Here is a 107,939-nt window from a genome sequence, read left to right as displayed (position 1 = left end):
CAGGCCGATGGCCTCGGCCACCTGGCGGGCGGTCGCCTCCAGCTCGCGGTCGGCGACGGTGCAGCCGGCCACGGAGACACCGGAGTCGACCCGCAGGCGGGAGCGCGGCACCGCCGCGACCACGTGCCCGTCGGCGTCGGCCAGGGTGTCGACGCTGTACTCGTCGCCGGGCAGCATCGCCTGCACGAGGACGTCCTCGTCGGCGCCGAGCGCGCGCAGCGCCTCGGCGTCGTCGACCTGGTGCACGCCGCGCGAGCCGGCGCCGCGGCGCGGCTTGACGATCACCGGGTAGTCCCACGAGTCCGGGTCGGTGGTGCCGAGCAGCTCGGTGCGCGGGGTGGGCAGCACGTCGGCGCAGCGGCGGGCCAGCGCGAACTTGTCCAGGCAGACCTCGAGGGTCTCCAGGCTCGGCGCGGCCAGCGCGGTGCCGATCGCGTCCAGGCGCTTGCGCTCGGCGGCGATGCGGGGCAGCTCGACGTCGACGGTGGAGAACAGGACGTCGACCCGCTCCCGCTCGCAGAGCTCCACCAGGGAGTCGACGAACGTGTCGGCCAGGCCGGGTTCGACCAGGAAGCGGGCGCCCTCCTCGACCAGGTAGAGACCGCTGGCGTAGCGGTCCATGTCGGCGGCGAGCAGCGTGACGTCGGGGCGGCGGGCCAGCGACCGGAGGACGGCGACCCCGGCGGGGCCGCCGGCGCCGGTCACGAGCACGCGGACGGGAGTGGGCTCAGACACCGGTGGGCTCCGTGAGGATCGAGGTCGGGTAGGCGGGGACGGCCGTGAGGGCCGACGGGCCGTGCTGGGCGCCCACGACGGCGCTGGCCTCGCGGATCACCTCGAGCGGCTCGCAGTGCTGGCCGCCGCCGTAGCGGGACCAGTAGCGGGAGGTGGCGAGGACGAAGTCGTCCTGCATGTAGGTGCGGATGCCGGACTGCGAGCCGAAGCAGGCCAGGAGCGCCAGCTTGGTGTCGGTGAACCCGTCGATGCTCACGAACCGGGTGGGCCGGTAGTCCACGGTCGCCGAGGGGCTCTGGTAGCAGGCGAAGGTGGGCACGTTCCGGGTGGCGACCGTCGCGGCCTGGTGCACGGCGCGGTGGTCCTGGTGCCGGTCGTGCGCCGAGTGCGTGTAGACGATGGTCGGCTGCACCTGGCCCACCACCCGCTCGATGATCGAGACCGTCGGGTCGGACTGGCTGATGCGGGTGTCCTCGAGGTCCTCCATGAACAGCCGCGCGCCGATCAGCTCCGCGGCGGCCATGGACTCGCCCATGCGGTCGCCGGCCTCACCGCCGCGGGCGCCGCGCGAGAGGGTCAGGACGACGACCTGGTCGCCCGCCGAGCGGTGCGCGGCCAGGGTGCCGCCGATGCCGAGCTCGACGTCGTCGGGGTGCGCGCCGATGGCCAGCACCGTCTGGTGCTGGGAGGAGGCGCGACGGGCGCGGCCGAGCTCGACGACCCGGTGGGTGGTGGCGACGACGTCGTCCCGGCGGACGGGCTTGACCATGAACTCGTCGGCGCTGCGGCGCAGCGCCTCGACCGCGTAGTCCACCGAGGCGTGCGCGGTCATGACCACCACGGGCAGGTCGGGGTGCAGCTCGCGGAGCCGGCCGAGGAACTCCAGCCCGTTCATGCCGGGCATCTCGATGTCGGTGATCGCGGCGTCGAAGGACTCGCGGGCGGCCAGGGCGAGGGCCTCGAGCGGGTCGATGCAGGCGACGGCGGTGATCCCGGCCTTGGTCAGGACGGTGCGCACGTAGCGCGCGATGTCGGGGTCGTCGTCGACCACGAGGACGCGGACGTTGCCGTCCATGGCCAGCTCCTCAACGGATGGGCGCCTCCCGGGGGAGGAGGGCACGTCGTGCCCCGCCTGCCGCAACGGCTCCTCCGGGGGGATGGCTGAGCAGCCGTTACCGGTTCGTCACCCGGACGGGTGAGCGCCGCCGGCCGGGGACGGGGGGCTCGGCTCAAGCTGCGCGCCGCCCGCGCCGATCACTGGGTCAGGTGAACGCGGAGCCGACGGTTCCGCGCGCCCACGAACGCATCGGAGGGGGGAAGTCGTGGCTGCACAGTCCGTGCTCGTCGTGGAGGACACCGAGGAGATCCGCGAGCTGGTGCGCACCGTCCTGGAACGGGCCGGCATGCACGTGCGGGCCGTCGGCACCGGAGCGGAGGCCATGCAGGAGGTGCGCCGGCAGGCGCCGGACCTCATCGTGCTCGACCTCGGCCTGCCCGACACCGACGGCACCGAGCTCTGCCGCCGGATCCGCGCGGAGACCGCCTGCTACGTCCTCATGCTGACCGCTCGCGCCGAGGAGGTCGACCTGCTCATCGGGCTGGCCGTCGGCGCCGACGGGTACATGGCCAAGCCCTTCTCGCCGCGCGAGCTGGCCGCACGGGTCCAGGCGATGCTGCGCTTCCCGCGCACCGCTCCCGCCCCGGAGGCGCCGGCGTCGGCCGCGGAGTCGGTGCGCCGCCTGGCCGAGCTCGAGGTGGACGAGGAGAGCCGCGAGGTCCGGGTCGAGGGCGCCGTCGTCGACCTGACCCGCACCGAGTTCGACCTGCTCGCCGCGCTCGCGTCCCGCCCGGGCCGGGTGCTGCAGCGGGAGACGCTGCTGCGCGAGGTCTGGCAGACCGACTGGGAGGGCAACCTCCGGCTGGTCGAGGCGCACATGTCCAACCTGCGCCGCAAGTTGGTGGCCGCCGGGCTCAGCTCCCCGGAGATCCGCACCGTGCGCGGCGTGGGCTACCGCCTCGTCGCCGCCTGAGGCACGACCCCCCGCACGACGCCGGAGGGCCCCGCAGACGTTCCCCCTCGTCTGCGGGGCCCTTCGTCGTGCTGCGCCTGAGCGGGTTCAGGGCTCAGGCGCCGACCAGTGCGTGCAGGTGCTGCACGCGGGCGTGGGCCAGGACGCCGCGGCGGGCGTCGGCGGCGATCGCGTGGCAGAGCGAGGCGACCTCCGGGTGGCCGAGCTGCCCGCTGGTGCCGGCCAGGGTGTAGGCGGCCGAGGCGAGCGCGGGGCCGTTGCCCTGGCGGGTGTGGGTGTCGATGGCCGACAGGCGGCCGGGCAGCGCGGTCACGTACATCTCCTGGAGTCGGTCCATCAGGTCGTCCTCGACGTCGACGTCGTGCAGGTCGTCGATGTCGTGGATGGCGTACTGGTCGCCCTGCGCAGCCGGCCCCGTGGTCCGGCTGCGCAGGAAGTCGAGGAGGATGCCGGCGTCGACCGGCTTCCCCAAGCAGGCCAGGGCGCCGACGGCGGCGGCCGCGGTGCGGACCTGCTCCGAGGGCTCCCAGGCGGCGACGACGAAGTGGGCCTGCGAGCCCTCGCGGCGCAGCCGGCCGAGCAGCTCGAGCCCGTCGTCGCCGGCCACGGTGGCGTCGGTGACGACCAGGTCGATGTCGGCGCCGGAGGCCAGCTCGAGGGCGGTGGGCACGTCCCCGGCCTCGCTGACCTGCCAGCCGCCGAGGCGGAGCAGGCCGGCCAGCCGGCGGCGGGCGAGGGCGTCGGCGTCCACGACGAGGGCGGTCAGCACGTCAGCACCGCCGTCCGGGGCGTCTCGGCGTTCCACTTGGTGCGGGTCAGGGTGACGACCGACAGACGCGGCTCGTAGGCGAGGTAGCCCTGGTCGACCGTCTGGGTGATGGACCGGGTCGAGGCGTTCGTCTCGCCCATGACCACCGAGGCGCCGTTGTTCAGGTGCGCCATGACGCGGTACCCGGTCACGCCGCTGGTGGCAGTGCCCGCGGGCCAGCTGATGGTCGCGGTGAACCAGTAGCTGTAGGTGGGCGGCACCCACTGGCCCCAGGAGTTGGTGTACCCGCCGCCGGTCTGCGTGCGGCCGCAGGACTTGCTGATGTCGATCCGCTCCGGCGCGGTGACGGTGCCGGTCGCGACCGCGGCCGGCTGGGCGGCGGAGCGGGCGGAGAAGGCGGCCGAGGCCGGGATGACGGTGCTGATGACGATCGCGGCGCTCAGGCCGAGCAGGACGGCCGTGCGGCGGATGGTGGTCATGCCTGGTCCTCCTCGCGGGTGTCGGTGGTGGGGCGCCAGATGCCGAGCAGCAGCCAGCCGGCCAGCAGGGCCGGGGCGCCGTACAGCAGCACCTGGGTCAGGACGGGGGCGCGGAGCGCCTGGATGAGGTGGCCGAGCTCCGGGACGACGGCGCGCACCTGGTAGGCGGTGTCGCCCTGCAGGGTCGCGGTCCACGGGTCGACGGACTCGTTCGCGTCGCCCTTGGTGCGGACGGTCACCGTGCCGGCGGCGTCGCGCTGCACGTCGACGACCCGGTGGGTCACGAGCGAGCGGTCGCCGATCGGCTGGTGGTAGGAGATGACCATGCCCTCGGTGACGTCCTCGACGGCGATCGGGGTGACGACGGTGACGTCGCCCGGCTCGATCATCGGGGCCATGGAGCCGGTGAGCATCGTCATGGTGCGGTAGCCGAGGGCGTGGGGACCGACGGCGAGCAGGAGGAAGACCGCGACGGCCAGCCCGACGACTCCGCGGACCAGCCACGGGGCGAGCAGGCCCAGCGTGCGGGCCGGACCGGCGGACCGGTTCCGTGCGGAGCGGGTGTCCTCGGCCGGGGGCAGCAGCTGCGCTGCCCCCGGGCGGCGGACGGGGAGGACGGCGGTCATCGTGTGATCTCCGGTCGGATCAGCCGGGTCAGCGGGCGCCGGCGGCGCGCTGCGTGGCGGTGAAGACGACGCTGAGGTCGGCCGACTTGCCCTGGAACGTGTTCCCGGCGCCGGTCGGCAGGGTGTAGGTGATCGCGATGTTGTCCTGCGCACCGGAGGTCAGCGCCGCGGGAGCGGCCAGGGGCTGCGTGGTCACGGCCGGACCGGAGGCCAGGCTCTTCTCGACGGCGGAGCAGGTGAAGGCGTTGCCGCTCTGGGTCCACGGCACCGAGCAGGACTTGACGGCCAGCTGGAGGCCGTTGGTGATGTCGGAGGTCAGGACGCTCTGCGGGCTGTTCGAGGTGGTCGACTCGACGCTGATCGAGCCGAAGTTGGTGTTGCCGTCGTTCTTCAGCGTGAAGGTGCGGGTGATCGAGTCACCGGGGACCAGGCCGGCCGCGCTGAACGGCAGGGCCGCGGCCTGGGTCAGGTTGATCTTGACCGTGCCCGACGCGATCGTCGTGTTGACCGGGGCGGTGCTGTCGGTGAAGGAACCGAAGGTGCCCATGCCGGCGACCGCGGCAGCGGCGCCGATGACGCCGAGCGAGCCGATGACCTTGCGGGCGGTGGAGCTGGTGACCTTGGCGCTCATGGTGTTCTCCCTGTGTCCGTGCCACCGGCTCTTCCGGCGACGAGGAGAACTCTGAGGGCCGTTCCGCAGGCCACCCGCCCGCTAACCGCAAGGAATCCGCAAGGCTCGATCGGGGATCCCGCAGATCGGCGTCCCCACCCTGCTTTTCCGCGGAAAGGCGGCCTGCACGACCGCGGAGAAGCGGAGCGCCCCCGGCCCCGGGGGATCGGGGACGGGGGCGCGGGACACGCGCTGCGGCAGCGGTCAGGCGGCGCGGGGGAGCGTGAGCGTGAACGTGGTGCCCTGGCCCTCGACGCTGGCCAGGTCCAGCGTGCCGCCGTGCGCGGTGGTGATCGCCTTGGTGATCGACAGGCCCAGGCCCACACCGGGGACGGCGTTGCGCTGGGCGGTCGAGGCGCGGAAGAACCGGGTGAACAGCTTGCCCTGCTCGTCGTTCGGGATGCCGATGCCGGTGTCGCGGACCGAGAGCTGGGCGACCGGCTCGGCGCCCGGGCGCTGCTCCGCCGTCACCTCGCCGTCGACCGACCGCCAGCCGGCGGCGACGGTCAGGCAGACCTGCCCGCCCGCGGGCGTGAACTTGACCGCGTTGGAGACCAGGTTGTCGCAGGCCTGACCGAGCCGCACCGGGTCCCCGGCGACGACGAGCCCGCCGGCGGGCGCCCGCACCTCCAGCTGCACACCGGCGCCGGCGGCGGCGACGCGGGCGGTCTCCTCCGCGGCCCGGACGATCGCGGTCAGGTCGACGTCCTCGGGCTGCAGGGTGAACTGGCCGGCCTCGACCCGGGCGGTGAACAGCAGGTCGCCCACGAGGCGCAGCAGGCGGTCGGCGTTGCGCTCGACGGTGGTCAGGTACTGGCGCTGCTCGTCGGTGAGCGCGTCCTCGTCGTCGTCCAGGACCAGCTCGAGGTAGCCGATGATCGAGGTGAGCGGCGTCCGCAGCTCGTGCGAGATGAGGCTGACGAACTGGTCCTTCATCCGCTCGGTGGCCCGGACGTCGGTCATGTCGGTGCCGACGAAGTTCCAGCCGGCGTGCACGCCGCGGTCGTCGGTGCGGGGGGTGATCGCCACCGAGACGGTGCGCTGCCGGCCGTCCGCCGCGACGTAGGTCCAGTCGCGGACGTCGCTGCCGTTCTCCTGGGCGGTGCGCACCAGGGCGTGCAGCCCGACCGGCGTGCCGGCGTCACCGGCGGCGTCCGCGAGCTCCTCGCCGAGGTGGAACTCGAGGATCGAGCGCTGCCGGACCACGTCGGCGCGGGGGAGTCCCAGCAGCTTCTCCGCACCCGGGTTCCAGACGCGGATCATCCCGTCGGGGTCGGTGCCGATGATCGACTGCTCGGTGACGGCGTCGATGACGCTGGTCATCGTCTGCGCGCGGGCGGCGAGGATGCGGGAGGCCTGGTCCAGCTCGTCGGCGCGGCTCTGCACCTGGTCGAGCAGGACGGCCTGCTCGCGCTGCAGCCGCTGGACCAGCCGGGCCTGCCGGCCGAGGTGCTGGGCCGTGGCGGCGAGCGCGCCCGCCGGCGCGAGGAGCAGGAGCAGGGCCGCCGGTGCGCCGGTGCCGCTGTGCAGCAGACCGGCGGCGGCGGTGCCGGCGACCGGCAGGGTGACGGCGCGCAGGGCGCTCGCGGTGCCGCGGGTGAGCCAGTCAACGGCAACGGCCCCGGCAGCGGCGACCAGTCCGGCCGCGACCGGCCAGGCGGAGACCACCGGCAGCACGCCTGCGGCGAGCAGGGTCGCGGCGAGCAGGTGGAGGAGCGTGGCGGGGACGGGGCCCCGCAGGACGGCCTGCCACGAGGGGGCGGGCTGGCCCCGGTCGAGCACGGCGGCGGTCATGCATCGGACTTCGGCGTTCCGCAGGGGCGGCAGCAGGGACGCGGACGGCCTCCTCACCCCCTCGGGTGAGGCCGCGGACAGCACTGCGCCCCGCCGGCGGGGCCGGCGGGGCGCAGTGCTCGTTCAGCGGGTCGTCGACCCGCGCGGTGTCAGCTGCCCGAGGTCTGGCTCTGCACCGTCTCCTTGGACTGCTGGGCCTGGCCCTGCACGTCCTGGGCCGCGGACTGGCCCTCTTCCTTCACGGTGGCGGCGGCGTCCTGGGCGGTGGACTTCACCGACTCCACGGCGCCCTGGGCGGCCGGCTTGAGCTGCTCGCCGATCTCCTGCGCGGCCTCCTTGGCCGGGGCCAGGAGCGCGTCCTTGTTCTCGCGGACGGCGGTCTCGGCCTGCTGCGCGAGCTGCTGCTCCCGCTGCGTGGCCGGGAGCAGGCTGGACACCAGCCAGCCCACGCCGAAGGCGATCAGGCCGGCGGCCAGCGGGTTGCCCTGGGTCTGGCGGATCGCCGCGTCCGGGGCTCCCTGGATGGCGCCGGCCGCGCTGGACGCGGCGTCCTGCACGGAGCCGGCGGCGCTGCTGGCGGCACCCTGCACGGAGCCGGCGGCGTTGGACGCCATCCCGTGCGCGGACTGCGTGGTGTCGTGGGCGGTCCCCATCACCTTGTCCTTGAGGCCGGTCATGCGTCCCTTCGCGGCGGTCACCCGCCGGTCGACGACGCGAGCGGGGTTGACCTTCTCGTTGAGGGCGTCGACGTCGTAGCTGAGCTCGCGCCGGGTGTCCTCGATCTGCCGCCGGATGACGTCCGGGTCACTGCTGGTCATGAGTGCGACTCCTTCGGGAGTGGGAGAGGTCGGCGTGGTCAGTTGGGCTTGAGGGCGCCCGGCACCTGGGACAGCGTGTCCACCGTGCGCTCGGGCTTCGGGTTCACCTGCTGGAACTTCTTCTTGCCCATCAGCCCGGTGACGGCGGCGACGATGCCCCAGAGGACAGCGACGATGAGCGCCGACCAGCTGTGCCCGACGAGGTGGGACAGCGCCCACCAGAGGGCCACGGACAGGAAGAGGACCATGAAGTAGGCGGCGAAGCCGGCCGCCCCGAACAGGCCTGCGCCCTGCCCGGCCTTCTTCGCCTCGGCCTTCATCTCGACCTTGGCCAGCTCGAGCTCCTGGCGCATCAGCGTCGAGAGGTCCTTGGTGACCTCACCGATCAGCGCGCCGACCGAGTTGCCCTCGACGTCCGGGCGGCCCTGCTCGGTCATCGGCGTCCCCATCGCACCGCTGTGGCTGCCGGTGCCGGAGTACTCCGCCGCGTAGTTCTGGGTCGTCGGCTCCACCATCGGGGCGGCGTAGCCGGGACCGCCGGTCGGCTGACCGGGGGTGTAGGGGGTGCTCATGCCTCAGCCCACCCCACCGGGACGCCGCGCCGGGTCGTCCCAGCCGCCCGTCGTGGTGGGCGGCACGACGCTGCCCTCGGGCGGCACCGTGCCGTACGGGGGCGGCGGGAGGGGGGCGGAGCCGGCGGTCGAGTAGGCGGCGCCGGTGCCCGTGTACGTGCTCGTGGTGTCGGTGTAGGTCGTGTCGCTGTACGTCGGCGTCGGGTCGACGTAGTTCGTCTGCGGGGAGCCGCCGGACGAGCCCGAGTCGCTGTGCGCGGCGCGGACACCGCTGGTGAGCCGGCCGGCGACGATCCCGGCCGCGGCGGCACCGAGCAGGAACATGCCCGGACGACGGCGCGCGAGGCTGCGGACCTCCTCGAGCAGCTCGGCGGGCTCACGGTTCTGCAGCTTGTCGGCGAAGCTGTCGATGTAGCCGGACGCCTGCTGGAGCAGGTCCCGGGCCGGCCCGGGGGCGCCCTGGCTGCTGCCGTCGGCGAGGCCGCGGAGCTGGCCGGCGAGCGAGCTCAGGCCCTGGGCAGCCTTCTGCTGCTGGGCGACGGTCTGCTCCTTGAGCTGCGACTGGCCCTGCTTGAGCAGGTCCTGCGCCTGGCGCTGGGTCTCGTGCGCGACCTCCTTGGCCTGGTCGGCAGCGGTCGAGGCGACCTGGCTGCCGGCCTGGGCCGCGGTCTGGCCGACGGCGCGGGCCTCGTCCTTGGCGACGTCGGTGGTCGTCGACGAGCTCTGACCCGTGCTCCCCGCCGTGGTGGTGGTGGGCGGGGGGAGCGGGGCGTCGATGCTGTGAGTCATCGGTCCTCCTCGGCAGTGTTCATGGGCGTTGCTCGTGGTCGGGATGGCGCTACCCGGGACCGGTCCGGCCACACCTGATACGTGATCATTTCGGTGCTGGAACCGTCCGTCCGCCCGTCGCATCCGTGCGGTCCCGGGCGGGTGGAGGAGGTCCGGGGCACGGCAGCGCTGCCGTACCGGTGCCTCCTCCGCGGGGTGCGCCGCGAGGGTCTGCTACCCCGATCGGCGGGGTTGTGAAACGGGACCGCCTGGTCAGGCTGTCCAACCGAAGCGCGGGGGGCGCCGCTCGGCGAAGGCGGCGACCCCCTCGGGCAGCTCGCCGGCACTGATCGTCTCGCGGTACCAGGGGGCGACGACGTCCTCGCCGTCGGAGCCGGCGGCGAGGGCGGCCACGACCTGCTTGGTGGCGTGCTGGGTGAGCGCCGAGCGCGCGGCGAGCACCTCGGTGAAGCGGCGGACCTCGTCGTCGAGCTCGGCCGGGTCGACCAGCCGGTCGACCAGCCCGGTGCGCAGGGCGGTGGCGGCGTCGACGAGCTCGCCGCTGAAGAGCAGGTACTTGGCCGTGGCGGGGCCGACCAGGTCCACGAGCGCCTTGGTGGACGACGGCGGGTACACGATGCCGACCTTCGCCGGGGTGACGCCGAAGACGCCGGTGGGGTCGGCGAAGCGCAGGTCGCAGGCGGCCGCGATCTCGACGCCGCCGCCGATGCAGTGCCCGCGGATCACCGCGACGGTGGGCTTGGGGAACTCCCGCAGCGCCGCCTGCGCCGCCAGGTTGTGCGCCCGGAGGTCGGCCATCGGGTCGTCGGCGTCGGTGCCGCCGAGCAGGCCGGCGATGTCGGCGCCGGCGCAGAAGCTCGACCCGGCGCCGGTCACGACCAGCACCCGCACCGCGGGGTCGGCCGCCGGGCCGGCCAGCAGTCCCGGCAGCGCGGCCCACATGCCGGCGCTCATCGCGTTGCGCTTCTCGGCCCGGTCGATGGTCAGGACGGCGACGTGCCCGTCCCGGGTCAGCGTGAGGTTCTCGGCCACGTCTCAGCCCAGGTCGTCGGTGGCGAAGGTGTCGCAGGCGCTCGGGTCGCCGGTCTCGTAACCGGTCCGGAACCAGCGCTGGCGCTGCTCGGAGCTGCCGTGCGTGAACGCCTCCTGGTCGACCCGGCCGTTGCCGAGGTTCTCCTGGATGTAGTCGTCGCCGATGCGGGCTGCGGCGTCCAGCGCCCGGTCGATGTCGTCGTCGGTGATGTCGGCGATCAGCGGCTCGCCCGAGTCGTCGGGCACGGTCTCCGCGTGGTTCGCCCACGCTCCGGCGAAGCAGTCGGCCTGCAGCTCGAGGCGCACCGTGCCGCTCGTCGGGCCGGTCTCCCCGGGGGTGACCCGCGCGTTGAACCCGAGCAGGTTCTGCACGTGGTGGCCGTACTCGTGGGCGATCACGTAGGCGTCGACGAAGGAGCCGCCGCGCGCGCCGAACTGCTCGCGCAGCTGGTCGAAGAAGGTCAGGTCGATGTAGACGAGCTGGTCGGCCGGGCAGTAGAACGGCCCGGAGCCGCTGGTGGCCCCGCCGCACGAGGTCTGCACGGAGCCCGTGAAGAAGACGGTCTCGGTCTCGGCGTACTGCCCGCCGAGCAGCCCCGACCAGTAGTCCTGGATCGACTCGACGTCGGCGACCACCGCGCACTCGACCGAGGCGTTCGCGTCGGCGCCGGTGCGGCAGTTCTGCTCGAGCGTCGCGTTGTCCACCGACTGGTCCTGGCCCAGGCCGGACAGCGTGCCGAGGGCGGCGGTCGTGCCGCCGTCGCCACCGCCGAGCACCTGCAGCAGCACGACGACGACCAGCCCGACCAGGCCCAGACCGCCGCCGCCGACGGCCAGGCCCCGGCCGCCGCCGCCCCGGCCCCGGGTGTCGCGCACGCCCGACGTGTCCAGGCTGCCGCTCTCGCGGTACCTCATCCTCGGCGCACCTCCGTGCTCGTGGCGTTTCCCGGGGCGGGACGCGTCCGGGGGAACCGTGCCACCGAGCAGGCGGGCCTGCGACCCGGGACCGGGGCCCGACCGCCTACTGTCGGGGGCAACCCGAGGAGGAACCAGGTCATGGCGGTCTCCAACCGCGTGCGTGCCGCGCTCACCACGACGGTGCTCGCCACCGCCGCCACCGGCTTCATGGCCGGGTGCGCAGCCGGCGGTGAGGACGAGGACGAGCAGGTCGCCTACTGCACCGACGAGAACGGCGAGATCGTCGACGAGGACCTCTGCGACGACGACCGCGGCGGTGGCTTCGGCGGAGGTGGGCTGTTCTTCCTCTACCTCGGTGGCTTCCGCCCCGGCCTGCCCGTCGGCACCGTGCTCCCCTCGGGCGGCACCCGGATCAACCCGGGTGACTCCGCTGCCCGGCAGCGCGCCGGCCTCCCGGCCACCGGCAAGGTGAGCGCCGGCCAGCGGGTGAGCGGCGGCATCGGCAGCGGAATCGGCGGCAGGTCCGGCACCGGCGCGGGGAGCTGAGCCGCCCCCCGTGCGGAGGATCGAGAGCGGCGTCGTCCGGCCCGGCTGGGAGGCCGAGGTCGAGGCGCAGGGGCTGGTCTACAACCGCACCCACCTGCCCGGGGGCGAGGTGCGCAGCTACTGGCGCGAAGGGCCGTTCTACGACTTCTCGATGACCGAGATCCAGGAGCTGGAGAGCGCGGTCTCCCAGCTGTTCCAGATGTGCGTCGCCGCCGGCGACCACCTGGTCGACAACGACCTCTTCGACCGGCTGCACATCCCGCCGATGGCCCGCCCGCAGATCCGCCGCACGTGGGCCGAGGAGCCGCCGAGCATCTACGGCCGGTTCGACCTCCGGTACGACGGCCAGGGCCCGCCGAAGCTGCTCGAGTTCAACGCCGACACCCCGACCGGCCTGGTCGAGTCCGCCGTCACCCAGTGGAACTGGCACCTGTTCACCGGGCAGGGCCGCGACCAGTGGAACGCGCTGCACGACACCCTCGTGGCGGCGTGGAAGCGGAACCTCACCAAGTGGGAGCGGCGCACCGGTGTACGACCACGGGTGCACCTGGCCTGGACCAGCGAGGAGACCTCCGGCGAGGACCGGATGACCGTCGCCTACCTCATGGACACGGTGGTGCAGGCGGGCTACGAGGCGATCGAGCTCGTCGTCGAGGACATCGTGCTGGACTCGGGGGACGGCCGGTTCTACGACCCGCAGGGTCGCCACCTCGACGTCGTCTTCAAGCTCTACCCCTGGGAGTGGCTGATCGAGGACGAGTTCGGTGCCGCCGTCCTCGCCGACGGCGCCCGCCCGGGCGGGACCACCTGGGTGGAGCCCGCCTACAAGATGCTGTGGAGCACCAAGGCGTTGCTGCCGGTGCTGTGGCAGCTGTTCGGCAGCGACCCGGTCCTCGGCCAGTACCTGCTGCCGGCCTACTTCGCCGACGAGAAGCCCCCGTCGTGGACCTCCTACGTGCGCAAGCCGCTGTGGGGCCGGGAGGGGGCCAACGTGGCGATCGTCCGGGACGGCGAGGTCACCGCGCAGCTGCCCGGCAGGTACGGCACCGAGGGCTTCGTGGTCCAGGAGTTCGCGCCGCTGCCGGACTTCGCCGGGGTCGACGGGCCGCACCACCCGGTGCTCGGCGCCTGGGTGGTCGACGGCGAGCCGGCCGGGCTGGGCATCCGCGAGAGCGACGGCCTGATCACCGACAACCTCAGCTTCTTCGTGCCGCACACCATCGACTTCGCCCCTCCGCAGGACGGGTCGGGCCGCAGGTCCTAGGTTCGGGGCATGCCGCTGGAGGGTGAGTACGAGCCGAGCACGCAGAAGTGGGTCCGGGACCAGGTGGAGCTCTACGAGCGCACCGGCGGGCGCGAGGGGAACACCCTGCTCGACCGCGGTCTGCCGGTCGTCATCTTCAGCACCCGGGGTGCGAAGAGCGGGAAGGTGCGCAAGCAGCCGCTCATGAAGGTGGAGCACGACGGCGCCTACCTGATGGTCGGGTCGCAGGGGGGCGCGCCGACGAACCCCGCCTGGGTCGCGAACCTGCGGGCGGCGCCGGACCAGGTCACCGTCCAGGACGGCCCCGAGCCCTGGGACGGCGTCGCGCGCGAGCTCGACGGCCCCGAGCGGGACGAGTGGTGGGACCGTGCGGTCGCGGCGTTCCCGGACTACGCCGACTACCAGCGGAAGACCGACCGCCGGATCCCGGTCTTCCTCGTGGAGCGCCGCTCCTCCTGACGCCGGCCCGCCGCGCTGCGCCGGCTCAGGGCAGCGCGGCGGCGAGTCCCGGCACGTGGGCGACGAGCCGGGCGTCCGCATCGCGGAAGGCGGTGCCGACCGCCGCGCGGCGGGCACCCCGGCCCTCGAAGCGCCAGGTGCCCACAACCCGGCCGTCGACGACGACGGTGGGCAGGAACATGCCGTTGCCCCCGGGCACGATGCGCGTCGCGAACTCCGGCTCGAGGACGGCGCTGCGGTCGCCGTAGCCGAGCACGAACTCGTCGAAGCCGGGCAGCAGGAAGGTGCCGCGGGCCTCCTCCCGGCAGGCGGCCAGCCGGTCCGGCACGGCCGGGTCGAGGACGTGCTCCGTGCCCTCGACGGTCAGCGTGCCCAGCTGCGGGCGGGCCGCGGCCAGCCCGGCCCGGGCGTCGCGCACCGGGAGCCCCGACCACCGGGCGAGGTCGTGCACCGTCGCCGGGCCGTGACCGGAGAAGAAGCGGGCGGCCAGCGCGGCCAGCGCCTCCTCCCGGTCCAGCCGGCGCGGAGCGGGAACCCACTCCGCGAGCGAGACGAACAGCTGCTCGCCGTCAGCGGTGGGGCCCAGGCAGCTGATCCCGGTCTGCGCCGCGAACCACAGCAGGTGGTAGCCCCGCTGCCCGGTCACGGCCACCCCGCCGGCCTCGATCGCGGCCAGCAGCTGCGCCCGGGTGAGCCGCCGGCCGCCGGCCAGCGCCGCGGCGACGGCCTCGCACGCGCGGGCGACGTCGGCGTCGGTGAGCCCGAGAGCCGCCCGCCGCTTGGCCACCCCGCGCAGGGCGCGCTCGCCGAGCAGGTCGAGCGTCCACGGCAGGTCCTCGGCGGCGGTGAGGTGCAGGGTGCCGCGCATCGGCCACGAGCGGACGATCTCGCCGCGGTCCAGGGCAGCGGTGACCTCGTCGCGCGCGCGGGCGGCGGTGCGCAGCGCCACGGAGGTGAGCGAGCCCGGGTGGTTCTGCCCCTGCGCGGCGGTGAGCCGGCGGACCGCCTCGACCGGCGTGGCCGCGCGCTGCCCGGCCAGCCCCTGAGCGACCAGCCGGAGCAGCCCCACCTCGGATCCCGTCGTCGTCGGCACGGCCCCACGGTGCCACCGGGGTCCGACGATTCCGAGCCCGGGACGGCAGGCACCTGCCGGGCGGCGCCGCGCGGCGGTAACGTGCCGGTCGTGACCGGTACGAGGGGTTCGCGGGCGGAGCGGCGCAGGCGCATGGTGGCGGCCGTGATCGTGTTCGCCATGGTGCTGGCGGCCGGCGCGACGATCCTGTCGATCGCCCTGGGCTGACGGCGCCGTGACCGGCGACGCGTTCGACGCCTGGTTCGCCGCGGCGGGTACGCGGGAGCCGGAGCTGCGCCGGGTGGATGCGCTGGTGCGGGAGGCCGCGCCCGGCCTCGACCGCGTGCTGGTGCCGGTCGGCCCCGGGCAGATGATCGGGTACGGGCTCATGCCCTACCGGCCGCGCTCGGCGAAGGAGACGACGACCTGGCCGCTGATCGCCCTGGCCGCCCAGAAGCGGCACCTCTCCCTGTACGTCTGCGCTGTGGTGGACGGCGGCTACCTGGCCGAGGACCGGGCCGAGCGGCTCGGCACGGTCTCCTGCGGGAAGAGCTGCATCCGGTTCACCTCGCTGGACCGGGTCGACGCCGGCGAGCTGGCCTCCCTGCTGCGCGATGCGGCCGCGACCACCTCGTCGGGGCGCAACGAGTACTTCACCGGCGCGTCGTCGGCGCGATGACCTAGGTCCCTGGTGCGGGGTCCCCCCGCCCGGCACGGTGGACGAGCCGGCGAGAAACGGCACTCCCACGTCCCGGAGGACGTCGATGACCCTGACCGTCCCGTCCAGCTGCCCCGAGCCCTCGGCCGAGATCTCCTGCACCGAGCCGGCCGACCCGGCCGTCGAGCAGGCCGTGGACCGGCTCCGCGGCGAGTACGCCGGGCGCGTGCGCCCGCAGCTGGTGGTGCGCGTGGTCCGGGAGAGCCGGCGCGACCTGGGGGGCTCGCCGATCGGCGCGATGCCGGAGCTGGTCGAGCGGCTGGCCCGCTACCGCCTGGACTCCCGCATCGGCTGACCGCCCCGCGGCAATCGGCTTGCCCCTGCCGGGAGGATGTCCGGGTGGGCATCGGAGCGGGGTCGGTCGACGTGAGCGGGGTCCGGCACACGCTGTCCGACGGGCGGGTGCTGCTGGCCGACGTCTCGTTCCGCATCGGCGAGGGTGCCCGGGCCGCGCTGGTGGGCGAGAACGGCGCGGGCAAGACGACGCTGCTGCGCATCATCGCCGGAGACCTCGTCCCCGAGGCCGGGGCGGTCGCCCGCACCGGGGGGCTCGGCGTGATGCGCCAGTTCATCGGCTCGGTCCGCGACGACTCGACCGTCCAGCAGCTGCTGGTCGACCTCTCGCCGCCCGCCGTCCGCACCGCCTGGGACGCCGTGCAGGCCACCGAGCTCGCGCTGATGGAGACCGACGACGAGCGCGCGCAGATGGCCTACGCCGAGGCGCTGTCCGCGTGGGGGGACGCCGGCGGCTACGACGCGGAGGTCACCTGGGACACGGTGACGGTCGCGGCGCTCGGCGTCCCGTACGACCGCTGCAAGTACCGGGAGCTGTCCACGCTCTCCGGCGGAGAGCAGAAGCGGCTGGCGCTGGAGGCGCTGCTGCGCGGACCGGACCAGGTGCTGCTGCTCGACGAGCCGGACAACTACCTCGACGTCCCCGGCAAGCGGTGGCTCGAGGAGCGGCTGCTGGAGACCCGCAAGACGGTGCTGTTCGTCAGCCACGACCGGGAACTGCTCGCCCGGGTGGCCGACCGCGTGGTCACCGTCGAGGGCGGGACGGCGTGGGTGCACGGCGGCGGCTTCGTCAGCTACCACGAGGCGCGGGCGGCGCGGCACGAGCGGCTGGCCGAGCTGCGCCGACGCTGGGACGAGGAGCACCAGCGGCTGATCGACCTGGTGCGGACGATGCAGCAGCAGGCCGCGAACTCGCCGGACATGGCCAACCGCTACCACGCGATGCAGACCCGGCTGGCCAAGTTCGAGGCCGCGGGCCCGCCGCCGGAGCGCCCGCCGGAGCAGAAGGTGTCGATGCGGCTGCGCGGCGGGCGCACCGGCGTCCGCGCGGTCACCGCCCAGGGGCTGGAGCTCAGCGGGCTGATGCAGCCGTTCGACCTGGAGGTCTTCTACGGCGACCGGGTCGGCGTCCTTGGGGCCAACGGCGCGGGCAAGTCGCACTTCCTGCGGCTGCTCGCCGGGCAGTCGGTGGCGCACACCGGCGACTGGCGCCTCGGCGCGCGCGTCGTCCCCGGGTTCTTCGCGCAGACCCACGCGCACCCCGAGTGGCAGGACCGGACGCCGGTCGACCTGCTGTGGCACGGGGAGCCGGGCCGGCCGGGGGTCGACCGCGGCCGGGCGATGGCCGCGCTGCGCCGCTACGGCCTGGCCGGGGCGGGGGACCAGCCGTTCCGGACGATGTCCGGCGGGCAGCAGGCGCGCTTCCAGATCCTGCTGCTCGAGCTGTCCGGTGCCACGCTGCTGCTCCTCGACGAGCCCACCGACAACCTCGACGTCCTCTCGGCCGAGGCGCTGGAGGAGGCGCTGGACGCCTTCGACGGCACGGTCCTGGCGGTCACCCACGACCGCTGGTTCGCCCGCTCCTTCGACCGCTTCGTGGTCTTCGGCGCCGACGGGCGGGTCTATGAGTCGACCGAGCCGGTCTTCGACGAGACCCGGGTCGCCCGCGCCCGCTGACCCATCACCCCGTGTCGATCATCGTCCCCGTGCTCGGGTCCGCGGCGCGGCGCCCCGTGTCGCCGGCACGGGGACGATGGTCGACGGCGGAGATGCTGGGCCGGATCAGCCGATCGCGAAGAAGACCCGCTCGTCGGAGTCCCAGCTGAAGGTCGGCTCGATGGAAAGCCGGCCGCCGGCCAGCGCCTCGGGTGCGACGTCCATGCAGAACTCGAAGGTGTCCACGCCGCCGGGGTTGAGCGTCGGCGTCTGCATCGAGTCGTCCGGGGTGACCGCCGAGCAGTCGGAGTCGCTGTACTGGCGGGAGTCCGAGCCGTGGAAGATCGCGGTCAGGTCCATCCCCGGGAAGCCCTCTTCCGTCCCGCCGTACGTGACCGTCAGCGTGGCGAGGACGTACTGGCCGGTCGGCGGGTCGTTGAACTGGTTGGCCCCGGCCACGACCTCGTTCGCGTCGAGCTGGACGGCGTCGACGGTCACCTCGTAGTCGCCTACCTGCGCCGGCGTGCCGAGCGGGACGACGTCGCCGGACTCCTCGACCTGGGCGTCCGACGGCTCGTCCTCGTCGACGATGTCATCCGGTGCGGCGCTACTGACGTCCCGGTCGAGCTCGCGCTCCACCTCGTCGATGACCTCCGAGTAGAAGGCCTGGGTGGCGATCACGACGACGAGCGCCACGACGGAGGTGACGAGCCCGGCGATGGCCATGCCGCGACCCTCGTGCGTGCCCTTGCGGGCGCGGAGGAAGGCTGGGATGCCGAGGCCCAGGCCCACGACGGCCAGGACGGCCGCCAGGTTGTTGATGATCGGGATCCAGCTGAGGAGCAGCGCGATGATGCCCAGCACCATCGACGCGATCGCAAGGCCGGCACCCTTCTTGGGCGGGGCGAACTGCGGCGGCGGCGCATAGTACTGGTAGGGCGCCTGCGGAGGCTGGGACAACGGAACTCCTCGTCACGGGTATGGGTACGAGGCGGGACCGTATGCGCAGCGGACGGCAACTCGTCCGCGCGGACACGCGCGCTCGGACACGGTGCGGCAACCGGTCGCCCCACCCGCCACCCCCGCCCACGGTGGCCCACTGACCCGCCATCCGAGTCGATCATCGGCAGGTGGCTGCGCGGCACGCCGCCGGGTGCCACCATTCGCCGGTGATCACCAGGGGTGGTGCGGGCAGCGGCAGCTGGCGCAACTGGGCGGGCAACCAGCGGGCGTCCGGGGTCGACGTCGTCCACCCGGCCGGTGCCGACGAGATCGCCGCGGCCCTCGTCCGGGCCGCGGAGACCGGGCGCCGTGTGCGCCCGGTCGGCTCGGGCCACTCGTTCACGCCGATCGCCCGGCCGGACGACGTGCAGCTGGTGCTCGACGAGCACGCGGCGCTGGTGGACGTCGGCAGCACCGGGCTGGTGACCGTGCAGGCGGGGATGCCCCTGCACCGCCTCAACGCCGAGCTGGCCGCCCGCGGCTGGAGCCTGACCAACCTCGGCGACATCGACCGGCAGACGGTGTCCGGCGCGCTGTCCACCGGGACGCACGGCACCGGTGCGGCCTTCGGCGGCCTGGCCACCCAGGTGCGCGCGATGGTGCTGGTGCTGCCCGACGGCTCGCGGCTGCGCTGCTCGGCCGACGAGAACCCGGACGTCCTCGCCGCCGCCCGCGTCGGGCTGGGTGCCCTGGGCGTGCTGGACACCGTGACCCTGCAGGCCGAGCCCGCCTTCGCGCTGCGCGCCGAGGAGGGCCCCGCGCGGCTCGGCGAGCTGCTCGAGGGCTTCGACGAGTTCATGACCTCGACCGACCACGTCGAGTTCTACTGGTTCCCGCACACCAGCCGCTGCCTGACCAAGCGGAACACCCGCCTCCCGCTGGAGGCCGGGCTCCAGCCGCTGCCCCGGTGGCGGGCGGTGTGGGAGGACGAGGTGCTGTCGAACGCCGTCTTCGCCGGGATCGTCGCCGCCGGCCGGCGGCGGCCCGCGGCGATCCCGCGGCTGGCAGCCTTCGCGTCGGGAGGTATGGGCGCGCGCACCTGGACCGACACCTCGCACCGCGTCTTCGTCAGCCGGCGCCGGGTCCGCTTCCTCGAGATGGAGTACGCCGTCCCGCGCGCGGAGGCCCCGGCGATCCTCACCGAGCTGCACCGGATCGCGGAGGCGGGGGAGTTCCGGGCCGCCTTCCCGGTCGAGGTGCGGGTGGCCGCGGCCGACGACATCACGCTGTCCACGGCCTCCGGCCGGGACACCGCCTACATCGCCGCGCACGTGCCGGCGCGCACCGACCCCGGCGCGTGGTTCGCCGCGCTGGAGTCGATGGCCGGCAGCGTCGGCGGGCGGCCGCACTGGGGCAAGCTGCACGGGCTGGACGCCGCCACGCTGCGCACCCGCTACCCGCGCTTCGACGAGTTCACCGCGCTGCGGGCCCGGCTGGACCCGGCCGGCGTGCTCGGCAACGCGCACCTGGACCGGGTGCTCGGCCCGGTGGGCTGAGGAGACCGGCTACAGGTCGACGTCGGGCTCGCCGGTGCCGCCGATGCGGTCGAGCTCCCGCAGCTCCAGCGGGCCGAGCACCCGCGCCCCGGCCAGCATGTTCTCCTCGAGGTGGGCGACCGACGACGTCCCCGGGATGAGCAGCACGTTGGGGGAGCGGGCCAGCAGCCAGGCCAGCGCCACCTGCATCGGCGTCGTCTCCAGCCGGCGGGCCACGGTGTCCAGCGCGGCCGACTGCACCCGGGTGAAGCCGCCCAGCGGGAAGTACGGCACGTAGGGGATGTCCTCCCGCGCCAGGGCGTCGATCAGCGGGTCGTCGGCGCGGTGCACGAGGTTGTAGTGGTTCTGCACGCAGGCGACCGGTGCGATGGCCCGGGCCTCGGCGAGCATCTGCGTGGTCACGTTGCTGACGCCCAGGTGCCGGACCAGCCCTTCCTGCTGCAGCGCGGCCAGCGCCTCGAACGGCTCGGCCAGCGACCGCTCCTCGGGCGCGGCGAAGCCCGGCATCCGCAGGTTGACGACGTCGACGGCCTCGACGCCCAGGTTGCGCAGGTTGTCCTCGACCGCCGAGCGCAGCTCGGCGGCCGACAGGGCCTCGGGCCAGCCGCCCTCGGGGGTCCGGCGTGCGCCCACCTTCGTGACCAGGACCAGGTCCTCCGGATAGGGGTGCAGCGCCTCGCGGATCAGCTCGTTGACGACGTGCGGGCCGTAGTAGTCGCTGGTGTCGATGTGCCGGACGCCGAGCTCGACGGCGCGCCGCAGCACCGCGATCGCCTCGTCGCGATCGGCCGGCGGCCCCATGACGTGCGGGCCCGCCAGCTGCATCGCGCCGTAGCCGAGCCGGGGGACGGCGCGGCCGGCGAGGGGGTAGCTGCCGGAGGTCTCTGCGGTGCCGGTGGTCATGGGCTCCTCCCTACCCCCTGGCGGCAGACCGTGCGCGGTCAGCGCGCGCCGACGGGCTCCGCCACCGGGCTGGTCGCCGGGGTGGGCGCCGGCGTCGTCGGCCGGGCGCCGCGCCGGACCAGCAGGGCGAGGCCGGCACCGCCGACTGCCAGGCCCGCGCCCACCCACATCGGGGCGGTGAGCCCCCAGCCGAGGGAGATGACCAGGGCGCCGAGCGCCGCACCGAGCGCGTTGGCCACGTTGAACGCGGCCTGGTTGGCGGCCGAGACCAGGCTGCCGCCGCCGGGGACCTCCGCGGCCTCGATCACGCCGTTGAGCACGATCGGCCCCATCGCGAAGCCGAGCGTCCCGAACAGCACCAGCAGGACGACGGCGGCCAGCGGGCTGCCCGCGGAGGAGGCGAACACCCCGAGGACGACGGCGACCCCGAGCATGCCGAGCGCGACGAGACCGAAGCCGAAGCGCGCGCCGAGCCGGCCGCCGGCCAGCGTGCCGACCGTCGTGCCGACGCCGAACAGGGCGAGCACCGGCGTGACGTCGCCGGGGGAGAGCCCGGCGAGGTCGGTGAGGATCGGCGTCACGTAGCTGTAGACGGCGAAGGTCGCCGCGAACCCGACCATGGTCAGGGCGAGGACCAGCCACACCTGGCGGCTGCGGAACGCCGAGAGCTCGGTGCGCAGGTCGGCCGGCTCGCCGGCGTCGGCGGGGAGCCACGCGAGCAGCCCGGCGATGGTGAGCACGCCGATGCCGGCGATGGCGGCCAGCACCAGCCGCCAGCTGGTCTGCTGGGCGACCCACGTGCCGGCCGGGACGCCGACGACGTTGGCCAGCGTCAGCCCGGTGACCATGAGCGAGATCGCCTGGGTCGCGCGCTCGGGGGCGACCAGGCGGCGGGCAGCGATGGCGCCGACGCCGAAGAAGGAGCCGTGCGCGAGCGCGGTGAGCACCCGCGCGGCGGCGAGGGTGCCGTAGGTGGGGGAGAGCGCGGCGAGCAGGTTGCCGACGGTGAACACCACCATCAGCGCGACGAGGGTCTGCCGCGGGGTGAAGCGGAGCCCGAGCGCGGTCAGCGTCGGTGCACCCACGACCACGCCGATGGCGTAGGCCGAGATGAGCAGGCCGACGGCGGACACCGAGACGTCGAGCCCGTCGGCGATCTCGGGCAGCATGCCCATGACGACGAACTCGGTGGTGCCGATGCCGAAGGCGCCGATGGCGAGGGCGAGCAGGGCGCGGGGCACGGGGGAGGACTCCAGGGGACGCGGAGGGTGGAGCCGGCGGACTGCGTCGTCCTGGATGCCGGGGGCGAGGCAGGCTGCCTCGTCGTCTGCGGGGTGCAGCAGCACCGACCCGGGCGCCCATGCCCGGATCGGCGGTGGAGCTGCTCACACCGGGGGCGGGCCGCCGGCCCGCCCCCGGTGCGCCCCGGTCAGGGCTGGATCAGCACCTTGACCGCGCCGTCCTTCTTCTCGCGGAAGTTGGCGTAGGCCTCCGGCGCCTGCTCCAGCGGCACGCGGTGGGTGGCGAAGTCGTCGACGCCGAGCGGGTCGCCGTCGAGCAGCAGCGGCAGGATGTCGGGCACCCAGCGCCACACGTTGGCCTGGCCCATCCGCAGCTGGATCTGCTTGTCGAACATCCGCATGAGCGGCAGCGGGTCGGTGGCGCCGCCGTAGACGCCGGACAGCGAGATGGTGCCGCCGCGGCGCACCGCCTCGATGGCCGTGTTCAGCGCCGCCAGCCGGTCGATGCCGGCCACCTGCATGACCTTCTCCATGATCGCGTCGGGGACGATCGCGGACGCCTTCTGCGCGAAGGAGGCCACCGGCGAGCCGTGCGCCTCCATGCCGACGGCGTCGATCACCGCGTCGGGTCCGCGGCCCGCGGTCAGGTCGCGCACCTGCGCCACCACGTCGGCCTGGGTCGTCGTGTCGATGACGGTGATGCCGTTGCGCCGTGCGCGGGCGAGCCGCTCGGGGACGACGTCGGAGGCGATGACCTGCCCGGCGCCGAGGTGCTTGGCGATGCGGGTGCACATGTCGCCGATCGGTCCCAACCCGAGCACCAGCACGCTGCCGCCCTGCGGGATGCCGGCGTACTGCACGGCCTGCCACGCGGTGGGCAGGACGTCGGAGAGGTAGACGAACCGGTCGTCGAGCGGGGCGTCGGGCACCTTGATCGGCAGGGTGTTGCCGAAGGGCACGCGCAGGTACTCCGCCTGGCCGCCGGGCACCTGCCCGTAGAGCTTGGTGTAGCCGAACAGCGAGGCGCCCATGCCCTGCTCGCGGTTCTGGGTGGTCTCGCACTGGGAGTTCAGGCCCTGCGAGCACATCCAGCAGGTGTTGCAGGAGATGTTGAAGGGGACGACGACGCGGTCACCGGGCTTGACCGCGGTGACCTCCTTGCCGACCTCGCGGACGATCCCCATCGGCTCGTGGCCCATGACGTCGCCCACGGTCATGAACGGCGCCATGACCTCGATCAGGTGGAGGTCTGAGCCGCAGATCCCGCTGGAGGTGATCTCGACGACGACGTCGGTCTGCTCCTGGATCGTGGGGTCCGGGACGGTGTCCACCCGGACGTCTCCTCGGCCGTGCCAGGTCACTGCGCGCATGCGGTTCTTCTCCCTCGTCGGGGTCGTGATGTCGGCCTTGGAAGGGTCTTCTGCCCCTCCGTGAGCTGTGTCGCGCGACTTTCAACCAGATCGCGCGCGCCCCTCACGCTGCGTCAACCAGTCATTACGGACCGCGGAATCACACCGGTGGTTTTCCGTGGGCAACCCCACAGAACCAGGCGTTCCTACCCCGCGACGCAGATCACGAACCGATCACGGCGTGTTTACATGGGCCCCGCTCCTCTCCCCGGGAGCACGGCAATGCCCCCTACGGAAGCCCCAGGTGCATGACTTCGCTCCACCACGATCGCCGCGTCGACGACGGTCAGGTGGCCGCTCCCGCGGCCCCGGCCGAGATCCCCGCCCCGGTCCGCGGAACCTCGCGGCGCCCGGCCGGAGAGGTCGCCGGGACGGTCACCCCGCAGGTCCCGTCGCAGCGCCGGGGGAAGGCGCCGCGGAAGGGGACCGCCCCATCCGGTGACGCCACCTCCGGACAGCGCCCGGCTCGCCGGGGCTCGGCCGCCACCGCCGCCCGGACGGCCGCGGCCGGGGCGGCCGTCGTCGGCACCGCCGCCGCGCGGGTGGCCGCACGCGCCGCCGCCACGGCCCGGGCGGCCGCCGCGCGGGCTGCCGCTCCCGAGGAGGAGCCGGCGCCCACGGCGACCGCCGAGGCGGCCGTCGCCGTCGAGGCGCCCGCTGCCGGGCCCGTGACGTCCGCCCGGCCCACGCCCTTCCCGCGCCAGCGCGCCGCGGAGGACGCCGCACCGGCCGACGGGGACACCGACGAGCCGGTCGCCGAGCCGGCGTTCGTGGACGAGGCGCTCGAGGGTCTGCAGCCCGAGCCGGCGGCCGTGACCCCGGAGCTCGCCACCGCCGTCCGCCGGCGCGGCCGGCACCGGGTGCCCACCGTGCGCCGCCGTCCGGCCCTCTACCTCGCCGCCGGCCTGGTCGGCGCCGTCTCCCTGGGTGCCGTCGTCGACACCGACCCCTCCGCCCGGGCCGACGCGACGGCCGTGGCCGGGACGGTCAGCGTCGCGGAGCAGCTCGGCCTGTCCGGCGAGCCGGCCGCCGCGCCGGACGACGCCGAGTCGACCCGCCTCCTCCAGGACCTGGTCGCCAGCCGCAACGAGCGGGATGCCGCGACGGCCGCCGCCGCCGACGCGCAGGCCGCGGCCGACGTGCAGGCCGTCGTCGCGGCCGCGGAGGCCTTCCAGGCCGCGGCCGAGGCGGCCCGGCCCAAGGTGGTGGCCCCGATCAACGGTGCCCGCCTCACCAGCGGCTTCGGTGCCCGCTGGGGGACGGTGCACACCGGGATCGACCTCGCCGCCCCGATGCGGACGCCCGAGTACTCGGTCATGGACGGCGTCGTCCTGGAGGCCGGCCCCGCCAGCGGCTACGGCCTGGCGGTCTACATCCAGCACGACAACGGCGACGTGACCGTCTACGGCCACATGGACGAGATCCTCGTGCAGCCGGGCCAGGTCGTCCGGGCCGGCGACATCATCGCGCTGCTCGGCAACCGCGGTCAGTCGACCGGGCCGCACCTGCACTTCGAGGTGCACCTCGGCGGCCTCGACGGCACGAAGGTCGACCCCATCCCGTGGCTGCGGGAGCGCGGCGTCAACCTCTGACACCCGCCGCACGCCGCGACGCCCCCGCCCGGACCTGCTCCGGCCGGGGGCGTCGCGCGTCCGGCACACTCGTGCGCGGAACGGCGAGGGAGGGCGCGTGGGGCACGACCACGGAGCAGCCCACGGCACGGCGGCCGGCAACCGGCGGGGCCGGCTGGCCCTGGTGCTGGGGCTGACGCTCGCCGTCCTCGTCGCGGAGGTCGTCGGCGCCGTCCTCACCGGCTCGCTGGCCCTGCTGGCCGACGCCGGTCACATGGCCACCGACTCCGTCGGCATCGCGCTGGCCCTGGCCGCGGTCACCCTCGCCCAGCGGCCCGCCCGGGGACGGCGCACCTTCGGCTGGCAGCGCGCCGAGATCCTGGCCGCCGTCGCGAACGGGCTGCTGCTGCTCGGGGTGGCCGGCTACGTGCTGGTCGAGGCCGTCCGCCGGATCGGTGACCCCCCGGAGATCGGCTCCGGCCTGGTCCTCGCCGTCGGCGCGGTCGGGCTCGCGGTGAACCTCGTGTCGCTGGCGATCCTGCGCCAGGGACGGGAGGAGTCGCTCAACCTCCGGGGCGCCTACCTCGAGGTGCTCGCCGACGCCCTCGGGTCCGTGGCCGTCGTGGTGGCGGCGCTCGTCATCGCGGTCACCGGTTGGACACCCGCCGACACGCTCGCCTCGCTGGTCATCGGCGCGCTCGTGCTGCCGCGGGCCTGGCACCTGCTGCGCGAGGCCCTCGACGTGCTGCTGGAGGCCGCGCCCCGCGGTGTCGACCTCGCAGACGTGCGGCGGCACGTCCTCGGTGTCGACGGCGTCATCGGGGTGCACGACCTGCACGCGTGGACGATCACCTCGGGGTCCCCGGTGCTGTCGGCGCACGTCGTCGTCACCGACGAGGCCCTCGAGTCCGGGCACGGGGGGCGCGTGCTCGACGCGCTGTGCGCCTGCCTCGGGGAGCACTTCGACGTCGAGCACTGCACCTTCCAGCTCGAGTCGCCCGCGCACTCGGCGCACGAGGCGCCCGTCCACGACTGAACCGGCTGCTCCCGGCGCGGCCGTCCCTCCGGGTCGCGGGGGTGGGACAGTGGACGCGGCAGCGCAGGGAGCGGGGCGGGAGGCGTCGGTGGACGGGCACGGTCACGGGCACGGGCAGCACTCGGGCATGTGGGTGCCGGACGAGCCGCCCACCTGGGGCCGGGTGTTCCTCCCGCACCTCGACCGGTGGTCGGTGCTCGCCGTCCTCGCGCTGGTGGGGCTCGCGCTCTACCTCGTCGCCGTGGTCCGGCTGCGCCGCACCGGCGTGCGCTGGCCGTGGTGGCGGACCGCTTCCTGGATCGCCGGCACGCTGTCGGTCGTCGCGGTGACCGGCACCTGGCTGAACGGCTACAGCATGGTGCTGTTCAGCCTGCACATGGTCCAGCACATGGTGCTGGCGATGATCACGCCGATCCTGCTGCTGCTCGCCGCCCCGGTCACCCTCGCCCTGCGCACGCTGCCCCGCGGCCGGGGGGCAGCGGCGGCGCCCCGGGCCCTGCTGCTGAACTTCCTGCACAGCCGGTTCACCCGGTTCCTCGCCTCGCCGGGGTTCACCGTGCCGCTGTTCGTCGCCAGCCTCTACGGGATCTACTTCACGCCGGTCTTCGACGCGCTGATGAGCAACCCCGTCGGGCACCAGTTCATGCTCACCCACTTCGTCGTCACCGGGCTGCTCTTCTTCGGCCCGGTCATCGCCCAGGACCCGTGGCCGAACACGCACAGCCACCCGACGCGCATCCTCGAGCTGGTCATCCCGGTGCCGTTCCACGCCTTCTTCGGGGTGGCGGTGATGGTCGCCAGCGGGCTGCTGGTGGACAGCTTCGCGAACCCGCCGGCCTCCTGGGGCATCGACCCGGTCGGCGACCAGACCGTCGCCGGGGGCATCGCGTGGTCCTTCGGCGAGCTGCCGACGGTGATCGTGCTCATCGTCGTGCTGGTGTCGTGGATGGGCTCCGACGAGCGCCGGGCCCGGGCGCTGGACCGGGCCGCCGACCGCAGCGGGGACGCCGAGCTCAACGCCTACAACGCGCGGTTGAAGGCGCTGGCCCAGCAGTCCCGCTGAGCTACCCCGCGTGGACGACGGCGTCCTCGGCCGGCAGGTCCTCCTTCGTCGCCTTCACCAGGAACGCCGAGACCAGCGCGCCGATCACCAGCAGCCCCGAGGCCCAGGTGAAGGCGGTGGTGTAGCCCTCGACCTGCGCCTGGAGGCCGATGGCCGGGTCGCGCGGGTCCCCGCCGGAGGTCAGCGCGTCCGCGGTGTAGGTGCTGATCGCGGCGACCGACAGCGACGCGAGGACGGCGGTGCCGATCGAGGCACCCACCTGCTGGGTGGCGTTGAGCATCGCGCTGGCCGCGCCGGCGTCGCGCTGCCCGGCGCCGATGAGCGCCAGGTTGGACAGCGGCACGAAGGTGAAGCCCAGGCCCAGGCCCAGCAGCAGCTCGCCGGGGAACGGCAGCTGCCAGAACCCGGTGTCGACCCCGACGAAGGAGAGCGTGAAGAGCCCGGCCGCAGCGAACAGCCCGCCGGCGATCATGAGGGGCCGGGGTCCGATCCTCGGCACCAGGACGCTGGCCGCACCGGCCGCGATGAAGACGCCCAGCGTCGTCGGCAGCGAGGCGAGGCCGGCGCGCACCGGCGAGTAGTCCAACACCTGCTGGAAGTACAGCGACAGGAAGAAGAACGACCCGATGAGGCCGGCGCCGACGAGCGTCGAGGTCAGGTACGCCCCGCCGCGGTTCCGGTCCAGCACGATGCGCATCGGCAGCAGCGGGTTGCGGGTCCGCAGCTCCAGGACGACGAAGAGGGCCACGAGGACCACCCCGCCGACGATGAACACCCACGCGAGGCCGTCGGCCCAGCCGCTCTCCGGCGACACCAGCGTGGTGCTGCCCTGGGCCTGGGCCGCCTCGTTGGCCGCCCGCGCCTCGGCGGAGTTCGTCTGCGCCGCCTCGGCGACGCGGGTGAAGCCGTAGACGATCGAGGCGAGCCCCGCGGTGACGAGCACCGCGCCGGGGATGTCGTAGCTGGTGTCGCCCGGCGCCTTGCTCTCCGGCACGTACCGGCTCGCCAGCACGATGGCGAGCACGGCGATGGGCAGGTTGACCCAGAAGCACCAGCGCCAGTCGGCGTACTCGGTGAGGATGCCGCCCAGCAGCAGCCCGATGGCGGCACCGCCGCCGGCCAGGGCGCCGTAGACGCCGAAGGCCTTGGCCCGCTCCTTGGGCTCGGTGAACAGCATGGTGATCAGCGCCAGGGACGCCGGCGCCAGCAGCGCGGCGAACAGGCCCTGGAGGGCCCGGGCGCCGAAGAGCATCGCCTCGTTCTGGGCGACGCCGCCGAGCGCGGAGGCGAGCGCGAAGCCGGCTGCCCCGAAGAGGTAGGCGCGCTTGCGGCCCCAGAAGTCGGCGATGCGGCCGCCCAGGAGCAGGAAGCCGCCGAAGGTCAGCGTGTAGGCGGTGACGATCCACTGCTGGCTGGCCTGGCTGATCCCCAGGTCCGCGGTGACCGCGGGAAGGGCGATGTTGACGATCGTGGCGTCGAGGACCACGAGGAGGACGGTCATCGAGATGATGCCGAGGGCCAGCCAGCGGCGCTCGTAGGGCTCGTCGGCGGGGGGCTGGGCCCCGTCCGCGGCTGTGGTGTGCACGGGGTCTGTCACGGGGTCCTCATCGTTCGGGCGGGTGAGCCGGGATCGCCGGCCGCGGCAGCAACGTAACGGCCTGCGACGATGTCCGCGTGCCTGTTTCGCTGGTGTTCACCTCGGACACGCACCTGCCGAAGCGGGCCCGTGACCTACCTCATTCCCTCTGGGACGCGATCGTGACCTCGGACGTGGTCGTCCACGCCGGCGACTGGGTCGACGTGGCCCTGCTGGACCTCCTCGAGGAGCGGTCGCGGCGGCTGGTGGCGGTGCACGGCAACAACGACCACGGGGCGCTGCGCGAGCGGCTGCCCGAGGTGGCCCATGCCGAGATCGAGGGCGTTCGCCTCGCCGTCGTCCACGAGACGGGCGACGCCAAGGGCCGGGAGCTCCGGTGCGCCGCCCGCTTCCCCGACACCGACGTCCTGGTGTTCGGGCACAGCCACATCCCGTGGGACACCACGGCGCCCTCCGGCCTGCGGCTGCTCAACCCCGGGTCGCCCACCGACCGCCGTCGCCAGCCGCACGGCACGTTCATGACCGCCGTCGCCGACGCCGGGCGGCTGCGCGACGTCGTCCTGCACGCGGTGCCGCCGCGCGCATGAGCGGCCGCCCCGCGCTGCCGGACGCCGCCGTCGCGGTGCTCGCCTGCCCGGTCTGCGGTGCCGGGCTGGCGGCGGGGGAGGACGGTGCGCTCCTGCGCTGCCCGGCCGGGCACTCCTTCGACCGGGCCCGCCAGGGGCACGTGACCCTGCTCCCGCCGGGGCACCGCGCGCCCTCGGGTGACTCGGCGGAGATGGTGGCCGACCGGGTGGCCTTCCTCGAGGCCGGTCACTACGCGGGCGTGGCCGCGGCCCTCGGGGACGCCGTGCTCGGGGGAGGAGGAGCCGCACCCGCACGGCTGCTCGACCTGGGCGGCGGCACCGGCCACCACCTCGCCGCCGTCCTCGACCGGCTGCCGGGGGCGACCGGCGTGGTCCTGGACTCCTCCCGGTACGCCGCCCGCCGGGCGGCCCGCGCGCACCCGCGGGCCATGGCGGTGGTCGCCGACACCTGGGCCCGGCTGCCCGTGCGGGACGGCGCGGTCGACCGCGTGCTCGTCGTCTTCGCGCCGCGCAACGGCCCGGAGATCGCCCGCGTCCTCGCCACCGACGGCCGGCTGGTCGTGGTGACGCCGGCGGCCGACCACCTGGCCGAGCTGGTCGGGCCGCTCGGGCTGCTCCGCGTGGACCCCGACAAGGACGCCCGGCTGGCCGGGACGCTCGAGCCGCACCTGGTGCCGGTGACCGGCGCGACGGGGCGCGAGGCGCTGCTGCTGGACCGCGCCGCGATCGGGACGCTGGTCGGCATGGGCCCGCACGCCCGGCACCTGGCGGCCGCCGACCGGGCCGCCCGGCTGGCCGCGCTGCCGGAGCGGGTGGAGGTCACGGTCGCCGTCCGGGTGGCGGTCTACCGCAGGCCCGGCTGACCGACCGAGCGCCGGGTCCGGGCCGCGCGGCGCGTCCGGCCCGTCCCGCGGACGGGTCGTCGGAGCACCTGTCTAAGCTGCGGGGCGTGACGATTGCACCGGCGCCCATCGTGAGTCGGCCGAGCCCGGCTCACGTGGTCGAGAAGGGTTCGCGGCTGTCCAACCTGCTGCGGACGACCGACCACAAGACCATCGGCCTGATGTACCTGGCCGCCTCGTTCATGTTCTTCATCCTGGGCGGCCTGATGGCCATGCTGATCCGGGCCGAGCTGGGTCGCCCGGAGCTGCAGTTCCTGTCGCCGGAGCAGTACAACCAGCTGTTCACGATGCACGGCACGCTCATGCTGCTGATGTTCGCGACGCCGCTGTTCTTCGCCTTCGCGAACCTGATCATGCCGCTGCAGATCGGCGCGCCGGACGTCGCCTTCCCGCGGCTGAACGCGCTGTCGTTCTGGCTGTTCCTCTTCGGCAGCCTGACCGTGGTCTCCAGCTTCGCGACCCCCGGCGGGGCGGCCGACTTCGGCTGGACGGCCTACACGCCGCTGTCCAACGTGGTGCACTCGCCCGGCGTCGGCGCCAACCTGTGGATCGGCGGCCTGGCGGTCTCCGGTCTGGGCACGATCCTCGGTGGCGTCAACTTCATCGCCACGATCGTCTGCCTGCGCGCGCCCGGCATGACGATGTTCCGGATGCCGATCTTCACCTGGAACGCCCTGGTGACCAGCATCCTGATCCTGCTGGCCTTCCCGATCCTGACCGCGGCGCTGATGGCGCTGCTGGCCGACCGGAACCTGGGCTCGCAGATCTACTCCACCGAGAACGGCGGGCCGCTGCTGTGGCAGCACCTGTTCTGGTTCTTCGGCCACCCCGAGGTCTACATCATCGCGCTGCCGTTCTTCGGCATCATCACCGAGATCATCCCGGTCTTCGCCCGCAAGCCGCTGTTCGGCTACAAGGGCATGGTCGGCGCGACCCTTGCCATCGGCTTCCTGTCGCTGGCCGTGTGGGCCCACCACATGTACGCCACGGGCGCGGTGCTGCTGCCCTTCTTCGCCTTCCTGACCTACCTGATCGCGGTGCCGACGGGCCTCAAGTTCTTCAACTGGATCGGCACCATGTGGCGCGGCCAGATGACGTTCGAGAGCCCGATGCTGTGGTCGATGGGCTTCATGATCACGTTCCTCCTCGGTGGCCTGACCGGCGTCCTGCTGGCCAGCCCGCCGCTGGACTGGCACGTGTCGGACTCCTACTTCGTCATCGCCCACTTCCACTACGTCGTCTTCGGCACCGTGGTGTTCGCCGCCTACGCCGGGATCACCTTCTGGTTCCCGAAGATGTGCGGCCGGATGATGGACGAGCGGCTGAGCAAGCTGCAGTTCTGGATGACCTTCGTCGGCTTCCACGGCACGTTCCTCGTGCAGCACTGGCTCGGCAACGAGGGCATGCCGCGCCGCTACGTGGATTACCTGCCGACCGACACGTTCACCACGCTGAACATGATCTCGACGATCTTCAGCTTCGTGCTCGGCGCCTCGGTGATCCCGTTCATCTACAACGTGGTGCGGTCGTGGAAGTACGGGAAGCTCGCGCTGCGCGACGACCCCTGGGGCCACGGCAACTCCCTGGAGTGGGCGACCTCGTCCCCGCCGCCGCGGCACAACTTCGTCGAGATCCCGCGGATCCGCTCCGAGCGCCCCGCGTTCGAGGCGCACTACCCCCACCTGATCGACCGGCTCCAGGAGGAGGCGCACGCGGGCAAGCGCCACGAGCCCTACGCCGGCGTCAGCGAGCTGGTCCCCGGCACGGGCAAGCGACAGGGTCCGAACGACCCCGACCCCACCTGAGCAGCACCCCCGCCCACGCGGGGAGCGCGGCATCGAACGCCCCGTCGGCCTCCGGGCCGGCGGGGCGTTCGCCGTCAGGGGCGCCCGCCGGGGCGGAGCAACCGGTGCGGCACGATGACCGCGTGCCGCTGGACCCCACGCCCCCGTCGTCCGAGGTCCCCGGGGCCGTCCCCGCCCGCGCCCTGCTCACCGTCAGCGGAGCCGACCGGCCGGGCGTGACGGCCCGGCTGTTCGCCGCCCTGGCCGGGGGTGCGCCCGCCGTCGAGGTGCTCGACGTGGAGCAGGTCGTCGTCCACGGTCAGCTGGTGCTCGGCGTCGTCGTCGGGGTGCTGCCGGGCACCGGCACCCCCGCGCCGGGCGAGGACGCTTTGCTCGCCGACCTGCGGCGGCTGGCGGCCGGCGTCGCCGCCGACGTCGGGATGCGGGTCGACGTCGAACCGGCCACCGCCGGCCCCGCGTCCGTCGCCGCGGGCCGCCCGCACCACGTGATCCTCCTGGGCCGGCCGGTCTCGCCCGACGCGGTCGCCGGCGCGGCCCGCGGGATCGCCGCCGTCGGCGGCAACATCGACGCCGTCCGCCGGTTGTCGGACTACCCCGTCACCAGCTTCGAGCTGACCGTCTCCGGGGCGGAGGCCACCGCCCTGCGGACCGAGCTGGCCTCCGTCGCCGCCGCCACCGGCACCGACATCGCCGTCGAGCGGGTCGGCCTGGCCCGCCGCAGCAAGCGGCTCATCGTGCTCGACGTCGACTCGACGCTGGTGCGCGGCGAGGTCATCGACGAGCTCGCCGCCCGCGCCGGCCGGGCCGCCGAGGTCGCCCGCATCACCGCCGCGGCGATGAACGGGGAGCTGGACTTCGCCGAGTCGCTGCGCAAGCGGGTCGGCGTCCTCGCCGGGCTGCCCGTGGAGGTGCTCGACGAGGTGCGCGAGGCGCTCGTGCTGACCCCGGGGGCGCGCACCCTCATCCGGACGCTGCAGAGGCTCGGCTTCCGCTGCGGGATCGTCAGCGGCGGGTTCACCCAGATCACCGACCCGCTGGCCGAGAGCCTGGGGCTGGACTTCGCCGCGGCGAACACCCTCGAGGTCGTCGACGGCCGGCTCACCGGCGGGCTGGTGGGCGAGATCGTCGACCGGCCGGGCAAGGCGCGCGCGCTGGCCCGGTTCGCCGCCGAGCACGGCATCCCGCTGGACCAGACGGTCGCGGTCGGCGACGGTGCCAACGACCTCGACATGCTCAACACCGCCGGGCTGGGCATCGCCTTCAACGCCAAGCCCTTCGTGCGCGAGCAGGCGCACACCGCGCTCAACCAGCCCTACCTCGACGCCGTCCTGCAGGTCCTCGGGTTCACCCGCGACGAGGTGATCGACGCCGGGTAGCGCCGGCTCAGGCGGGCTTGTGGACGTCGCCGACCAGCTCGACGCCGGCGGTGCGCAGCTGGTCGAGGGCGGCGTCGGTGGTGGCCTCGGAGACGCCGGCGGTGAGGTGCAGCAGCACCCGCGTGCGGAAGCCCGCGGCGACGGCGTCCAGGGCGGTGGCCCGCACGCAGTGGTCCGTGGCGATGCCGACGACGTCCACGGCGTCCACCCCGTGCGCCCGCAGCCACTCGGTCAGGCCGGTGCCGTCGGCGGTGCCCTCGAAGCCGGAGTAGGCCGCCGTCCAGTGCCCCTTGTCGAAGACCGCCTCGATCGGGCCGCGGTCCAGGGCCGGGTGCAGCTCCAGGCCCTCGGTGCCGACGACGCAGTGCGGTGGCCAGGAGTCGACGAAGTCCGGGGACTCGGAGAAGTGCCCGCCCGGGTCGATGTGGTGGTCCCGGGTGGCGACGACGTGGTCGTACCCGCCGGCGGCCACGTGCCCGGTCACCGCGGCGGCGACGGCCGCGCCGCCGGTGACGGCCAGGCTGCCGCCCTCGCAGAAGTCGTTCTGCACGTCGACGACGAGCAGTGCGCGGGTCATCGGGGCTCCTGTCTCAGCCGGTGAGGGTGTCGAGGGCGGGCTCGCCGCGGGAGAGCGCCAGCGCCTCCGGCGGCAGGGCGGCGCGCACGGTCTCGTGATGGGCCTTGGCCCGGCGCAGCGCGTCCGCGGGGGAGAGCGGCTCGGTGATCTCGCCGCCCCGCACCAGCGGCACGAGCAGGTCGCGGTCGCCCGGCCGCGCGGTGACCGGACCGGCGGTGACCACCTCGGCGGTGGCCACGCCGTCGCCGTCGTGCCGGCGGATCGCGGACTTGCGCCCGCCCACCGACCGCTTGCCCTCCGACTTCTTCGCGACCGGCACGCCGTCGCGCTCGACCAGCTTGTAGACCATGCCGACGGTCGGGGCGCCCGAGCCGGTCACCAGCGAGGTGCCGACGCCGTAGCCGTCGACGGGTGCGGCGGCCAGGCCCGCGATCGCGTACTCGTCGAGGTCGCTGGTGACGACGATCCGCGTGCCGGTCGCGCCGAGCTCGTCGAGGAGCTCGCGGGCGCGGGTGGCCAGGGTCGGCAGGTCGCCGGAGTCCAGCCGGATCCCCCCGAGCTCGGGGCCGGCGACCTCGACCGCCGTCCGGATGCCCTGCTCCACGTCGTAGGTGTCGACCAGCAGCGTCGTCCCCTTGCCGAGGGCCGCGACCTGGGCCTCGAAGGCGGAGCGCTCGTCGTCGTGCAGCAGCGTGAAGGCGTGCGCGCTGGTGCCGGTCGTCGGCACCCCGTACCGCCGCCCGGCCTCCAGGTTGGAGCTGGTCGCGAAGCCCACCAGGTGCGCGGCCCGCGCGGCGGCGACGGCCGCCTCCTCGTGGGTGCGCCGCGAGCCCATCTCGATGCACGGCCGGTCGCAGGCGGCCGAGACCATGCGGGCCGCGGCGGAGGCGATCGCGCTGTCGTGGTTGAGCACCGAAAGCGCGAGGGTCTCCAGCAGCACGCCCTCGGCGAAGGAGGCCCGGACGGTGAGCACCGGCGAGCCGGGGAAGTAGAGGTCGCCCTCGGCGTAGCCGTCGACGTCGCCGGAGAAGCGGAAGCCGGCCAGCCAGTCCAGCAGACGGGCGTCGGTGAGCCCCTGCTCCTGCAGCGCGGCGAGCTCGTCGTCGCCGAAGCGGAAGTGCGGCAGGGCCTCCAGCAGCCGGCCGGTGCCGGCCAGCACCCCGTAGCGGCGGCCGTGCGGCAGCCGGCGGGCGAAGACCTCGAAGACGCACTGCCGGTCCGCGGTGCCGTCGGCCAGCGCGGCCGCGACCATCGTCAGCTCGTACCGGTCGGTGAAGAGCGCGGGAGCCGGTGGGGGAGTCAGCCCGGTGTCAACGGTCATGATCGCCGAAGCGTATGCGGGCCCCGGGAGCGAGGCAGGTCGGCGTCCTAAGGTGGACGCGTGGCCGGACCGCTCGCCCCGACCCGGGCCCCCGAGACGACGGACGAGGAGCTCGGGGACCTCGACCGCCCCTGGGTCACCGTCGTCTGGAACGACCCGGTGAACCTGATGACCTACGTGACCTTCGTGCTGCAGGAGCTGTTCGGCTACGACGAGCCGACCGCGACCGCGCTGATGCTGCAGGTCCACCACGACGGCAAGGCGGTGGTCAGCTCCGGCCCGCGGGAGCGGATGGAGCACGACACCAGCCGGCTGCACGCCTACGGCCTGTGGGCCAGCTACCAGAGGGATTCATGAGCGAGCTTGCGAGCTCACGATGACAGAGCGCCCGGGGTTCACGCGTCCGACGAGCGAAGCGAGGAGGGTCGTGTGAAGCCCTTCAGGGCCGCGCGCGGCGGCGTCCTGACCGCCCGCCTCGAGCCGGCCGAGGCGGGCATCGTCGGCCTGCTGCTCGACCAGCTCGAGCAGCTCCTCACCGCCGACGCCGACGACGTCGGCGACGACCCGGTGGTGGCGCGCCTGTTCCCCGACGGCCACCGCTCCGACCCGGAGCTGGCCGCGGACTACCGCGACCTGACCGAGTCCTCGCTGCGCGGGGGCAAGGCCGACGACCTGGCGACCGTGCGCGCCTCGCTGCCGGCCGAGGGCGGCGAGGTGCGGCTGGACGCCGACCAGGCCGCCGCCTGGCTGCGCACCAGCAACGACCTGCGCCTGGCGCTGGGCACCCGGCTGGACATCAGCGAGGACACCGAGCCGCCGGAGGACGTCGCCGACGAGACCGACCAGCAGCTGGCCGTCTACTACTGGCTCACCGCGCTGCAGGGCTCGCTCGTCGACGCGCTGGTCGCTTCTCGCCCCGGCCGAAGGTGAGCAGCACCAGGAACGCCAGGAGCAGGTCCAGCACGAAGAACACGTAGACCATGCCGTGCAGCTCGACGCCCTTGATCCACGCCCCGATGCAGGAGACGAGCGTGATCGCCGTCAGCGCGAGCACGACGAGCAGCACCAGGGCCCGGAGCGTCACCATGAACACCACCGACGCGCGGTCGTTCGGGTCGCCGGTGACGTAGCCGCGGTGCCGGAACATGCCCCGAGCGCCCAGCACCAGCGCGGGCAGCGCCGCCAGCACCACACCGGCGATCAGCAGCGCTTCGTCCCACACGGCTGGCCACGCTATCGGTCGGCCACCGGGGCGTCGCCGGTGCGTCACCCGGGCAGCACCGGGACGTCGCCGTCCGGCCCTCCAGCAGGCCCGGAGAGCCCGCCGCATAGAGTGGGGCCGTGCTGCGCATCGACCGCGCGACCTACGACGCCATCGTGGCCCACGCCCGGGAGGACCACCCGGACGAGGCCTGCGGCGTGGTCGCCGGCCCCGAGGGGACCGAGCGCCCCGAGCGCTTCATCCCGATGCTCAACGCTGCGCGGTCGCCGACGTTCTACGAGTTCGACTCCGCGGACCTGCTGCGGCTGTACCGGGAGATGGACGACCGCGACGAGTGGGCCGTCGTCGTCTACCACTCGCACACGGCCACCGAGGCCTACCCGTCGCGCACCGACGTCGGCTACGCCACCGGCCCCGCGGCCGACCCGCGCACCCACTACGTGCTGGTCAGCACCCGCCACCACGCGGAGCAGACGGGGCTGGCCGGCGACGAGGTCGAGTTCCGCAGCTTCCGGATCGTCGACGGCGAGGTGAGCGAGGAGGACGTCGAGGTCGTCGAGTCCTACCTGTTCGGCCACACGCCGACCACCGTCGTCTACGACTGATCCGCAGAGCAGCCGCGCCGCGCGGAATCGGCGACGGCGCAGGGGCGTTGGCCCCCACAGACGCTCCACCCCTGCGCTCCGCGCAGCCCTCCACCCTGCCGTCCATCCCGAGGAGAACAGCACGCCATGGCCATCGAGGTCCGGATCCCGACCATCCTGCGCACCCACACCGGCGGCAACAAGACCGTCGAGGGCAGCGGCGCCACCCTGGCCGCGCTCATCGACGACCTCGACGCGCAGCACTCGGGCCTGAAGAACCGCCTCGTGACGGAGGAGGGCAAGCTGCACCGCTTCGTCAACGTCTACGTCAACGACGAGGACGTCCGCTTCACCGGTGCGCTCGACACCGCGGTCAAGGACGGCGACTCGGTGACCATCCTCCCGGCGGTCGCGGGCGGCTGCTGAGCGGTCCGCACCGCCCACACCACCGACCCCGTCCCGGAAGAGCTCCCATGGCCCGCTTCGCCTCCCTCGTCGACTCGCTCGGCGGCACCCCGCTGGTGGGGCTGCCCAACCTGTCGCCGACGTCCGACGTCCGGCTGTGGGCCAAGCTCGAGGACCACAACCCGACCGGCTCCATCAAGGACCGCGCGGCGATCAAGATGATCGAGGCGGCCGAGAAGGAGGGGCGGCTGCAGCCGGGCTCGACCATCCTGGAGCCGACCAGCGGCAACACCGGCATCTCGCTGGCGATGGTCGCCCGGCAGCGCGGCTACAAGCTGGTCTGCGTCATGCCGGAGAACACCTCGGTCGAGCGCCGGCAGCTGCTGGAGATGTACGGCGCGCAGATCATCTCCTCGCCGGCGGCCGGCGGCTCGAACCAGGCCGTCGCGATGGCCAAGGAGCTCGCCGCCGAGCACGACGACTGGGTGATGCTCTACCAGTACGGCAACCCGGCCAACGCCCAGGCGCACTACGAGGGCACGGCGCCGGAGATCGTCGCCGACCTGCCGTCGATCACCCACTTCGTCGCCGGCCTGGGGACGACGGGGACGCTCATGGGCTGCTCGCGCTACTTCCGGGAGCACAAGCCCGGCGTCCAGGTGATCGCCGCCGAGCCGCGGTACGGCGAGCTGGTGTACGGCCTGCGCAACATCGACGAGGGGTTCATCCCCGAGCTGTACGACGCCTCGCTGCTGGACTCGCGGTTCTCCGTCGGCCCGGACGACGCCATCCACCGCACCCGCCAGCTGGTGGAGCGCGAGGGCATCTTCGCCGGCATCTCGACCGGCGCGATCCTGCACGCCGCGCTCGGCATCGCCGACCGCGAGGTGGCGGCCGGCCGGAAGGCCGACATCGTCTTCATCGTGTGCGACGGCGGCTGGAAGTACCTCTCGACGGGCGCCTACGCGGGCACCCTGGAGGAGGCGAGCTCCGCGCTGGAGGGCCAGCTCTGGGCCTGAGCGCGCGCGGCCTGCGGAACCACGCCGGTCCGGTGTGCTGCGCGACCGTCGGCGGGGGCAGCTAGCCTGACCGGCGACATGGGGACGACGCAGCCGGGTGCGGATGCACCGATCGGCATCTTCGACTCGGGCGTCGGTGGGCTCACCGTCGCCCGGGCGGTGCTCGACCAGCTGCCGGGCGAGTCGATCCGCTACATCGGTGACACCGCGAACGGCCCGTACGGCCCGCTGCCCATCGCGGAGGTCCGCCGGCACTCCCTCGCCGTGATGGACGAGCTCGTCGCCTCCGGCGTGAAGATGCTCGTCGTCGCCTGCAACTCGGCCAGCGCCGCGTCGCTGCGCGACGCCCGCGAGCGCTACGACGTCCCGGTGGTGGAGGTCGTGCTGCCCGCGGTCCGCCGGGCCACGGCGGCCACCCGGAACGGCCGGATCGGCGTCATCGGCACCCAGGCGACCATCACCAGCGGCGCGTACGAGGACGCCTTCGCGGCCGTGCCGGGGCTGACCGTCACCAGCGCCGCCTGCCCGAGCTTCGTCGACTTCGTCGAGCGCGGGGTCACCAGCGGGCGGCAGCTGCTCGGGCTGGCGCAGTCCTACCTGGACCCGCTGCTGCTCGCCGGCGTGGACACCGTCGTGCTCGGGTGCACGCACTACCCGCTGCTCACCGGGGTGCTCTCCCTGGTGCTGGGCGACGGCGTCAGCCTGGTGTCCAGCGCCGAGGAGACCGCCAAGGACGTCTACCGGGTGCTGACCGCCGGCGACCTGCTCCGCGACGAGGACGCCCCGCCGCCGCAGCACGCCTTCCTCGCCACCGGGGACCCCGAGCCCTTCGCCCGCCTGGGCCGGCGGTTCCTCGGGCCGGAGATCGGCTCGGTGCTGCGGGCCGGCGCGGTGGGTGCGGCATGAGGCTGACCATCGTGGGCTGCTCGGGCAGCGGTCCGGGCCCGGCGTCTCCGGCGTCGAGCTACCTGGTGGAGCACGACGGCTTCCGGCTGGTGCTCGACCTGGGCAACGGCTCGTTCGGGGCGCTGCAGGGCCTGATCGACCCCGGCTCGGTGGATGCCGTCTTCCTCTCCCACCTGCACGCCGACCACTGCCTCGACGTCGCCCCGCTGGTGGTGTGGCACCGGTACTCCGGGCGGTCACCGGGCCGGCTGGTGCCGCTGTACGCGCCGGTCGGCGCCGAGCGCCGGCTGGCGGCGGCGTACGACCTGGACGGCGACGGGCTGACCGACGTCTTCGACTTCGTCCCCGTCGGCCCCGGCGCCCTCACCATCGGGCCGTTCGAGGTGGAGCTGGCCCGCACCGCGCACCCCGTCGAGACCTACGCGATCCGGCTCACCGCCGGCGGCCGGTCGCTGGTCTACACCGGCGACACCGGGGTCTGCGAGCGCGTCGTCCAGCTGGCCCGCGGGGCCGACGTGCTGCTCGCGGAGGCCGCGCACCCCGACACCGACCCCGACCAGCCGCCCGGGTTGCACCTCACCGGCCGGCAGGCGGCCGAGCACGCCGCGGCGGCCGGCGTGGGCCGGCTGCTGCTCACCCACATCCCGGCCTGGGTGGACCGCATCGGCCAGTTGGTCGCCGCCAGCTCCGTCTTCTCCGAGACCGAGCTGGTGCAGCCCCTGGGCGTCTACGACATCTGACGCCCGACCGGTTGCCGCGACGCCGGGGGGCGGGCAGCGTGACGGCGTGACCACCGACGAGGAGCACGACGGCGTCGCGCTGAGCAGCCTGGACTCACCCCTGGGCGACGACCTCGGGGTGACCAAGCGGCAGCTGGTCGACTGGTTCGACGCGGTCGCCGACCGGCTGGTCCCGCAGGTCGCCGGGCGGCCGCTGTCGGTCAAGCGGGTGCGGCCCGGGCAGCCGCCCTTCATGCAGCGCAACGTCAGCAAGGGCGCGCCCGCCTGGGTGCGCACCGCGCCGATGTGGTCGGAGGGCTCGCACCGCGAGATCCAGCAGGTGCTCTGCGACGACCGCCGGACGCTGCTGTGGCTGGGCAACCAGCGGGCCGTCGAGCTGCACGTGCCCTTCTTCCACGTGGGCGAGCCCGAGCCCACCGGTCTGGTGCTCGACCTCGACCCGCCGGAGGGCGCCGACTTCGCGGTCGTCGTCGCCGCCGCCCGGCTGGTCCGCCAGGCGCTGGAGGGGGCGGGGCTGGCCGGCGCGGTCAAGACCAGCGGGTCCAAGGGGGTGCACGTCGTCGTCCCGGTGGCCGGCTCGCCGGTGGAGGACGTCGCCGCCGCCACGCGTGCGCTGGCTGCCCGTGCCGCCGCCCTGGACGGCGACCTCGCCACCACCGCCTACCTGCTGGAGGACCGGGGTGGGCGGGTCTTCGTCGACTCCACCCGCTCGGGCCAGGCCACCATCGTGGCGCCGTACAGCCCCCGCCTGCGGCCCGGCCTCCCGGTGTCGTTCCCGGTGCCGTGGGACCGGCTCGACGACGTGCAGCCGGGCGACTTCACCGTCACCACCGCACCCGCGCTGCTCGGGGACGCCGACCCGTGGGCCGACGCCCTGCCCGCGCCGCAGCGGCTGCCGGCCGAGCTGGTCGCGGAGGGGCACACCATCCCGGTCGCCCGCGTGCAGGCGATGCACGAGGGCAAGCGCCGGAAGCGGGCCGCGGCGAAGCCGGCGGAGGACTGAACCCGGGCCCCCTGCACGACCTCGACCTCGCGGTGTGGCAGCCGACCGCGAGGTCTACGGCGGAGTTCGCCACCACGACGCGTGGCCGAGGTCGTCCGGCGCGGTCGCTGCCGGGAACGGTCGGTCGCTCAGCCTCCGCGCACGGCGGCGAACACGAGCACGTCGCGCCGCCGGCCACCGATCTCCCGGTAGCTGCGGAGCAGGCCCTCCGGCTCGTAGCCCGCACCGCGGGCGGTGCGCACCGAGGCCTCGTTCGAGGGCTCGACGAACAGCTGCACCCGGTGCAGGCCGGGCACGGTCCACGCGAAGGCGGTCACCGCGAGCAGGGCGGAGCGGGCGAGGCCCCGTCCCCGGGCACCCGGCGCGATCAGGTACCCGGCCGAGGCGCGGCCCTCGGGCAGCTCGCCCAGCCACAGCCCCACCTGGCCGACGGCCGCGCCGGTGGCCGCCTCCGCCACGGCGAAGGAGAAGCCGGTGTGCTCGGCGTGCCGGCCCTGCTGCCGGGCCACCCAGGCCAGCGCCTGCGGGTCGGTGGCCTGCGCCGGGATCGTGGTGATGAGCGGGACGTAGGGGTCCTGCGACAGGTCACGCACCACCCCGGCGTCGTCGTCGGCCCACCGGCGCAGGACGACGTCGCCGTGCGCGGGCGGGTCCGCGGGCCACGGCGGCAGCGGGGCGGCGCTCACGGCCGGGCCCGGCTCAGTCCAGGCCGAGGTCGCGGCGCAGCTTGGCGACGTGGCCGGTGGCCTTGACGTTGTACGACGCCTTCTCGACCCGGCCCTCGGCGTCCACCACGAACGTCGAGCGGATGACGCCCACGACCTGCTTGCCGTACAGCTTCTTCGGGCCGTACGCGCCGTAGGCGGTGAGCACCTGCTTGTCCTCGTCGGACACCAGGGTGATGGAGAGGTTCTCCTTCTCCCGGAAGCGCATCAGCTTCTCGACCGGGTCGGGCGAGATGCCGATGATGTCCAGGCCCTTCTCGGCGAGGTCGCCGGCCGCGGCGGTGAAGTCGACGGCTTGCGTGGTGCAGCCGGGGGTCAGCGCCGCGGGGTAGCAGTACACGATGACCCGCCGGCCCCGGTAGGACGACAGGGACACCGGGTTGCCCTCGGCGTCGGGCAGCGTGAACTCCGGGGCGGGCTCGCCGGGGGTGAGGCGGACGGGTGCCGTGTCGGTGCTGCTGTCGGTCATGCCCGGCATCCTGCCGTGTGCCACCGAGCGGTGAGCACCGGGTCCGCGTCCGGTGCGGAGGTCAGCCGGCCAGGAACGAGAAGCGCACGTGCCGCTGCTGGTTGTCCGTGTTGGTGTCCACCAGGCAGATGCGCTGCCAGGTGCCCAGCTGCAGGCGGCCCTCGAGCACGGGGACGACGGCGTGCGGCGGCACGAACGCCGGCAGCACGTGGTCGCGGCCGTGGCCGGGGCTGCCGTGCCGGTGCCGCCACCGGTCGTCCCGGGGGAGGAGCACGTCGAGCTGGGCGAGCAGGTCGTCGTCGCTGCCGGCCCCGGTCTCGATCAGCGCGATGCCCGCGGTCGCGTGCGGGGCGAACACGTGCAGCAGGCCGTCGACCTCCTCGCGCACGAAGTCGGCGCACTCGTCGGTCAGGTCCACGACCACGGGGACACCGCCGGTCCGGACGGCACGCAGCTCCGAGCGCATGGGCCCATCGTGGCCCACCGGTGGGCCTACGGCGATCAGGGACCGGGCGGCGCCGCCGTCCGCTCCGCGGTGAGCGCCGCGACGCCGGCCTGCAACCGGGCGATCTCGGCGGTGAGGGCCTGGAGATCGCGCCGGGTGACGGCCTCCTGCTCCTCGCCGACCTGGCGCACACGGTCGACCAGCCAGGCGGCGACGGCCGCGGTGAGGCGCGACGCGGTCGAGGTGCTCGAGGCCATGGCCGGGGACGCTGACGGCCCCAGCCGCCCGTGGGACCGGGGGACTGCGGCCGCGGCACTACCCTCGTCACCCGTGACCGAGCTTGCGAGGTCACGCAGAGACAGAGCACCCAGGGCGTGCACGACGAGCGCCAGCGAGGAGAGCACGTGACCCGCCCCGACGGCCGCTCGGCCGACCAGCTCCGCCCCGTGACCATCACCCGCAACTGGCTCGACCACGCCGAGGGGTCGGTGCTGGTGGAGTTCGGCCGCACCCGGGTGCTGTGCGCCGCGAGCGTCACCGAGGGCGTCCCCCGGTGGCGCAAGGGCTCGGGCCTGGGCTGGGTGACCGCCGAGTACTCGATGCTGCCCCGTGCCACCCACACCCGCAGCGACCGCGAGTCGGTCCGCGGGAAGATCGGCGGCCGCACGCACGAGATCAGCCGGCTGATCGGCCGCTCGCTGCGCGCCTCGATCGACCTGGGCGCGCTGGGGGAGAACAGCATCGCCATCGACTGCGACGTCCTGCAGGCCGACGGCGGCACGCGCACGGCGGCCATCACCGGCGCCTACGTCGCCCTCGCCGACGCCGTCTCCTGGCTCGGCGAGCGCGGCAAGCTGGCCAAGAAGGAGCCGCTGGTGCAGTCGGTCGCCGCCGTCAGCGTCGGCGTCATCGACGGCGAGCCGCGGCTGGACCTCGCCTACGAGGAGGACGTGCGCGCCGGCACCGACATGAACGTCGTGTGCACCGGCGACGGCGGCTTCGTCGAGGTGCAGGGCACCGCCGAGGGCGCGGTCTTCGACCGCCCGACGCTGGACGCGCTGCTCGACCTGGCGGTGGCCGGCTGCGCCGACCTGACCCGGCTGCAGGCCGACGCGCTGGCGCGATGAGCACCCGGCTGCTGCTGGCCACCCGCAACGCGGGCAAGCTGGCCGAGCTGCGCCGGCTGCTCCGCTCCGCCGTCCCCGGCGTGGAGGTCGTCGGGCTGGCCGAGGTCGACGAGTACCCGGAGGCGCCCGAGACGGGCGCGACCTTCACCGAGAACGCGCTGCTCAAGGCGCGCGAGGCGGTGCGGTGGACGGGGTTGCCGGCCGTGGCCGACGACTCGGGGCTGGCCGTCGACGCGCTCAACGGCATGCCCGGCGTCCTGTCGGCACGCTGGTCGGGGCGGCACGGGGACGACGCGGCCAACACCGCGCTGCTGCTCGGGCAGCTGGCCGACGTGCCCGACGCCCGGCGGGGTGCGGCGTTCGTCTGCGCGGCGGCGCTGGTCCTGCCCGACGGCACCGAGCGGGTGCTGGAGCGGGAGTGGCGGGGTGCGGTGGTCCGCGAGGGGCGGGGCACGAACGGGTTCGGCTACGACCCCGTCTTCGTGCCGGAGGGGCTGGACGTGACCTCGGCGGAGCTGTCGCCGGGGGAGAAGGACGCGCGCAGCCACCGCGGTCAGGCGTTCGCGGCGCTGGTCCCGGTCATCGCCGAGGTGCTGGCCGTCCGCTGACGGTCAGGCGCCGAGGCTGAACCAGTCGACCGCGGCGAGCTCGTCGCGCAGCGCGTCGTGGATCGGCGAGTCCTGCTCGGGCGCCGCGTGCCGGCCCGGGCGGTCGACGTCGGCCAGCGAGGCGATGACGTCCGGGGTCTCCGGAGCGCGGTGGCGGCCGACGGTGGTGGCGGAGGTGCTCATACCCATCGGGTCGGCGCCGCAGCACCCCCGCCCGAGCGGGGGCGGCCCGTCGCTCACCCCGAGGGGTGAGGCCCGCTCCGGCGCGCCGGGCCGCGGGCGGACCGGCACAGTGGGGGCATGCGGCTGTTCCTGGACGACGTCCGCCGGCTGTGCTTCGACGACGGGACGCCGGTGACCGCGGCGTCGGCGGTCGCGCCGCTCGGCGACGGCTGGCTGGTCGCGCAGGACGACGCCACCGTCGCCGCCTGGCGCCGGCCGGGATCGGTCACGCCGATGCGGGTGCTGCCGCCGGTCGAGGGGCTCGACCGGTTCTCCGAGGCCGCCGGCACGAAGAAGCTGAAGCCCGACCTCGAGGTGGCGTGCCCGGCCGAGGTGGACGGCGGACCGGCGGTGCTGCTGCTCGGTTCCGGGTCCTCGGACCGGCGGATGCGGGGGGTGCTGGTCCGCCTCGTGGACGGCGCACCCGTGGTCACCGCCGCCGAGCTGGGGCCGCTGTACGCGCGCGTCGCCGAGCGGCTGGGCGTCCCGGCGGACCAGCTGAACCTCGAGGGGGCGAGCCGTCACGGGGGAGAGGTGCGCTGGTTCCAGCGGGGCAACCTGGCGGCCGGCGTCCCGTCGGCCAGCGTGGACCTGCCGCTGGCGGGGCTGGTGGCTGCGGTGCTCGGGCGGGCGGACGCCGCCGCGGTCCCGGTGGGCCGGCGGCGGACCTACGACCTGGGCGAGGTGGACGGCGTCGGGCTGGCGGTCACCGACGCGGTCGCGCTGCCGGACGGCCGGGTGCTGCTCAGCGCCGCGGCGGAGGACACCCCGAACGCCGTGGACGACGGGCCGGTCGTCGCCACCGCGCTCGCGCTGGTGGACGACGAGACGGTCGTGGCCGTGACACCCGTCCCCGAACCCGGCGGCGCGGTGCACAAGATCGAGGGGCTGGCGCTGCGCGCCGTCGAGGGCAGCACCGTGCACCTGCTCGCCGTGGTGGACGACGACCACCCCGAGGCGCCCTCGGCGGAGCTGGACCTGCGCGTCGAACTGGCCTGAGCCGGGCGCTCAGCCGCGGACCGACGCCCGGTCGGTTCCCGCCAGGACCGCGCCGGCGAGCAGCGCCGCGGCGAGGACGCCGAGGGAGTTCATCGCCCAGTCGTTGGTGTCGCAGGCCCGGCCGATCGCCGGGACGAGCGCCTGCACCGCCTCCAGCCCGGCCGAGCCGGCGGAGCCCAGGCCGGCGACGAGCAGCGGCCGCCGGGTGGCGAGGGCGGCGAAGAAGGCCGCCGGCAGGAGCAGGGCCACGTTCGCCAGCAGCTCCACGGTCGTGAGCGAGGGGAGGGCGAACTGCACCGTGCACGCGGCGTGCTCGCCCCGGCCCTTGCCCGACGGGCTGAGGGTCAGTGCGACCACCGGCAGCAGCGCGAGCGCGGCCAGCGACCACGCGGTCCGGCGCGGGTCGCGCGCGCGTCGGAGCACCAGGACGCCGGCGCCGACGCAGACCACCACGGTGGCCAGCAGCGCGGCCGGGACGAGCGAGGCGTGGTCCAGGAGCAGGTCGGTGATCATGCGGGACCGAGCCTAGGTGGGCGGCGGCGCAGGCCCGGGCCCGCCGGGCCGGTGAGTTCGGCGGCCCACGCCGGTCTGACCCGGTACGACACCGCCACACCTCCCCCGGGAGCACACCATGGGCCTCGTGACCATCGAGATGTTCGCCACCCTCGACCTGGTCGGGCAGGCGCCCGGCGGGCCCGAGGAGGACACCGAGGGCGGCTTCCCGTTCGGCGGCTGGCAGGCGCCGCTGCTGGACCAGGTCTCCGGCGCGCAGGTGGAGGCGGCCTACGAGGGCACCGACGCGCTGCTGCTGGGCCGGCGGACCTACGACATCTTCGCCGCGCACTGGCCGCACCAGGAGGGCGGCGAGGACGACGGCATCGCCCGCCTGTTCAACGCCGTCCCCAAGTACGTGGCCTCGCGCGGCCGGCCCGACCTCTCCTGGGCGGGCTCCTCGCAGCTCGGCCCGGACCTGCCCGCCGCGGTGCGCGAGATCCGCGACCGGCACGAGGACGTCAAGGTCGTGGGCAGCCTGGACCTGGTGCAGACCCTGCTCCGGGAGCAGCTGTTCGACCGGCTGGACCTGTGGGTGCACCCGATCGTCCTCGGCGTCGGCAAGAAGGTCTTCGACGGTGGGGCGGTGCCCACGAACATGACGCTGCTCGAACCGCCCGTCGCCAGTCCGACGGGCACCGTCCACCTGCGGTACGGCCTCGCCGAGGGGACGCCCGCGACGGGGGACATGTCCGCGCCCGACCGCGGCGTCTGACGACCCGTCCGGAGAAAGGGACGCACGATGCTCACCGACACGAAGGCCTTCAGCGGGATCGCCGTCCGCGACCTGGCGGCGGCCCGGCAGTTCTACGGCGAGGTGCTCGGGCTGCGGACGTCCGAGGACCACGGCAACCTCTGGCTCCACCTGGCCGGCGGCCGGGACACCTTCGTCTACGAGCAGCCGACGGCCTCGCCGGCCAGCTACACGGTGCTGAACTTCCAGGTGGCCGACGTGGGCGCCGCCGTCCGAGAGCTGGCCGCCCGGGGCGTGGAGTTCCAGCGCTACGACGGGATGCCCCAGGACGAGGACGGCGTGATGCGGGGGATGGGCCCGGGCATCGCCTGGTTCACCGACCCCTCGGGCAACGTCCTGTCGGTCCTGGCCGGCTGAGCCGGGCCGGGCCGGCGGGCACCGCACGTGCGGGAGGCGGGAGTCGAACCCGCACGCCCGGAGGCACCAGATCCTAAGTCTGGCGTGGCTGCCGTTACACCACTCCCGCGTGGCACCGGAGTCTAGGAGCCCCCCTCCCGGATGAAGCGCAGGCGGTGGACGGGCCGGGTCGGTGCTGGTCTGGCAGGCTGTCGGGGTGCCTCGCGACCCTCGACAGATCCAGTTGGAGATCGACGCCGCCCGTGAGTCGCTGGCGGCCACGCTGGACCAGCTGACCTACCGGACGAGCCCCGGACGGCTGCGTGCCAAGGGTCAGGACGCCGTCGTGCGCTGGCTGCAGACGCCCGCCGGCATGGCCGCGGCCGGCGCGGTCGGCCTGCTCGTCACCTTCGTCGTCGTGCAGCGGGTCCGGCACCGCAACGACTGATCCGGTGCCCGTCCGCCGCGATCCCGTCGGTCCGGGCCAGGAGTCGGTCTGGGACTACCCCCGGCCGCCGTCGGCCCTGGTGAGTTCGCGCCACGTGCTCGTCGAGCACGCCGGGCGGGTGCTCGCCGACACCCGCCGGGCGATCCGGGTCTGCGAGACCAGCCACCCGCCCACGTACTACGTGCCCCGCGACGACGTCGCCGCCGAGCTGCTCGAGCGGGCCGAGGGCCGGTCGTGGTGCGAGTGGAAGGGGCAGGCCACCTACTGGGACGTCGTCGTGGACGGTGGCCGCGTGGCCGCTGCCGGCTGGTCCTACGAGCAGCCGACCGCGGGGTACGAGCACCTGGCCGGCGCGATCGCCTTCTACCCGGGCCGGCTGGACCGGATCACCGTGGACGGCGAGCCGGTCCGCCCGCAGCCGGGCGACTTCTACGGCGGCTGGATCACCGACGACGTGGTCGGCCCGTTCAAGGGCGCGCCCGGCACGCTCGGCTGGTGACCGGGCGCGCCGCTCAGATGGTGGCGCCGTGGGCCCGCAGCAGGGGCAGCGCGACCATGTCGACGACGGCGTCCGCGTAGGCGTCGTCGACCGGATGCCCGCTGGCCAGCCAGCGCTGGACGAGCGGTGCGCCGATGGCCTCGGTGACCGGCGTGCCGACGACGCCGGGGGGCAGCTCGCCGCGCTCCTCGGCCCGGGCCCACATCGCGTGGAAGGTCCGCTGCCACACGGAGAACGGGCCGTCCCGGAACGCGGCCTCGAGTGCGGGCTGGTGCTGCATCGAGGACAGCAGGGCGCGCGTCGCCGCACCCGTCGGGCCGTTGATGAGCGACACCATCGAGTGCAGGACCTCGCGGAGGTCGCCCTCCAGCGAGCCGGTGTCGGGGTGATCCGCCTCAGCAGCGTTCAGGTCCGAGACCGTGTCGACGACCAGCTCCTCCTTGGTGCGCCAGCGGCGGTAGATCGTCGCCTTGCCGACACCTGCCTCGGAGGCCACGGCGTCCATGGTCAGGGCGCTGTAGCCGACGTCGGCGAGCAGCCGCAGGATGGCGGCGCGGATGACGCCGTCCCGGCTCGGGTCACGGGGCCGGCCGCCACGGCTTGGACGGGCATCGGCGGGACTGAGAACGGACATGCTCGTAACCTTAGAGACTCAAGTCTCGAAAGTCGGTCACGAGTTGCTGTGAGTCGACTGGGAGTCACCCGAACGAGCCGGGGACGCCGGCGCCGCGCGCCTCGCGCGGGATCGCCCGCGGTCGGTCATCCTGCTGGCGTGGGAACCACGTGCGGCCCGGTCTGCAGCTGCCGCGGGCACTGGGAGGTGCCCGGTGAGGCGGCGCGGGTGCTGTTCGCCACCTCCATCGGCCACGTCCTGCCGGCCGTGTCGCGCACCGCGAAGTCGCTGGGGCTCGGCGTCACCACCGCACCGCAGCTCGTGGACGTCGTCGACCCGCGCGGTGGCCGTGGCCTGGACCGGCTCCTCCAGCGGCTGGCCCGCGACCTCACCGCCGCCGAGCTCGACGCCGTCCGGGTGGCCACCGACCCGCCGATCGACGGCGCGGCGCTGGCCGCCCGGCTGCTCACCGCGCCGACCCTCGCGGTGGAGCTCGCCCGGCGCGGCGTCACCGTCGAGGTCGGGGTGCTCGCCGAGGCCGAGTTCCACTCCGCCTACCAGCCGATCGTCTCCCTCGCGGACCGCTCCGTCGTCGCGCACGAGGCCCTGCTGCGCGGGGTCGTGGACGGGCGCGAGATCGGCGCGGCCGACCTGTTCTTCGTCGCCGAGTCCGCCGGCTGGCTGGACCGGCTGGACCGCATCGGCCGCGAGTCCGCGATCGCCGGCGCCGTGCCGTGGCTGGGCGAGGACGACCTGTACGTCAACTTCGACCCGACCTCGATCTACCGGGCGCCGGTCTGCCTGGCGAGCACCGAGCAGGTCGCGCACGCCTCCGGGCTGTCGCCCGGGCAGCTGGTCTTCGAGGTCGTCGAGTCGCACGCGATCGCCGACCGCGGGCACCTGGTCACCGTGCTCGAGCACTACCGGTCGCTGGGCTGGCGGGTCGCGCTCGACGACGTCGGCGCCGGCTACTCGAGCCTGACGCTGCTCGCCGCCGTCCGGCCGGAGGTGGTCAAGCTGGACAAGGGACTGGTGCAGGCCCTTCCCGACGAGGGCGCCCGCACCGTGCTGAAGGCGGTCACGGACCTGGCGCACCAGCTGGGCGCGGTCGTCGTCGCCGAGGGTGTGGAGACCGAGCAGCTGGCCGAGGAGGTCACCGCGCTGGGCGCCGACCTCGGGCAGGGCTGGCTGTTCGGCCGGCCGGTGCGGCACGCGCCTCCGGCGGAGGACCAGGAGGGGCGCTTCCAGCCGGTCGGGGTCACCCGCTCCCGCTGAGGCGGCCCGAGCTCAGCGCAGCGCCCAGCCGGTCAGCACCGGCCGGTCGTGCTCGTGCCCGAGGACGCCGTAGGCCCCGGCCGGCAGCGCGAACAGGGCGCCGGCCTGCGGTGCCAGTCCGAGCCAGCGGGCGGTGAGGACGCGCAGCAGGTGCCCGTGGGCGACCAGGGCGACGTCGCCGTCGCCCAGCCGGGTCCGCGCGCGGTCGAGCACCCGGTCCACCCGCGCCCCGACCTGCTCGAGCGACTCGCCCGGCGTCTCCCCGGGCACGGTCCCGTCGGCCCAGATCGACCAGGTGCGGCCGAGGTCCGCGCTGATCTCCTTGGTCGTGCGCCCCTCGTAACCCCCGTAGTCCACCTCGACCAGGTCGTCGTCGGACCCGGTGGGCACGAGGCCGGCCAGCTCGGCGGTGCGGCCGGCGCGCTGCAGCGGGCTCACCCACACCGCGGCGAAGCGGCGGGACCCGAGGGCTGCGCGCAGCCCCCGGGCCTGCTCCTCGCCCTCGGGCAGCAGCGGCAGGTCGGTGCGGCCGGTGTGCTTGCCGCTCCGGCTCCAGTCGGTCTGACCGTGCCGCAGCACGACGATCTCCCCGGTCACGGCGACCATCGAACACGCTGCCGGGAACACCTGCCCGCCGACCGGTGCTGGCCGATGGCATGAGCACTGCACCACTGAGCGACACGTTCACCATCGGCGGGGACCTCCCCGTGCACCGTCTCGGCTACGGCGCCATGCAGCTGCCCGGTCCGGGGGTGTGGGGCGAGCCGGCCGACCGCGCCGCCGCCGTCCGCGTGGTCCAGGCCGCCGTCGAGCAGGGCGTCGACTTCATCGACACCGCCGACTCCTACGGCCCCGAGGTCAGCGAGCAGATCATCGCCGAGGCGCTGCACCCCTACGCCGACGGCCTCGTCATCGCCACCAAGGCCGGGCTGACCCGCCAGGGCCCCGGCATCTGGACGCCGGTCGGGCGCCCGGCCTACCTCAAGCAGCAGGTCGAGCTCTCCCTGCGGCACCTGAAGGTCGACCGGATCGACCTCATCCAGCTGCACCGCATCGACGCCGAGGTGCCCCTTGCCGACCAGCTCGGCGCCTTCGCCGAGCTCAAGGAGGAGGGCAAGGTCCGTCACATCGGCGTCTCCGAGGTCTCGGTCGAGGAGCTGCAGGCGGCGCGGGAGATCACCGAGATCGTCAGCGTGCAGAACCTCTACAACCTGACCGACCGGAAGAGCCAGGACGTCCTGGACTACGCCACGGCCGAGGGCATCGCGTTCATCCCGTGGTTCCCCATCGCCACCGGTGACCTGGCCTCGCCGGACAGCCCGGTCGCCGACATCGCCCGCGAGCTGGACGCCACGCCGTCCCAGGTCGCGCTGGCCTGGCTGCTCCAGAAGTCGCCGGTGATCCTGCCGATCCCCGGCACCAAGTCCGTCGACCACCTCACGGAGAACCTGGGTGCCGCGGGCGTCCGCCTGTCCGCCGAGGACATGGCCCGGCTGGACGCCCTGGCCTGATCCCTCCGGGGGCCGGAACGGCCGTTCCGGCCCCCGGTCGGCGGCGCGTGCCAGCATGTCCCCGTGGACGCCGAGGACTTCCGTCAGATCAGGGACGCCGTTCGTCAGCTCGTGCGCGAGGAGGTCATCCCCCTCGAGGAGCGCATCGAGGAGGAGGACCGCATCCCCGACGAGCTCCGCGCGCAGATCGCCGCCATGGGGTTGTTCGGCTACGCCCTCCCCGAGGAGCACGGCGGCCTCGGCGTGAACATGCGCGAGGACGTCGCGCTGGCCATGGAGTTCGGCTACACGACGCCGGCCTTCCGCTCGCTGTTCGGCACCAACAACGGCATCTCCGGCCAGGTGATCGCCAAGTTCGGCAGCGACGAGCAGAAGAAGAAGTACCTGCCCGGCCTGGCCGCCGGCGACCTCATCGGCTCGTTCGCGCTCACCGAGGCCGAGGCCGGCTCCGACCCGGCCGCGCTGCGCACGACCGCCCGCCGGGACGGCGACGAGTGGGTCATCAACGGCAGCAAGCGGTACATCACCAACGCCCCGCTGGCCGACCTGTTCGTGGTGTTCGCGCGCACGAACCCCGAGGAGAAGGGCGGCCGCGGGATCTCCAGCTTCGTCGTCGAGACGACGACGCCCGGGGTCACGGTCGGCCCCAAGGACAAGAAGATGGGCCAGGCCGGCGCCTGGACCGCCGAGCTGTTCTTCGACGACGTGCGGGTGCCCGCCGACGCGCTGGTCGGCGAGGAGGGCCGGGGCTACGCCAAGGCGCTGACCGTGCTCTCCCGCGGCCGGCTGCACATCGCAGCGCTCTGCGTCGGGATGGCCCAGCGCGTCCTGGACGAGTCGGTGGCCTACGCGGCGACGGCCAAGCAGGGCGGGGCGCCGATCGGGCGGTTCCAGCTGGTGCAGGCGATGCTCGCCGACATGCACGCCGAGCTGCTCGCCGGCCGGGCCCTGGTGCGCGAGGTCGCCGAGCGCTACGACAGCGGCGAGGACATGTCGATCGGTCCGTCGTCGGCCAAGCTCTACTGCACCGAGATGGTCGCCCGGGCCACCGACAACGCCGTCCAGGTCCACGGCGGGATGGGCTACCTGCGGACGACCGCGGTCGAGCGGTTCTACCGGGACGCCCGGCTGTTCCGGCTCTACGAGGGCACCAGCGAGGTGCAGCGGGTGATCATCGGCGGCGGGCTGCTCCGCGACGCCGGCATGGCGCGTGGCTGAGCGCCCCGAGCCGTCGGCCGAGGAGCGGGCGGTCCGCCGGGACGCCGTCGCGGAGCTCGGGCAGGCGCTGCGCGAGCTGGTCGACGCCGCTGTCCGCACCGAGGTCCCGGTGGCCCGGCTGGCCGAGGCCACCCGGGCGGCGCGGGAGCTCACCGGGCTGCTGTCCGAGGACCTCCGCGAGCTGCACGAGATCGCGTCGGTGGACGACCCGGGGACCGGGGAGCGCTGGTACAGCCCGGTCTACGGCCCCGGCAGCCCCGTGGCGCCGCCCATGGTGGTCGAGGACCTGCCGGCCGAGCGCCGGTGCGTCGGCCGGGTGACCGTGGGCAAGCAGCACGAGGGCCCGCCCGGCCTGGTGCACGGCGGCGTCGTCGCCACCCTGCTCGACCACGTGCTCGCCCGGTCCGCACGGGCGGCCGGGCACGGTGGGCTGACCGCCACGCTGACCGTGTCCTACCGCCGCCCGGTGCACCTGGGCGTGCCGCTCGTCGTCACCGGCGAGCTCGTCTCGGTGGAGGGCCGGCGGGCCACCGCCACCGCGCGCGTGGTGGCCGAGGACGCCCCGGAGATCACGCTGGCCGAGGGCGAGGCGACGCTGGTCGCGCTGCGCGCCGACCGGGCGTCGGAGGTCTTCGCCCGGACCGGCCGCGACGTGGGGGCCTGGACCAGCCGCGGCTGACGCGGGGTCAGTCCGCGCGCGATCCGGGGACGTTCGCCGGGTCACCGGCCGGGTCGAGCTCCGGTCCGGACGCCGGCCGCAGCAGCGCTCCCGGCCCACCGGTGCCGGCACCCAGGGCGGCGACGAACTGGCGCAGCACGTCGTCGCTGCGGTGGGCCGGCTCCCAGTCCAGCAGCGTGCGGGCCCGGGTGGTGTCCATGGCCGGCAGCGAGGTGCCCATGTCCAGCCAGCCCGGCTCCGTGGGCACGAGGTGCGCGAGGAATGCCGCCTGCAGGGGCACCCGCAGGGCGATCGCGGGCACCGGGATGCGGCGGGTGCCGAGCGCCTCGGCGATCCCGGAGGCGTCCAGCACCGGCTCCGCGGCGATGTTGAACGGGCCGGGCGCCCGCCGGTCGACGATCCGCACCAGGGCGTCGGCGACGTCGTCGGCGTGCACGAAGGACACCGCCACGTTCGGCAGCGGCAGGGGCAGCAGCCGGGCCACAGCGCCGGGGATGTTCCGGGCGGCGGCGAAGAGCAGCGGTCCGAGGAAGTAGCGGCCGATCTCGCTGCCCGCCTCCGGCTGCAGCACCAGCGTGGGCCGCGCCACCGACAGCACCGTGGGCGTCCGGTGCGCGAGCACCTGGCGCACGACGCGTTCGGCCTCGCTCTTGTCCCGGCTGTACTGCGCGCTCGGGACGCCGGTGGTCGGCCAGTCCTCGGCCACCCGCCGACCGACGGCGCCCGCGGCGTAGGCGCCGATCGAGGACATGTGCAGGAAGTGCGCCACCCCGGCGGCGCTCGCGGCCCGGGCGACCCGCCAGGAGCCGTCGACGTTCACCCGGCGCAGCCGCTCCGGCTCGCGACCGGGCTGCAGCGCCCAGGCCAGGTGGATCACCACGTCCGCGCCGTCCACGAACTCCTCCAGCACGGACTGGCTGTCCGGGTCCCCCAGGTCGGCGGCGAACCAGCGGACGCCGTCGTAGGGCGCGACCTGGGGCGGGGTCCGGCGGGCCAGCCCGCGCACCTCCGCCACGCCGCTGCCCGGCGCGGTCAGCCGCCGCAGCAGCGCCGTCCCGACGTTGCCGCTCGCGCCGGTGATCGCGACGGTCGCGCCTCGGAGCGAACCGGGGGAGAAGTCAGCCATGCCCTGCCGCTACCCGGGCGCTCGGCGGCCAACCCGCGGAGGTCAGGCCGGGCCCAGGTGCGTGCCGCCCCCGGCCGCCGGCGCGCCCTCCTTGAGCTCGACGAACACCGCGTGGCTCGGGGTGTCGCCGATGTTCTCCCCGGAGTGCCGCTGAGCCGGCAGCCAGCCGGCCATCCCGGGGGTCAGCTCGACGTCGCGGTGCGCACCCCCGGCGCGCAGCCGGCGGCGGAAGGAGCTCAGCGTGACCATGACGCTGTCGGGGTGCTCGTGCTCGGCGGTGCGGTCACCGGGCGCGTCCGTGTACTCGAGCACCCGCACGCGCTCGTTCTCGAAGACCACCCGGTAGTGCTCCGGGTCGGTCGCCACGGGGTCCGTGCTCATGCGCGGAGGGTCCTCCGGCCGGCGCGTCCGGGCCAGGGCCCTCGGCCCCCGGTCGGCCGCGCAGCCCGGGGGAGACCGCCGCCAGCACCAGCATCGCGGCCCCGCCGGCCAGCAGGCCGGCCGGCAGCCCGGCGCCGTCGGCGAGGCGGGGGAGCAGCAGGTTCCCGAGCAGCCCGCCGAGCATCAGCGCCAGCGACTTGGCGGACAGCGTCGTGGAGCGCTGCGCGGCCGTGGTGCGGTCGTGCATGAGCCGCTGCCGCAACGGCGAGACGGCGGCGTTGACCAGGTAGAACAGCGAGTAGGCGATCGCGGCCGGGACGACGGCGGGAGCCAGGGCGAAGCCCGCGACGGCGAGCGCCGCGAGCACCGACGTGACGGCGCTGGCCAGCGCGACCGAGCCCCGGGCGGCGCGGCCGAGCGCGGGCGCGAGCAGCGAGCCCACCGAGGCCGCCGCGAAGGAGACCGCGGTGACGAGCCCGAACACCGCCGAACCGGCCTCGGGCGAGCCGGCCAGGTCGGCGAGGTGGAGCGGGCCGAGCAGCTCCAGGGAGGTGAGCACCAGGCCGACGAGGAACGAGACGGCCATCAGCAGCCGCAGCAGCCGGTCCGCCAGCACGAGCCGCAGGGTCGCCCTGATCACCAGCGGCGCCTCGCGCGCACCGGAGCGCACGGCGGCCAGGCCGGACGCCGCCGGGGGGCGGACCGGGACGACCAGCAGCAGCACAGCGACGACGTGCAGGGCACCGCAGGCCGCGGCGAGCAGCAGCGGCACGGCCAGGGCCTCGGCGCCGCTGCGGTCGACGAGCAGCGGGAGCGCCCCGCCGAGCACGGCGCCCAGGGTCAGCCCGGCGGCGTCGGCCGCTGCCGCGCGGGAGAGGCCGGGCGTGACGTCGGCGCCGGGCTGCGTCAGGTGGACGGTGTCCACGTACCAGGACTCGAGCGGGCCGGAGTCCAGCGCCCGGGCCACGCCCTTGAGCGCCCAGGCGACGAGGAACAGCTGCATGCTGTCCGCGACCGCCATGGTGAGCAGCGCGGCGACGGTGAACAGCCCGGACAGCGCGAGCACCGGCCGGTGGCCGATCGCGTCGGCCAGCCCGCCCGTGGGCAGCTCGAGCAGCAGGGTGACCGCGCCGTACACGGCCACGGTCACCCCGATGTCGGCCGGGGAGAGGCCGCGCTCGGTGGCGAGCAGCACCGACACCGGGACGGCGACACCGACCGGCAGCCAGCGCAGCGCGGTCAGTCCGACGAAGCGCCGGCGTGCCCGGTCCGGGGCCAGGACGGCACTCACAGCGGGTAGTCCTCGAGCGGGAAGAGGTCCAGCAGGACGTGCACCAGCGGCTGGTCGGCCTCCTCCCGCTCGTCGCGCCACCGCTCGACGACGTCGTTCAGCTCGCCGATCAGCTCCCGGGCGCGGGCGGGGGAGAGGCGCAGCGCCCAGTCGTTGAGCGAGGCGGCGGTGCGCCACTCGTCGTCGGTCCGCTCCCGCTGGGCGGCGAAGGCGGCGAGCATCCGGCGCTGGTGGGCGACGATCCGGTCGGTGAGCCCGTCGACGACCTCCCGGCCGCCGGGCTCGTCGAGGAACTCGTCGGCCTCCCAGCGGGTGCTCCGGTGCAGCGCCCGCCACCACCGCTCGCGGGCCGTGCCCTCGCCGGGGACCTCCTCCACGAAGCCGAAGCCGGCGAGCTGGCGCAGGTGGTAGCTCGTGGCGCCGCTGCTCTCCCCGAGGCGGTCGGCCAGCCGGCTGGCGGTGGAGGGCCCGTCGCTGCGCAGCGCGGCCAGCAGGCTCATCCGCAGCGGGTGGGCCAGGGCGCGGAGGGCCCGGACGTCGTGGACGGCGACGGACTTCCCGGGCGGCGGCGGCGTGGCCACGGCGCCACGGTAGACCGCAAAGGATTCTTTGCAAAGAGATCTTTGCACGTTCCGCAGCGGCGTCAGGTGGACTCCTGGCGGCGTCCCCCCTGACCGCGGCGGGGGCGCGGGTCAGGGGGTTCGGGCGGGCACGGGGGCGGCGACGTCCTCCTCCAGCGCTTGACCGCGGCGCTCAGGCAGCCCCCAGGAGGCGAGCGCGGCGAGGGCGAAGAAGCCGGCGAAGACGCCGAACACCAGCCCGGTGCCGCCGGCGTCGACCAGGGGCGGCACGCACAGCGGCGCGGCGATCGACGCCAGCCGGCCGAACCCGGCCGCCGCGCCCGCGCCGGTGGCCCGCAGCGCGGTCGGGTAGGTCTCCGGGGTGACGGCGTAGAGCGCCCCCCAGGCGCCCAGGTTGAAGAACGACAGCACCATGCCGGTGACCAGGACGGCGGTGTCGCCGTCGGCGGTCGCGAACAGCGTCGCCCCGAGCGCGGAGCCGACCAGGAACGTGGCCAGCGTGGGGCGGCGGCCCCACTTCTCGATGAGCACGGCCGCCACCGCGTACCCGGGCAGCTGGGCCAGCGTGATGATCAGCGTGTACTGGAAGGACTTGACCAGCGAGAAGCCGTCGTCGAACAGCAGCGTCGGCAGCCAGATGAAGGCGCCGTAGTACGAGAAGTTGATGCTGAACCAGACCACCCAGAGCGCGGCGGTGCGGCTGCGGGTGCCGGCCGCCCAGAGCGCCGGGATGCCCGGTGCCGGCGCCGAGGAGGGGGCGACGTCGGGGGAGGGCACCGGCTCGACGCCGGCGGCCGCCTCGAAGCGGCGGACCGTCTCCTCGGCCTCCCGGGTGCGTCCCCGCAGCTCCAGGAAGCGCACCGACTCCGGCAGCCCGCGGCGCACGACGACGGCGTACACGGCCGGGACGGCGCCGAGAGCGAGCGCCCACCGCCACCCGTCGTCGCCGATCGGGACGACGAAGTAGCCGATCAGCGCGGCGAGCGTCCAGCCGACCGCCCAGAACGCCTCGAGCAGCACCACCACCCGGCCGCGCACCCGGGCCGGCGCGAACTCGCTCACCAGGGTGGAGGCCACGGGCAGCTCGGCGCCCAGGCCCAGGCCGATGAGGAAGCGGAAGACCAGCAGCGCGCCGATCGACCAGGACAGCGCGGCGGCGCCGGTGGCGACGCCGAAGACCAGGAGGGTCAGCGCGAACACCTGGCGGCGGCCGAACCGGTCGGCGAGCAGCCCGCCGAGGGTCGCGCCCAGCGCCATCCCGGCGAAGCCGATCGAGCCGATCCAGGAGAGCTCGGTCGAGGTGAGCGCCCACTGCGCGGCCAGCGCCGTCATCACGAACGAGATCAGCCCGACGTCCATGGCGTCCAGCGCCCAGCCCAGCCCGGAGCCGACGACCAGCCGGCCGTGCTCGCGGGTGAAGGGGAGGCGGTCGAGCCGTTCGGCCCGCGGGGTCGGGGTGGCCGTCGCCGTCATGGGCACAGTCTGCCGAGCGCGCCCGGCATCGGCTCGCGCTGGTCAGGCCGCCGCGGTGCGCACGTGCGCGGTGACCAGCTCTGCGACGCGGTCGGCGGCCAGCTCCGGGATCCAGTGCGGTACGCCCTCGAGCACCTCCAGCCGGTAGGGGGCGGTGCAAAACCCCTCGGTGGCCTCGGTCGCGGTCCGGCCGAGGAACGTGTCGCCGGTGCTCCAGACGTGCAGGGTGGGCACCCGCACCCGGCCCACCGGGTCGCGGCCGGCCAGGGGCAGCGCGCGGTACCAGCCCAGGGCCGCCGACAGCGCCCCCGGCTCTTGCATCCGCCGCACGTAGTGGTCGACGAGGTCATCCTCCAGGCCGCCGCCGCGCAGCAGCCGGCGCAGCACCGCGCCGTCGCCGGCGAGCAGCAGCCGCTCGGGGATCAGGGGCAGCTGGAAGAGCCCGATGTAGAGCGAGCGCAGCCCCTGGTCGCTCGTGACCATCGCCTGGGCCATCGCCCCGGGGTGCGGCACCGACAGCGCGGTCAGCGTGCGCACCCGGTCGGGGTGCCAGCCGGCCAGACCCCAGGCGACGATGCCACCCCAGTCGTGGCCCACCACGTGCGCGCTCTCCAGCCCGGCCGCGTCGAGCAGGGCGAGGACGTCGCCGACGGTCTCCCGCAGCCGGTAGTGCGACCGCCCGCGGGGGCGCGCCATGGGGGAGTAGCCGCGCTGGTCCGGCGCCAGGGTGCGCAGGCCGTGCTGGTGCAGCGCCGGGGCGACGCGGTCCCAGGCGGCGGAGTCCTGCGGGAAGCCGTGCAGCAGGACCACCGGCTCGCCGTCCTCGGGGCCGGCGTCCCGGACGTCGAACGTGAGGCCGTCGCGGCGGAAGCTGTCCATACCGGGACTCTGCCCTGCCGCGCACCGGCGCGCAGCGGGTGCGCTCCGGCGGCGGGAGCCGCGGTCGGGGACGATGGGGCGGTGACCGCACCTGCCCCGGAGCTGATCGTGCTCGTCGACGACGGCGGCCGTGCCATCGGCACCATGCCCAAACCGCTCGTCCACCACGGCGAGACGCCGCTGCACCGCGCCTTCTCCGCCTACCTCTTCGACGACACGGGCCGGCTGCTGGTCACCCGGCGGGCCGCGGGCAAGCAGACCTTCCCGGGCATGTGGACCAACACCGTCTGCGGGCACCCCGGGCCCGACGAGGACGACGGCGCGGCGATCGCCCGCCGGGCCGACTTCGAGCTCGGCCTCGGCGTCGACGACCTGCGCCCGGCGCTGCCGGGCTACCGGTACCGGGCCGAGTTCCTCGGCGTCGTCGAGAACGAGATCTGCCCGGTCTACCTCGGCCGCTTCACCGGCGCGCCCGCGCCCGACCCGACCGAGGTCGGCGAGTGGGAGCTGCTCGACTGGGCGTCGTTCCGGCGGCGGCAGGAGTCCGAGGGCGACGCGTGGTCGCCGTGGTGCCGGGAGCAGGCGCGGCTGATCGAGGACGCCGGGCTGGTGCCCACCACCTGACTCGGTGCAGTTCCCCGGACACTGCCGGTGAGCGCGGTTGGTCACGCCGCGCAGTCCTCCGGCTTCGCTCCGAAGGGGTCCGGCGCGTCGCCCGGCACCTCCACCGGAGTGCGCATCGGCCCTGCCTAGCGTCCGCCCCATGGACCGACGCGGGTTCCTGCTGACCCTGGCCGCGGGGCTCGCCGTGGCCGCCACCGGACGCGGCGTGGTCACCGGTCAGCGCGCCGGGGAAGGCGTTCCCGAGGCCGCGCTGCCGGCCCCGCCCGTTCCGGTCGAGGCCGCCGTCGACCGGCCCGCGGGTCCGCTGCCCCCGCCCACCGGGGTGGTGACGGCGCTGCCGGGCGAGGGCGACGGGCTGGCGCTCACCATCGACGACGGGACCAGCGGTGAGGTCGTCGCCGCCTTCGCCGCGTTCGCCGTCGACGCCGGAGTGCGGCTGACCTTCTTCCCGAACGGGCGCTACCGCTCGTGGGAGGAGAACGCCCAGGTCCTCCGGCCGCTGACCGAGTCGGGGCAGATCGCCTGGGGCAACCACACCTGGTCGCACCCCGACCTGACCACCCTCGGCGACGCGGAGGTGGCCGAGGAGATCCGCCGCAACCGGGACTGGCTGCGCAGCACGTTCGGGGTGGACACCCCCTTCCTCCGGCCGCCCTTCGGTGCCCGCGACGAGCGCACCGACCGGATCGCCGCCGACCTCGGGCACCCGACCATCGCCATGTGGAACGGCACGCTGGGCGACGCCCGTGTGCTCACCCCCGGCGAGCTCGTCGGCTACGCGCGCGAGTGGTTCACCGCCCAGACCATCGTCGTCGGTCACGCCAACCACCGGACCGTCACCACCGTGTACGGCGAGCTGCTGGACGTCATCCGCGAGCGGGGGCTGCGCACGGTCACCCTGGCCGACGCCTGGGCGGTCCCGAGGCCGCCCTTCTCCGGCGTCGTCGCCACCGGCCGGGTGCGGGGCTGAGCCGGGCCTCCCGGGCTGCGGGCGCACCGGTTCTCGGGAAGGCTGTCAGGAGCTGACCGACCGGGAACTGGGGGCACGATGCAGGAGTCGCTCAAGGGGCGCGTCGCGCTCGTCACCGGCGCCGCGAGCGGCCTGGGCCGGGCCACCGCGGTGGCGCTCGCCGAGGCCGGCGCGCACGTGGCGATCGCGGACATCGACGCGGGCGGGAGCGAGCAGACCCGCGACCTGGTGACCGGTGCCGGCGGCAGCGCCGAGGTCGTGGCCCTGGACGTCACCGACGACGAGAGCCGGCGCAGCGTCGTCGGCGGCCTCTTCGACGCCCACGGCGACAGCTTCGACATCCTGGTCAACGTCGCGGGCATCGACCGCCCCGGGTACATCACCGACATCGACCTCGCCGACTACCGCCGGGTGCAGGCGGTCAACTTCGAGGGCCCGGTCTTCCTGACCAGCGAGTTCACCAAGCGGGTGCAGCACCTGCCCGAGGGGCGCACCGCCGACGTCGTCCACATCGTGTCGCTCTCGGCGATCACCTCGGGCAGCGGCGCCATCGCCTACAACGGCTCGAAGGCCGGCTTCCTCAACGCCACCCGGTGCATCCAGCGCGAGCTCCGCGAGAAGGCCGTCACCGGACCCGACGGCACCGAGCGGCCCTTCCCGTGCCGCGTGCAGTCGGTCATCCCTGCGGCCATGGACACCCCGATGATGGAGCAGTGGGGGATCCCTTCCCACCTGATGATGCCGCCGTCGGCCGTGGCCGAGATGGTGCGCACCCTCGTGCTGCTGCACCCCTCGGCGTTCGTGCCGGAGATGCAGATCGTGCCGCGCCTCGAGCCGAACTTCCCGCGCTGAGCCGGCAGGAGGCGATCGGCATGAGCATGGCCGGACCCCACGGCAACGACCCCGACGGCGGCACCGCGTTCGGGAGCGGCGCGGTCGCCCCCGGCGCGCGCCTCGGTCCGGGCGATCTCGCCCCCGACGAGGAGCGCCTGCTGGCCGCGCTGGAGCGCGACGCCCGCGGTCTCCCGGAGATCCCCGTCCGCGACACGATCCCCGAGGTGCGGACCCCCGGGCCGCAGGCGGCGGGCCCGCCCGACGACGGGCTGACCCCGCTGTTCGCCGCGCCGGACCTGGACGACTGAGCGGTCAGGCGGGGCAGGGCCGGAGGCAGACGGCGACCAGCGCGACGTCGTCCTCCGCGCCCTCGGGCAGCAGGCGGGTGAGCAGCGCGTCGCACAGCTCGCCGACCGGCTCGTCGCGCAGCTCCCCGAGCGCCGCGGCCAGCAGGTCGACGCCGTCGTCGAACACCTGGTCACGGCGCTCGACGAGGCCGTCGGTGTAGAGCAGCAGCGTGCTACCGGGCTCGAGGAGCACCTCGTGCTCGGTGCGCGGCCGGGACGCGTCGGCGCCCAGGAGCAGGCCCGGCCGCGCGTCCAGCGCCCGCACCGCGCCGTCCGGGCCGCGCAGCAGCGGCGGGAGGTGGCCGGCGCTCGCCCAGCGCAGCACCGTCCCGCCGTCCCCCTCGGGCCGTTCGAGCCGGCCGACGACCACGGTGGCCAGGGCGCCGAGCCCGAGGCCCTCGATGGCCCCGTCCAGCTGGCCGAGGAGGGCGGCCGGGTCGGCGCTGCCCGAGTAGGCGATGCCGCGGAGCATCCCGCGCAGCTGGCCCATCGTGGCAGCGGCGTGGCTGTCGTGGCCGGCGACGTCGCCGATGACCAGGAGCGTCGACCCGTCGGGGAGGTCGAAGACGTCGTACCAGTCGCCGCCGACCTGCGTCTCCCGGGCGGCGGGCACGTACCGGACGGCGAGCTGGAAGCCCTGGGGCTGCACGGGCTCGGTGAGCAGGCTGCGCTGCAGCGTCTCCGCCGCGCGGACCACGCTGCGCGAGCGGGCGTAGAGCGCCTCGAGCAGGAGCGTGCGCAGCTCGGTCGCCTCGGCGACCTGGGCCGGGGTCCACGGCTCCGACCGGCCGCGCACCGTCTCCCGCCAGCGGTCGAAGGACTTGCGCGGGCTGAGCCGGATCCCGTCGCCCTCGCGCTCGGCGATCGCCTTGTTGTGCGGGTCGCCACCCCAGTCGACGCGCCGCACCGCCTCGCGGCGGTGCCACAGCACGTGCTGCCCGTCGGGCAGCGGCAGCACCAGCACGCCGCAGGCCACCTCGACCGGCACCCCGAGCTCCGGTGCCTCCTGCTGCAGGGCGTCGGTCGCCACGGCCTCGCCACCTCGGGCGGCCGCCCAGGCGGTCACCGCCTCGACGACGTCGGCGGGGAGCGGCTCGCCCTTGGTGCCGGTCCCGCTCTGCAGCGAGAGGGTGACGCCGTCGGCGGGGAGCAGGTCCAGCAGGCTGGTCGAGCCGAGCAGCGCCTCGACCAGCGAGCGGTCCTCGTCCAACGTGGCCGCGGTCAACCAGGCCAGGGTGGAGCGGACCTGCAGGGCCCGGTGCACCTCGTCCTCGGCGGTGCGGTCGACCAGCCGCAGCGACAGCGTCGAGCCGAGGAACTCCGCCGCGGCGCGCGTGGCGAAGGGCGGCTGGTGCGGGCCGGCGTAGTGGTGGCAGGCGATGAGGCCCCACAGCCGGTCGTCCTGCAGCAGGGAGATCGACATCGAGGCGCGCACGCCCATGTTCTTCAGGTACTCGATGTGGATCGGGGAAACGCTGCGCAGCGTGGAGTAGGTGAGGTCCAGCGGCGCCCCGGTGTCCGGGTGGAGGACCGGCTGGATGCGGCTGGGGACGTCGTCGACGTCGTTGAACAGCCGGATCCAGTTCTTCTCGTACAGCGCCCGCGCCTGGGCCGGGATGTCCGAGGCGGGGTAGTGGAGGCCGAGGAAGGAGTTGAGCTCCGCGGCCTTGGCCTCGGCCACCACCTCGCCGTTGTGGTCGGCGTCGTAGCGGTAGACCATCACCCGGTCGAAGCCGGTCAGGCTGCGGACCGCCCGGGCGGTGATGTCGTAGAGCTCCTCGAGCGAGGACGCCCGGTTGAGCTGGGCGACCGTCCCGCGCACCGCCTGGTAGGTGTTCGGGAAGGAGAACGGTCGCGGGCCGACGGAGGGCTCCAGCTCGATGACCAGGTTGGTCAGCGGCGGGGCGCCGGCGTCGACGGGCTGGCCGTGCTGGTCGCGGCTCCCGCTCAGGATCGCGCGGTGCAGGATCGCGTCCACCGGCACCGGTGCGCCGTCGACCTCGAGCACGATCTCCAGCGGGTTGCGCTCGCGCAGGTCGCCGAAGGCGCTGGCCGAGCGGACCACGGCCTCGGCGGCCGGGACGCCGAGCACCTCGGCGAGCCGACGGCCGAGGGCGTCGGTCCAGTCGATCCCGGTGTGCTCGGCGAGGTTCTCCGACACCTGGACGACGACGTAGTCGGGCTCGCTGACGGCCAGCAGCGCGCCGCGCGGCTGGACGGTGCCGGGGATGTGGATCGGCTCGCGCTCGCAGTTGGTGAGGTCGACCGGCTCGCCCGGGGCCAGCCACGTGACGTCCGGCCCGGCGGTGGCGGCGACGTCGGCTGCGTGCGTCTCCGTCGCGCCGGTGTCCGTCACCTGCCGACCCCCTGCGTCCGGCCCGCCGGCGCGCACCAGCCGCCCAGCACGGTGAAGGTGGTGCGTGCGGCGGCGAGGACGCGGTGCGCGTCGCCGCCGCGGGCGACGTGGGCGCGGGTCGCGCGCCGGAAACCGGCCCACATGGCGCCGGTCTCGTCGCCGTAGGGGGAGAAGGCCCGGACGCGGACGCCGTCGAGCCCGGGCAGCTGCGCCAGGTGCCGGTCGATGAAGACGCCGCCGAGCGTCGAGCCCTCGAGCACGTACATCCGGCCGAGCGCCTCGTCGGTGCCCCCGACGTCGGGCAGCAGCGGGCTCCGGTCCGACGGCGCGGAGCCCAGCCGGTCGAGGTCGCGGGCGAACAGCGCCGTGCGCCGGCGGCGGGGCCACTGCGCCTGATCGGCGTCGGCGGGGTGCCCGTCGGCCCAGCGGTCCAGCCCGGCCTCGGCGGCGCGCCAGAAACCGTGCATCAGGTCCAGCACCTGGACCAGGCGCGGGCGGCTCAGCGCGGGGTCGAGCAGGTCGAGGGCGCGCTCGACGTCCTCGTGCTCGGCCGCGGTGCCCGTCCGGAGCAGGCGCAGCACGTCGTCGTCGGTGCCGCGGTCGTCGTCCAGCGCAGCGTCGGTCCCCGCAGCCATCAGCTCGAGCGTAGGCGACCGGATGGCGTGCCGCGGACCGGGAGGCCGGGAGGTGTGCGAGATCTGCGCACTCGGGCCCCTCACGCCCCTGATCCCCCCGAGTTCGCAGATCTCGCGGGCCAGGAGATGCTCCCGTCGTCGGCGACGGCGGCTCCCGCGGACGGCCGGTGCGGGGCGAGCCGGCCGTCGGGCATCAGGTGGGAGACCGGCGCGCCGTGGCCGAGGACTGCGACGTCGGCGATCAGCCGCCGGTGGCAACGCCACCACACGCTCTCGCTGCACATCACCGCCACGGTGGTGGTCGACGCCGCGGCGAGCAGTTCGTCGAGGGCGGCGGCGAACTCGGGGGTGCGGGTGTGCGCGGCGTAGGCCGCGAACTGGCGGACCGTCCACCAGCCGTCCTCGACCACGGCGTCCTCGGGCAGGCTGCGGCGTCCACCGAGCCGGGGGTCCCAGCTGTAGCCGATGCCGAGGGCCGGCACCCACTGCTCGAGCTCCTCGCGGCGCACATCGGGGTTGGACCGGCTGCCCGGGAAGCGGCGGACGTCCACCAGCGCGCCGATCCCGGCCGCGACCAGGGCCGTGCCGAGGCCGGCGCGGTCCCGGGGGCCGTGGCCGACGGTCACCAGGGGCATGCTGCGCGCCTACCCCGGACGGCGCTGTCACCATCTCCGGGTGGGCGAGGCAGGAGCGCGGGTGCGGACGTCGCTGTGGCGGTCGCGCGGGATGCAGGCGCTGATCGGGGTCACCTTCCTGGGGTTCGCCAGCTACTGCCTGATGCTCGCCGCGCTGCCCGTGTACGCGGTCGAGGGCGGCGCCGCGGAGAGCACCGCGGGCGTCGTCACCGCCGTCTTCCTCCTGGTCACCATCGCCGTGCAGGCCACGGTCCCCGGGCTGACCGCCCGGTTCGGCGTCGGCCCGGTCCTGGTTGCGGGGCTGCTCGCCATGGGCGTCCCGTCGCCGTTCTACGCGCTGGACGACGGCGTCGCCTGGATCAGCGCCCTGTCGGCAGTGCGCGGTGCCGGGTTCGCCGTCCTGACCGTCCTCGGGGCGACGCTGTCGGCGCGGGTCGCGCCGCCCGAGCGGCGTGGCGAGTCCATCGGCCTCTACGGCCTGGCCATCGCCGTGCCGAACATGCTCGCGGTACCCGGCGGGGTGGCCCTGGTGCTGGGCGACTCGGTGGCGCTGCTGTCGTGGCTGGGTGCCTCCCCGGTGCTCGGCATCCCGCTGGTGCCGCTCCTGGTGCGCTCGCTGGACCCCCAGCCCGTCGCCGGGCGGGCCGGGACCGACCGCGCGGCGGCGCTGGCGGCGGTCGCCCCCTCGCTGGTGCTGTTCGCGGTGACCCTGGCCGGCGGCGGGCTGGTGACCTTCCTGCCGATCGAGCGCCCGGACGGCGTGCTGGCGACCTCGGCGCTGCTCCTCTACGGCGCCACGGGCGCGGTGAGCCGCTGGCGGGCGGGGGTGCTCGCCGACCGGATCGGCATCCGGCGGCTGCTGCCCGCCGGGCTCCTGCTGTCCGCGGCCGGCATGGTCGCCCTCGGTGGAGGGCTGGTCGCGGGCGACGCCTGGGTGCTCGTCGGCGCCGCGGTGTTCGGCACGGGCTTCGGCGCCGTGCAGAACCTGACGCTGCTGTCCTCCTTCGCCCGGGCCGGCGGGTCCGGCGCGACGGCGGCCAGCGCGGTGTGGAACGCGTCCTACGACGCGGGCACGGCGACGGGTGCGCTCGCGCTGGGGGTCGTGGCCGCGGGCATCGGCCTCGACCTCACCTACGTGGCCGTCGCCGCCGGGCTGGCTGCGCTGCTGCCCCTGGCGGCCGGCGCAACCCGGCCGGTGCGCGGCTGAACTCAGCCGCGCAGGCGCGCCGCGGCCTCGTGCAGCGACCGGATGAAGAGGACCTCCTCGCCCGACCGGCGCAGCCACGCCCGCAGCCCTTCCAGGTCGCCGCGGGACCGGTCGCGCAGCTGCCCCAGGTTCACCTGGCGCGTGCTGGCCTGCGCCCGCTGCGCCGGCGGGAGCGCCCGACCCTCGGCGCGGGCGACCGCGGTCAGCCCGGCACCGAGGAAGACCAGGTCGCGGACCTCGGTCAGCTCGGCGAGCAGGGTGTCGGCGGCAGGATCGCCCGCGGTGAGGAGGGCGAGGAACTCGTCGGCGCGGCGGCGCCCGTCGGCGGCCGGATCGGGGGAGGTCACCGCACCACTGTCCCCCGGCCGGGACGGCCGGGGGACGGGCGGGTCAGGCGTCGCGACGCCGGAAGACCAGCCAGGCGACGGCGGAGAGCACGGCGATCTCCGCGGCGAAGACCGCGAAGCCGGTCCACGGGGCCATGAGCTCGGGGTTGAACGAGACCGGGACGGCGACGGGGCTGCCCGCGTTGCCGGGCATGAGCTTCGCGGTCCACTCACCCCACGCGCCCGGCAGCAGGAAGGCCATGTTGCCGACGACGAAGACCAGCGCGAGCACGGTCGAGAGCGCAGCGGCGGTGTGCCGGACGAGGATGCCGACGGCGGCGGCCAGCAGGCCCAGGCCGGCCATGTACAGCCCGCTGCCGAACATCGATCGCAGCACGCCGTCGTCGGACAGCGCCAGGCCCACGCCCTCGCGGTCGAGGAACCAGTTGCCGGCGAGGTAGCCGACGAACGCGGTGACCGTGCCGGTGACGAACAGCGTCCCGGTGAGGACCAGCGCCTTGGCCGCCAGCACCGGCGTGCGCCGCGGCGTCGCGGCCAGCGTCGCCCGGATCATCCCGGTGCCGTACTCGCTGGTCACCGCCAGCGTCCCGAGCACGATGGCGGTGATCTGCGCGAACGTCATGCCGAAGGTGATGAACGAGCCGGGCGACTCGTCGGCCTCGCTGCTGGCCAGCCACTCCGCGTTGAGGGCGCAGACCAGCACGGTGAGCCCGGCGCCGAGGACGACGAGCATCGCCGTCGCCCAGGCCGTGGAGCGAACCGACCAGAACTTGATCCACTCCGACCGCAGGGTGGAGCCGAAGCCGGGCCGCGTGCCCGGGACGTTCCGGCGCGGGTCCAGGGCGACGGTGGTGCTGGCGGCGGTCACGGTCATCGGGGTGCTCCTGCGAGGTCGTCGCCGGTGCGGGCCGAGTACTCGACGCTCGCGGCGGTCAGGGTCATGAAGGCGTCCTCCAGCGAGGAGCGCACCAGCGTCAGCTCGTGCAGGTACAGGCCCTTGTCGCCGACGAGCTCGCCCACGGCCGCGGCGTCCAGGCCCTGGACGTGCAGCTCGTCGTCGACCGGTGCGACCTCCGCGCCTGCCGCGCGCAGCAGGTCGGCGACCTGCCCCTTCTGCGGGGTGCGGACCCGCACGTAGGAGGCGGCGTGCTCGGCGATGAAGTCGGGCATCGAGCAGTCCGCGAGGATCCGGCCCCGGCCGATGACGACCAGGTGGTCGGCGGTCAGCGCCATCTCGGACATCAGGTGGCTGGAGACGAAGACCGTGCGGCCCTCGGCGGCCAGCTGCCGGGCCAGCGTGCGGACCCAGCGGATGCCCTCGGGGTCCAGGCCGTTGACCGGCTCGTCCAGGACGACGACGGGCGGGTCGCCCAGCAGCGCCACCGCGATGCCGAGCCGCTGCCCCATGCCCAGGGAGAACTTGCCGACGCGGGTGCCAGCGACGTCCTGGAGCCCGACCAGGCCCAGCACCTCGTCGACGCGGGCGGCCGGGATGCGGTTGCTGGCGGCCAGCCAGCGCAGGTGGTCGCGGGCGGAGCGGCCGGGGTGCAGCGCCTTGGCCTCGAGCAGCGCGCCGACCTCCCGCAGCGGGGCGGGGGAGTCGCGGTACCGCCGGCCGTTGACGCTGACGGATCCGGAGGTCGGGCGGTCCAGCCCGAGCGTCATGCGCATCGTCGTCGACTTGCCGGCGCCGTTGGGGCCGAGGAAGCCGGTGACACGGCCGGGGGCGACGGTGAAGGAGACGCCGTCGACGGCGGTCTTCGCGCCGTACTTCTTGGTCAGGCCGGAGACGTCGATCATCGCCGCGGCCCGGGGGTCCGGTTCGGTGGGTTCATGGCGGAGAGCCTCGCGGCGCGCAGGTGGCCGGCACATCGGGGAGCGCCCTGAACGCACCCTGAACAGTCCCTGACGGGCATGCTCCTGTGCGAGATCGCCGCTCTCGCACGGTTCGTGGCACCAAGACGTGCGAGATCGGCGATCTCGCCGTGGTCGATGGTGGTCCTACGGGGTGCGGGCCGGCTCCGGCCGCAGCAGCCGCCGCAGCTGCCGGGCGGCGGACTGGCCGGCGCGGTTGGCGCCGATCGTGCTGGCCGAGGGGCCGTAGCCGACGAGGTGGAGGCTCGGCTCGCCCGCGACGTGCGTGCCGTCCATCCGGATGCCGCCGCCGGGGGCTCGCAGGTGCAGCGGCGCGAGGTGGCCGACGGCCGCGCGGAAGCCGGTGGCCCAGAGGATGGCGTGGGCGCGCACCTCGGTGCCGTCCGCCCACGCGACGCCGCCGGGGGTGATCCGGTCGAACATCTCCCTCCGCCGGAGGACGCCGCGGTCGAGGCCGTCGCGGACGTAGGGCGTCGAGGTGAGCAGGCCGGTGTGCCCCACGACGCTGCCCGGACGGCGGCCCTCGCGCACGGCGCGCTCGACCTCGGCGACGACGGCGCGGCCGGCGTCCTCGTCGAAGACCCCGTCGCGCCAGACCGGCTCGCGGCGGGTGACCCAGGTCGTGGTGGCGACCCGGCTGATCTCCCCGAGCAGCTGGGTGGCCGAGGCGCCGCCCCCGACCACGACGACGTGCTGGCCGCGGAACTCCTCGGCGGAGCGGTAGTCGACCGTGTGCAGCTGGCGGCCGCGGAAGGTGTCCTGGCCGGGGTAGTGCGGGACGAAGGGCCGGGTCCAGGTGCCGGTCGCGTTGACGACGGCGCGGGCGGTCCAGGCACCGGCGTCGCTCTCGACGCGGAACCGGTCGTCGTCGGTGCGGCGGACGGCGGTCACCCGGACCGGCCGGAGGACGGGCAGGTCGAAGTGCCGCTCGTACCCCGCGTAGTAGGCGGGCACCTGCTCGACGGCCGGGGCGGTCGGGTCCTCCGGGGTGAAGGGCAGCCCGGGGAGGTCGTGCACCCGGTGGGTGGTGGTCAGGGTGAGCGAGGGCCAGCGGTGCTGCCAGGCGCCGCCGGGCCCGCGGTCGGCGTCCAGGACGACGAAGCCGGTGCGCGGCGCGAAGCCCTGGCGCAGCAGGCCGTACGCCGTCGACAGCCCGGCCTGCCCGGCCCCGATGACGACGACGTCGACGTCGCGGAGGACCGGCGGGCTGGTCATGCCGGGAGCAACGGGGGTCGGCGGCTCCGGCTTCCCGGGGTCACGGGAACGACGGAGCGGCCCGGTCCTCGAGGACCGGGCCGCTCCGGGTGGTGCGCCATCAGGGACTCGAACCCCGAACCCGCTGATTAAGAGTCAGCTGCTCTGCCAATTGAGCTAATGGCGCGAGCCGCCCGCTGCCGGGCGACGAGGGAGAACGATACCAGCGCCCCCGGGGCCCGGTGCGGGGTGGCAGCGAGGCCCTCGCCACACCGCCCGGCCGATCGTTACGCGGGCGTTGTCGCACGTCACACCCGGTCGGTCGCGATCGGTGGACACTGGGGTGCCGGATCGCCGTCCAGCGGCGCCGGCGGGGGAGAGGAGTCGCGAGGTGCGACGTGCAGCGGCAGTGCTGGCGATGAGCTCGCTGGTGGTCCTGGCGGGGTGCAGCGGGAGCGACGGGGAGAGCCGGTCGAGCGGGGGCTCCGGATCCGCCGGCGGCTCGGCCGCCCCGGCCGAGCTCACCGTGGCGCCCGCCGACGGCGCCGTCGACGTCCCGCCGATCGCCCCGCTCGAGATCTTCGTGACCGAGGGCGAGCTGGCCGAGGTCACCGTGGTGGACGGCGCCGGCGCGCCGGTCGAGGGCGAGGTCCTCGAGGCGACGGACGACGCCGCCGCGGACGTGTGGACGCCGGCGGCCCCGCTCGCCTACGGCACCAGCTACACCCTGACCGCGACGGCCACCAACGCCGACGACGAGGAGACCGAGGCCTCGTCGACCTTCACGACGGTCACCCCGGCCGCCCTCTCCACCCCGTCGGTCGGGCCGCTGGACGGCACCACGGTCGGCGTCGGCATGCCCATCCGCGTCTACTTCGACGAGCCGGTGGTCGACAAGGCCGCCGTGGAGAGCCACCTGCTGGTCACCAGCTCCAACCCCACCGACGGCGTGTGGAGCTGGCTCACCGACAGCGAGGTGCACTTCCGGCCCTCGCAGTACTGGCCGGCCGACACCGAGGTCACCCTCGACGCCCAGCTGTACGGCGTCGGGTTCGGCGACGGGATCTGGGGCGAGAAGAACCGCACCGTCCGCTTCTCGATCGGCGACCGGCACGTCTCCGTGGCCGACGCCGGCAGGCACGTGATCGACGTCTACGACGGCGACCAGCTGGTGCAGAGCTGGCCGATGAGCGCCGGCGGCCCGGACTTCCCGAGCCGCAACGGCCCGCACGTCGTCACCGAGCTCAACCGCGACCGGGTCATGGACTCCAGCACCTTCGGCGTCCCGGTCGACAGCCCGAACGGCTACCGGACCCCCGTGGAGTACGCCGTCCGGCTGTCCAACAACGGCGAGTTCGTGCACGCCGCCCCGTGGTCGGTGGCGCAGCAGGGCAACAGCAACGTCTCGCACGGCTGCATCAACCTCTCCACCGAGCGGGCGGCCTGGTTCTTCGAGTTCTCCCAGCCGGGCGACGTCGTCGAGATCAAGAACTCGATCGGGCCGACCCTGTCCGCGGCCGACGGCGACATCTACGACTGGGCGATCCCGTGGGACGAGTGGCGGGCCGGCAGCGCGCTGAAGTGAGCCGCCGGACGGCCCGCGGCGGGCGCGTTTCCCGGTCCTGACCTGCGGGCACCCTCCATCCCGGACCGAGGGAGGCGCACCGTGGACACCTGGCTCATCGTCGTGCTCGTCGTCGTGGCCGTGGCGCTGATCGCGCTGCTGGCCCTGTACCTCAGCAAGCGCTCGCGGATCACCAAGGCCCGCAAGCGCGAGCAGGCCCGCGAGCACCTGCAGGAGGCGCAGCTCCGCTCCGCACGGGCGGACAAGGAGCGGGCGCTGGCCGAGGAGCAGTCGGCCGCCGCCCGCCGGGAGCTGGCCGAGGTGCAGGAGCGCGCCGCCCTCGCCGAGCAGGAGGCGCGCGAGCGGGCCGCCCGCGCCGACGAGGACCGCAGCGCCGCCGAGCAGCTCCGCGCCCGGGCGGAGAAGGCCGCGCCCGACCTCGTGCACGGCGGCACCGCCGACCAGGCGCACGGGCGGCACGCGTCCGCCGCCGACGGGACCCCTGGGTACGACGGCACCGACGGGCAGCAGCCGGCCACCGACCCCGGCACCGGCGGGGCCACCCGCCGCTGAGTTCCGCCCCGCCCGGCGGTCCTCACTCCCGAGGACCGTCGACCCGGGAGGGGCAACCATGACCGATCTGCTGGCGATCGGGACGCGCAAGGGGCTGTGGCTGGCCCGCAGCGAGGACGACCGGCGCACCTGGACGCCGGGGGAGCCGCACCTGCTCGCCCAGGAGGTCGCGGCGGTGTGCGTCGACACCCGCCGCCCGCGCCCCCGGGTGCTCGCCGGGATCCAGTACGGCCACTGGGGGCCCTCGGTCGTCCGGTCCGACGACCTCGGGGCCAGCTGGCAGGAGACCGACGAGGGCGCCGTCCGCTTCCCCGAGGACACCGGCGCCGCGCTCGCCCGCGTGTGGCAGCTGCGCCCGGACACCGCCGACCGGCCCGAGGTGGTGTGGGCCGGGTGCGAGCCGCACTCGCTGTGGCGCAGCACCGACGGCGGGTGCAGCTTCTCGCTGGTCCGCGGCCTGTGGGATCACCCGCACCGGCCGAGCTGGGAGCCCGGCGCCGGAGGTGGCGCGGTCCACACCGTGCTGCCCGCCCCGGGCTCGGACCGGGTCACGGTCGCCATGAGCACCGGCGGTGTCTACGCCAGCGAGGACGGCGCCACCGGGTGGACGCCGCGCAACCGCGGGATCAGCGCCGTCTTCATGCCGGAGCCCGCGCCCGAGTACGGCCAGTGCGTGCACAAGGTCGCCGTCGACGCGGGGGACCCGGCCCGCATGTACGCGCAGAACCACTTCGGCGTCTTCCGCACCGACGACGGCGGCGGCACGTGGACCTCGATCGCCGAGGGGCTGCCGGCCGACTTCGGCTTCCCGATCGCCGCCTCGCCGACCACACCGGGCACCGCGTGGGTGGTGCCGCTGGTGGCCGACCAGGAGCGGGTGCCGCCGGGAGGGCGGTTGCGGGTGCACCGCACGCGGGACGCCGGGGCCACCTGGACCGAGGTGGGGGACGGGCTGCCGGACGCCGCCTGGACCGCGGTGCTGCGGGACGCCCTCTGCGTGGACGAGGGCGACCCGACCGGCGTCTACGTGGGCACCCGCGACGGCTGCGTCTACGCCAGCTCCGACGAGGGCGACACCTTCACGCTGGTCGCCGACCACCTGCCCGACGTGCTCGCGCTGCGCGCCGCGCGGCTGCCCTGAGGAGGGGGAGGTGGCCGTCCAGGTGGTGCTGCCGGGGGTGCTCGCCGATCTGGCCGGCGGCGCCAAGCACCTCGACGTCGACCCGGCCGGGAGCACGCTGGCCGACCTGCTCGACGCGCTGGGGGCGCAGCACCCGACGCTGGCCCGGCGCATCCGGGACGAGACCGGGCGGGTGCGCCGGTTCGTGAACGTCTACGTCGACGGGGAGGACGTCCGCTGGCAGGACGGGCTGGCCACGCCCGTGCCCGACGGCGCCGTCGTGCAGGTGCTGCCCTCGGTCGCCGGCGGGTGAGGGGTCAGAGCGCGGCGAGCTCGGCGCAGGTGGTGCAGAGCTGCTGCTCGTCGTAGCCCTCCGGCGGCCACGGCTGCTGCTCGTCGATGGAGACGTAGGCGCCGCACAGCGCCTTGCGGCTCTGCCCGCTGACCCGGCCGATGGTGGCGTGCGCCGGGCCGATCTGGCGGGGCGTGAGGCCGTCCGCGCCGAAGCTGCCGACCATCACGACCGCGTGTGCTGTGCCGTACGCGTAGACGCTGGTCATGCCGCCAGGGTCCGAGCCGCCGGAGCCGGGGGCCAGCACCGCCGGGTGCGTGTTCGGCGCAGCCGCCACTCCCGCCCCGCCCGTCCCGCCCGGCGTCCTAGCCGACGAGCGCCGCCGCGAGCGCCGCACGGACCTCCGCCGTCTCGGCCTCGCCGGCCGGGAGCTGCGGCAGCCGCATCGCCGCACCCGGGATGAGCCCCGACAGGGCCAGCGCGAGCTTGGACCGCAGCGCGCCGTTGCCCGTGCCGGAGACCAGGTCGATGACCGGCAGCACCGAGCGGAAGGTCTCGCGGGCGCGCTCGGCCTCGCCCGCCCGGGCCAGCGCGATCACCTGGGCCAGCTGCGGGCCGACCAGGTGCCCGGCCATGCTCACCAGCCCGACCGCCCCGACGGACAGGAACGGGAGGAGCAGGCTGTCGTCACCGCAGTACCAGGCCAGGCCGGTCTCGGGCATGAGCCGCAGCGCTGCGACCGGGTCCTCGGTCGCGTCCTTGATCGCGGTGATCCGCGGGTGCCCGGCCAGCCGGCGCAGCGAGTCGGCGCTCAGCCGCATGCCGGTCCGCGCCGGGACGTCGTAGAGCATCACCGGCAGGTCTCCGGCGTCGGCCACGGCGGTCAGGTGGGCGACGACGCCCTCCTGGGAGGGGCGCGAGTAGTACGGGGTCACCGACAGCAGGCCGTCGGCGCCGGCCGCGGCTGCCTGGCGGGCCAGCTCGACCGCGTGCCGGGTGTCGTTCGAGCCGGCCCCGGCGAGCACGACCGCGCGGCCGGCCAGCGCGCCGACGACCTCGCGCACCAGGTCGGACTTCTCGCGGTCGGTGGTCGTGGGCGCCTCACCGGTGGTGCCGTTCAGCACGAGCCCGTCGTGGCCGGCGTCGGCCAGGTGGACGGCGAGCCGCACGGCCGCCTCCAGGTCGACGGCGCCGTCGTCGGTCATCGGCGTGACCATCGCGGTCAGCAGCGCGCCGAAGGGCCGGTCGGCGGGGAAGGCGGGCATGGCCGGGCAATCTACGTGCCCGCCATCCGCTGTGACGTCGGCCTCGACAGTCAGCGCTGTCGGTTATGTTCTCCGCAGCCTCCGGCCGGAGGCGGATCCGACCCCGGGGGTGGCCGTGCAGTCCGCGCTCTACGACGCCGAGCACGAGGCGTTCCGCGCCATGGTGCGCGACTTCCTGGCAGCGGAGGTCGTCCCGCACCACGCCGCCTGGGAGGAGGCCGGGGTCGTCGACCGCTCGGTCTGGCTCAGGGCCGGCGAGCAGGGGCTGCTCGGCATGGACGTGCCGGAGGAGTACGGCGGCGGCGGGGTGCGGGACTTCCGCTACAACGCGATCCTCACCGCCGAGATCGGCCGCGCCGGCGCCAGCGGGCTCGGCTTCACGCTGCAGAACGACGTCGTGGCGCCCTACTTGACCGGCCTCACCACCGAGGAGCAGAAGCAGCGCTGGCTGCCCGGACTGGTCAGCGGCGCGATCATCACCGCGATCGCGATGACCGAGCCCGGTGCCGGCTCCGACCTCCAGGGCCTCACCACCACCGCCCGCCGGGACGGCGACGAGTGGGTGCTCACCGGGTCCAAGACCTTCATCACCAACGGCATCAACGCCGACCTCGTGATCGTCGTCGCCCGCACCGACCCCGAGGCCGGCGCCCGCGGCTTCTCGCTGCTGGTGGTGGAGCGGGGGATGCCCGGCTTCGAGCGCGGTCGCAACCTGGACAAGGTCGGCCTCAAGGCCCAGGACACCGCCGAGCTGTTCTTCGAGGACGTGCGGGTGCCGGCCGCCAACCTGCTGGGCACCGAGGGTCACGGCTTCTTCCATCTCATGGAGAACCTGCCGCAGGAGCGGCTGTCGATCGCGGCGGGCGCCGTCGCCTCGGCCCGCACCGTGCTGGACCTGACCGTCGCGTACTGCAAGGAGCGCACCGCCTTCGGCAAGCCGATCGGCGCCTTCCAGAACACCCGGTTCGAGCTCGCCGAGATGCACACCGAGGTGACGGTCGCCGAGACCTACCTGGAGAAGGCGGTCCTCGAGCACAACGCGGGGCGCTTCACCGCCGAGGACGCCGCCATGGCCAAGTGGTGGACGACGGAGCTGCAGAAGCGCGTCGTCGACCGGTGCGTGCAGCTGCACGGCGGCTACGGGTACATGCTCGAGTACCCGGTGGCCAAGGCGTTCGTCGACTCGCGCATCCAGACCATCTACGGCGGGACGACCGAGATCATGAAGGAGATCGTCGGCCGCTCGCTGGGCGTCTGAGCAGTCAGCGCCCGGTACCCGCCCGTCCGCTCCTCGCACCGCCCGGAGGCCCGCCGTGACCGGCACCGACCAGCCCGCCCCGACCGTCCTCACCGAGCGGACCGGCCACGTCGTGATCGTCACGATCAACCGGCCGCAGGCGCGCAACGCGCTCGACCTGGACGTCGCGACCCGGCTGGCCGACGCCTTCGACGCCGCCGAGGCCGACCCGGAGGTGCGCTGCGTCGTGCTCACCGGGGCCGGTGAGCAGGCGTTCTCCGCCGGGGCCGACCTCAAGGCGCTGGCCCGCGGCGAGCGGGCGGTCGTGCCCGGCCGCGAGCACTACGGCTTCGCCGGGATCGTCCGGCACCCGACGAGCACCCCGGTGGTCGCCGCGGTCAACGGCGCGGCGCTGGGCGGGGGCACCGAGCTGGCGCTCGCCGCCGACCTGGTCGTCGCCGCCGAGCACGCCACCTTCGGGGTGCCCGAGGTGAAGCGCGGCCTGCTCGCCGCGGCCGGCGGCGTCTTCCGGCTGCCCGAGCAGCTGCCGCGCAAGGTCGCCATGCGGCTGGTGCTCACCGGCGAGCCGATGAGCGCCGCGGAAGCGCTGCGCTGGGGGTTGGTCAACGAGGTCGTCCCGGCCGCGGACGTCCTGCCGACGGCACTGGGGCTGGCCGAGGTCATCGCCGGCAACGCGCCGCTGGCCGTGCAGGCCAGCAAACGGCTGGCGTCGGCCATCGTCGACGGCGACCGACCGGCCGAGTCCGCGCTGTGGGACCGCTCCGGCGGGGAGATGGGCCGGCTGCTCGCGTCGGAGGACGCCGCGGAGGGGATGCGGGCGTTCGCCGAGAAGCGCCCGCCGCGGTGGACCGCCCGCTGACCCGCGCGCGGGCCTGGCCGGCGGTGGTGGCCGTCTCGGTGCTGGCGGTGCTCGCCGTGGTCGTGACGGCCCGGAGCGGGGCGGAGCCGGGCACGCCCAGGACCCGGCCGGCCGCCGAGGTGCCCGCGCTGGTGGACGGGAACGGCACGGTGGGGCCGGTGGTCGCCCTCGGCGACTCGCTCACCGCCGACGCGCGGCCCCGGTACTGGTCCTGGTACGTCGCGGCCCTGGCGGACGAGCCACGGCTCCTGGACGCGGGCAACGCCGGGATCCCGGGGGACACGACGACGGGCATGCTCGACCGGTTCGAGCGCGACGTCGCCGTCCACGAGCCGCGCGTCGTCGTGATCCTGGGCGGCACGAACGACCTGGCCGTGGGCCGCTCCGCCGAGGACGTGCTCGGCACCCTCGAGCAGCTGGCCGGACGGGTGCGCGAGCTGGACGCGGTGCCGGTGCTCGCCACCGTCCCGCCGCGGACCGACGGCGACCTCACCGAGCAGGTGGCGGACCTGAACGCCGCGATCCGGGCGTACGGCGAGCGCTCGGGCACGCGGGTCATCGACTTCTCCTCCGTGCTGGCCGACGACGACGGCGACTGGCTGCCGGGCTCCACCGACGACGGCGTCCACCCCACCGAGGCGGCAGCGGCGGCCATGGGCAGGCTGGCCGTGCGGGAGCTGTTCCGCGACTGATCCGGGCTCCCGCGGTGCGACTCACGGGTGGAGCGGCGCCCGCGCGGGCAGGAAGGCGGTATGAGCTCCGCTGCGCCGCGCCTGCCCGACGCCCTGCAGGCGCTCCGCGACACCCTGGCCGAGGCGCCGCTGCACCTCGACGTCCCCGGGCGCGACGAGGCGAGCCGCTCGGCGCGGGCCGTCGTCGACCAGGTCGACGACTACCTGCTGCCGCGCCTGCGCGACCTCGACGCCCCGCTGCTCGCCGTCGTCGGCGGGTCCACCGGGGCGGGCAAGTCGACGCTGGTCAACAGCCTGCTCGGTGCGCCCGTGACGACCGCCGGCGTGCTGCGGCCGACCACCCGGTCGCCGGTGCTGGTCTGCTCGCCGGTCGACCGCGACGCCTTCTCCGGCGACCGGGTGCTCCCCGGACTGCCGCGGAGCACCGGCGAGGGCGAGGCCCCGGGTGGGCTGCGCCTCGTGGTCAGCGACGCGCTGCCGCCGGGGCTCGCCGTACTCGACGCGCCCGACGTGGACTCGGTGGTCGAGACCAACCGGGAGCTCGCCGCGCAGCTGCTGGCCGCGGCCGACCTGTGGATCTTCGTGACCACCGCCGCCCGCTACGCCGACGCCGTGCCGTGGGAGCTGCTGCGCACCGCACAGGAGCGGGGCACCGCGCTGGCCGTCGTCCTCGACCGCGTGCCGCCGGAGGCCGCCGGCGAGATCGCCGCCGACCTCGGCGGCATGCTGCGCACCGCCGGGCTCGAGGCGGCCCGGCTGTTCGTCGTGGAGGAGCGGCCGCTGACCGGTGGGTACCTGCCCGAGGACCAGGTCGGCCCGTTGCGCACCTGGCTGCACGGCCTCGCGGCCGACCAGGAGCAGCGCGCGGCCGTCGTCCGGCAGACCCTCGCCGGGGCGCTGGAGAGCCTGGGCGCCCGGGTCGACGCGGTGGCCGAGGCCGTGGACCGGCAGACGGCCGCGGGCGCGGCCCTGCGGGAGTCGGCGGAGGCCGCCTACGCGCGGGCGTGCGCGGACGTCTCCGACGGCGTGGCCAGCGGTGCCCTGCTGCGCGGCGAGGTGCTCGCGCGCTGGCAGGAGTTCGTCGGCACGGGCGAGTGGATGCGCACGCTGCAGGGGCACGTCGGCCGGCTGCGCGACCGGATCACCGCCTCGCTCACCGGGCGTCCCACCGCGGGTGCGGGGTTGCAGCAGGCGCTCGAATCCGGCGTCGAGGTGCTGCTGAGAGACGCCGCGGAGGAGGCCGCCGAGCGCACGGTCACCGCCTGGCGCAGCACCCCGGGCGGACCATGGCTGCTCGCGGACCGGCAGCGCGAGCTGGAGACGGCGTCGCCGGAGTTCGCCGGCGTGGCCGCCGCCGAGGTGCGCGACTGGCAGGGCGCGGTGCTCGACCTGGTGCGCAGCGAGGGTGCCGACAAGCGCACCCGGGCCCGGACCCTGTCGTGGGGGGTCAACGGTGCCGGCGCGGTGGTGATGGTCGCCGTCTTCGCCTCCACCGGTGGGCTGACCGGTGGTGAGGTCGCCGTCGCCGGCGGCACGACGGCCGTGGGCCAGCGGGTGCTCGAGGCGGTGTTCGGCGACTCCGCGGTGCGGGCGCTGGCCGCCCGGGCGCGGGCGGACCTCGAGGTCCGCGCCGACCGGCTGCTCGTCGCCGAGCGGGACCGCTTCGACGACCTGGTCGAGGCGGCCGCCCCGCCGCCCGGCAGCAGCGAGCAGCTGCGCGCGGCGGTGGCCGAGCTCGCCGCGGCCCGGCGGGCGCAGCGGTGAGGCGCCGGGAGCGCGGGCAGCCGCTGGGCGAGCGGCTCGCCGCCCTGCGGGAGGCGGTCGAGGTCGCGGAGGGCCGGCTGGACGTGCCCGACGTGGCCCGCGCCCGCACCCTGCTGGCCAAGGCCGGCGCGCGCGAGGCGCTCGGGGACGCCACGGTCGTCGCGCTGGCCGGGGCGACCGGCAGCGGCAAGTCCACGCTGTTCAACGCGCTGTCCGGCGCCGAGGTGAGCACCCCCGGCGTGCGGCGGCCCACCACCGGGGTGGCGCACGCCTCGGTGTGGGGCGACGTCGGCGCCGACCGGCTGCTGGACTGGCTGGAGGTGCCCCGGCGGCACGCCGTCGGCGGCGCGGACCCGGCGCTGGACGGCCTGGTGCTGCTCGACCTGCCCGACCACGACAGCGTCCGGCTCGAGCACCGGCTGGAGGTGGACCGGCTCGTGGAGCTGGTCGACGTGCTGGTGTGGGTGCTCGACCCGCAGAAGTACGCCGACGCCGCGGTGCACGACCGGTACCTCGCCCCGATGGCCGGGCACGCCGGCGTCCTCGTCGTCGTGCTCAACCAGGTCGACCGGCTCGACGAGCAGGCCGCGGCCGCGTGCCGGGCGGACCTGCGCCGGCTGCTGGATGCCGAGGGCCTCGCGGACACCCCCGTCGTGGCCACCTCGGCGCGCACCGGCGCGGGCCTCGACGAGCTCCGCACCGAGCTGGCCCGCCGCGTCTCGGCCCGGCGGGCGGCCACCGAGCGGCTGACCGCCGACGTGCGGTCGGCCGCCGCGGCCCTGGCCGTCCACTGCCCGGACGGCGACGCCGGTGCGGTGTCCGGGCGCGGCGCCGAGGCCGAGCTGACCGGTGCCCTGGCCGACGCGGCGGGCGTCCCCGTGGTCGCGGCGGCGGTCGAGCGCTCGGCGGTCCGGGACGGGACCGCGCGGACCGGCTGGCCGCTGGTGCGCTGGGTGCGGCGGCTGCGGCCCGACCCCCTGGACCGGCTGCACCTGGGCGACGAGCGGGCCCGCTCCTCGCTGCCCGAGGCCGGGGCGGTGCAGCAGGCCGCGATGACCGCGGCGCTGCGCCGGGTCCGCGCCACCGCGGGCGAGGGGCTGCCGCAGGCCTGGCGGGACGAGCTGCGGCGCACCGCCGACCAGGCGGAGTCCGGGCTGGCCGACCGGCTCGACCGGGCCGTCACCGGCACCGACCTCGGGCCGGTCCGGGTGCCGCTGTGGCAGCGCGCGGTCGGCGGGCTGCAGTGGCTGCTGCTTGCCTGCGCACTGGCCGGGGCGCTGTGGCTGCTCGGGCTGGCCGTGCTGGGCTGGCTGCAGCTGGACGACGTCCTGCCGCTGCCGCGCGTGGAGGGCATCCCGCTGCCGACGTTGCTGCTGGTCACCGGGTTGCTGGGCGGCGCGCTGCTGGCGGTGCTCGCCCGGCCGTTCGTGCGCACCGGTGCCCGCCGACGACGGCGCCGCGCCGAGCAGCGGCTCACCGCCCGGGTGGGGGAGGTGGCGCGCGCCGAGGTGCTGGCGCCGCTGGACGGCACGGTCGAGGACGTGCGGGCCTTCTGCGCGGCGGTCGCCCGCGCCGGCGGCTGACGGGGCTACGCCGTCCCGAGGTGCGCGATCACCGCCCGGTAGGCGGCGTCCTCCTCGCCGGCCGACGTCGGCACGACCCGCGCCCTCGGGCGCCGCGCCACCAGGGCGACCAGCCGGTCGTACATCTCCCCGAGCTGGGCGTCGCCCCCGGTGGTCAGCGCCACCGCGTCGCGGTGGTGCGCCGCCAGGGCCGGGTCCGCCGACCGGGCGTGGAAGCGGGCCAGCGCGTCGTCGCGGGCGTCCATGAGGACGATCTCGGAGAAGCCGCAGCCCGCCGCGGCGGCCGCCCGCTCGAGCTCCTCGACGAAGGGTGCGCGGCCGAGGTACTGCGGGACCACGACGTCGTGGCCGGCGCGCAGGTGCTCGTCCGCCATCGCGAGGGCGATGCGGCGCGCGAGGGCGCCGGACTCCTGCGGGAACTCCTGCCACCGCCCCAGGGCCCTCCGCACCTCGTCCACGTCGAGGCAGAGGGCCAGCGGGTGCTCGGCCACGTACCGCCGGGCGAGGGTTGACTTGCCGATGCCCGGTGGGCCGTTGAGCAGGATCAGGCGGGCCATGCCGGTGGACACTAGGGCCGGACCGGGGTGCTTGTTGCAAGCGACTTGCAATAGAGTTCCCGCGTGCACCGGACCTGGACCTTCGGCCGTTCCGTCGCCGGCGGGCTCGTGCTCGCCACCGCGCTCACCGCGTGCGGCGACGCCCGGCCCTCGGCCGGGGCGGAGGCCCCCAGCGAGCTGCGGCTGGCCATCGGCGGGGAGTCCGAGGACGGCTACGACCCGACGCTCGGCTGGGGCCGCTACGGGTCGCCGCTGTTCCAGTCGACGCTGCTGACGCGGAACGCCGACCTCGACGTCGTCCCCGACCTGGCCACCGACTGGCGGGTGAGCGAGGACGGGCTGACCTGGACCGTGGACCTGCGCACCGACGCCCGGTTCACCGACGGCGAGCCGGTGACCGCCGGCGACGTCGCCTACACGTTCACGACCGCCAGCCGCAGCGGCGGCCTCACCGACGTGACGGCGCTGCGCGAGGCGGTCGCCGTCGACGAGGACACCGTCGAGCTGCGGCTCGAGCGCCCGCAGAGCACCTTCGTCAACCGGCTGGTCAGCCTGGGGATCGTGCCCGAGCACGCGCACGGGCCGGACTACGCCCGCAACCCCGTCGGCTCCGGGCCCTTCGAGCTGGTCCAGTGGGACGAGGGGCAGCAGCTCATCGTCCAGCGCAACGACGACTACTACGGGGAGAAGCCCGAGTTCGAGCGGATCGTCTTCCAGTTCACCGGCGAGGACGCCTCCATCGCCGCCGCCTCGGCCGGCCAGGTCGACATGGCCGCGGTGCCCGGCGAGCTTGCCACCCGCGACATCGTCGGCATGGAGCTGGTCACGGTGGAGTCGGTCGACAACCGCGGTCTGATGTTCCCCTACGTCCCGGACACCGGCGCCACCACCGAGGACGGCGCACCCATCGGCAACGACGTCACCTCCGACGTCGCCGTCCGCCGGGCGGTCAACCTGGCCGTCGACCGGGAGGCGCTGGTCGAGGGCGTCCTCGAAGGGCACGGCTCGCCCGCCACCGGTCCGGTCGACGGGCTGCCCTGGTACGAGCCGGCGTCGGCGATCGAGGACGCCGACCCCGACGGCGCCGAGCAGCTGCTCGAGGACGCCGGCTGGGTCGACACCGACGGCGACGGCGTCCGCGAGAAGGACGGCGTCCGGGCGGCGTTCACGCTGCTCTACCCGGCCTCGGACTCGCTGCGCCAGGGCCTGGCCCTCTCGGTGGCCGACATGGTCGCCCCGATCGGCGTGGAGATCACCGCCACCGGCGAGAGCTGGGACGTCATCGACCAGCGGTTGCACGCCGACGCGGTGCTGTTCGGCTGGGGCAGCCTGGACCCGACCGAGATGTACAACCTGTACTCGTCGACCCAGGCCGGCGTGGAGTACTGGAACCCGGGCTTCTACGGCAACCCCGAGGTCGACGCGCACCTGGACGCGGCGATGACCGCCACCGACCAGGCCGAGGCCGCGGAGCAGTGGCGGCTGGCGCAGTGGGACGGCGAGGGCACCGGCTTCGGCCCCTCCGGTGACGCCGCCTGGGCCTGGCTGGTCAACCTCGACCACACCTACTACGTCGACGAGTGCCTCGACCTCGGAGCGCCGCTGACCGAGCCGCACGGCCACGGCTGGCCGGTCACGGCGGGGATCACCGGGTGGCGGTGGACCTGCTGACCCGGGTCCTGCGCGGGCTGGCCGGGCGGCTGGTCCGGCTGGTCCTGCTGCTCGTCGCCGTGGCGACGGCGTCCTTCGTGCTGATGGTGAACTCGCCGGTCGACCCGGTGGACGCCTACGTGGGTGGTGACGTCGCCGCCATCGGCCCGGAGCAGCGGGCCCGGATCGCCGAGCGGTGGGGGCTGGACGACCCGCCGCTGGAGCGCTTCGGGACGTGGTTGGGCAACCTCGCGCAGGGCGACCTGGGGTGGTCGCTGTCGTTCAACCAGCCGGTCACCGAGGTCATCGGCGAGCGCTTCCTCACCACGCTGGCGCTCATGGCCACGGCGTGGGTGCTGTCCGGCCTGCTGGGCTTCGCCCTCGGTGTGCTCGCCGGGGTGCGGGAGGGCCGGTTCGCCGACCGCGCGGTCTGCTGGTGGGCCTACACCCTGGCCTCGGCGCCGACGTTCTGGGTGGGCCTGCTGCTGCTCTACGTCTTCTCGGTCTCCCTGGGCTGGACGCCGGTCTGCTGCGCGGTCCCGGTCGGCGTCCTCGCCGACGACGTCACCCTCCTCGACCGGCTGCACCACCTGGTCCTCCCGGCGCTGACGCTGTCGATCGTCGGGGTGGCGCCGGTGGTGCTGCACACCCGGCACGCCGTGATCGAGGCGATGGCCAGCGACCACGTCGCCTTCGCCCGCGCGCAGGGCGAGCCCACCCGCGGGGTGGTCGCGCACCACGTGCTGCGCAATGCCGCGGCACCCGCAGTCCTGCTGCAGTTCGCCGCGCTCGGCGAGCTCTTCGGCGGCTCGGTGCTCGCCGAGCAGGTCTTCTCCTACCCCGGCCTGGGCGCGGCGACGACGCAGGCCGCGCTCGGTCAGGACGTGCCGCTGCTGCTCGGCATCGTGTTGTTCACCACCGTGTTCGTGTTCGTCGGCAACCAGCTCGGCGACCTGGTGCACGCCGGGCTCGACCCCCGGGTCCGCGGCGAGCTCGAGCGCGCCCGCCGCCCCCGGTGGGGTCGCGACGACCCGGACGCGGCGATGCTCGTCCCGGACCCGCCGGCGCCGCCGGTGGCCGCTGAGCCCGCCGGGCAGGGCGCGCGATGACCGCCGTCGCGGACGCCGCGCCCGTCACCCGGGGCTTCGACCGGCGCCGCCGGACACTGGCCTACGTCGGGCTGGCGGTCCTCGTCGTCCTGGGCGTCGTCGTCGCCGGGACCCTGGCCGCCGACGCCGCGCAGACCACCAGCCTCACCGACCGGAACCTCGGGCCCTCGGCCGCGCACTGGTTCGGCACCGACCGGCTGGGCCGCGACGTGCTGGCGCGCACGCTGGCCGGCCTGCGGTTGAGCCTCGCCATCGGCGTGTGCGCGGCGCTCCTCTCGGCGGTCATCGCGCTGGCGCTGGCCTGCCTGGCCGCGGTCTTCGGCGGCGTCGTCGACCGCGCGGTGGGCTGGCTGGTCGACCTCTTCCTCGCCCTGCCGCACCTGGTGCTGCTCATCCTGCTGGCCTTCGCCTTCGGCGGGGGCACGCAGGCGATCGTCCTCGTCGTCGCCCTCACCCACTGGCCCTCGCTCACCCGGGTGCTGCGGGGCCGCGCCCGAGAGGTGATGAGCTCGGACTACGTCGCCGTCTCCCGGCAGCTGGGGCGTGGGCGGTGGTGGATCGCCCGCCGGCACCTGGCCGGGCACCTGGCCGGCCATTTCCTCGTCGGCACGGTGCTGCTCTTCCCGCACGCGATCCTGCACGAGGCGGCGCTGTCGTTCCTCGGCCTCGGCATCGACCCGGGGCAGCCGTCGATCGGCGTGCTGCTGTCGGAGTCCATGCGCTACCTGACCGCCGGCGCCTGGTGGCTCGCGGTGCTGCCCGGGCTGTGCCTGCTGGTCGTGGTCAAGCTGGTCGACACCATCGGGAGCAGCACCCGGGCGCTGCTCGACCCGCGGAGCCACCACCTGTGAGGCCGCCGGTGCTGGAGGTGCGCGGGCTGGAGGTCGACTTCCTGCAGTACGAGCGCGGGCTGCGGCGGCGCACCGTCCGGGCGCTGACCGGGATGTCCCTCACCGCGACCGCGGGCGAGGTCGTCGCCCTGGTCGGCGCCAGCGGCGCGGGCAAGAGCCTGCTGGCGCACGCCGTGCTCGGGCTGCTGCCGCCCAACGCGCTCGAGCGCGGCGAGGTGCTGCTCGACGGCGAGCTGCTCGACCCCGCGGGCCGGCGCCGGCACGCCGGCCGTGGGATGACGCTGCTGCCGCAGGCGGCGAGCTTCCTCGACCCGCTGAGCACCGTCGGCGCCCAGGTGCGCCGCTCGGCGCAGCTGGCCGGGCGGCCCGAACCCCGCCGGGCCGCGGCCGAGGCCCTGGCGCGCCGCGGGCTCGGGCCGGAGGTGCTGCGCCGCTACCCGCACGAGCTCTCGGGCGGGATGGCCCGGCGGGTGCTGGTGGCCATGGCCACGCTGAGCGACCCGAGGGTGCTGCTGGCCGACGAGCCCACCACCGGGCTGGCGTCTGCCGACGTGCAGGCCACGCTGGCCGGGTTCCGGGCGATGGCCGATGCCGGTGGCGCGGTCGTGCTCATCACGCACGAGCTGCGGGCCGCGGTGCAGGTGGCCGACCGCGTGGTCATCTGCCGGGAGGGGCGGACGGTGGACGTCGCCGACCCGGCCGCCTTCACCGGGGACGGCGCGGCGCTCGCCCACCCCTACACGCGGGCGCTGTGGCAGGCGCTCCCCGGCAACGGGTTCCGCGTGGCGGAGGGGGTCTGATGCTGCGCGCCGAGGGTGTCTGGTTCCGCTACGGCGCGCGCCGGCCGTGGGTGCTGGCCGACGTCGAGCTGGAGGTCGCCGCCGGTGAGGTGGTGGGCCTGTGCGGGCCCAGCGGCGGCGGCAAGAGCACGCTGGGCCGGCTGCTCGCCGGCCACCTGCGGCCCGACCGCGGGCGGGTGACCGTCGACGGCGCGGTGCCGCGGCCGGGTCGCGCTCCGCACCCGGTGCAGCTGGTGACGCAGCAGCCCGAGCGCGCGATGGACCCGCGCTGGACGGTACGGCAGGTGCTCGCCGCGACCGGCGCGGGCGAGGCCGCGATCGCCGGGCTGGACGAGCGGCTGGTCCTGCCCACCTGGCTGGACCGCTACCCCCACGAGATCAGCGGGGGCGAGCTGCAGCGGGTCAACCTGGCCCGGGCGCTGCTGGCCCGGCCGCGCCACCTGGTGGCCGACGAGATCAGCGCCAGCCTCGACGCGGTCACCCAGGCACGGATCTGGACGCTGCTGCTCGAGCACTGCCGGGCGGCCGGCATCGGCGTCCTGGCGATCTCGCACGACCGGCCGCTGCTGGAGACCGTGGCCGGCCGGGTCGTGGACCGGACGGCCGAGGAGCAGCTGCCTACGCGGTGAGCTCGGCCGCGGCGATCATGCGGCTCAACGTCTCCACCCAGGCGGCCTGCACCGCCGGGGGCTGGTCGTCCACGACGGCGTGCGCGCCGCCGTCGAGGTCGCCGTCCCGGGCCACGGCCTCGAAGCTCAGCCGGAACAGCAGGTCGGTGATGGTCTGGGAGGGCAGTCCGGCATCCACGAGGGGCTGCAGGATCCACTGGCGCGGGTCCACACCACTGGTTCGGCGGGAACGGCTCCGTCGGATGCACGTCGGCCCGGGTTCCCGGCCGTGACCCCGAGCGGGCCCCGGTGTGGCGGGCACTACTGTCCGCCCGTGATCCGCCGCAGGCTGTTGCCGCCCCTCGTCGCCGTCCTCACCGTCGCCGGTCTCGCCGCGTGCTCCGAGGACTCCCCGGAGGCGTCCGGGTCCGGCAGCGGCTCCGCCGCCACGGCGGCGGCCGCGGCGCAGCCGGTCGCGTGGGAGCGGGTGGCCACGCCGGACGAGTGCGAGTGCAGCGACGGGTCGGAGTTCCACTACTGGCAGCACGAGGGCGACCCGACCAAGGTGCTCTTCGTCCTCGAGGGTGGCGGCGCGTGCTTCAGCGCGCAGACCTGCGGGCCCACCGGGGGGACGTCGAAGGTGAACCTCGCCTCCGATGCGGCCGACGGGCCCGGCGAGCAGGGGCTGCTCGACGTGGGCGACCCCGACAACCCGCTGGCCGGCTACAGCGTCGTCTACGTGCCGTACTGCACCGGTGACCTGCACCTGGGCGACAACGCGCAGGACTACGGCGGTGGCGTGGTCGTCGAGCACAAGGGCCGGGTGAACGCCACCGCCGCTCTCGAGGGCATGGCCGAGCGGTTCCCGGCCGCCGCGGAGGTGGTCGTCCTCGGCTTCAGCGCGGGCTCGGCCGGCGCGCCGCTCTACGGCGGGCTCGCCCACGACCTGCTCCCGGACGCCGACATCGCGGTGATCGCCGACGCGTCCGGGGCCTACCCCGGGGACGAGCTGATCACCACCGCCATCGGCGGGCTGTGGGGCATCTTCGCCGACCTCCCGGCGTGGCCGGAGAGCGCGGGCGAGCCGCAGTCCGCGTGGTCGCTGCCCGGCCTGTTCGTGCAGGCCGGCCGGCACGTGCCGGGCATCGCCCTGGCGACGATCGACACCGCCCAGGACTCGGTGCAGCGCCGGTTCACCGACCTCATCGGGTTCGGCCGCACGCCGCTGGTGGACCTGATCGACGCCAACGCCGAGTTCATCGAGTCCAGCGGGGTGGAGGTCGCCTCCTGGGTGGGGCCGGGCACCGGGCACGTCAGCACCGCCGGCGACGAGGTGCTCTACGGCAGCGAGGTCGACGGCGTGGCGCTGGTCGACTGGATCGGCGACTTCCTGGCCGGTGAGGACGTCGCCGACGTGCACTGCACCGCCTGCGGCTGAGGCTCCCCGGTGAGCGAGGGCGCCGTTCGTGGAGCGGCGCGACGGAACCGGGCGGCCGGCTCTGGGACGATGGGCGCGGCCGCCGATCGGCCGCACCCGACCGCCGGCTCGTCCGCGAGCCCGATCCGAGCACCGCTCGCCAGGAGTGACCCGATGCCCCGCCGTACCGCCTCCCGGGCGCTGCTTGCCGTCGCGATCTCGGTCTCGCTGGCCGCCTGCGCCTCACCCGACGACGACGCCGCGGCGCCCGCGACCACGACGGCCGCCGGCTCCTCCACGCCGTCGGCGCCGGCGTGCGAGGACCGCCCGGCGACCGCCGAGCCGGATGCCGGGATCTCCGCCGACCTGGCCGAGAAGCCCGAGGTGCCCGCCACCGACGCCGCGCCTCCGTGCGACCTGGTCGTCAGCGACGTCGTGGTCGGGACCGGGGCGGAGGCCGTCCCCGGGACCACCGTCGAGGTGAAGTACGTCGGGGCGTTCTACGAGACCGGCGAGGAGTTCGACTCCTCCTGGAGCCGCGACGCCGACGAGACGCTGCCGGTGCCGCTCGGCGCCGGCCGCGTCATCCCCGGCTTCGAGCAGGGGCTGACCGGGATGCAGGTCGGCGGCCGGCGGGTGGTCACCATCCCCAGCGAGCTCGGCTACGGGCCGCAGGGCACGGGGCCCATCCCCGGCGGCGCCACGCTCGTCTTCGTCATGGACCTGGTCGAGGTCGGCCCCTGATGCGAGCGGCTCGTCGCGTCCTGCCGGCGCTCGCGCTGGTGCTGGCCGTCACGGCCTGCGGCGGCGGGGACCCGGAGATCGCCGCGGGCGGCACGGTCGTGACCCTGCCGCCGGCGAGCACCAGCCCGGCCGCCCCGAGCACCCCGGCCGCGGAGGCCCCCGAGCCGGAGCGCAACGAGCGGGGCAACGTCCCGCTGGAGGTCGGCGAGGCGGTGGCCGTCCCCACCTCCGACGCGCCGGGCGCCCCGACCGCGCTGAGCTTCGCGCTGGAGGAGTTCGACCTCAACCCGCCGTGCGACAGCGGCCGGGAGCAGGCGCCGGTCACCGAGAACTTCCTCGCCTGGCGGATGCGGGTGGTGACGACGCCGGACTACGACCCGCGCGCGCTGACGATCATCCAGGAGCGCGACTTCGTCGTCCTCGGGCCGGACGGCGCCGTCGTCCCCTTCCTCGAGGGCAACGCCTACCTCTGCCTCGACCAGCCCACGTCGTTCGCCAACGTGCGGATGGCCCCGGGGCAGGAGTACAGCGGCTGGCTGGTGCTCGACGTGCCGGTCCGCGCCGGCACCCTGGTCTACGCGCCCTACGGCCGGTCCACCGGCTGGGAGTGGGCGTTCGACCTCTGACCGGCCGGGGCCGCGAGCCCCACGACGTCCCCGACGACCCAGACGGCGGGCGGGCGCACCGCGTGCTCGACGAGCGTGCCGCCGAGTTCGGCCAGCGTGGTGCGGAGGGTGCGCTCCCGGCCGGTGGTGCCCTCGACGACGACGGCGACGGGGGTGCCCGGCCGCCGGCCGTGGCGGACCAGCGCGGCCGCGATCGCCGGCGCGGTCTCCACCCCCATGAGGACGACGACGGTGCCGCGCAGCCGCCCGATCGCCGCCCAGTCGACCAGCGACTGCGGGTGCTCCGGCGGCAGGTGCCCCGAGACGACGACGAACTCGTGGGTGAGGCCGCGGTGGGTGACCGGGATGCCGGCGGTGCCCGGGACGCCGACGGCGCTGGTCACGCCGGGCACGACTTCGACCGGGACGTCGGCGGCCGCGCAGGCGAGCAGCTCCTCCATGCCGCGGCCGAAGACGAAGGGGTCGCCGCCCTTCAGCCGGACGACGAGCCGGCCGGCGCGGGCGTGCTGCACCAGCAGCGCGTTGATCTGCACCTGCGGCATCGCCCGGCCGCGGGGCAGCTTGGAGGCGTCCACGATCTCGACGTCGGGCCGCAGCCCGGCCAGCAGGGACCGCGGGCCGAGGTGGTCGACGACGACGACGTCGGCCTGCGCGAGCGCCTCCCGGCCGCGCACGGTGATGAGCCCGGGGTCGCCCGGCCCGCCGCCGACGAGCAGCACCCGGCCGCGGGGGCCGTCGGGCGGGACGGCGTCCGGTCCGTCGGCGAGGGCGGGCTGCGCGCTGGAGGCACCCGGATCGCCGGCGCGGGTGCAGAAGACCCGCGCGCGCTCGGCGTCCGCGGCGACCTCCGCGTCCACGCCCGGGTCGTCGGCCGCGGCGACGGCGAACCAGGCGGCGCCCAGGTCGCCGGCCGCGTACCGGCGGCGGGTCCACGCCAGCGCGCCGGAGCCGGCCAGCGACTCCAGCGCCGGGACCACGTCCGGGCTCACCACCGTCACGAGCGCGCCAGCGTCCAGCAGCCCGACCGCGGCGCGGTAGGCGCCGGAGCCCCCGCCGACGACGACCGCCGCCCGGCCGTGCAGCCGCAGGCCGACCGGGAGCAGCGGGGCGGACGGCCGGGGGAGCGACGCGGTGCTCACGGTTCCTCCTCGGGGATCGGGTCGGTGGGGAGCACGGCGGCCAGGTCCGCGGCGAAGGAGGCGGAGACCTCCGGCCGGCGGACGGCCACCCGGAGGTGGTCGGTGGTCAGGCCGGGGAAGGTGTCGCCGCGGCGCACGGCCCAGCCGCGGCGGCGCAGCTCGGCCCGCACCCGCGGGCCGTCGGGCACGCGGAGCAGCACGAACGACGAGCGCGGCTCGCCCTCCACGGCGACACCCGGGGGCAGCGCGGCGAGCAGGGCTGCCCGCTCCGCGGTGAGCGCGCGGGCGGCAGCGTCGGCCTCGGCCCGGGCGGCCGAGGTGGTGCAGGCGGCCAGCGCGGCGAGCGCCGGCGTCGACACCGGCCACTGCGGCTGCTGCTCGGCCAGCCGCGCGACCAGCGCAGCAGGCCCCAGCGCGTAGCCGACCCGGAGCCCGGCCAGGCCCCACGTCTTGGTCAGGCTGCGCACCACGAGCAGGCCCGGGACGTCGCGGCGGGCGGCCAGGGAGCCGGGCTCGCCGGGCACGGTGTCGGCGAAGGCCTCGTCCACCACGAGCACCCGACCCGGCCGGGCCAGCGCGGCGACGTCCTCGGCCGGGTGGAGCACCGACGTCGGGTTGGTCGGGTTGCCGAGCACCACGAGGTCGGCGTCCTCCGGCACCGCCGCCGGGTCCAACCGCCAGCCGTCCTCGGCGCTCAGCTGCACCCGGGTGACCGGGTGACCGGCCGCCCGCAGCGCCGCCTCCGGTTCGGTGAACGAGGGGTGGACGACGGCGGCGAGCCGGGGCCGCAGCGCCCGCGCGAGCAGCACGAACGTCTCGGCGGCGCCGGCGGTGAGCAGCACCTCCTCGGTGGGCCGGTCGTGCGCGGCGGCGACGGCGGCGAGCGCCGGGGCGGGGTCGGGGTAGGCGGCCGCGGCGTCGACCGCGTCGTGCAGGACGGCGCGCAACCACTCCGGCGGCGTCCCGGCCCGGACGTTGACGGCGAGGTCGACCAGGCCGGGGGCGAGCTCGGCGTCGCCGTGGTGGTGGAGGTCGGCCGACGGGCCGGCCACCGCCACCGTGACCCGGCCGTGCACCGTCTTCGGCACGAGCAGCGGGCCGCCGGACAGCAGCGCCGCGGCCTCGGCGACCGAGCCGGTGCCCACCGCGGCCGCGACCCGGTCCGAGGGCGTCGGCACCGGGACGGCGGCCAGCGCACCGGCGGGGTGCCCGACCAGCGCCCAGCCCCGGCGGCCGGCGGCCTCGCGGAGGCCCGGCTCGCGCTCCCGCGCCTCGAGGGTGGCCAGGCGGACGCTGCGGATCCCGGGCGGCAGCACGGAGTCCACCGCGGCCAGCACCTCGTCGGCGGCGACCCCGCTCGGCGTCCCCACGCCGACGGTGATCACCGGGGCACCGCCGGTGCCTGGGGCAGCGCGGTCAGCAGGTCGGCGGCGTCCCGGGGCAGCCGGCCCTCGGGCAGCAGGCCGAGCCGGCGCAGCCGGGTGCCCACGGTCAGCGCCCAGGGCCGGTCCAGCCGGGCGCGGGCCAGCAGCTCGTCGTCGCCGAGCAGCTCCTCGGGGGCGCCCTGCACGACCTGCCCGCCGACCACGACCGCGACCTCGTCGGCCCAGCGCAGCGCCAGGTCGACGTCGTGGGTGCTCAGGGCGACCGTCGAGTCGTGCTCCTCCAACCGGGCCAGCGCGGCGAGGGTCTCGGCGACGGCGGACGGGTCGAGCCCGGCGGTGGGCTCGTCGAGCAGCAGCACGCAGGGGCGCATGGCGACCGCGCCGGCGATCGCCACCCGCTTGCGCTCGCCGTAGGACAGCTGGTGGACCGGGCGGGCGGCCAGGCCGTCGACCGCGAGCAGGTGCAGGGCCTCGGCGACCCGGGCGCGCACCTCGGCCTCGTCGAGCCCCAGGTTGAACGGGCCGAAGGAGACGTCCTGGGCCACCGACGCGCTGAGCAGCTGGTCGTCGGGGTCCTGCAGCACGAGCTGCACGGCCTGCCGGTGCGCGCGCAGCCCGGCGCGGGAGTACGCCACCGGGACGTCGTCCACGGTCACCGCGCCGCCGGTCGGCCGGAGCGCGCCGGACAGGCAGCGCAGCAGCGTCGTCTTGCCCGAGCCGTTGGCCCCGAGGACGGCCAGCCGGCGTCCGGCGGGCACCGTGAGCGAGGCGCCGTCGAGCACCGGCCGGTCGCGCTCGTACCCGGCGACCAGCCCGTGCGCGGCGAGGGTCCGGTGGCTCACGCCACGACCGCCGAGGTGGCCGCGATGGCGGCGAGACCGGCGAGCGACGCGGCGAGGAAGGCGCGCGAGGAGGGGAGGACCTCGGGCAGCACGCGCAGCCCGGTGTCCGTGCCGCGCCCGGCCAGGCCCTCCTGCATGCGGCGGGCGCGGTCCCAGGAGCGGGTCAGCACCGCAGCGGCCAGCGTGCCGGCCGAGCGGTAGGAGCGGCGCAGCGACGAGTACCCCATCCGGGCCGCCTGCGCCTCGCGGATCGCGCGCATGCTGCTGAGCAGCACGAACAGCAGCCGGTAGACGACCGAGGCCACCTCGACGACGGCGTCGGGCACCCGGGCGCGCCGCAGCGCCGGCAGCAGGTCCGACATCGGCGTGGTGGTGGCCAGCAGCAGCACCGCGGCGCTGCCGGCCAGCGCGTGGCCCACCAGGGAGCCGGCCCGGGCGGCGGCGTCCGGCGCCCAGCCGAGCCCGCAGCCGTCCACCGTGACGACGGCGGTGAGCGCGCCGACCGCGATGAACGCCGAGGGCCACCGCACCGCCCGGAGGAAGGTCCGGGCCGGCACCCGGGCGGGGCCCAGCGCGAGGACGACCGCGACGACGCCGACCAGCGCGCTGCCCGGCCAGGCGGGCAGCACGAGGGCGCTGAGGACCAGCCCGCCGCAGAGCAGCAGCTTGTCGCCGGGCGCGCGCCGGCGCCACGCGCTGGCCCACGCCGCGTCGTCGACGGCCAGCCCGGTCACCGCGGATCGGCCCCTGGAGCGGTCGCCGGCGCCGTCCGCCGGCCGCGCAGCCGGCCCAGCACGTACCCGAGGACGCCGCCGCCGAGCGCGGCCTGGAGCGCGAACAGCCCGGACTCGACCTCGCCGGCCGGGCTGAAGGGCGAGTCGATCCAGGGGGAGTAGCCGTCGGCCTGGAGCTCCTCGGTGACGGCGGCGTCGGTGCCGCCGTACTCCGAGGCGCCCCCGTCGATCAGGAGCGGCACGGCGAACAGCGCGATGACGGCGAGCACGAGCAGGGCGTCGACGAGCGCGCGGCGGGTCACGCGGCACCTCCGGACGTGCGCGCGGGAGCAGGCTCGAGGACCCCGAGCCGCTCGAGCTCGGGTCGGGCGTTGACGGTGAGCACGCGGAACAGCAGGACGCCCAGCAGCCCCTCGCCGATCGCCAGCGGGATCTGGGTGACGGCGAAGACGCCGAGGAACTTCAGCAGCGCGCCGGCCAGGCCGCTCCCCGCGTCGGGGAAGGCCAGCGCCAGCTGCAGCGACGTCGTGACGTAGGTGGCCAGGTCGGCCAGGGCGACCGCGACGAACACCGCGGGCAGCAGGCCGGCGCCCGCACCACGGGCGAGCCGGTAGGCCCCGTACCCGGCCCACGGCCCGACGACGGCGAACGCGAAGGCGTTGGCGCCCAGCGTGGTCAGCCCGCCGTGCGCGAGGAGCAGCGCCTGGAAGAGCAGCACCACCGTGCCGAGCAGCGCCATCACCGGCGGCCGGAAGAGGATCGCGCCGGGGCCGGTGCCGGTCGGGTGGCTGGAGCTGCCGGTGACCGAGGGCAGCTTGATCGCGCTCAGGACGAAGGTGAAGGCACCGGCCGCGCCCAGCAGCAGCGTCGACTCCGGGTTCTCCCGCACCTCCTTCACGACGGCCCGGGCGCCGTGCACGACGAACGGCGCGGCGGCGACGGTCCAGCCGGCCGCGTGGCCGGCCGGGAGGAACCCCTCAGCGATGTGCACGGGCGTGCTCCGTTCGGGTGGATCGGTCGGCGGCGGCGCAGGAGGTGACGAAGCGGGCGGCGAGCTGGGGGCTGCCGGCCCAGTGCAGGTGCAGGTACGAGGCGTGCACGCTGCCGGTGACGAAGCCCTCGGCCCCGGCGGCGGACCACCGCCAGGCGCCGGTGGCCCCGGCGGGGGGATCGGCGTGCGTGCGGTGGAACTCGTGGCCGCGGACCTCGGTGCCGGCGGCGGCCAGCACCGAGCCGGTGGCGGCGACCGCGGCCCGGTAGCCGAGGGTCAGCCGCGGCGACATCGCCGTCGCCACGTCGAGGACCCCGCACATCGGCACCCCGTCGAGCGCGCGGGCGAGGTAGAGCAGCCCCGCGCACTCGGCGGCGACCGGTGCGCCGCGGGCGGCGAGCGCCGCGACGTCGGCCCGCAGGGAGGTGTTGGCCGAGAGTTCGGCGGCGTGCACCTCGGGGAAACCGCCGCCGACGACCAGGCCGGCGGTGCCCTCGGGCAGCCGCTCGTCGCGCAGCGGGTCGACGCGGACCACCTCGGCCCCCGCCGCCTCGAGCAGCTCGGTGTTCTCGGTGTAGCCGAAGGTGAACGCCGGCCCGCCGGCCACGGCGATGCGCGGCCGGCCCGGGGCGGGGGCCACCTCCGCCGCGGGGTCCCAGGGGCGCGCGTCGAGCGGGGGAGCGGAGCGGGCGAGGGCGAGCACGGCGTCGAGGTCGACGGCCGCGCCGACGACCTCGCCGAGGTGGCGGACCGTGGCCAGCGCCGCGTCCGAGCGCTCGGCCGCCGGGATCAGCCCGAGGTGCCGCGACGGGGTGTGCAGCCGCTCCATCCGGCGGACCGCGCCGAGCACGGGCACCCCGGCGGCGGCCAGCGCCTCCCGCAGGATCGCCTCGTGCCGGTCGCTGCCGACCCGGTTGAGGACGACGCCGCCGAGCCGGACCGACGGGTCGAAGGTGGCGAACCCGTGCACGAGCGCCGCGACCGACCGGGCCTGCGAGGACCCGTCGACGACGAGCACGACCGGCGCCCGCAGCAGCCGGGCGACGTGCGCGGTGGAGGCGAAGCCGGGCTCGACCGAGGGGTGCGTGGCGCCGTCGAACAGCCCCATCACGCCCTCGACGACGGCGACGTCGGCCGGCCGCGGGTGCAGCGCTCCGCGCAGGAGCAGCGGCGCGATCCGCTCCTCCCCGACCAGCCACGGGTCGAGGTTGCGGCCGGGTCGGCCGGCCGCCAGCCCGTGGTAGCCGGGGTCGATGTAGTCGGGGCCGACCTTGTGCGGCGAGACGGTGAGCCCGCGGGCGGTGAGGGCGGCGATCAGGCCGGTGGCGACCGACGTCTTGCCCGCGTTGCTGCTCGGCGCCGCGACGACGACCCGAGGCAGGCTCACCACTCGATGCCTCGCTGACCCTTCTGGCCCGCGTCCATCGGGTGCTTGACCTTGGTCATCTCGACCACCAGGTCGGCGGCCTCGACCAGCGCGGGCGGCGCGTCGCGGCCGGTGATCACCACGTGCTGGGTGCCCGGGCGGTCCGTCAGGGTGGCGACGACGTCGTCCACGTCGACCCAGCCCCACTTCAGGGGGTAGGTGAACTCGTCGAGGACGTAGAAGCGGTGCGTCTCGGCGGCGAGATCGCGCTTGATCTGCGCCCAGCCCTCGGCGGCGTCGGCGGCGTGGTCGGTCACGGTGCCCTGGCGCCGCGACCAGCTCCAGCCGCTGCCCATCTTGTGCCAGACCACCGGGCCGCCCTCGCCGGTCTGCTCGTGCAGCCGGCCGAGCGCGGTGAGCCCGTTCTCCTCGCCGACCTTCCACTTGGCGCTCTTGACGAACTGGTAGACCGCGACCGACCAGCCCTGATTCCAGGCGCGCATGGCCATGCCGAAGGCGGCGGTGGACTTGCCCTTCATCTCGCCGGTGTGGACCACGAGCAGCGGCCGGTTGCGCCGCTGCCGGGTGCTCAGCCCGTCCTGGGGGACGACGGGCACCTGACCCTGCGGCATCAGGCTGCCCGCGCGCTGCGGACGGTGGCGGCCAGCGCGTCGGCGGCCAGCTCCTCCAGCCGCAGCGTCTGCGCACCCAGCGCCGCGCCGAGCCCGGCGGCGAGGCCCAGCCGCACCGGCCCGGACTCGCAGTCGACGACGACCGCGGCCGTGCCCGCGGCGGCCAGCAGGGCGGCGGCCCGGTGCGCGTCGGGCAGCGAGCTGCTGCCGCGGGCGCCGGTGGCGCGGCCGTCGGTGACCACCACGAGCAGGGGGCGCCGCCGGGGATCGCGGATCCGCTCGATGCGGAGCACGTCGTGGGCCTCGAGCAGGCCCGCGGCCAGCGGCGTCCGCCCGCCGGTGGGCAGCTCGGCCAGCCGGGCGGCCGCCGCCTCCACCGACCAGGTGGGCGGCAGGGTCAGCTCCGCGGCGGACCCGCGGAAGGTGACCAGGCCGACCTTGTCGCGGCGCTGGTAGGCGTCCAGCAGCAGCGAGAGGACCGCGCCCTTGACGGCGCCCATCCGCGCCCGGGAGCCCATCGAGCCGCTGGCGTCGACGACGAAGAGGACGAGGTTGCCCTCGCGCCCCTCGAGGACGGCCTGGCGCAGGTCCTCGCGGGCGATCCGCAGACCCGGGCCGGAGCGGCCGCGCGCCCGCTGGTGCGGTGCGGCGGCGACGACCGTGTCGGCGAGGTGCAGCTTGGTGACCGTGCCGGCCGGGCGGGTGGAGCCGACGACCCGGCCCCGCTCGGCACGGGCCCGCGAGCGCCGGCCGGCTGCGCCGGCACCGATGCCCGGCACCTCCAGCCGCCGCGCGCGGAACGGGTCGGACGCCTCGACGGCGGCCCGGTCCGGTGCGGGGGAGGCCTCGGCGGTACCGCCGCCCTCGCCGCGCGGCGCCGTCGTCGGCCGGCTGTCGTCCTCGCCGTGCTCAGGCACAGGAGGCCCTACCTGCGTCCCGGCGTCCGATCCGTAGGCATTGCTTCCTATGCCTGGATCATCCGGGCGGTCGGGGGTGCCGCCGCCATCCGGTCCGCCGCCGTCCGGTCCGTCGTCGTCGGGGCCGCCGTCCTCGGGGCGGCTGTCGGACAGCGCCTGCTCCAGCGTCTCCTCGTCGAGTCCTGGGGCGTCGAACGGGTTGCGCCGGCGGCGGTGCGGCAGGGCGAGGCGGGCGGCGACACGGACGTCGTCCTCGGTGACCTCGTCGCGGCCGGACCACGCGGCGTGCGCGATCGCCGCGCGGGCGGTGACCAGGTCGGCGCGCAGGCCGTCGACGTCGAAGGCGGCGCAGACCGCGGTCACCTGCTGCAGCGCGGCGTCGGAGAGGACGACGTGCGGCAGCCGCGCGCGGGCGGCGGCGATGCGGTCGGCCAGGGCGGACTCCTCCGCCGACCACGCGGCGGCGAAGCCGGCCGGGTCGCCGTCGGAGGCGAACCGCCGGCGCACCACCTCGGCGCGCTCGGCCGGGTCGCGCGGCGCGGCCACCTCGACGGTCAGGCCGAACCGGTCGAGCAGCTGCGGCCGCAGCTCGCCCTCCTCGGGGTTCATGGTCCCGACGAGGAGGAAGCGGGCGGCGTGCCGCACCGAGATGCCCTCGCGCTCGACGTAGGCGGTGCCCATGGCGGCGGCGTCCAGCAGCAGGTCGACCAGGTGGTCGTGCAGCAGGTTGACCTCGTCGACGTAGAGCACGCCGCGGTGCGCGGCGGCCAGCAGGCCGGGCTCGAACGCCTTCACGCCCTCGGTGAGCGCGCGCTCGAGGTCCAGCGAGCCGACGACCCGGTCCTCCGAGGCGCCCACGGGCAGCTCGACCAGCCGCGCCGGGCGGACCGGACCACCCTCGGTGGGCTCGTGCGGGCCGTCGGGGCAGCCGGGGTCAGGAGCGGCCGGGTCGCAGGCGAAGCGGCAGCCGGGCACGACCGCGACCGGCGGCAGGACGGCGGCGAGCGCGCGGACCGTCGTCGACTTCGCCGTGCCCTTCTCGCCGCGCACGAGCACGCCGCCGACGGCGGGCGAGACGGCGTTGAGCAGCAGGGCCAGCCGCATGTCGTCCATGCCGACGACGGCGCTGAAGGGGTAGGTCATGCGCGGGCACGGCGCACGGGTCACGCGTCCTCTCCCCGGGTGTCCACGCCCGGAGGTGGCAGGAGCGCGACGGCGGGAGTTCCTGACTCACCGGCCCGGGGGCCGGCTCACAGTGGCGGGACCGCGCCGGAATCTCACCGGGCTTCCTCCACTGCCGTCGCGTGTGGCGGCGTCATCAGACCACAGCCGTTCCGGGGACGTGCAGCCCGGGCGTCAGCCGGCGGCCGAACCCGGCGGCAGCAGCGGGAGCCCGGGCGGGGCGCCGGACTCGATCAGCCGCCACAGCGAGTCGGTGTCGGCGTGCTCGGCGACCAGATCGCCCAGGCGGTCCAGCCGCGCGTCGCGCACCGCGGCGAAGTCGGTGTCCGGCGCGGCCACGAACCTGCGGCCGGTGGTCCCCGCGACCTCGGCGAGGAACGCCCGCCGGAACCCGTCGTTCTCCAGCGCGCCGTGCCAGGTGGTGCCGAACACCGCTCCCGCGCGGGCTCCGTCGAGGAAGGGCTCGGCGGCGTCGTCGACGGTGACCACGCCGTGGTGGATCTCGTAGCCGGTGACCGGCTGCCCCAGCGCGCTGCCGGCCGGCCGGCCCAGGGTCTTCTCCCGGGCGAACCGCACCTCGGTGGGCAGCAGCCCGAGCCCGGCGACGGTGCCGGCGCGGGACTCGACGTCGTCGGTGATGCTGCGGGCCAGCATCTGGTGCCCGCCGCAGACGCCGAGCACCGGGCCGCCGGCCGCGGCGTGCCGGCGCACCGCGTCGGCCAGGCCGGTCTCGCGCAGCCAGCCGAGGTCGGCGACCGTCGCCCGGGTGCCGGGGAGGACGACGAGGTCGGCGTCGGCCAGCTCCTCGGGCCGGGTCACGTACCGCACGAGGACGCCGGGCTCGGCGGCCAGCGCGTCGAGGTCGGTGAAGTTCGACAGCCGGGGGAGCCGCGCGACCGCCACGCGCAGCACGTCCTCGCCGTGCGGGGGCGCCGCCATCGCCGCCCCGGTGGGGACGCCGAGGGAGTCCTCGACGTCGAGCTCCAGACCGCCCAGCCACGGCAGCACGCCGAGCGTCGGGCGGCCGGTGAGCCGTTCGAGCTGCGCCAACCCGGGCTCGAGCAGGCGGACGTCGCCGCGGAACTTGTTGACCAGGAAGCCCGCGACCAGCCGCTGGTCGGCCGGCGGCATGAGCGCGACCGTGCCGTAGAGGGCCGGGAAGAGCCCGCCCCGGTCGATGTCGCCGACCACCAGCACCGGCAGGTCGGCCGCCGTGGCCAGGCCCATGTTGGCGATGTCGTCTGCGCGCAGGTTGATCTCGGTGGGCGAGCCCGCACCCTCGCAGACCACGACGTCGAACCGGGCGCGCAGGTCGGCCAGGCTGCTGAGGACCTGCTCGAGCAGCGCGGCCTTCATCGGCCGGTAGGAAAGCGCGGTCACGTCGGCGACCGCGCGGCCCAGGACGACGACCTGGCTGGACTGGTCGCCGCCGGGCTTGAGCAGCACGGGGTTCATCGCCGCCTCGGGCTCGACCCGGGCGGCCGCGGCCTGCATGACCTGCGCCCGGCCGATCTCGGCGCCGTCGGGGGTGACCATCGAGTTGTTGCTCATGTTCTGCGCCTTGAACGGCGCCACGGACACGCCCTCGCGGGCCAGCCACCGGCAGATGCCCGCCGTGACGACCGACTTGCCGGCGTCCGAGGTGGTGCCGGCGACCAGCAGCGCGCCGCTCACGACCGGCTCCGCGACAGCCGGGCCGCGACGGCGAGCGCGGCGGCGGCCAGCCAGACCGCCCGGGAGAGCCGGACCGCCGGGCCGATGTCGGCCGGCTCCGGCGCCCGGCCGTCGCCCAGGTGCGGCCGGTCCTCGACCCGGGAGCCGTAGACGTTGCGCCCGCCCAGGCGCAGTCCCAGCGCGCCGGCCGTCGCGGCCTCGCAGCGACCGGAGTTGGGGCTCGGGTGGGCCGCGCCGTCGCGCAGCCAGGTGCGCAGGGCGCCGGTGGCCGAGCCGCCGGTCAGCGGCGCGAACGCCACGGTCAGCGCGGCCGTGAGCCGCGCCGGCAGCCAGTTGGCGACGTCGTCGAGGCGGGCGGCCGCCCAGCCGAAGCGCAGGTACCGGTCGGAGCGGTACCCGACCATCGCGTCGAGGGTGTTCACCGCCCGGTAGCCGAGCAGCCCCGGCAGCCCGGCCACCGCGCCCCACAGCAGGGGCGCGACGGCGGCGTCCGAGGTGTTCTCCGCGACCGACTCGACGGTCGCCCGGGCCAGCCCGCCGGCGTCCAGGGCGCGCGGGTCGCGTCCGGCCAGCGCGGGCAGCGCCGCCCGGCCGGCCTCGAGGTCCCCTGCCTCCAGCGCCGTCCGCATGCGGTCGGCCGCCCGCCCGAGGGAGGTGCCGCCGAGCACCGCCCAGGTCGCCGCCGCGGTGGTCAGGGTCCGGACGGCGGGGCGCCTCCGGGTCGTGCGGTCCAGCAGCGCGCCGGTGCCCGACGCGGCCGCCACCAACCCGGCCGCGTAGGCGGCACCGACCGGCCGGGAGTCGCGCCAGACCCGGCGCTCCAGCGCCCCGGCGAGCGTGCCGAAACCGGCCACGGGGTGGGCGCGCCGCGGGTCGGCGAAGAGCACGTCGGCGGCGGCGCCCAGGGCCAGGCCGGTCGCGATCGGGGTGTCCATCGCGGCCCATCGTGTCAACCGGCCCGCGCGGCCCGGTGCCTAGGATCGCCCGTCGTGCGCGCTGACGAGCAGGACCGAGCCGCGCCGGTGACCGTCGTGGGCATCGGCGCCGACGGCTGGGACGGCCTGTCGCCGGCCGCCCGGCGGGCCGTCGAGGCGGCCGACGTGCTGCGCGGCAGCGCCCGGCAGCTGGGGCTCGTGCCCGACGCGGTGCCGGCCGAGCGGGTGCCCTGGCCCTCCCCGATGGCGCCGGCGCTGGCGGGCCTGCCGGCGGCGCACCCGGGCCGTCGGGTCGTGGTGCTGGCCAGCGGGGACCCGATGCTGTCGGGGGTGGGCAGCTCGCTGGTGCGGCTGCACGGGCCGGACGTCGTCCGCGTCCTCCCGCACCCGTCCTCGGTGAGCCTGGCCTGCGCGCGCCTGGCCTGGGCGGTCGAGGAGACCGCCGTCGTGACGGTCGTGGGCCGGGCGCTGGAGCTGCTGGTCCCGCACGTCACCCCCGGCCGGCGGCTCCTGGTGCTCGGCTCCGACGGCGCGACGCCGGCCGAGGTGGCCGCCCTGTGCACCCGGCTGGGCTACGGCGCGAGCCAAATCACCGCGCTGGCGCAGCTCGGCGGGCCCGGGGAGCACCGGCTGACCGGGACGGCCGCGGACTGGCCGCACGGCGTGGTCGACCCGCTGGTCGTCACCGCGGTGGAGGCCGTCGCCGACGCGGGCACGGTGCCGCTGCCCACCGTGCCGGGGCTGCCCGACGAGGCGTTCGACGACGACGGCCAGCTGACCAAGCGCGACGTCCGGGCGGTCACGCTCGCCCGCCTGGTCCCGCTGCCCGGGCAGCTGCTCTGGGACGTCGGCGCCGGCGCGGGCTCGATCGGCATCGAGTGGATGCGCACCCACCCCTCCTGCCGCGCGGTCGCCGTCGAGGGCCGGCCCGACCGGGCGGAGCGGATCCGGGGCAACGCGGCCCGCCTGGGGGTGCCGGGACTGCGGGTCGTCGAGGGTCGGGCACCGGACGTCCTGGCCGGTCTGGCCCGGCCGGACGCGGTCTTCGTCGGGGGAGGGGTGACCGTGCCCGGGGTGCTGGCGGCGTGCTGGGAGGCGCTGCGCCCCGGCGGCCGGCTGGTGGTCAACGCGGTCACGCTGGAGAGCGAGGCGTGGGTGGCCCGGTGGCGGGCGGAGGTCGGCGGCGAGCTGACCCGGCTGCAGGTCTCGCACGCGAGCCCGGTCGGGAGCTTCACCGCGCTGCGGCCCGCGCTGCCGGTCACGATCTTCTCCGTGGTTCGGTAGCGGCATGACGGTGCACTTCATCGGCGCGGGGCCGGGCGCGGCCGACCTGGTCACCCTCCGGGCGGCGCGCATCATCGCCTCCGCGCCGGTCTGCCTGTACGCCGGTGCGCTGGTGCCGCGCGAGCTGCTCGACACCGCCCCGGCCGGTGCGCGGCTGGTGGACACCGCCGACCTCGACCTGGACCGGATCACCGCGGAGCTGGTGGCGGCGCACGAGGCGGGGCTCGACGTCGCCCGTCTGCACTCGGGCGACCCGTCGGTCTACAGCGCGATGGCCGAGCAGATGCGCCGCCTGGACGCGCACGGCGTGCCCTACGAGGTCGTGCCCGGGGTGCCGGCGTTCGCCGCGGCCGCGGCGTCGCTGAAGCGCGAGCTGACCGTGCCCGGCGTCGGGCAGACGGTGATCCTGACCCGCACCTCGGCCCGCTCGACGCCGATGCCGCCGGGGGAGGACCTCGCCACGCTCGGCGCCTCCCGGGCGACGCTGGTGCTCCACCTGGCCGTGCAGCGGATCGCCGAGCTGGTGCCCGAGCTGGTCCCGCACTACGGCGAGGACTGCCCGGTCGCGGTGGTCGCCCGCGCCAGCCGCGACGACGAGCTGATCCTCCGCGGGACGCTCGCCGACGTCGCCGCGCAGGTCGAGGAGGCCGGGGTGAGGCGGACGGCGGTGGTCGTGGTCGGCGCCGTGCTGACCGCGGGGGAGTTCCCCGACAGCCACCTCTACTCGACCGCGAGATGCCGCTCCTAAGCGCGGCCGACGATCGTGCCGCCGCGGTCGATGACCACGACGTCGACCTCGACCGGGGCGCCGCGCAGCACGCCGAGCGCGGTCAGCCGCGCGCCGTCGGCGACGAGGTCGCCGAGCGGCAGGCCGGCGGCGGCGCACTGCTGCAGCGCGTCCAGCGCCGTGTTCGCGCTCCGCACCCCGGCGACCAGCTCCGGCGAGCCGCCGGCCGCGCGCACCCGCTCCGCCAGCGAGTCGGTGGACACCTGGGAGCGGCCGGAGTGCAGGTCGAGGTGGCCGTCGGCGAGCTTCGCCAGCTTGCCGATCCCGCCGGCGATGGTCAGCCGCGGGACCGGGTGCCGGCGCAGGTACTTGAGGACGGCGCCGGCGAAGTCGCCCATGTCGAGCAGCGCGTCCTCGGGCAGGCCGTGCAGCTCGGTGACCACCCGCTCGCTGGTCGAGCCGGTGCAGCCGGCCACGTGCTCGCGGCCCGCGGCCCGGGCCACGTCGACGCCGCGGCGGATCGAGTCGATCCACGACGAGCACGAGTACGGGACGACGACGCCGGTCGTGCCCAGGATCGACAGCCCGCCGAGGATGCCCAGCCGCGGGTTCCACGTCTTCCGGGCCAGCTCCTCGCCGTGCTCGACGGAGATCTCGACGACGACGTCGCCGGTGCCGCCCGACCGGGCGGCGACCGCGGCCACGTGCTCGCGCATGAACTGCCGGGGCATGGGGTTGATGGCCGGCTCGCCGACGGCCAGCGGGAGCCCCGGCTTGGTGACGGTGCCGACGCCCTCGCCGGCGCGGAAGGTCACCCCCGAGCCCGGCTCGCCGTGGGAGACCCGGGCCGAGACCAGCGCCCCGTGCGTGACGTCGGGGTCGTCGCCGGCGTCCTTGACGACGCCGACGGTGGCGGCGCCGTCGGCGAGGTCCTCGGTCGCGAGCGCGAAGGACGGGTGCACGCCACGAGGCAGGTCGATCTGAACCGGGTCGGGGAACTCGCCGGTGAGCAGCGCGGTGTAGGCGGCGGTGGTGGCGGCGGTCGCGCAGGCGCCCGTCGTCCAGCCGTAGCGCAGCCCCGTGGCGCCGTCCCTGCTCACGGGGCAAGCATGCACGGGTGGTCGGCGTGAGCGGGCGGGTGCTGGTGCTCGGGGGCACCGGTGAGGCGCGGCGGCTGGCGACGGCGCTGCTGGCCGAGGGCGTCGACGTGGTCAGCTCGCTGGCCGGGCGGGTGGCCGACCCGGTGCTCCCCGAGGGCGAGGTGCGGATCGGCGGCTTCGGCGGTGTCGACGGGTTGGCCGCCTGGCTCCGGGCACACCCGGTGGCCGCGGTCGTGGACGCGACGCACCCGTTCGCCACCGCCATGACCGCCTCGGCCGCGGCGGCGTGCGCGCTCACCGGGCACCCGCTGCTGCGCCTGCAGCGCCCGGGCTGGAGCGAGCAGCCGGGTGACGACTGGCGCTGGGTCGCCTCGCTGGACGAGGCGGCCGCGGCGGTCACCGGGTTCGCGCACGTCTTCGTCACGACCGGCCGCACCGGGCTGGAGGCGTTCGCGGGCCTGACCTCGGAGGTGCTGGTGCGCAGCGTCGACCCGCCGGGGCCGCCGCTGCCGCCACGCACGACGGTGGTGCTGGAGCGCGGCCCGTTCAGCGTCGCCGACGAGCTCGCCCTGCTGCGCGAGCACCGGGTCGACGTCGTGGTCACCAAGGACAGCGGCGGCTCGATGACGGCGGCCAAGCTCACCGCCGCGCGCGAGCTCGGGCTGCCGGTCGTGGTGGTCCGCCGCCCCCCGCTGCCGGCGGGCGTGCCGACGGTCGCGACGGTGGACGAGGCGCGGGCCTGGGTGCTGGCTCAGCCCGGGTAGCGCCGCGAGGTCCAGACCAGGCCGGACGGGCCGACCCGGGTCTGCGAGGACCCGATGATGAGCAGGCAGCGCATGTCCACCGTCTCCGGGTCCAGCTCGCCGAGCGTCGTCACGGTGAGGCGCTCCTCGGGCCCGCCGACGTCCCGGCCGACCACCACGACGGTGTCCGGCGGCCGCACCTCGAGCAGCGCCTGCTGCGCCTCGCCGAGCTGGTGCGGGCGGTGCCTGGAGCGTGGGTTGTAGAGGGCGATGACGAGGTCGGCTGCGGCCGCGTGCCGGAGCCGGTCGACGACGACGTCCCACGGCTTGAGCACGTCGGACAGCGAGAGCACGCAGAAGTCGTGCCCGAGCGGGGCGCCGACCCGCGAGGCCACCGCCTGGGCGGCGGTGAGCCCCGGCACGACCCGCACCGGGACGCCCGCGAACTCCGGCTGCCCGACGACCTCCAGCACCGCGGCGGCCATGGCGAACACGCCGGGGTCGCCGCTGGAGACGACCGCGACCCGGCGTCCCTCGCGGGCCAGGCCGAGCGCGTGGGCGGCCCGCTCGGCCTCGACCCGGTTGTCGGTCGGGAAGCGCTCCTGGCGGGGGTTGGCCGGCACCCGGTCCAGGTAGGGGCCGTAGCCGATGAGCACCTCGGCGGTCGCGAGCGCGTCGGCGGCCTCGGGCGTCGTCCAGTAGCGGGCGCCCGGGCCGAGCCCGACCACCACGACCTCACCACCGGCGGCGTCGTCCTCGGCCTGCCGGTCGGCGAGGGGGAGCTCGTCGGTGAGCGGGCTGGGCAGCAGGGCCAGCGAGAAGTACGGGACGGTCGCCGGGTCCACCTCGGCGAGCGGCATCGAGCGCTGCCCCTCGGTGGTCGCCCGCTCCACGTACAGCGCGCGGTCCAGGACGCCGGCGCGGTCGAACGCGTCGCGGACCTGTGGGAAGGTGCGGCCGAGCTTCATGACCGCGGCCGAGTCGGTCGTCGAGAGCCACTCGGACAGCTCGTCGGCGCCGAGCGTGCCGGGCAGGACGGTGAGGACCTCGTCCCGCTCGACCAGTGGCCGGCCCACGGCCGCGGCGGCGCCGCTCACGCTGGTCACGCCGGGCACGACCTCGGTGGGGTACCGGTGCGCGAGCCGCTTGTGCATGTGCATGTACGAGCCGTAGAAGAACGGGTCGCCCTCGGCGAGGACGACGACGTCGCGACCGGCGTCGAGGTGGGCGGCCAGGCGGGCGGCGGCGGCCTCGTAGAACTCGTCGATGGCGCCCTGGTAGCCGCCGGGGTGGTCGGTGGTCTCGGTGGTCACCGGGTAGACCAGCAGCTCCTCGACCTGGCCCTCGCGCAGGTAGGGAGCGGCGATACCGCGGGCGACCGACCGGCCGTGCCGCGCGGCGTGGAAGGCCACGACGTCGGCGGCTCCGATCAGCCGGGCGGCCTTGACGCTGACCAGCTCGGGGTCGCCGGGGCCCAGCCCGACCCCGTAGAGGCGCCCGGTCACTCGACGTCGCTCGCGATGGCGTTGACCGCGGCGGCGGTCATCGCGCTGCCGCCGCGACGGCCGCGGACCACCAGGAAGTCGAGGTCGGAGGCGGCGAGGGCGTCCTTGGACTCCGCGGCGCCGATGAAGCCGACCGGGATGCCGAGGACGGCGGCCGGGCGGGGTGCACCGGCGGCGACCATCTCGAGCAGGTGGAACAGCGCGGTAGGGGCGTTGCCGATGGCGACGACCGCGCCGCCCAGGCGGTCGCCCCACAGCTCCAGCGCGGCGGCGGTGCGGGTGGTGCCGAGTTCCGCGGCGAGCCCGGGGGTGCGCGGGTCGTTCAGCGTGCAGAGGACCTCGTTGTCCTTGGGCAGCCGGCGCCGGGTGATGCCGGAGGCGACCATCTGCGCGTCGCAGAGCACCGGGGCGCCGGCGTCCAGCGCCTCGCGGGCGCGGGCGACGACGGAGGGGGACCAGGCGGTGTCCTCGACCAGGTCCACCTGGCCGCAGGCGTGGATCATGCGCACGACGACCCGTGCCACGTCCTCGGGCAGGCCGTCGAGGTCGGCCTCGGCGCGGATCGTGGCGAAGGACTGCCGGTAGATCGCGGCGCCGTCCTTCTCGTACTCGTACAGGTTCTCGGACATCGGCGAGGAGGCTACGTCCCGGTCGGCCGGGCGCGGTCAGGCGCTGACGAGGAACGGCTGGGCGACGACGATCTCGGTGCCGTCGGGGCGCCAGGTGCGCCACCGTCCGTCGGGTTGTCGTTCGACCCGGAAGCCGGAGTGGACCTTGGTGTGGTGCCGTTCGCACAGGAGTGCTGAGTTCTCGAGGCTGGTGTCGCCGCCGTCGATCCAGTGCAGGAGGTGGTGGACGTCGCACCAGTGGGTCGGGGCGTCGCAGCCTGAGAACACGCAGGACCGGTCCCTGGTCTCGACGGCGCGGCGCAGGTGCGGCGGGACGACGCGGTGGGTGCGGCCGAGGTCGAGGGGTTGGCCGTCGGGGCCGATGACGATGCGGGTGAGGTTGCCGTCGCAGGCCAGCCAGCGGGCGCGGGCGGCGGAGATGACCCCGCCGAACCCGGTGCGACCGGCACCCGCTCCGGCGGTCGAGGTGTCCACGAGGTCGTCGAGGTCGATGGTGACCGCGACGTGCGGCTTGACGGTCCGCATCGTGGGGAGCGTGCCGGAGGCCAGGGCGTTGTCGGCGAGCTGCACGAGGGCGTCGG

At 75.4% G+C, this 107,939-nt stretch carries 120 protein-coding genes, 2 tRNA genes and 1 riboswitch (1 of these 123 running past the window's edge); of the genes, 59 read left to right on the top strand and 63 right to left on the bottom strand.

All coding sequences use genetic code 11. From position 1 onward, the window contains the following. On the bottom strand, positions 1–735 hold the 5' portion of the coding sequence (locus ACI79H_RS16340; protein WP_456555466.1) for an ATP-grasp domain-containing protein. 261 nt of this gene lie to the left of the window's left edge; only the first 735 of its 996 coding nucleotides appear in the window; the start codon lies at positions 733–735; its stop codon lies beyond the left edge, outside the window. Then, complete coding sequence (locus tag ACI79H_RS16335; RefSeq protein WP_456555465.1) at positions 728–1,810, bottom strand: response regulator; 1,083 nt, start codon at positions 1,808–1,810, stop codon at positions 728–730. The genes ACI79H_RS16340 and ACI79H_RS16335 overlap by 8 nt, the downstream gene beginning before the upstream one ends. Positions 1,811–2,057: 247 nt before the next feature. Between ACI79H_RS16335 and ACI79H_RS16330 the strand changes: the two genes are divergently transcribed. Next, positions 2,058–2,765 carry a response regulator transcription factor gene (locus ACI79H_RS16330; protein ID WP_456555464.1) on the top strand — a complete coding sequence of 236 codons (708 nt, stop codon included), beginning with the start codon at positions 2,058–2,060 and terminating at the stop codon, positions 2,763–2,765. A 94-nt stretch (positions 2,766–2,859) separates the two neighbouring features. On the opposite strand, the gene ACI79H_RS16325 is transcribed toward ACI79H_RS16330, so the two are convergent. The 10 genes from ACI79H_RS16325 to ypfJ all read right to left on the bottom strand — a co-directional run bounded on the left by ACI79H_RS16325 (position 2,860) and on the right by ypfJ (position 11,229). Continuing rightward, complete coding sequence (locus ACI79H_RS16325) at positions 2,860–3,534, bottom strand: response regulator (protein ID WP_456555463.1); 675 nt, start codon at positions 3,532–3,534, stop codon at positions 2,860–2,862. Beyond that, positions 3,528–4,013 (bottom strand): hypothetical protein, encoded by a 486-nt coding sequence (locus ACI79H_RS16320; protein ID WP_456555462.1) that lies wholly within the window; start codon positions 4,011–4,013, stop codon positions 3,528–3,530. The genes ACI79H_RS16325 and ACI79H_RS16320 overlap by 7 nt, the downstream gene beginning before the upstream one ends. Continuing rightward, positions 4,010–4,639 carry a signal peptidase I gene (locus ACI79H_RS16315; protein ID WP_456555461.1) on the bottom strand — a complete coding sequence of 210 codons (630 nt, stop codon included), beginning with the start codon at positions 4,637–4,639 and terminating at the stop codon, positions 4,010–4,012. The genes ACI79H_RS16320 and ACI79H_RS16315 overlap by 4 nt, the downstream gene beginning before the upstream one ends. Positions 4,640–4,667: 28 nt before the next feature. Next, entirely contained in the window at positions 4,668–5,270 is a 603-nt protein-coding gene (locus ACI79H_RS16310) for a TasA family protein (RefSeq protein WP_456555460.1), read from the bottom strand. A 243-nt stretch (positions 5,271–5,513) separates the two neighbouring features. Continuing rightward, positions 5,514–7,103: a sensor histidine kinase gene (locus tag ACI79H_RS16305; protein ID WP_456555459.1), complete on the bottom strand. Its 1,590-nt coding sequence runs from the start codon at positions 7,101–7,103 to the stop codon at positions 5,514–5,516. A gap of 149 nt (positions 7,104–7,252) precedes the next feature. Next, positions 7,253–7,921, bottom strand: coding sequence for a DUF3618 domain-containing protein (locus ACI79H_RS16300; RefSeq protein WP_456555458.1), 669 nt, complete (start codon positions 7,919–7,921; stop codon positions 7,253–7,255). A gap of 38 nt (positions 7,922–7,959) precedes the next feature. Then, on the bottom strand, positions 7,960–8,493 hold the full coding sequence (locus tag ACI79H_RS16295; RefSeq protein ID WP_456555457.1) for a phage holin family protein: 534 nt from the start codon (positions 8,491–8,493) through the stop codon (positions 7,960–7,962). A 3-nt stretch (positions 8,494–8,496) separates the two neighbouring features. Further along, positions 8,497–9,282, bottom strand: a complete 786-nt coding sequence (locus tag ACI79H_RS16290) for a hypothetical protein (RefSeq protein WP_456555456.1) — start codon at positions 9,280–9,282, stop codon at positions 8,497–8,499. 252 nt (positions 9,283–9,534) lie between these two features. Beyond that, a complete protein-coding gene (locus ACI79H_RS16285) occupies positions 9,535–10,314 on the bottom strand; it encodes an enoyl-CoA hydratase/isomerase family protein (RefSeq protein WP_456555455.1) in 780 nt (259 codons plus the stop codon). Positions 10,315–10,317: 3 nt separating this feature from the next. Then, positions 10,318–11,229, bottom strand: coding sequence for a KPN_02809 family neutral zinc metallopeptidase (ypfJ, locus tag ACI79H_RS16280; RefSeq protein ID WP_456555454.1), 912 nt, complete (start codon positions 11,227–11,229; stop codon positions 10,318–10,320). A gap of 141 nt (positions 11,230–11,370) precedes the next feature. Between ypfJ and ACI79H_RS16275 the strand changes: the two genes are divergently transcribed. The 3 genes from ACI79H_RS16275 to ACI79H_RS16265 are packed head-to-tail and all read left to right on the top strand — an operon-like array spanning position 11,371 to position 13,501. Further along, entirely contained in the window at positions 11,371–11,778 is a 408-nt protein-coding gene (locus tag ACI79H_RS16275) for a hypothetical protein (RefSeq protein ID WP_456555453.1), read from the top strand. 10 nt (positions 11,779–11,788) lie between these two features. Beyond that, positions 11,789–13,042, top strand: a complete 1,254-nt coding sequence (locus tag ACI79H_RS16270; RefSeq protein WP_456555452.1) for a glutathionylspermidine synthase family protein — start codon at positions 11,789–11,791, stop codon at positions 13,040–13,042. 9 nt (positions 13,043–13,051) lie between these two features. Next, a complete protein-coding gene (locus ACI79H_RS16265) occupies positions 13,052–13,501 on the top strand; it encodes a nitroreductase family deazaflavin-dependent oxidoreductase (protein ID WP_456555451.1) in 450 nt (149 codons plus the stop codon). A gap of 25 nt (positions 13,502–13,526) precedes the next feature. Here the strand turns inward: ACI79H_RS16265 and ACI79H_RS16260 are convergent, their stop codons facing one another. After that, positions 13,527–14,594 carry a winged helix DNA-binding domain-containing protein gene (locus ACI79H_RS16260; RefSeq protein ID WP_456555450.1) on the bottom strand — a complete coding sequence of 356 codons (1,068 nt, stop codon included), beginning with the start codon at positions 14,592–14,594 and terminating at the stop codon, positions 13,527–13,529. 214 nt (positions 14,595–14,808) lie between these two features. On the opposite strand from ACI79H_RS16260, the gene ACI79H_RS16255 reads away from it, so the two are divergent. The 3 genes from ACI79H_RS16255 (at position 14,809) to ACI79H_RS16245 (ending at position 17,262) form a co-directional block, all read left to right on the top strand. Beyond that, positions 14,809–15,252 carry a DUF1801 domain-containing protein gene (locus tag ACI79H_RS16255; protein WP_456555449.1) on the top strand — a complete coding sequence of 148 codons (444 nt, stop codon included), beginning with the start codon at positions 14,809–14,811 and terminating at the stop codon, positions 15,250–15,252. A gap of 85 nt (positions 15,253–15,337) precedes the next feature. Next, entirely contained in the window at positions 15,338–15,586 is a 249-nt protein-coding gene (locus ACI79H_RS16250) for a three-helix bundle dimerization domain-containing protein (RefSeq protein ID WP_456555448.1), read from the top strand. Between the two features lie 44 nt (positions 15,587–15,630). Beyond that, on the top strand, positions 15,631–17,262 hold the full coding sequence (locus ACI79H_RS16245; protein ID WP_456555447.1) for an ABC-F family ATP-binding cassette domain-containing protein: 1,632 nt from the start codon (positions 15,631–15,633) through the stop codon (positions 17,260–17,262). 105 nt (positions 17,263–17,367) lie between these two features. On the opposite strand, the gene ACI79H_RS16240 is transcribed toward ACI79H_RS16245, so the two are convergent. After that, a complete protein-coding gene (locus ACI79H_RS16240; RefSeq protein WP_456555446.1) occupies positions 17,368–18,201 on the bottom strand; it encodes a DUF4190 domain-containing protein in 834 nt (277 codons plus the stop codon). Positions 18,202–18,410: 209 nt separating this feature from the next. Between ACI79H_RS16240 and ACI79H_RS16235 the strand changes: the two genes are divergently transcribed. After that, positions 18,411–19,739: a D-arabinono-1,4-lactone oxidase gene (locus ACI79H_RS16235; protein ID WP_456555445.1), complete on the top strand. Its 1,329-nt coding sequence runs from the start codon at positions 18,411–18,413 to the stop codon at positions 19,737–19,739. Between the two features lie 9 nt (positions 19,740–19,748). On the opposite strand, the gene ACI79H_RS16230 is transcribed toward ACI79H_RS16235, so the two are convergent. From ACI79H_RS16230 to ACI79H_RS16220, 3 genes are all read right to left on the bottom strand, one after another. Next, positions 19,749–20,642, bottom strand: coding sequence for an oxidoreductase (locus ACI79H_RS16230; RefSeq protein WP_456555444.1), 894 nt, complete (start codon positions 20,640–20,642; stop codon positions 19,749–19,751). A gap of 38 nt (positions 20,643–20,680) precedes the next feature. Continuing rightward, positions 20,681–21,883, bottom strand: coding sequence for an MFS transporter (locus tag ACI79H_RS16225; protein WP_456555443.1), 1,203 nt, complete (start codon positions 21,881–21,883; stop codon positions 20,681–20,683). Positions 21,884–22,071: 188 nt separating this feature from the next. Then, the gene (locus ACI79H_RS16220; RefSeq protein WP_456555442.1) at positions 22,072–23,253 is read right to left on the bottom strand and encodes an alcohol dehydrogenase catalytic domain-containing protein; all 1,182 of its coding nucleotides are present in this window, start codon (positions 23,251–23,253) and stop codon (positions 22,072–22,074) included. Between the two features lie 287 nt (positions 23,254–23,540). Here ACI79H_RS16220 and ACI79H_RS16215 point away from each other — a divergent pair, with 287 nt between their 5' ends. From ACI79H_RS16215 to ACI79H_RS16205, 3 genes are all read left to right on the top strand, one after another. Further along, positions 23,541–24,884: a M23 family metallopeptidase gene (locus ACI79H_RS16215; protein ID WP_456555441.1), complete on the top strand. Its 1,344-nt coding sequence runs from the start codon at positions 23,541–23,543 to the stop codon at positions 24,882–24,884. A 97-nt stretch (positions 24,885–24,981) separates the two neighbouring features. Next, the gene (locus ACI79H_RS16210; RefSeq protein ID WP_456555440.1) at positions 24,982–25,899 is read left to right on the top strand and encodes a cation diffusion facilitator family transporter; all 918 of its coding nucleotides are present in this window, start codon (positions 24,982–24,984) and stop codon (positions 25,897–25,899) included. A 49-nt stretch (positions 25,900–25,948) separates the two neighbouring features. Then, positions 25,949–26,962 (top strand): cytochrome c oxidase assembly protein, encoded by a 1,014-nt coding sequence (locus ACI79H_RS16205; RefSeq protein WP_456555439.1) that lies wholly within the window; start codon positions 25,949–25,951, stop codon positions 26,960–26,962. A 1-nt stretch (position 26,963) separates the two neighbouring features. Here ACI79H_RS16205 and ACI79H_RS16200 read toward each other — a convergent pair whose 3' ends face one another. After that, positions 26,964–28,559, bottom strand: a complete 1,596-nt coding sequence (locus tag ACI79H_RS16200) for an MFS transporter (RefSeq protein ID WP_456555438.1) — start codon at positions 28,557–28,559, stop codon at positions 26,964–26,966. A gap of 77 nt (positions 28,560–28,636) precedes the next feature. Here ACI79H_RS16200 and ACI79H_RS16195 point away from each other — a divergent pair, with 77 nt between their 5' ends. The 4 genes from ACI79H_RS16195 to serB all read left to right on the top strand — a co-directional run bounded on the left by ACI79H_RS16195 (position 28,637) and on the right by serB (position 33,229). Continuing rightward, positions 28,637–29,146 carry a metallophosphoesterase family protein gene (locus ACI79H_RS16195; RefSeq protein WP_456555437.1) on the top strand — a complete coding sequence of 170 codons (510 nt, stop codon included), beginning with the start codon at positions 28,637–28,639 and terminating at the stop codon, positions 29,144–29,146. Next, positions 29,143–30,009 (top strand): putative RNA methyltransferase, encoded by an 867-nt coding sequence (locus ACI79H_RS16190; protein ID WP_456555436.1) that lies wholly within the window; start codon positions 29,143–29,145, stop codon positions 30,007–30,009. Before ACI79H_RS16195 ends, ACI79H_RS16190 begins: the two co-directional genes overlap by 4 nt. Positions 30,010–30,143: 134 nt before the next feature. Then, positions 30,144–31,853, top strand: coding sequence for an aa3-type cytochrome oxidase subunit I (ctaD, locus tag ACI79H_RS16185; protein ID WP_456555435.1), 1,710 nt, complete (start codon positions 30,144–30,146; stop codon positions 31,851–31,853). Between the two features lie 122 nt (positions 31,854–31,975). Next, positions 31,976–33,229, top strand: a complete 1,254-nt coding sequence (gene serB / locus ACI79H_RS16180) for a phosphoserine phosphatase SerB (protein WP_456555434.1) — start codon at positions 31,976–31,978, stop codon at positions 33,227–33,229. A gap of 7 nt (positions 33,230–33,236) precedes the next feature. On the opposite strand, the gene ACI79H_RS16175 is transcribed toward serB, so the two are convergent. Then, positions 33,237–33,806 (bottom strand): isochorismatase family protein, encoded by a 570-nt coding sequence (locus ACI79H_RS16175; RefSeq protein WP_456555433.1) that lies wholly within the window; start codon positions 33,804–33,806, stop codon positions 33,237–33,239. A gap of 13 nt (positions 33,807–33,819) precedes the next feature. Next, positions 33,820–35,127 carry a nicotinate phosphoribosyltransferase gene (locus ACI79H_RS16170; protein WP_456555432.1) on the bottom strand — a complete coding sequence of 436 codons (1,308 nt, stop codon included), beginning with the start codon at positions 35,125–35,127 and terminating at the stop codon, positions 33,820–33,822. A gap of 60 nt (positions 35,128–35,187) precedes the next feature. Between ACI79H_RS16170 and clpS the strand changes: the two genes are divergently transcribed. Together clpS and ACI79H_RS16160 are read left to right on the top strand one after the other, a co-directional pair. Next, positions 35,188–35,484: an ATP-dependent Clp protease adapter ClpS gene (gene clpS, locus ACI79H_RS16165; protein WP_456555431.1), complete on the top strand. Its 297-nt coding sequence runs from the start codon at positions 35,188–35,190 to the stop codon at positions 35,482–35,484. A gap of 72 nt (positions 35,485–35,556) precedes the next feature. Continuing rightward, the gene (locus tag ACI79H_RS16160) at positions 35,557–36,057 is read left to right on the top strand and encodes a DUF2017 family protein (RefSeq protein ID WP_456555430.1); all 501 of its coding nucleotides are present in this window, start codon (positions 35,557–35,559) and stop codon (positions 36,055–36,057) included. Here the strand turns inward: ACI79H_RS16160 and ACI79H_RS16155 are convergent. Then, positions 35,996–36,349: a hypothetical protein gene (locus tag ACI79H_RS16155; RefSeq protein WP_456555429.1), complete on the bottom strand. Its 354-nt coding sequence runs from the start codon at positions 36,347–36,349 to the stop codon at positions 35,996–35,998. The genes ACI79H_RS16160 and ACI79H_RS16155 overlap by 62 nt on opposite strands. A gap of 119 nt (positions 36,350–36,468) precedes the next feature. On the opposite strand from ACI79H_RS16155, the gene ACI79H_RS16150 reads away from it, so the two are divergent. From ACI79H_RS16150 to ACI79H_RS16125, 6 genes are all read left to right on the top strand, one after another. Next, complete coding sequence (locus ACI79H_RS16150) at positions 36,469–36,954, top strand: Mov34/MPN/PAD-1 family protein (protein WP_456555428.1); 486 nt, start codon at positions 36,469–36,471, stop codon at positions 36,952–36,954. 126 nt (positions 36,955–37,080) lie between these two features. Beyond that, positions 37,081–37,359 carry a MoaD/ThiS family protein gene (locus ACI79H_RS16145; protein WP_456555427.1) on the top strand — a complete coding sequence of 93 codons (279 nt, stop codon included), beginning with the start codon at positions 37,081–37,083 and terminating at the stop codon, positions 37,357–37,359. Positions 37,360–37,406: 47 nt separating this feature from the next. Continuing rightward, positions 37,407–38,357, top strand: coding sequence for a PLP-dependent cysteine synthase family protein (locus ACI79H_RS16140; RefSeq protein ID WP_456555426.1), 951 nt, complete (start codon positions 37,407–37,409; stop codon positions 38,355–38,357). 78 nt (positions 38,358–38,435) lie between these two features. After that, a complete protein-coding gene (murI, locus tag ACI79H_RS16135; protein WP_456555425.1) occupies positions 38,436–39,263 on the top strand; it encodes a glutamate racemase in 828 nt (275 codons plus the stop codon). After that, positions 39,260–40,003: an MBL fold metallo-hydrolase gene (locus ACI79H_RS16130; protein ID WP_456555424.1), complete on the top strand. Its 744-nt coding sequence runs from the start codon at positions 39,260–39,262 to the stop codon at positions 40,001–40,003. The genes murI and ACI79H_RS16130 overlap by 4 nt, the downstream gene beginning before the upstream one ends. Positions 40,004–40,049: 46 nt before the next feature. Next, positions 40,050–41,006 (top strand): DNA polymerase domain-containing protein, encoded by a 957-nt coding sequence (locus ACI79H_RS16125; protein ID WP_456555423.1) that lies wholly within the window; start codon positions 40,050–40,052, stop codon positions 41,004–41,006. Positions 41,007–41,134: 128 nt separating this feature from the next. Here ACI79H_RS16125 and ACI79H_RS16120 read toward each other — a convergent pair whose 3' ends face one another. From ACI79H_RS16120 to ACI79H_RS16105, 4 genes are all read right to left on the bottom strand, one after another. Continuing rightward, positions 41,135–41,692, bottom strand: coding sequence for a GNAT family N-acetyltransferase (locus tag ACI79H_RS16120; RefSeq protein ID WP_456555422.1), 558 nt, complete (start codon positions 41,690–41,692; stop codon positions 41,135–41,137). 13 nt (positions 41,693–41,705) lie between these two features. Continuing rightward, positions 41,706–42,200, bottom strand: coding sequence for a thioredoxin-dependent thiol peroxidase (gene bcp / locus ACI79H_RS16115; RefSeq protein WP_456555421.1), 495 nt, complete (start codon positions 42,198–42,200; stop codon positions 41,706–41,708). Positions 42,201–42,261: 61 nt separating this feature from the next. Further along, a complete protein-coding gene (locus ACI79H_RS16110; protein ID WP_456555420.1) occupies positions 42,262–42,666 on the bottom strand; it encodes a YjbQ family protein in 405 nt (134 codons plus the stop codon). Positions 42,667–42,701: 35 nt separating this feature from the next. Then, positions 42,702–42,902 (bottom strand): hypothetical protein, encoded by a 201-nt coding sequence (locus ACI79H_RS16105; RefSeq protein WP_456555419.1) that lies wholly within the window; start codon positions 42,900–42,902, stop codon positions 42,702–42,704. 147 nt (positions 42,903–43,049) lie between these two features. Here ACI79H_RS16105 and rph point away from each other — a divergent pair, with 147 nt between their 5' ends. Both rph and rdgB read left to right on the top strand, forming a co-directional pair. After that, on the top strand, positions 43,050–43,772 hold the full coding sequence (gene rph, locus ACI79H_RS16100; RefSeq protein ID WP_456555418.1) for a ribonuclease PH: 723 nt from the start codon (positions 43,050–43,052) through the stop codon (positions 43,770–43,772). Then, positions 43,769–44,380 carry an RdgB/HAM1 family non-canonical purine NTP pyrophosphatase gene (rdgB, locus tag ACI79H_RS16095; protein ID WP_456555417.1) on the top strand — a complete coding sequence of 204 codons (612 nt, stop codon included), beginning with the start codon at positions 43,769–43,771 and terminating at the stop codon, positions 44,378–44,380. The genes rph and rdgB overlap by 4 nt, the downstream gene beginning before the upstream one ends. Before the next feature lie 3 nt (positions 44,381–44,383). Here the strand turns inward: rdgB and ACI79H_RS16090 are convergent, their stop codons facing one another. Then, entirely contained in the window at positions 44,384–44,563 is a 180-nt protein-coding gene (locus tag ACI79H_RS16090) for a hypothetical protein (RefSeq protein ID WP_456555416.1), read from the bottom strand. 117 nt (positions 44,564–44,680) lie between these two features. Here ACI79H_RS16090 and ACI79H_RS16085 point away from each other — a divergent pair, with 117 nt between their 5' ends. Then, positions 44,681–45,601 carry a DUF6910 family protein gene (locus ACI79H_RS16085; RefSeq protein ID WP_456555415.1) on the top strand — a complete coding sequence of 307 codons (921 nt, stop codon included), beginning with the start codon at positions 44,681–44,683 and terminating at the stop codon, positions 45,599–45,601. A 9-nt stretch (positions 45,602–45,610) separates the two neighbouring features. On the opposite strand, the gene ACI79H_RS16080 is transcribed toward ACI79H_RS16085, so the two are convergent. Then, a complete protein-coding gene (locus ACI79H_RS16080; RefSeq protein ID WP_456555414.1) occupies positions 45,611–46,114 on the bottom strand; it encodes a VanZ family protein in 504 nt (167 codons plus the stop codon). A 118-nt stretch (positions 46,115–46,232) separates the two neighbouring features. Here ACI79H_RS16080 and ACI79H_RS16075 point away from each other — a divergent pair, with 118 nt between their 5' ends. After that, positions 46,233–46,868 (top strand): dihydrofolate reductase family protein, encoded by a 636-nt coding sequence (locus tag ACI79H_RS16075; RefSeq protein ID WP_456555413.1) that lies wholly within the window; start codon positions 46,233–46,235, stop codon positions 46,866–46,868. 27 nt (positions 46,869–46,895) lie between these two features. Then, on the top strand, positions 46,896–47,264 hold the full coding sequence (locus ACI79H_RS16070) for a VOC family protein (protein ID WP_456555412.1): 369 nt from the start codon (positions 46,896–46,898) through the stop codon (positions 47,262–47,264). A gap of 28 nt (positions 47,265–47,292) precedes the next feature. Here the strand turns inward: ACI79H_RS16070 and ACI79H_RS16065 are convergent. After that, positions 47,293–47,373, bottom strand: a tRNA-Leu gene (locus ACI79H_RS16065). A gap of 87 nt (positions 47,374–47,460) precedes the next feature. Between ACI79H_RS16065 and ACI79H_RS16060 the strand changes: the two genes are divergently transcribed. Beyond that, the gene (locus tag ACI79H_RS16060) at positions 47,461–47,691 is read left to right on the top strand and encodes a DUF3618 domain-containing protein (protein WP_456555411.1); all 231 of its coding nucleotides are present in this window, start codon (positions 47,461–47,463) and stop codon (positions 47,689–47,691) included. Between the two features lie 79 nt (positions 47,692–47,770). Continuing rightward, positions 47,771–48,190, top strand: a complete 420-nt coding sequence (locus tag ACI79H_RS16055) for a DUF427 domain-containing protein (protein ID WP_456555410.1) — start codon at positions 47,771–47,773, stop codon at positions 48,188–48,190. A gap of 13 nt (positions 48,191–48,203) precedes the next feature. On the opposite strand, the gene ACI79H_RS16050 is transcribed toward ACI79H_RS16055, so the two are convergent. After that, positions 48,204–48,824: a TetR/AcrR family transcriptional regulator gene (locus tag ACI79H_RS16050; protein ID WP_456555409.1), complete on the bottom strand. Its 621-nt coding sequence runs from the start codon at positions 48,822–48,824 to the stop codon at positions 48,204–48,206. Positions 48,825–48,962: 138 nt separating this feature from the next. On the opposite strand from ACI79H_RS16050, the gene ACI79H_RS16045 reads away from it, so the two are divergent. Next, positions 48,963–50,078 carry an EAL domain-containing protein gene (locus tag ACI79H_RS16045; protein WP_456555408.1) on the top strand — a complete coding sequence of 372 codons (1,116 nt, stop codon included), beginning with the start codon at positions 48,963–48,965 and terminating at the stop codon, positions 50,076–50,078. Positions 50,079–50,090: 12 nt separating this feature from the next. Here ACI79H_RS16045 and ACI79H_RS16040 read toward each other — a convergent pair whose 3' ends face one another. Beyond that, positions 50,091–50,675 carry a histidine phosphatase family protein gene (locus ACI79H_RS16040; protein ID WP_456555407.1) on the bottom strand — a complete coding sequence of 195 codons (585 nt, stop codon included), beginning with the start codon at positions 50,673–50,675 and terminating at the stop codon, positions 50,091–50,093. A 59-nt stretch (positions 50,676–50,734) separates the two neighbouring features. Here ACI79H_RS16040 and ACI79H_RS16035 point away from each other — a divergent pair, with 59 nt between their 5' ends. The 3 genes from ACI79H_RS16035 to ACI79H_RS16025 all read left to right on the top strand — a co-directional run bounded on the left by ACI79H_RS16035 (position 50,735) and on the right by ACI79H_RS16025 (position 53,486). Then, the gene (locus tag ACI79H_RS16035; RefSeq protein ID WP_456555406.1) at positions 50,735–51,589 is read left to right on the top strand and encodes an aldo/keto reductase; all 855 of its coding nucleotides are present in this window, start codon (positions 50,735–50,737) and stop codon (positions 51,587–51,589) included. Positions 51,590–51,652: 63 nt separating this feature from the next. Next, the gene (locus ACI79H_RS16030) at positions 51,653–52,807 is read left to right on the top strand and encodes an acyl-CoA dehydrogenase family protein (protein WP_456555405.1); all 1,155 of its coding nucleotides are present in this window, start codon (positions 51,653–51,655) and stop codon (positions 52,805–52,807) included. Further along, the gene (locus tag ACI79H_RS16025; protein WP_456555404.1) at positions 52,800–53,486 is read left to right on the top strand and encodes a PaaI family thioesterase; all 687 of its coding nucleotides are present in this window, start codon (positions 52,800–52,802) and stop codon (positions 53,484–53,486) included. Before ACI79H_RS16030 ends, ACI79H_RS16025 begins: the two co-directional genes overlap by 8 nt. Positions 53,487–53,493: 7 nt before the next feature. On the opposite strand, the gene ACI79H_RS16020 is transcribed toward ACI79H_RS16025, so the two are convergent. The 6 genes from ACI79H_RS16020 to ACI79H_RS15995 form a co-directional block, all read right to left on the bottom strand. Further along, positions 53,494–54,612 (bottom strand): NAD-dependent epimerase/dehydratase family protein, encoded by a 1,119-nt coding sequence (locus tag ACI79H_RS16020; RefSeq protein WP_456555403.1) that lies wholly within the window; start codon positions 54,610–54,612, stop codon positions 53,494–53,496. 42 nt (positions 54,613–54,654) lie between these two features. Continuing rightward, on the bottom strand, positions 54,655–54,993 hold the full coding sequence (locus ACI79H_RS16015; RefSeq protein ID WP_456555402.1) for a cupin domain-containing protein: 339 nt from the start codon (positions 54,991–54,993) through the stop codon (positions 54,655–54,657). Further along, positions 54,896–56,284, bottom strand: a complete 1,389-nt coding sequence (locus tag ACI79H_RS16010; protein WP_456555401.1) for an MFS transporter — start codon at positions 56,282–56,284, stop codon at positions 54,896–54,898. The genes ACI79H_RS16015 and ACI79H_RS16010 overlap by 98 nt, the downstream gene beginning before the upstream one ends. Next, positions 56,281–56,865, bottom strand: a complete 585-nt coding sequence (locus ACI79H_RS16005) for a helix-turn-helix domain-containing protein (protein WP_456555400.1) — start codon at positions 56,863–56,865, stop codon at positions 56,281–56,283. Before ACI79H_RS16005 ends, ACI79H_RS16010 begins: the two co-directional genes overlap by 4 nt. 111 nt (positions 56,866–56,976) lie before the next feature. Continuing rightward, a complete protein-coding gene (locus ACI79H_RS16000) occupies positions 56,977–58,338 on the bottom strand; it encodes an MFS transporter (RefSeq protein WP_456555399.1) in 1,362 nt (453 codons plus the stop codon). A 42-nt stretch (positions 58,339–58,380) separates the two neighbouring features. Then, positions 58,381–59,217 (bottom strand): alpha/beta fold hydrolase, encoded by an 837-nt coding sequence (locus tag ACI79H_RS15995; protein WP_456555398.1) that lies wholly within the window; start codon positions 59,215–59,217, stop codon positions 58,381–58,383. An 81-nt stretch (positions 59,218–59,298) separates the two neighbouring features. Between ACI79H_RS15995 and idi the strand changes: the two genes are divergently transcribed. The 4 genes from idi to ACI79H_RS15975 all read left to right on the top strand — a co-directional run bounded on the left by idi (position 59,299) and on the right by ACI79H_RS15975 (position 61,953). Beyond that, positions 59,299–59,841 (top strand): isopentenyl-diphosphate Delta-isomerase, encoded by a 543-nt coding sequence (gene idi, locus ACI79H_RS15990; protein WP_456555397.1) that lies wholly within the window; start codon positions 59,299–59,301, stop codon positions 59,839–59,841. Positions 59,842–59,980: 139 nt separating this feature from the next. Beyond that, positions 59,981–60,811 carry a polysaccharide deacetylase family protein gene (locus ACI79H_RS15985; protein ID WP_456555396.1) on the top strand — a complete coding sequence of 277 codons (831 nt, stop codon included), beginning with the start codon at positions 59,981–59,983 and terminating at the stop codon, positions 60,809–60,811. 78 nt (positions 60,812–60,889) lie between these two features. Continuing rightward, a complete protein-coding gene (locus tag ACI79H_RS15980; RefSeq protein ID WP_456555395.1) occupies positions 60,890–61,663 on the top strand; it encodes an SDR family NAD(P)-dependent oxidoreductase in 774 nt (257 codons plus the stop codon). A gap of 20 nt (positions 61,664–61,683) precedes the next feature. Then, positions 61,684–61,953 carry a hypothetical protein gene (locus tag ACI79H_RS15975; protein ID WP_456555394.1) on the top strand — a complete coding sequence of 90 codons (270 nt, stop codon included), beginning with the start codon at positions 61,684–61,686 and terminating at the stop codon, positions 61,951–61,953. Positions 61,954–61,957: 4 nt separating this feature from the next. Here the strand turns inward: ACI79H_RS15975 and ACI79H_RS15970 are convergent, their stop codons facing one another. From ACI79H_RS15970 to ACI79H_RS15960, 3 genes are all read right to left on the bottom strand, one after another. Then, positions 61,958–64,348, bottom strand: coding sequence for a SpoIIE family protein phosphatase (locus ACI79H_RS15970; protein ID WP_456555393.1), 2,391 nt, complete (start codon positions 64,346–64,348; stop codon positions 61,958–61,960). Further along, a complete protein-coding gene (locus ACI79H_RS15965) occupies positions 64,345–64,983 on the bottom strand; it encodes a biliverdin-producing heme oxygenase (RefSeq protein WP_456555392.1) in 639 nt (212 codons plus the stop codon). Before ACI79H_RS15965 ends, ACI79H_RS15970 begins: the two co-directional genes overlap by 4 nt. 80 nt (positions 64,984–65,063) lie before the next feature. Next, positions 65,064–65,618: a DUF488 domain-containing protein gene (locus ACI79H_RS15960; RefSeq protein ID WP_456555391.1), complete on the bottom strand. Its 555-nt coding sequence runs from the start codon at positions 65,616–65,618 to the stop codon at positions 65,064–65,066. A 40-nt stretch (positions 65,619–65,658) separates the two neighbouring features. Here ACI79H_RS15960 and ACI79H_RS15955 point away from each other — a divergent pair, with 40 nt between their 5' ends. After that, on the top strand, positions 65,659–66,825 hold the full coding sequence (locus ACI79H_RS15955; RefSeq protein WP_456555390.1) for an MFS transporter: 1,167 nt from the start codon (positions 65,659–65,661) through the stop codon (positions 66,823–66,825). A 2-nt stretch (positions 66,826–66,827) separates the two neighbouring features. On the opposite strand, the gene ACI79H_RS15950 is transcribed toward ACI79H_RS15955, so the two are convergent. The 5 genes from ACI79H_RS15950 to ACI79H_RS15930 form a co-directional block, all read right to left on the bottom strand. Beyond that, positions 66,828–67,172 (bottom strand): hypothetical protein, encoded by a 345-nt coding sequence (locus tag ACI79H_RS15950; RefSeq protein WP_456555389.1) that lies wholly within the window; start codon positions 67,170–67,172, stop codon positions 66,828–66,830. 43 nt (positions 67,173–67,215) lie between these two features. Then, the gene (locus ACI79H_RS15945) at positions 67,216–68,046 is read right to left on the bottom strand and encodes an ABC transporter permease subunit (RefSeq protein ID WP_456555388.1); all 831 of its coding nucleotides are present in this window, start codon (positions 68,044–68,046) and stop codon (positions 67,216–67,218) included. Beyond that, entirely contained in the window at positions 68,043–68,972 is a 930-nt protein-coding gene (locus tag ACI79H_RS15940; protein WP_456555387.1) for an ABC transporter ATP-binding protein, read from the bottom strand. Before ACI79H_RS15940 ends, ACI79H_RS15945 begins: the two co-directional genes overlap by 4 nt. Positions 68,973–69,173: 201 nt before the next feature. Continuing rightward, positions 69,174–70,262: an NAD(P)-binding domain-containing protein gene (locus tag ACI79H_RS15935; RefSeq protein WP_456555386.1), complete on the bottom strand. Its 1,089-nt coding sequence runs from the start codon at positions 70,260–70,262 to the stop codon at positions 69,174–69,176. Positions 70,263–70,352: 90 nt separating this feature from the next. Continuing rightward, a tRNA-Lys gene (locus ACI79H_RS15930) sits at positions 70,353–70,428 on the bottom strand. A 204-nt stretch (positions 70,429–70,632) separates the two neighbouring features. Here ACI79H_RS15930 and ACI79H_RS15925 point away from each other — a divergent pair. The 4 genes from ACI79H_RS15925 (at position 70,633) to ACI79H_RS15910 (ending at position 73,811) form a co-directional block, all read left to right on the top strand. Beyond that, positions 70,633–71,826: a L,D-transpeptidase gene (locus tag ACI79H_RS15925; protein WP_456555385.1), complete on the top strand. Its 1,194-nt coding sequence runs from the start codon at positions 70,633–70,635 to the stop codon at positions 71,824–71,826. An 81-nt stretch (positions 71,827–71,907) separates the two neighbouring features. Further along, positions 71,908–72,378 (top strand): hypothetical protein, encoded by a 471-nt coding sequence (locus ACI79H_RS15920; RefSeq protein WP_456555384.1) that lies wholly within the window; start codon positions 71,908–71,910, stop codon positions 72,376–72,378. A 58-nt stretch (positions 72,379–72,436) separates the two neighbouring features. Continuing rightward, on the top strand, positions 72,437–73,519 hold the full coding sequence (locus ACI79H_RS15915) for a WD40/YVTN/BNR-like repeat-containing protein (RefSeq protein ID WP_456555383.1): 1,083 nt from the start codon (positions 72,437–72,439) through the stop codon (positions 73,517–73,519). A gap of 10 nt (positions 73,520–73,529) precedes the next feature. Further along, positions 73,530–73,811: a ubiquitin-like small modifier protein 1 gene (locus tag ACI79H_RS15910; protein ID WP_456555382.1), complete on the top strand. Its 282-nt coding sequence runs from the start codon at positions 73,530–73,532 to the stop codon at positions 73,809–73,811. Between the two features lie 4 nt (positions 73,812–73,815). Here ACI79H_RS15910 and ACI79H_RS15905 read toward each other — a convergent pair whose 3' ends face one another. Beyond that, positions 73,816–74,058, bottom strand: coding sequence for a hypothetical protein (locus ACI79H_RS15905; protein WP_456555381.1), 243 nt, complete (start codon positions 74,056–74,058; stop codon positions 73,816–73,818). A 97-nt stretch (positions 74,059–74,155) separates the two neighbouring features. Continuing rightward, complete coding sequence (gene dapA, locus ACI79H_RS15900) at positions 74,156–75,055, bottom strand: 4-hydroxy-tetrahydrodipicolinate synthase (RefSeq protein ID WP_456555380.1); 900 nt, start codon at positions 75,053–75,055, stop codon at positions 74,156–74,158. A 115-nt stretch (positions 75,056–75,170) separates the two neighbouring features. Here dapA and ACI79H_RS15895 point away from each other — a divergent pair, with 115 nt between their 5' ends. Genes ACI79H_RS15895 through ACI79H_RS15875 form a run of 5 tightly spaced genes read left to right on the top strand, consistent with a single transcriptional unit; the run spans position 75,171 to position 81,211 of the window. Next, positions 75,171–76,313, top strand: coding sequence for an acyl-CoA dehydrogenase family protein (locus tag ACI79H_RS15895; protein WP_456555379.1), 1,143 nt, complete (start codon positions 75,171–75,173; stop codon positions 76,311–76,313). A 55-nt stretch (positions 76,314–76,368) separates the two neighbouring features. Beyond that, positions 76,369–77,172, top strand: coding sequence for a crotonase/enoyl-CoA hydratase family protein (locus tag ACI79H_RS15890; protein ID WP_456555378.1), 804 nt, complete (start codon positions 76,369–76,371; stop codon positions 77,170–77,172). Continuing rightward, positions 77,157–77,864: a GDSL-type esterase/lipase family protein gene (locus tag ACI79H_RS15885; RefSeq protein WP_456555377.1), complete on the top strand. Its 708-nt coding sequence runs from the start codon at positions 77,157–77,159 to the stop codon at positions 77,862–77,864. The genes ACI79H_RS15890 and ACI79H_RS15885 overlap by 16 nt, the downstream gene beginning before the upstream one ends. A gap of 60 nt (positions 77,865–77,924) precedes the next feature. After that, entirely contained in the window at positions 77,925–79,628 is a 1,704-nt protein-coding gene (locus ACI79H_RS15880; RefSeq protein WP_456555376.1) for an ABC transporter, read from the top strand. Next, positions 79,625–81,211 carry a GTPase gene (locus ACI79H_RS15875; RefSeq protein WP_456555375.1) on the top strand — a complete coding sequence of 529 codons (1,587 nt, stop codon included), beginning with the start codon at positions 79,625–79,627 and terminating at the stop codon, positions 81,209–81,211. Before ACI79H_RS15880 ends, ACI79H_RS15875 begins: the two co-directional genes overlap by 4 nt. Before the next feature lie 5 nt (positions 81,212–81,216). Here ACI79H_RS15875 and ACI79H_RS15870 read toward each other — a convergent pair whose 3' ends face one another. After that, positions 81,217–81,768, bottom strand: coding sequence for an AAA family ATPase (locus tag ACI79H_RS15870; protein WP_456555374.1), 552 nt, complete (start codon positions 81,766–81,768; stop codon positions 81,217–81,219). 63 nt (positions 81,769–81,831) lie between these two features. Between ACI79H_RS15870 and ACI79H_RS15865 the strand changes: the two genes are divergently transcribed. From ACI79H_RS15865 to ACI79H_RS15845, 5 genes are read left to right on the top strand one after another with little or no spacing between them, the layout of a single operon-like run. Further along, positions 81,832–83,439, top strand: a complete 1,608-nt coding sequence (locus ACI79H_RS15865; RefSeq protein ID WP_456555373.1) for an ABC transporter substrate-binding protein — start codon at positions 81,832–81,834, stop codon at positions 83,437–83,439. Beyond that, entirely contained in the window at positions 83,421–84,527 is a 1,107-nt protein-coding gene (locus tag ACI79H_RS15860; RefSeq protein ID WP_456555372.1) for an ABC transporter permease, read from the top strand. Before ACI79H_RS15865 ends, ACI79H_RS15860 begins: the two co-directional genes overlap by 19 nt. Then, entirely contained in the window at positions 84,524–85,378 is an 855-nt protein-coding gene (locus ACI79H_RS15855) for an ABC transporter permease (RefSeq protein ID WP_456555371.1), read from the top strand. Before ACI79H_RS15860 ends, ACI79H_RS15855 begins: the two co-directional genes overlap by 4 nt. After that, entirely contained in the window at positions 85,375–86,178 is an 804-nt protein-coding gene (locus tag ACI79H_RS15850; RefSeq protein WP_456555370.1) for an ATP-binding cassette domain-containing protein, read from the top strand. Before ACI79H_RS15855 ends, ACI79H_RS15850 begins: the two co-directional genes overlap by 4 nt. Next, positions 86,178–86,807 (top strand): ABC transporter ATP-binding protein, encoded by a 630-nt coding sequence (locus tag ACI79H_RS15845; protein WP_456555369.1) that lies wholly within the window; start codon positions 86,178–86,180, stop codon positions 86,805–86,807. Before ACI79H_RS15850 ends, ACI79H_RS15845 begins: the two co-directional genes overlap by 1 nt. Here the strand turns inward: ACI79H_RS15845 and ACI79H_RS15840 are convergent. Next, positions 86,797–87,018, bottom strand: a complete 222-nt coding sequence (locus tag ACI79H_RS15840) for a hypothetical protein (RefSeq protein ID WP_456555368.1) — start codon at positions 87,016–87,018, stop codon at positions 86,797–86,799. The two genes, ACI79H_RS15845 and ACI79H_RS15840, sit on opposite strands and share 11 nt — an antisense overlap. A gap of 102 nt (positions 87,019–87,120) precedes the next feature. On the opposite strand from ACI79H_RS15840, the gene ACI79H_RS15835 reads away from it, so the two are divergent. From ACI79H_RS15835 to ACI79H_RS15825, 3 genes are all read left to right on the top strand, one after another. Beyond that, a complete protein-coding gene (locus ACI79H_RS15835) occupies positions 87,121–88,224 on the top strand; it encodes a pectin acetylesterase-family hydrolase (protein WP_456555367.1) in 1,104 nt (367 codons plus the stop codon). Positions 88,225–88,377: 153 nt separating this feature from the next. Next, positions 88,378–88,947 carry an FKBP-type peptidyl-prolyl cis-trans isomerase gene (locus ACI79H_RS15830; RefSeq protein WP_456555366.1) on the top strand — a complete coding sequence of 190 codons (570 nt, stop codon included), beginning with the start codon at positions 88,378–88,380 and terminating at the stop codon, positions 88,945–88,947. Next, positions 88,947–89,573, top strand: coding sequence for a hypothetical protein (locus tag ACI79H_RS15825; RefSeq protein WP_456555365.1), 627 nt, complete (start codon positions 88,947–88,949; stop codon positions 89,571–89,573). The genes ACI79H_RS15830 and ACI79H_RS15825 overlap by 1 nt, the downstream gene beginning before the upstream one ends. On the opposite strand, the gene cobA is transcribed toward ACI79H_RS15825, so the two are convergent. From cobA to ACI79H_RS15770, 11 genes are all read right to left on the bottom strand, one after another. Further along, positions 89,531–90,712 (bottom strand): uroporphyrinogen-III C-methyltransferase, encoded by a 1,182-nt coding sequence (gene cobA, locus ACI79H_RS15820; RefSeq protein WP_456555364.1) that lies wholly within the window; start codon positions 90,710–90,712, stop codon positions 89,531–89,533. The two genes, ACI79H_RS15825 and cobA, sit on opposite strands and share 43 nt — an antisense overlap. Continuing rightward, a complete protein-coding gene (cobC, locus tag ACI79H_RS15815; protein ID WP_456555363.1) occupies positions 90,709–92,097 on the bottom strand; it encodes an Rv2231c family pyridoxal phosphate-dependent protein CobC in 1,389 nt (462 codons plus the stop codon). Before cobC ends, cobA begins: the two co-directional genes overlap by 4 nt. Next, the gene (locus ACI79H_RS15810; protein WP_456555362.1) at positions 92,094–92,939 is read right to left on the bottom strand and encodes an energy-coupling factor ABC transporter ATP-binding protein; all 846 of its coding nucleotides are present in this window, start codon (positions 92,937–92,939) and stop codon (positions 92,094–92,096) included. Before ACI79H_RS15810 ends, cobC begins: the two co-directional genes overlap by 4 nt. Beyond that, positions 92,936–93,673 (bottom strand): cobalt ECF transporter T component CbiQ, encoded by a 738-nt coding sequence (cbiQ, locus tag ACI79H_RS15805; RefSeq protein WP_456555361.1) that lies wholly within the window; start codon positions 93,671–93,673, stop codon positions 92,936–92,938. Before cbiQ ends, ACI79H_RS15810 begins: the two co-directional genes overlap by 4 nt. Then, the gene (locus ACI79H_RS15800) at positions 93,670–93,975 is read right to left on the bottom strand and encodes an energy-coupling factor ABC transporter substrate-binding protein (protein WP_456555360.1); all 306 of its coding nucleotides are present in this window, start codon (positions 93,973–93,975) and stop codon (positions 93,670–93,672) included. Before ACI79H_RS15800 ends, cbiQ begins: the two co-directional genes overlap by 4 nt. Then, the gene (locus ACI79H_RS15795; RefSeq protein ID WP_456555359.1) at positions 93,972–94,664 is read right to left on the bottom strand and encodes an energy-coupling factor ABC transporter permease; all 693 of its coding nucleotides are present in this window, start codon (positions 94,662–94,664) and stop codon (positions 93,972–93,974) included. Before ACI79H_RS15795 ends, ACI79H_RS15800 begins: the two co-directional genes overlap by 4 nt. Continuing rightward, a complete protein-coding gene (locus tag ACI79H_RS15790; RefSeq protein ID WP_456555358.1) occupies positions 94,651–96,051 on the bottom strand; it encodes a cobyrinate a,c-diamide synthase in 1,401 nt (466 codons plus the stop codon). The genes ACI79H_RS15795 and ACI79H_RS15790 overlap by 14 nt, the downstream gene beginning before the upstream one ends. Continuing rightward, positions 96,048–96,662: a cob(I)yrinic acid a,c-diamide adenosyltransferase gene (gene cobO / locus ACI79H_RS15785; RefSeq protein ID WP_456555357.1), complete on the bottom strand. Its 615-nt coding sequence runs from the start codon at positions 96,660–96,662 to the stop codon at positions 96,048–96,050. Before cobO ends, ACI79H_RS15790 begins: the two co-directional genes overlap by 4 nt. Next, entirely contained in the window at positions 96,662–98,746 is a 2,085-nt protein-coding gene (locus tag ACI79H_RS15780) for a putative cobaltochelatase (protein ID WP_456555356.1), read from the bottom strand. Before ACI79H_RS15780 ends, cobO begins: the two co-directional genes overlap by 1 nt. Before the next feature lie 52 nt (positions 98,747–98,798). Next, positions 98,799–98,871, bottom strand: a riboswitch (cobalamin riboswitch). Between the two features lie 64 nt (positions 98,872–98,935). After that, a complete protein-coding gene (locus ACI79H_RS15775) occupies positions 98,936–100,435 on the bottom strand; it encodes a cobyric acid synthase (protein WP_456555355.1) in 1,500 nt (499 codons plus the stop codon). Continuing rightward, a complete protein-coding gene (locus ACI79H_RS15770) occupies positions 100,432–101,370 on the bottom strand; it encodes a cobalamin biosynthesis protein (RefSeq protein WP_456555354.1) in 939 nt (312 codons plus the stop codon). Before ACI79H_RS15770 ends, ACI79H_RS15775 begins: the two co-directional genes overlap by 4 nt. Positions 101,371–101,424: 54 nt before the next feature. Here ACI79H_RS15770 and cbiE point away from each other — a divergent pair, with 54 nt between their 5' ends. Beyond that, positions 101,425–102,654: a precorrin-6y C5,15-methyltransferase (decarboxylating) subunit CbiE gene (cbiE, locus tag ACI79H_RS15765; protein WP_456555353.1), complete on the top strand. Its 1,230-nt coding sequence runs from the start codon at positions 101,425–101,427 to the stop codon at positions 102,652–102,654. A 4-nt stretch (positions 102,655–102,658) separates the two neighbouring features. After that, positions 102,659–103,402 (top strand): precorrin-4 C(11)-methyltransferase, encoded by a 744-nt coding sequence (gene cobM, locus ACI79H_RS15760; RefSeq protein WP_456555352.1) that lies wholly within the window; start codon positions 102,659–102,661, stop codon positions 103,400–103,402. Here cobM and ACI79H_RS15755 read toward each other — a convergent pair. After that, positions 103,399–104,481, bottom strand: a complete 1,083-nt coding sequence (locus ACI79H_RS15755; protein ID WP_456555351.1) for a cobalt-precorrin-5B (C(1))-methyltransferase — start codon at positions 104,479–104,481, stop codon at positions 103,399–103,401. The two genes, cobM and ACI79H_RS15755, sit on opposite strands and share 4 nt — an antisense overlap. A gap of 26 nt (positions 104,482–104,507) precedes the next feature. Between ACI79H_RS15755 and ACI79H_RS15750 the strand changes: the two genes are divergently transcribed. After that, positions 104,508–105,245: a cobalt-precorrin-6A reductase gene (locus ACI79H_RS15750; RefSeq protein WP_456555350.1), complete on the top strand. Its 738-nt coding sequence runs from the start codon at positions 104,508–104,510 to the stop codon at positions 105,243–105,245. Here ACI79H_RS15750 and ACI79H_RS15745 read toward each other — a convergent pair. The 3 genes from ACI79H_RS15745 to ACI79H_RS15735 form a co-directional block, all read right to left on the bottom strand. Further along, entirely contained in the window at positions 105,233–106,729 is a 1,497-nt protein-coding gene (locus ACI79H_RS15745) for a precorrin-2 C(20)-methyltransferase (protein ID WP_456555349.1), read from the bottom strand. The two genes, ACI79H_RS15750 and ACI79H_RS15745, sit on opposite strands and share 13 nt — an antisense overlap. Further along, positions 106,726–107,358 carry a precorrin-8X methylmutase gene (locus ACI79H_RS15740; RefSeq protein ID WP_456555348.1) on the bottom strand — a complete coding sequence of 211 codons (633 nt, stop codon included), beginning with the start codon at positions 107,356–107,358 and terminating at the stop codon, positions 106,726–106,728. The genes ACI79H_RS15745 and ACI79H_RS15740 overlap by 4 nt, the downstream gene beginning before the upstream one ends. 36 nt (positions 107,359–107,394) lie before the next feature. Continuing rightward, the coding region (locus ACI79H_RS15735) for a DUF222 domain-containing protein (protein ID WP_456555347.1) at positions 107,395–107,939 on the bottom strand (545 nt) is incomplete at its 5' end.

This window comes from Blastococcus sp. SYSU D01042 (assembly GCF_054050515.1).
Note: the sequence above shows the minus strand (reverse complement) of the source record. Positions and strands in the feature narration are given on the sequence as shown.

Excerpts from the sequence above, each read along its gene's own strand:
- ACI79H_RS15980 (WP_456555395.1), top strand. The coding sequence starts at position 60,890 with ATGCAGGAGTCGCTCAAGGGGCGCGTCGCGCTCGTCACCGGCGCCGCG.
- ACI79H_RS16175 (WP_456555433.1), bottom strand. The coding sequence starts at position 33,806 with ATGACCCGCGCACTGCTCGTCGTCGACGTGCAGAACGACTTCTGCGAG.
- ACI79H_RS16220 (WP_456555442.1), bottom strand. The coding sequence starts at position 23,253 with ATGCGCGCAGTGACCTGGCACGGCCGAGGAGACGTCCGGGTGGACACC.
- ACI79H_RS16035 (WP_456555406.1), top strand. The coding sequence starts at position 50,735 with ATGAGCACTGCACCACTGAGCGACACGTTCACCATCGGCGGGGACCTC.
- ACI79H_RS16335 (WP_456555465.1), bottom strand. The coding sequence starts at position 1,810 with ATGGACGGCAACGTCCGCGTCCTCGTGGTCGACGACGACCCCGACATC.
- ACI79H_RS16295 (WP_456555457.1), bottom strand. The coding sequence starts at position 8,493 with ATGAGCACCCCCTACACCCCCGGTCAGCCGACCGGCGGTCCCGGCTAC.
- ACI79H_RS16305 (WP_456555459.1), bottom strand. The coding sequence starts at position 7,103 with ATGACCGCCGCCGTGCTCGACCGGGGCCAGCCCGCCCCCTCGTGGCAG.
- ACI79H_RS15915 (WP_456555383.1), top strand. The coding sequence starts at position 72,437 with ATGACCGATCTGCTGGCGATCGGGACGCGCAAGGGGCTGTGGCTGGCC.
- ACI79H_RS16090 (WP_456555416.1), bottom strand. The coding sequence starts at position 44,563 with ATGAGCACCTCCGCCACCACCGTCGGCCGCCACCGCGCTCCGGAGACC.
- ACI79H_RS16275 (WP_456555453.1), top strand. The coding sequence starts at position 11,371 with ATGGCGGTCTCCAACCGCGTGCGTGCCGCGCTCACCACGACGGTGCTC.
- ACI79H_RS16190 (WP_456555436.1), top strand. The coding sequence starts at position 29,143 with ATGAGCGGCCGCCCCGCGCTGCCGGACGCCGCCGTCGCGGTGCTCGCC.
- ACI79H_RS15945 (WP_456555388.1), bottom strand. The coding sequence starts at position 68,046 with ATGACCGTGACCGCCGCCAGCACCACCGTCGCCCTGGACCCGCGCCGG.
- ACI79H_RS16215 (WP_456555441.1), top strand. The coding sequence starts at position 23,541 with ATGACTTCGCTCCACCACGATCGCCGCGTCGACGACGGTCAGGTGGCC.
- ACI79H_RS15855 (WP_456555371.1), top strand. The coding sequence starts at position 84,524 with ATGACCGCCGTCGCGGACGCCGCGCCCGTCACCCGGGGCTTCGACCGG.
- ACI79H_RS15825 (WP_456555365.1), top strand. The coding sequence starts at position 88,947 with ATGCGAGCGGCTCGTCGCGTCCTGCCGGCGCTCGCGCTGGTGCTGGCC.
- ACI79H_RS16145 (WP_456555427.1), top strand. The coding sequence starts at position 37,081 with ATGGCCATCGAGGTCCGGATCCCGACCATCCTGCGCACCCACACCGGC.
- ACI79H_RS15845 (WP_456555369.1), top strand. The coding sequence starts at position 86,178 with ATGCTGCGCGCCGAGGGTGTCTGGTTCCGCTACGGCGCGCGCCGGCCG.
- ACI79H_RS16140 (WP_456555426.1), top strand. The coding sequence starts at position 37,407 with ATGGCCCGCTTCGCCTCCCTCGTCGACTCGCTCGGCGGCACCCCGCTG.
- ACI79H_RS16320 (WP_456555462.1), bottom strand. The coding sequence starts at position 4,013 with ATGACCACCATCCGCCGCACGGCCGTCCTGCTCGGCCTGAGCGCCGCG.
- ACI79H_RS16050 (WP_456555409.1), bottom strand. The coding sequence starts at position 48,824 with ATGTCCGTTCTCAGTCCCGCCGATGCCCGTCCAAGCCGTGGCGGCCGG.
- bcp (WP_456555421.1), bottom strand. The coding sequence starts at position 42,200 with ATGACCGACAGCAGCACCGACACGGCACCCGTCCGCCTCACCCCCGGC.
- ACI79H_RS16230 (WP_456555444.1), bottom strand. The coding sequence starts at position 20,642 with ATGACCACCGGCACCGCAGAGACCTCCGGCAGCTACCCCCTCGCCGGC.
- rdgB (WP_456555417.1), top strand. The coding sequence starts at position 43,769 with ATGAGCACCCGGCTGCTGCTGGCCACCCGCAACGCGGGCAAGCTGGCC.
- ACI79H_RS16070 (WP_456555412.1), top strand. The coding sequence starts at position 46,896 with ATGCTCACCGACACGAAGGCCTTCAGCGGGATCGCCGTCCGCGACCTG.
- ACI79H_RS16315 (WP_456555461.1), bottom strand. The coding sequence starts at position 4,639 with ATGACCGCCGTCCTCCCCGTCCGCCGCCCGGGGGCAGCGCAGCTGCTG.
- ACI79H_RS15830 (WP_456555366.1), top strand. The coding sequence starts at position 88,378 with ATGCCCCGCCGTACCGCCTCCCGGGCGCTGCTTGCCGTCGCGATCTCG.
- ACI79H_RS15770 (WP_456555354.1), bottom strand. The coding sequence starts at position 101,370 with ATGGACACCCCGATCGCGACCGGCCTGGCCCTGGGCGCCGCCGCCGAC.
- murI (WP_456555425.1), top strand. The coding sequence starts at position 38,436 with ATGGGGACGACGCAGCCGGGTGCGGATGCACCGATCGGCATCTTCGAC.
- ACI79H_RS16110 (WP_456555420.1), bottom strand. The coding sequence starts at position 42,666 with ATGCGCTCGGAGCTGCGTGCCGTCCGGACCGGCGGTGTCCCCGTGGTC.
- ACI79H_RS15905 (WP_456555381.1), bottom strand. The coding sequence starts at position 74,058 with ATGACCAGCGTCTACGCGTACGGCACAGCACACGCGGTCGTGATGGTC.
- ACI79H_RS16250 (WP_456555448.1), top strand. The coding sequence starts at position 15,338 with ATGACCCTGACCGTCCCGTCCAGCTGCCCCGAGCCCTCGGCCGAGATC.
- ACI79H_RS16130 (WP_456555424.1), top strand. The coding sequence starts at position 39,260 with ATGAGGCTGACCATCGTGGGCTGCTCGGGCAGCGGTCCGGGCCCGGCG.
- ACI79H_RS16310 (WP_456555460.1), bottom strand. The coding sequence starts at position 5,270 with ATGAGCGCCAAGGTCACCAGCTCCACCGCCCGCAAGGTCATCGGCTCG.
- ACI79H_RS15740 (WP_456555348.1), bottom strand. The coding sequence starts at position 107,358 with ATGTCCGAGAACCTGTACGAGTACGAGAAGGACGGCGCCGCGATCTAC.
- ACI79H_RS16300 (WP_456555458.1), bottom strand. The coding sequence starts at position 7,921 with ATGACCAGCAGTGACCCGGACGTCATCCGGCGGCAGATCGAGGACACC.
- ACI79H_RS16020 (WP_456555403.1), bottom strand. The coding sequence starts at position 54,612 with ATGGCTGACTTCTCCCCCGGTTCGCTCCGAGGCGCGACCGTCGCGATC.
- ACI79H_RS16015 (WP_456555402.1), bottom strand. The coding sequence starts at position 54,993 with ATGAGCACGGACCCCGTGGCGACCGACCCGGAGCACTACCGGGTGGTC.
- ACI79H_RS16105 (WP_456555419.1), bottom strand. The coding sequence starts at position 42,902 with ATGGCCTCGAGCACCTCGACCGCGTCGCGCCTCACCGCGGCCGTCGCC.
- ACI79H_RS16075 (WP_456555413.1), top strand. The coding sequence starts at position 46,233 with ATGGGCCTCGTGACCATCGAGATGTTCGCCACCCTCGACCTGGTCGGG.
- ACI79H_RS15995 (WP_456555398.1), bottom strand. The coding sequence starts at position 59,217 with ATGGACAGCTTCCGCCGCGACGGCCTCACGTTCGACGTCCGGGACGCC.
- ypfJ (WP_456555454.1), bottom strand. The coding sequence starts at position 11,229 with ATGAGGTACCGCGAGAGCGGCAGCCTGGACACGTCGGGCGTGCGCGAC.
- ACI79H_RS15965 (WP_456555392.1), bottom strand. The coding sequence starts at position 64,983 with ATGGCTGCGGGGACCGACGCTGCGCTGGACGACGACCGCGGCACCGAC.
- ACI79H_RS16170 (WP_456555432.1), bottom strand. The coding sequence starts at position 35,127 with ATGACCGTTGACACCGGGCTGACTCCCCCACCGGCTCCCGCGCTCTTC.
- ACI79H_RS16265 (WP_456555451.1), top strand. The coding sequence starts at position 13,052 with ATGCCGCTGGAGGGTGAGTACGAGCCGAGCACGCAGAAGTGGGTCCGG.
- ACI79H_RS15935 (WP_456555386.1), bottom strand. The coding sequence starts at position 70,262 with ATGACCAGCCCGCCGGTCCTCCGCGACGTCGACGTCGTCGTCATCGGG.
- cobM (WP_456555352.1), top strand. The coding sequence starts at position 102,659 with ATGACGGTGCACTTCATCGGCGCGGGGCCGGGCGCGGCCGACCTGGTC.
- ACI79H_RS15985 (WP_456555396.1), top strand. The coding sequence starts at position 59,981 with ATGGACCGACGCGGGTTCCTGCTGACCCTGGCCGCGGGGCTCGCCGTG.
- ACI79H_RS15870 (WP_456555374.1), bottom strand. The coding sequence starts at position 81,768 with ATGGCCCGCCTGATCCTGCTCAACGGCCCACCGGGCATCGGCAAGTCA.
- ACI79H_RS16290 (WP_456555456.1), bottom strand. The coding sequence starts at position 9,282 with ATGACTCACAGCATCGACGCCCCGCTCCCCCCGCCCACCACCACCACG.
- ACI79H_RS16080 (WP_456555414.1), bottom strand. The coding sequence starts at position 46,114 with ATGATCACCGACCTGCTCCTGGACCACGCCTCGCTCGTCCCGGCCGCG.
- ACI79H_RS15960 (WP_456555391.1), bottom strand. The coding sequence starts at position 65,618 with ATGCCCCTGGTGACCGTCGGCCACGGCCCCCGGGACCGCGCCGGCCTC.
- ACI79H_RS16085 (WP_456555415.1), top strand. The coding sequence starts at position 44,681 with ATGCGGCTGTTCCTGGACGACGTCCGCCGGCTGTGCTTCGACGACGGG.
- ACI79H_RS15975 (WP_456555394.1), top strand. The coding sequence starts at position 61,684 with ATGAGCATGGCCGGACCCCACGGCAACGACCCCGACGGCGGCACCGCG.
- ACI79H_RS16000 (WP_456555399.1), bottom strand. The coding sequence starts at position 58,338 with ATGACGGCGACGGCCACCCCGACCCCGCGGGCCGAACGGCTCGACCGC.
- cobO (WP_456555357.1), bottom strand. The coding sequence starts at position 96,662 with ATGCCGCAGGGTCAGGTGCCCGTCGTCCCCCAGGACGGGCTGAGCACC.
- ACI79H_RS15940 (WP_456555387.1), bottom strand. The coding sequence starts at position 68,972 with ATGATCGACGTCTCCGGCCTGACCAAGAAGTACGGCGCGAAGACCGCC.
- ACI79H_RS15880 (WP_456555376.1), top strand. The coding sequence starts at position 77,925 with ATGAGCTCCGCTGCGCCGCGCCTGCCCGACGCCCTGCAGGCGCTCCGC.
- dapA (WP_456555380.1), bottom strand. The coding sequence starts at position 75,055 with ATGCCCGCCTTCCCCGCCGACCGGCCCTTCGGCGCGCTGCTGACCGCG.